A 114,330-nucleotide genomic window follows, 5' to 3' on the forward strand; every position below is an offset into this window, starting at 1 on the left:
ACTATCCGGTCCCGTAGATCGCCTGAATATGCTCGACCCATGATCCACCTCCAGATCAGGAGGAATCACATTTCCTGATAAAGTGGAATCCCCCTTGATTCCTGCTTCACGCTCGACGCTCTAGATCTTGGTTGTTAGCGACTTCTGCAAGTTGCTCTACCAAATTATCTTTTGCATCTTCGGGATCGAATTCTGACGCTTCTCGGTGATACCGCACACCCAGAATTTCCCATTTACTAAGAAATTCCCAAGTACTTTTTGCAATTTCTTTAGCCTTATCAATTCTTCCAATCTGTACCTTTAACTCCCTAGCCATAGTCCTTATTATATCCAATTGCGTATGCGCACTTCCCAAGTCCACAAAAACGACTATGAATTTAAAGTCTAGCCCTTATGGCGACGGAAAACGACCACTCGCCAATGGAGAAACATATTTCAACAAGGAAGATTTACCGATCCCTCGCTCGCCTTCTATTAGAAAGTGCGTGGGACTCCCTGACCTTGCTTGAAACATGTAGCTTTCAATATTTTCCAGCTCATCCAATCGACCAACAAACATAGCTGGATTTACGATTTTATTTGGCTGAAATGGATTGTACTTCATTTTTCTTCCAACAAGGGGCGTGGATCGCCGCGCTTAACGCCGATCTTATCAAGCACCTTAATCGTAGAACACCAAGGCCCCGCTGGTCACGCGGTTAAAACCCGCAAGAGGCAAATTTGATGTAGGTTGAATTGTTGGGCAGGCTGCATCGCTCTTATAATTATCGAACGAAAACAACACCTTATGGCAGTCTATGGCGGAGCGGGAGTTCGCCTAACAAGCGCCGTAAGTTGTTGTAATCACTGCGTTTCTTACGACTAAAGCACCGTCGTTCCACAGCCCGTTCTTATCGCGGAAAAAGCACGGTTCAGCTTGGATTTCGGGAAATAGCCGGAGTTACCGCCAACGGCTATAGGTTCGAGTGACGTGGGAGGAATCGAACATGGGGCTTTTGGATTGGTGGCGCGCTAGCCGGGAGAAGGCCGAATTGACGAGGCGGTCAGTCGCCATCAATGACGATCAAGAAGCCATCCAAGAGCATGTGCCGGAGTTAGCCGGTATGACGGACGTGGAGGGCATGGCATATACCATGCGCCAGATAGACGAATGGAACGCCACCTGTAGCCAGGAAGAAGCCGCGACGTTTGCCGGCCGCTTGATGGCTTCTAACGACAGTTGGAATGACCAAGGGCTGACGATGCCGTATTGGGGCAACTTGTGGGTATTACGAACCTACCAAGCGGAACTTGGGCGCGACGTGCCAGCCGTTAGCCCGCCGCGCCAACCCGATTAACCGCCACCAATTCGTTGGCGACCCGCCGCCGTTGCCCGGTCTTGTGCCGCCGCCGCCCGCGACCTTTCAACAACCCGGTCTTCGTGGTTGGCTAGCACTTCCTGAAGCTGTTGCACCGTTCGTTCGTCGGCATTGCCATCAATGCGGATGCTGTAGGTATTCGCGTTAGTGACGTTGCCGCCGCCGGCCGCGCCAGCCATGCCCACATTAGGCGCGGTGTTGTCATTGCCCGCCACAGTGGTTCGGCCGGTCTTCAGGACGCTATAGCCCGACGTTGGGTTGCCATATTCGTCTTGTGGGCCGGTGTAGGCGGTGCCGGCCGTCGTGGTCGCGCTTTCCGCGTCGGCGCTGCCCGACTTCTTACCCCCGCCCGCGACCTTCACGCCAACCGATACCAACGCGGCCAGGACGGCGGCACCGGCCGCAAGGTTCAGCGGGAACGGGAGGCTGGCCAGGGTCTTGGCGAAGGCCGCAACGCCGTCCGCCGCCGCACGAATACCGCTCTTGGCGACGCTGCTAGCTGTCTCGGCTCCATCAACCGCCATCCGCGTGCCAGCGCCGGCAACCTTGGTGGTGGTCAACAAACCTTCGGTCAGCATGTCCTTCACGGCCAGCGCCAGGCGCACCGCCGCATAGGCTTTTTCGACGCCTTCCATAACTTTGTACGCCGCCGACTTCTCCTTGAAGAAGCCCTTAGCTGACCGGATCATATCGCCGTAGTGCGCCATTTCAGCGTTCGCCAGGTCCGACGCCGCCGCCGCTTCGGCCCGCTTGGCTTCAATGCTTCCTTCGCCATAGCGGGCGCGTTCGTCAGCAAGGCGCGCTTCAATGCTGGCGGTCTTGTCGGCATAGTCGGCAACGCTGGCGACAAGGCCGGCGAACCCCTGACCCGCCGTGCCGAACAGTTCACCAAAGCTATCCGTCGCCGCACGCACGTTGTCGTTCACCGCGCCCATTGCGTCAGCGAATGTGTGGGCATTGTCGGCGTCTAGGTGAAGTTGGCCCTGTGCCGCCGCCGCGTTCAACACCGCGCCGGAATACAGGTCATATGCCAGCGTGCCGGCAACGATGCCCTGGCGTTCAAGGTCGCGGGTCGCGATGGCAACCGCCCGCTGTTGCGCGTTCATGCCGATAAGCCGGGTGTCGAACTCGACTTGTTCAGCCGCCGACGCGCCAGCCGCCATAGCCTCGCGTTGCTTGCGCGCCTGTTCTTCAAGCTGTTCGTTCAGCGCCTTGGTCGCGGCTTCGCTGACCTGTTGCGCGATGGTGGCGCTTGCCCACGCATTAGCGCTGTCCATGATTTCCCGGCGAAGCGCCGCCGTAGGTGCCTTGGCGGCTTCGCGGGCCGCGTCGGCAAGCCGCTGTTCAACCGCGTTCTTACCGATGTTGTCGGTTTCGACCTTCAGTTGCTCCGCATAGGTCTTGGAGCCTTCGACCGCCTGTTGATAGTCGCGCTGTGCGTCAGATACGCCGCCGCCCTTCTTCTTGCCAGTGCCTGTGTCAGCGCCGGAAGCCGTTGGCGTGTGAACGTCGCTGGCGCTGATCGGGGCGCGCTGTGCGTCGCGTAGCTGGCGCTGCAACCGCCGGCTGGTATCGACCGCCGTGGCATAGTCGCGGTCAGCTTCCCGGTCAGTGCGCCCGCCCGACAGGACGTTGTTGACCGATCCTACCAGGGGCGAAAAGTCGACCGCCAGTAAGTCCCCGCGCGCCACGGCGGCGCGGTTGTCAGCACGCACGCCCGACCGGCCCGCCGACGTGCGCTTGCCAGCTTCCACTTCGGCGCTTTGTGCCGTGGTCAGTTGGGTTTGCAGCATTTCGACGCGCGCCGCCTTCGCCGCCCGCGCCATGTTGTATAGCTGCTGTGCCGCCGCGCCGACCTTGCCGCCGAAAGCGGTAATCTTCGGGATGCTGCCAAGCGCGTCAGTGCCAACACCAGCAACGCCGCCGGCCGCGCTGTTCGCCGCCGTCTTGGTGCCGTCCATCTGGCGGACAAGTTCGGCATGCCGGCGGTTCAGTTCTTCCGACGCCGCCTTGGCTTCCATCGTCTTGATAGCGAACCCGCCCACCGCCAGGGCAACAGCCGTAATGGCAATGCCCACAGGGCCACCGAACGCGCCTAGCACGGCGGTTCCGGCCCCGCGCGCCGCCACGGCCATCGTGCCGAAGGCGGTGGTGGTGCCAGCGGCGGCACCCGATGCGGCAACGGCGCTGGCGACGAACCCGACGCCAAGGGCCAGGCCAACCACGCCGATGACCGGCACCACAATGTCGAGATTGTGGGCTAGCAGTTGGACGCCTTCCGCAAATGCCGCACTTGTGCCGCCCGCCGTGTCAGCCTCGCCAACATACTTCAGGATTTCGTTGCGGAGTTGGACGAACGATTGCCCGATGGTCGCCGGCATCTTGGCGAACTCGGCTTCAACGGCGTCCTTCTGACCCTTCAGGGCATTGAACACCGTTTCGCCAGTAATCTTGCCTTCGCCGCCTAGCTTGCGAAGCTGGCCAACCGTGACCCCCATGCCATCGGCAATCGCCTGTGCCAGCCGTGGCGTGCCTTCCAACACGCTGTTCAGTTCGTCGCCGCGCAAGGTGCCGCTGGCGAAGCCCTGGCCTAGCTGTGTCAACGCACCTTCAGCGGTTGCCGCCGACGCGCCCGACACAATCAGCGCCTTGTTGATGGTTTCGGTAACGGCCAGCAAATCGGTTTGGCTTGTGCCAAGCGCCTTCGTTGACCGGGCAAGCGACGAATAAAGGTCAGTCGTCGCTTCAAAGCTGACCCGCGCACGCTGTGCGCTGTCGAATAGCTTTTGTGTGACGTTTGCCAGGTCAGCCGTGCCATTTGTGACCAAGGACAGCCGGCCGCGAATGTTGCTGTAGGTGTCGGCAAGCTGGCCAGCTTCACGCAACAGCGCACCAAGGCCAAGGCCGGCAATCGCGGTCTTCAAGCCGCCAAAGCTGTTCTTCAGGCCATCGGTCGCGCGTTCGGCCTTCGTGCCGACTTCAACCAATATCCTCAGTTCACCTGTCGCGCCGCGAACGTCAGAACTGTCAACTTTGATGCCAAGGGTGGCAATATCAACGGACATAGCTTCGCTGTCCTTTTCAGCTAGCTTGCCCGGTCCTGATCTAGATGCCCACAATACTTGCGAGGGTCAAGGCAAATGGCGGGTTCGGCGGACATGTAGGATGCCGATTGCGTCGGCTAAGTGACTGGCATTGCGCCTAACTCTTTAGCTGGCATCACCCCGTTCCTTCGCCGGCACTTACGGCGGCATTTGGGCCTAATCTCGGAGTACATGGATTGACGCTATGTCTTTCATCTGGCCGATTTCAACGAAGAACGGTTCGCAGTCGAGCGGAAGCCCTGGCGTATGCCAAACGAAGCGGTATTCTTGCTGATAAGCATAGCGGAAGTTTTTCGCGAAGAACGGATCAAGCTGATCCGGCTTAACGCGGTATGGATCATAATAGCGGACGGCGTTGCCGGCCATCAACAGTTCTGGTTTAACCTTCTTAACGGCCCGCTCCATCCGCAGCAAAAAGCGGTTCATATTTTTGATGACAAGCATCGCATCATAGCCAAAATCGTCAATCAAGCGCGGTGTATAGTTGGCCGTCATGCACATGACGTAAAAGTTTTCCTGAAGCGCACGCGAATAGGTTATCTCGCCAATAGCGTGTATCCGCTCGCCTTGCTGGCCGGTCACCGGGTCAATGTGATGTATGATGGCGCTTTCGCCACTTCCAACGGCTGTTACCGAAAGTTCGTCGTCTTGCACGGCAGGGTTCAGCGAAGGGTCGGCGTATGAAGCCGCTGGCCCGATCCTAAAGCGGCCGTAATTCATTGCGTCTTTGATGTGTTCTTTCTGGCCCATCCGCACAATGTCGCCTGGCGCAACCTTGTTTTTGCCAAGGATACGCAAGCCCCTGGGTTTGTCGGGGTGACTGATCCAAGGAAACTGATCCGGCCCCATCAGCTTGACGCTGCCATAAGGCGTCTGACGTATGGCCAATTCTTCCAAAATGTGGGTCCACATGATCCACCAAAACATATTCTTTTGCGGATCGCCTGGCGTAAGCTGGCCGGAGTCGTTGACGCCCATCATGTTGGAAGCAATATCCTGGCTTCGCCGCTCAATGGCTTCAATGCTGGCGTTACGAAGATACCTGTCGGCGCGATACTCGGCACGCCACGCTTCATGTCGCTTCATCAATCCTCCCCGGTCGCGATCAAGCTGCAACAAACGGAGAACGCTGGCAAGCTGGTAAAGGCGTTCGGCGGAGGCACAAGAAGCCATATAGGCCGGCTAAGTCGTTGATTGATATGCCCACACTGTGAGCAAGCCGGCCATGTTCCAGCGTTTGTTCTTACCGGCTAGATGCCCGAAAGCTTGACCTTGTGCCGGAACGGCGCGGCAAAGGCGCTTGGCTTCACCCTGGCGGGCGCGGCACCAATGACAGCGACGGTGCGCGCAATGGCGGCGTCGGTCGCTTGATTGATGGCGGCGGCGTCGGCATGATCCGGGTGGACTTCCCCGATGCCGGCGCGGCTGGCGTCGAAGGCCATACCTTCAGCCAAGGTGTGTTCGGCTTTCCGAATGATCCGGTCGGCGTGGCGTTCGGCTAAGGTCTTCATGGCAATTGTCCTTGTTCAGCAAAGGCGCGGTAATCGCGCCAAGCGTCGGGCCGTTTGGGATCGAACGCGGGCGCTGACGGCGGCACAGGCTCGCCAGGAGCCGCCACAGGCGCGATGATGGGCGCGGGGGCGGGATAGCCCGCGATTAGCACCTGACGCGCTCCTAGCCCCGCCCTAGCGCGCCCGCACAGGGCTGGCAGGGCTTCGCCCCACAAGCGCGACGTGGCCACGCCGCTGATCGCGCCCAAGGCAACGATGCGGTCTTCGGGTTCGTCATAGCGGGTATAGACGACAGCTTGCCTTGGACGCCGCGAACGGCTTTGCCGCTCTAGCCGGCGAACCCGCGTGCGAAGGCCAAGGTGCCGGCTCATTTGCCTTCAACTTCGTCTAGGCGTTCGGTCAGCTTTTCGACGGTTTCACGTTCGATGGCACGGCTAAGTTCAGTCAGCGCGTAAATTAGCTTAGACCCTTTGGACGTGTCGATTTCGCCAACCTTCATGCCGCGATACACCTTCACCATTTCCCGGCGAATTTGCGCGCCATTCTCTAGGCGAAGCCGCTTCCCTTCACCCGCCTTAGCCTTGGGAGGGGGGAGAGGGTCGGACGCAACGGCAGGATTTCCGGCGGGTTCACCCCATCCAGCATTGCCGTTCGTTGCGCCGTGCGCGGGGTATTGCTCCCATCCCTGTGCCATTGCTCACATTCCAAACGCGCCCGGTCAGCAGTTTCCTAGCGCGTATTGTTCCGCATAGGCAAGTTGTTCAAGCTGATGCTCGGCTAGTTTTCGTGCTTTCACAATGCGTGCGACTGAAAGCCGCAATGCCTCTCGCGTGGATTGAACGTCACGGAAGCCAAGCTTAGCCAATTCTTCGTTAATCGACTTATCGAGTTGCGGAAGATAGTCAGTGAAACTTGGGTCGTTAGTCACCAGCAATTCACATTCAGCTAGCGCAACCATGCGGGCAATTGGGTCAGCCATCGGGCTGTTCCTTCATCGCTTCATACTCGGCAATCTGTTGCGCCATTTCAAACGCCAGCCGGTAAGCCGCGACCCGCGAAGCCGCGTCGTTCTTCGGATCGTCGGCAATCCGCATTACGTCAGCTTGCACTTCAAGCGCCGACTTCGACACCAACCGCTTCGGCTTATCGTCATTCACCTTGCCGCTACCTTCAATCTCACGCCAAATCCGAATGGCGTCGCCAGGCACATAGCCGCCGCTGTCGCCTTCGATCATGCTGGGTTCCCAAAGCCACTGGCCCATTTCACTTGCTCCTATGCCCACATGAATGGGGCCAGGCGTCGCCCGCCACCTGACCCCGGTTCAGGTCAACGTTGCCCCGCGTTTGCTGCCATGTTGCGCGCCGCCGCCATACGGGCGCGGGTCGCCGCCGCGCCGGGTTCGGTGCCGGCCTTCAAATCGGCGAACATGGTCAGGCTGGCGAACGATGCGTCTTCAAGCTTGGCGAACGCCTTGGCGAGTTGGCGACTAAGGTTCAGTCCTTCCGGGTTCACCTTCTCCAACACCCGCGTTTTGATGCTGTCGCGCTGTTCGGCTAAAAGGCCAGACAGGAACAACGGCGCTTCCATCAACGTCGCCAGCGCCGCGTTCTCTCCTTGCTCAACAAGCTGGGCCAGGGTTTCGGCACGCTGACCAGGCTTCATCGAAAAGAACGCCGATGTGATCGCATCGAAGTGCGCCGGGTTCGACTTCAGGCCGGCCGCTTCTTCAAGCTGACGGTCAACGCGCGCTTGCTCGGCTTTCAGCGTTGCCCGCGCCCGATCCATCTTATCTGCCCACACTCGTTGCGAGGCATCGACCCGTTCGCGGATCAGCCGGTCATGCGTGGCGCTTCGGTGTTCGGGGTCCATGTTGGGGCGAAGGTCATTGATGGCGTTGGCTTCGTCCCAACCCCATGCCAGCACGTCGCTAACCTGTTTCATAGCCGCGTTGCCGCCAGCCGCTTCATAATCAACGTTGGCAGGGTGGAGCGGCGACGGCACGCCATCGAACGCCTTGGGCAACGCCACGTCAACGTTCTGTTCGGGCACAGTGATGATAGTCATGTTAGCTACCTTTCGTTTGGTTGATACGGTCGAGAAGTTCGGCAAATAGCCGGTGGAGGTCTTCAGCCTTTCGTTGCATGGTCGTTGTCCTTGGAAGAATGGAAAAGAACGAGAATAAGAATTGCGCGATTTTATAAGTGCCTGTTTCTCCTCATGTTTTTGTAAAAGAAGAAGATAAGAAGAATAAGAAGTAGATAGCAGGACGGTAATTCGACCAATTTTTGGGTGTCATCCTTCTTCCGTTCTTTTTTTCTTTTTCCGCAGAAAACCAAGGGTTTGCCGTTCTTCCCGGCGTGCTTCCCGTTCTTCTAGTCGTCGGCGCACATGAAGGCGGCTTCGTTGGTGATGCCGTAAGACTTGCCGGCATGGCCGTAAGCCTTCAGCATATCGCCAGGCATGATTGTCCGAAGTTCGTCGTTTTCGACTAGCTGCGCCATCGCCCGCTTCACCGCGTTGTTTGCGCCAGCCCGATCTTCCTTGAACATTGGAAGGTTCGCCAATCGGCTGTGAACATATTTGTGAGTGAAGTGGTGGGCGCGGTGCATTTCGTAAGTGCAACCGCACTTCTCATATTTGCCGACTTCAGCCTTCACATACTCGCGAATGACGGCCCTGGCCTTGCGGAGTTGCTTGGTTTCGTTGCCGGCTTCCTGACCAATATCGCCAGCCTCAAACTTGGACAGCAGCGACTTGGTTTGACCAACGACCAAGTTGGTTGCCCACATTGTTTCATTGATGGTGACAACCGGGCCGTGCGGGTTGATGCCGACCGCGCACAGGCTGGCCAGCTTCAGCGCCTTCAGGTGCGCCCTATTCCATAGTTCGCGGTGTATCTCCGAACTGTGGGTATTGATTTCATGGTCAACCCAGCCGCCGAACTCGCGAAACTTGACCTTGGCTTCGTCATCCGCCGCAACCACGCTGACGTTGTTGCCGTGGTTCAACGCCAAGCAATGGGCGCACAGGTCCGCCAACGCTTGGGTCAGTCGGGGGTCAGGCGATACCGCCGGTGCCTCTTGCAGCGCCGAACGCTGGCCCCTTGCTTCGATCAGCATGAAGCGGGGCAGCAAGCCGCTAAGCACCATGCCTTCGTTCAGCGCCTCAAACACGACGCCAGGCACGCTTTCGCCTATCAGGGTCAGTGCGGGTGCCACGATAATGGCCGTGCGCTTCTCCCGGTCACTGTAGGCAATTGGATCAACGATCCGGCCGGCACCGCTCTTGCCGTACAGGTCCAACAACGTGGCCTTCAGCGTTTCGTCATTCGGGTTTGCACGCGGTGACGAAATGGCCTTCAGCTTATAGCCGAACTCGCCAATGACGCTGACAATCGAAGGGGTTTGATCCAACGCCTTCAGCAAGCCAGCCGAACTTACCAGCATCGGGCCTTTGAACTCGCCAGCCGCCGGAACGCCGTTCTTGATGACAGCGGCCAGCATCTTGTCGATACCCGAAGCCATAGCTTCCTTGCCCATGCCTGTTGATGCAAGTAGCAGAAGGTATTGGTTCAGTCCGGCATTAGTGTAAGTGTTATAAGCCTTGCCGCACACGCCGGACAAAAAGCCAATAGCGCCAGCCAAAGCAATATCCCGGTTGGGATGCGGTGCGGCACTATAGATGAACTCGCACACATCACCTATCAAGCCTGGCGGAACCGGCGTTTGTTCTTGCTGCACAGGCGCGGCGCTGCTATCGCGACTTGCCGCGTTTGCTTTCCTTTCGGATGCGGTGTCGTTGTGAGAGGGCGGGTCGGCCCGGTTCGTTGACCCGCCCTTTTCGTTGAAGAACATGGCTCAAGCCGCAACCTGGCTGGCTTCGGCAACGCGGCGTTCCGCGAAGGCAACCAAGTCCGACTGAAGAATAACCGTCCTACGGCCAATCTTCACCCGGCGTAGTTCGCCGCTTTTCATAAAACCGTAAAGCGAAGTGGTGCCTAAGCAAAGCTGGCGCTTCGCTTCCTCAACGTCCACAAACTGTGGCGATTTGTCGGCAATAGTCATCGAGCAATCCCATTTTCTGAACTGCCCGGTTCAAGGCAGCGGGGATATGCTCGCACCCTAATGTCGTCAAGCGGAAATCAGCGATTGCGGACGAAAATAGGCGAAAAGATGCGCTCTATCTAAAGTAGGCGTGCCTATTTCATAGCCGCTGTAATTGGCACCACGTTGTCACCTTCAGGTTCGCCAGCGCAGTAGTTGGCCCAAACCTTCATTACATCTTTGCGAAGGTCAAACAGGTCATCATATTGGTAAGCGCCTTCAACCTTGTTCGGGTTGGTATGCGCCAACGCTAGTTCCAAAGCTTCGCGTGACATGCCGCGTTGCTTTGCGCCCCATTGCCGGAATGATGCCCGCATACCGTGGGCAGTCACGCCAGGCCGAACCCGCTTCAGCACCTTTGCAACCGCCACGTCGGATAGCAGCCCGCCGCGCTCGCCAGGGAAGATGCGCGGGTGATCGCGCACCCGCTTGGTACGCATCAATTCGAGTATCTCCAACGCCTCGGCGCACAGGGGCACCCGGTGCCGCTCCCCGGCCTTCATGCGGTCGCCCGGTATGTCCCACACGTCACCGTCGATTTCTGCCCACAGCGCGCCCCTAGCCTCGCCTGAACGGCACGCGGTCAGGATCGACCACCGTAGCAGCCTGGCGGACGTGCTATCGCTCTTGCGTAGTTCGGCCATGATGGCGGGGATTTCTTCCGGCGGGGCGGAAGGATGATGCTTCACGCTGCTGGCCTTGCGGGTTTCTAGCTTGAAGGCGTGCGCCGGGTTGTAGCGGTGCGGCTCGCCTTCTTCCTTGGCCGCTTCTTCAAGCACGACGCCAATGCGCTGTTTCACCCGCTTTTGCGTTTCGGCCAGCGCCGCCAACCCGCGTTGCGTCAGCACCGCCTTCACGTCGCCATAGGTGATTTCGCCGGGTCGCTTGTCGCCAAAGCCAATGGACGCGCCAACCGGCTTGAAGTCATAAACCCATTTGCTGAACGTGGACGGCCATTGATCCACCGCCTTTTCATTGCGCGGCTTCCCATGCCGTGGGGTGGCGCGAAGGTGTGCAATGTAGGCTTCGGCAAAGTGCTTAAACGTCAGCGCCGCCGCATCATGCTTCGGCTTCAGGACGGTCTTGGGGTCAATGCCGTTGCGAACGGCGGCGCGCATCTTTTCGGCCAGTTCGCGGGCTTCGGCTAACCCGCGCTCTTTCGTGCCAGCCTTGCCTAGCCCGATTTCAACAACCTTGCCGTTGGATTGGTAGCGGAACACCCATGACCGCGCCCCTGTGGGCTTCACCTTCAGAAGCAAGTTGGGGGCAGCGGAATAAGAACCGGGTTCAGCCGTATCGACCTGCCGCGCCGCCGTGACCTTCTTTCCCGCCATAATCCGCCACTTTCGCCAGGATTAGAGCCGGAAAATACCCGGCCATCCGTTCTTACTTTCCGTCCTATACCACACGCTGAATCAGGGCGAAAATCAGCGGAATTTGGCGAAAGTCAGCGAAAGAAAGGCTGGGGTCTAACCCATTGATAAAAGCCAGGTTTTTGTCGGAAAACCGTGATTTTTGGGGTGGTAAATGGCGGAGCGGGAGGGATTCGAACCCTCGATACGGTTTTGCCGTATACTCACTTTCCAGGCGAGCGCCTTCGACCACTCGGCCACCGCTCCGCTGAAATTCCTGCCTGGAACACGCGCCCCTAATGAGGTTCCGCGCGCGGCGCAAGCGATTGCGTGGAGGGGGATGCTCGTGCAGTCTGCGACGTCATGACAATCGCGCTTCTTCTCGCCGCCCTGCTGGCCCAGGCGTCGCCCTCCCCCACGCCCCCCGCCGTCCAGGCCAGCGATCCCTTACCCGGGGACTGGGTCGCGGTGCCCGATGACGAGGTGCTGATCTATACCCTGTCGAACGGCAGGACGGTGACGATCCGGCTCGCCGCCATGCAGGCGCCGGTGCATGTCGCCAATATCCGGGCCCTGGCGCGCGCGCATTGGTGGGATGCGGGAACCAGCGTCTACCGGGTGCAGGAGAATTACGTCGCGCAATGGGGCGACGCGACCGAGAAGAAGCCGCTGCCGCCGGGCATCGTCGCCAATCCCCCGGCCGAATATGTCCGCGCGGGCAGCAGTGCGGTCGCACGGCTGAGCAAGTCCGATCCCTATTCCGATTGGGCCGGATACAGCCGCGACGGCTGGCCGCTGGCGGGCGATGCCCGGTCGGAGTGGATCCCCCATTGCTATGGCATGGTCGGCGTCGCGCGCGACCTGGCACCCAGCACGGGAACGGGGGCCGAACTCTATACGTTGATCGGCCACTCCCCGCGCGCGCTGGATCGCAACGTCGCCATCGTCGGCCGTGTGATCGATGGGATGGACGCGCTGTCCGCCCTGCCGAGGGGGACGGGTGAACTGGGTTTCTACCAGGACGAAGCACAGCGCCTGCCGATCATTTCGGCGCGGCTGGCCAGCGAGCTGCCCGCCGCCGGGCGGCCGCATTACCAGTATCGCGAAACGGCCAGCCCGCGCTTTGCCGCCTGGATCAAGGGGCGGGAGAATCGGCAGAACGACTTCTTCACCGTGCCCGCCGGGGGCGTGGATATCTGTGCGGCCTTGCCGCCGGTTCGCAAGGCGCCCTGATCAAACCGACTGGGGCGCAGCCTTCGACGTCGCTCGGGCTGAGCGCGTTCGAAGGCCAAGCGGAAAGGGGCCACCATTCAGGCAGCCCCTACCCCATCACGCCGCCTTCCTGCCCGGTTCGATGCGGTTGGCGACCAGGTGATCGACCACCGCCGGATCAGCCAGGGTCGAGGTGTCGCCCAGCGCATCGACATGATTCTCGGCGATCTTGCGCAGGATGCGGCGCATGATCTTGCCCGAGCGCGTCTTGGGAAGGCCGGGTGCGAATTGCAGCGCGTCCGGGGTCGCGATCGGCCCGATCTCGCGGCGGACCCACTGGACCAGCTCGGCCCGCAATGCCTCATCCTCCTCGACGCCCGAATTCAGCGTGACGAAGGCATAGATGCCCTGCCCCTTTACGTCGTGCGGCATGCCCACCACCGCGGCCTCGGCCACCTTGACATGGGCGACCAGCGCGGACTCGACCTCCGCCGTGCCCATGCGATGGCCCGAGACGTTGATGACGTCATCGACCCGGCCGGTGATCCAGTAATAGCCATCCTCATCCCGGCGGCATCCGTCGCCGGTGAAATACTTCCCCGGATAGGTGGTGAAATAGGTCTGGAAGAAGCGGTCGTGATCGCCCCAGACAGTGCGCATCTGCCCCGGCCAGCTATCGGCGATGACCAGATTGCCCTCGACCGCGCCGTCCAGCACCTTCCCCTCGGCATCGACGATCTCCGGCAGGACGCCGGGCAGCGGCTTGGTCGCCGAGCCGGGCTTGAGCGCGACCGCGCCGGGGATCGGGGCGATCATATGCCCGCCGGTTTCGGTCTGCCACCAGGTGTCGACGATCGGGCAGCGCCCGTCGCCCACCACATGATAATACCATTCCCAGGCTTCGGGATTGATCGGCTCGCCGACCGAGCCCAGCACGCGCAAGCTGGAGCGATCGGTCTTCTTCACCCATTCGTCGCCCTCACGCATCAACGAGCGGAGCGCGGTCGGTGCGGCGTAGAAGATCGCGACCCGGTATTTGTCGACAATCTGCCAGAAGCGGCTGAAATCGGGATAGTTGGGCACGCCCTCATACATCAGGGTCGTCGCGCCGTTGGCGAGTGCGCCATAGACGACATAGCTGTGCCCGGTGACCCAGCCGACATCGGCGGCGCACCAGAACACCTCGCCCTCGCGGTAATCGAAGACATGCTGATGGGTATAGGATGCCCAGAGCAGATAGCCGCCGCTGGTGTGGAGCACGCCCTTGGGCTTGCCGGTCGAACCGCTGGTGTAGAGGATGAACAGCGGGTCCTCCGCTCCCATCGGCTCAGGCGGGCAGTCGGCGGAGGCGGCAGCGACCAGATCGCCATACCACTGGTCGCGGCCCTCCTTCATCGTCACCGACGCGCCGCTGTGGCGGACGACGACGACATGGTCGACCGCGACACCGTCATGCTCCAGCGCGGCGTCGACATTGGCCTTGAGCGGCACCGCCTTGCCCCCGCGACAGCCGCCGTCCGCGGTGATCACGATCCGCGAATCGCAATCGACGATGCGGTTGGCCAGGCTTTCCGGCGAAAAGCCGCCGAACACGATAGAATGGATCGCGCCGATCCGCGCACAGGCAAGCATGGCGAACGCCGCCTCGGGGATCATCGGCAGATAGATGGTGACGCGGTCGCCCCTGGCGACGCCCAGTCCCTTCAGGACATTGGCGAGGCGGCAAACCTCGGCATGGAGTTCGCGATAGGTGATGCGACGTTCGGTGCCCGGCGTATCGCCTTCCCACAGAATGGCGATCTGGTCGGCGCGAGTCGCCAGATGCCGGTCGATGCAATTGGCCGCGACGTTAAGCTGCCCGTCGGCGAACCAGTGGATGCGGAAATCCGCCTCGGCAAAGCTGGTGTCCTTGACCGTGGTGAAGGGCGTGATCCAGTCCAGCCGCTGCGCCTCTTCGCCCCAATAGCCATCGGGATCGGTCCGTGCCGCTTCATAGGCGCGGGCATAGGCGGCGCCATCCATGGACGCGCTATCGGCCCAGTCCGGCACAGGGTGAATATGTGCGTTCATGCCTCTCTCTCCAGTTTTGAACCGACATTAGCAGTCGAACATGGCAAATGGCCATCGGCTCCGTGACAAAGTGTGGCGCCCGCCGCGATGCGGCGCGGCGATCGGGTCGCCGCCCCATGGCGCAACACCCCATCCCCCCAAACGTAACCGCCGAACCGACCCATAAACCCAGGCCATGGCCAAGACCTGCCGCCGCCGCTGGACCAATTGTATCCACACAAGGCAAGTTTTCGCCAATTCCTCTGTCCTTAACGTTCAAGCAACGCTACAGCCGCTATTGCGCCAGTCAGCCAGGGAGGTGGAGGGAGCATGACTGCGACAAGCCGTAACCCTGTGGAGATTCCCGCCGGGTTTGCGACTGTTCTGGCACGAAACGGTAAAATGGGGCAGCTGATCGCGGCATTCGATTGGGCGAGCACCCCGCTCGGCCCGATCGGCGGGTGGCCGCAAAGCCGGATGACCGCGATCGCCATCGCCCTGTCCTCCTCCATTCCCATCGCGACGATCTGGGGGCCGGAGGGCATCCTGATCTACAATGCCGGTTACGCCGAATTTTCGGGCGACCGGCATCCCGCCATATTGGGCCGTCCGCTGGTCGAGGCCTGGCCGGAGGCGGCGGCGTTCAATGCCGAGGTGATCGCGGCGGGGCTGGGCGGACGGACACTGGCCTATCGCGACCAGGCGATGATGCTCAGCCATGATGGCAGACCACGCCAGCATTGGCTGGACCTGGATTATACCCCGATCGCCGACGAGGATGGGCACCCCGCCGGGATCCTGGCGACGGTGATCGACACCAGCGCGCGGATGCGCGACCGACAGGAGCGCGAAACCGCCCTGTCCGCCGCGCGGGAAAGCGAACGACGCTTTCGCAACGTCGCGGATCATGCGCCGATCATCATGTGGCTGACCAATGCGGAGGGGCGCTGCGTCTATGTCAACCGCGCCTGGACGCAGCAGACCGGCCTGGCGTTCGAACAGGGGCTGGACTTCCAGTGGCTGAGGGCGATCCATCCCGATGACCGCATGATGGTGGAGGAGGCCTTCCGCGACGCGGCCGGCACCCAGGCGGCATTTCACCTCGAATTCCGTCTTCGCCATGTCCGGGACGGCCATCGCTGGGCGATGATGACCGCGATCCCGCGGATCGACGATGACGGCACCTATCTGGGCATGGTCGGATCGGTGTTCGACACCGACGAGCGCCGCCGGGCGGAGGCGACGCTGCGCGACGTCAATGCCGTGCTGGAACGCCGCGTGGTCGAGGCGCTGGCCGAACGCAAGCTGTTCGCCGACATCATCGATTCGACCGGCACGATGGTCCAGGTGCTGGGCTTCGACCACCGCTATCTGGCGATCAATCGCGCCGCCGCGGAGGATTTCGAGCGCATCTTCGGCAGCCGCCCGCAGATCGGCCAGAACAAGGGCGACGCGATGGCGGCGCGGCCCGAGATCCTGACGATCATGCGCGATTACTGGACACGCGCGCTGGCGGGCGAGGATTTCTCGGTGATCCAGGCGCTGGACGACCTCGGCGGCCAGCGGCGGCACTATGAGCTGCGCTTCAGCCCGCTGGTCGCGGCGGACGGCACGCCGGTCGGCGCCTATCAGTTCGCGACCGACGTGTCGGACCATCTGGCCGCGCAGGAGAGGTTGGCCGACATGGAGGCGCAGCTCCGCCAGAGCCAAAAGATGGAGGCGGTTGGCCAGTTGACCGGCGGCATCGCGCACGATTTCAACAATCTGCTCCAGGTCGTGGTCGGCAACCTGGAAATGCTCGACCGGTTCCTGCCCGCCGAGGGACAACCCCGCGCCAGACGCGCGGCGACCAATGCGATGACGGGCGCCAAGCGCGCCGCGACACTGACCCAGCGGCTGCTCGCCTTTTCGCGGCGACAGCCCCTTGCACCGCAATCGGTGGACGCGATGCGGCTGGTCGACGGGCTGTCCGACCTGCTTACCCGCACGCTGGGCGAACAGGTGTCGCTGACGGTACGCGCCGCGCCCGGCCTCTGGCCTGCGGAAGCCGATCCCAACCAGCTCGAAAGCGCGATCCTGAACCTGGCGGTCAATGCGCGTGACGCGATGCCGCATGGTGGCACCCTGTCGATCACGCTGCGCAACGCCACGCTGGACGGACAGGCGGCGATGGCGGCGGGGCCGGTCCCCTATGTCACCGATCCGGGCGATTATGTCGCGATCGATGTCAGCGACACCGGCACCGGCATGGACCGCGCGACGCTGGGCCGCGTGTTCGAGCCGTTCTTCACCACCAAGGAGGTCGGCAAGGGCACCGGCCTGGGCCTGTCGATGGTCTATGGCTTCGCCAAACAGTCGGGCGGACAGGTTCAGATCGAATCCATGCCCGGCCATGGCACCTGCGTGTCGCTGTTCCTGCCGCGCTTCCGGGGCGAGGTGGTGGACGGTGCCGACCATTCCCCCCTGCCGGTGCGGGCCGACCGGGGATCGGAGACGATCCTGGTGGTCGAGGACGACGCCGATGTCCGCGCCTATTCGACCGAGGCGCTGCGGGAACTGGGCTATGACGTGCTGGAGGCCGAGGACGGCGCCTCCGCGCTCGCGCTGCTCGACGCGCCGGAGGCGTCGCGGATCGCGCTGCTCTTCTCCGACGTGGTGCTGCCGGGCGGGATGACCGGCGCCGACCTCGCCTCGGCCGCGCGGTCGCTCCACCCCGACCTGAAGGTGCTGTTCACCACCGGCTATGCGCGCGACGTGATCGTCCATGGCGGGCGGCTGGATGCCGGCGTCGCCCTGATCACCAAGCCGTTCGACTTCACCGACCTCGCGGCGCGCATCCGGGCGATGCTGGACGGTTGACGCCCCGGCGGCCGATCCGGGCGCGAAACCGTTGCACCGCCCGCATGTCGACGTCAGAATGGGCTATGACCCTATCCATCCGTCCCTTCGAAGCGCGGGATAAGCCGGGCGTCATCCAGCTCATCGTGCCGATCCAGCAGACGGAATTCGGGATTGCGATCACGGCGGAGGATCAGCCCGACCTGTCCGACATCGCCTCCTTCTATCAGACCGGCGCAGGCGGATTCTGGGTCGCCGAACGATCCGGCACGGTCGTCGGGACGATTGGGTTGAAGGCGCTGGGCGACAGGCGCGCCGCGTTGCGCAAGATGTTCGTCGCCGCGCCTGTGAGAGGCCGCGACCACGGCGTTGCCGACCGGCTGATGGAAACGCTTGTCCGGCACGCGCGCGGGATGGGGATCGCCGACATCTATCTCGGCACGACCGAGGCGTTTCTTGCCGCGCATCGATTCTACGAAAAGAACGGCTTTACGGAAATCGCGCGATCCGCGCTGCCGGACGACTTTCCCGTGATGGATGTGGACCGGAAATTCTACACATTACGCCTGTCCTGACGCCCACCCTACGCGCCCATCCCAGGTGCCGTGCGACACCCCCTCTGAAATCGCTTTGACCTGTGCTTTCCTTACGCATCCGACTCGCCCGTTGTGCGTTAGGCGTGAGGGGAGCGAAAGGAGGGGGGGATGGCATCGCGGTTTCGGCAATTCTGGAGCGAGGAGGAATGGTCCTTCGCTCCCCATGAGCGGCCGACCATTCCCGGCTCCCCCGGCAATTTCACGCATCCGGCGCGCAGGCGCGTCGCCTATGGTGTGATCGCGGTGCTGATCGGTCTGACCGGCGGGCTGGGCAATGCGCTGGTCCAGGTCAACACGGTGCAGTTGCAGGGCGCGCTGGGCCTCGACCCGACCGAGATCGCCTGGCTGCCCATCGCCTATGTGATGACCAACGCGTCGATCAACCTGCTGCTGATCAAGTTCCGCCAGCAATTCGGCCTGCGCCCCTTCGCCCTGCTGTTCTCGGGGCTCTACACCCTGCTCGCCTTCGCGCATCTGTTCGTGCGCGATTTCTCCACCGCCATCGCGGTCCGCGCGGCGAGCGGCATGGCGGCGGCGGCGCTGTCGTCGCTCGGCCTTTACTACATGATGCAGGCGCTTCCCGCGAAATGGCGGTTGAAGGCGATCGTGCTGGGCATCGGCGTGCCGCAATGCGCGACCCCGCTGGCGCGGCTGTTCTCGCCCGAATTGCTGGCCATGTCGCATTGGCGGACACTCTACATGTTCGAATTCGGGCTCGCGGCGATCAGCCTCGCCTCGATCATCGCGCTGCGGTTGCCGCCGACGCAGCGGGTCAAGGCGTTCGAGCCGCTCGATTTCCTGACCTTCGCGCTCTATGCGCCGGCAATCGGGCTGTTCTGCGCGGTGCTGGGCCAGGGGCGGCTGGTCTGGTGGACCCAGGCCGCGTGGATCGGCTGGGCGCTGGCCATCGCCATTCCCCTCCTCGCCGCCGCTTTGTGGATCGAGCATCACCGCGCCAATCCGCTGCTCAACACGCGCTGGCTGGGGTCGATCGACATCGTCCGCTTCGCCATCGTCACGCTGATGGCGCGCATCGTGCTTTCGGAGCAGAATTTCGGCGCGGTCGGCCTGCTGACCATGCTGGGCCAGAATAACGACCAGTTCGGGACGCTGTTCACCATCGCCTTCATCGCCTCGGTCGCGGGCGTGGTGATGAGTGCGGTGACGCTGGACGTGAACCGCCTGACCCATCCGGTGATGTTCGCGATCGGGCTGGTCGCCATCGCAGCCGATGCCGACAGCTTCTCGACCAACCTGACCCGCGCGCCGCAATTCTACGCGACCCAGGCGGTGATCGCCTTTTCGACCACCTTCTTCCTCGGCCCGTCGCTGCTGTTCGGGATGACCCGCGCGTTGCAACAGGGGGCGGGGCATGTGGTCAGCTTCATCGCGCTGTTCGGTATGCTCAATTCGGTGGGGAGCCTCGGCGGGACGGCCTTGCTGGGCACCTATCAGACGATCCGCGAAAAGGCGCACAGCGCCGCCATCGTCCAGAATATCGACCCCACCGACCCGCAGGTGACCCAGCGTATCCAGGCGGGTGGCGCGCGTGTCGGCGGGGTGATCGCCGATCCCGCGCTCGACCGGGCGGAGGGGGCCGCGCTCCTGTCTCAGGCCGCCACGCGCGAGGCCAATATCCGCGCCTATAACGACGTCTTCCGGCTGGTGGCCGCGCTCGCCGCCGCCGTCACGCTGTTCCTCGCGCTGCTGACCTGGCGGCGCGCCCGGCGCCTGCGCGCCGCTGCCAAGGCATAAGCCATGACCGATCCCCGTTCGCCCGTATCCCCCACCCCGATGACCGAACAAGCCGCCGCCGAGGCGGGCGTCCCGCCACCTGCACCGCCCCCCGCCCCGGTACCGCCATCCGCGCCCGTATCAGGATGGCGGCCACCCTCGGGCGGATGGCGCTCCAGGACGCTGATCGTGCTGCTGGTGATCGGCGGGGTCGCAGCGGTGCTCGCCGCATGGCGGCTACCCCCCTTCGCCAGCGATGTGCAGTCGACCGACAATGCCTATGTGCGCGGACGGACCACGGTGATCGCGCCGCAGGTCAGCGGATACGTCACCGCCGTTCTGGTCCGCGATTTCGAGACGGTGCGCGCCGGCCAGCCGCTGGTCCGCATCGACGACCGCATCTATCGCCAGCGCGTCGATCAGGCGACCGCGCAGGTCGATGCGCAGGCGGCGACGCTGGCCAACAGCCGCCAGACCCAGGCCGCCCGCACCGCCAGCCTGGCCGCACAGGACGCCGCCGTCGCCAATGCCGAGGCGCAATTGATGCGCGCGCGGGCGGACATGGCGCGGGTCGACGATCTCGTCACCGATGGATCGGTGTCCTTGCGCGAACGCGACCAGACGCTCGCGGCGCTGCGCCAGGCCCAGGCGAGCCTGCGTCAGGCCCAGGCCGCGCGTGAGATCGCCCGGCAGGACATCCGCACGGTCGAGGTCGGCCGTGGCGGACAGCGGGCAGGCGTGTCGGGGGCGGAGGCCGCGCGGCGGCTGGCCGAGATCGACCTGGCCAACACCATCGTCCGCGCGCCGGAGCGCGGGCGCCTGTCCGAAGTCGGCGTCCGGCTGGGCCAATATGTCACGGCGGGCTCGCAACTGATGTTCCTGGTCCCGCCCGAAACCTGGGTCATCGCCAATTTCAAGGAAGCGCAGACCGCGCGCATGGCCGTGGGGCAGCCCGCCAGCTTCACCGTCGACGGGCTCGCCAATGCGCGACTGACCGGCCGGGTCGAGCGCATCTCGCCCGCCGCCGGGTCCGAATTCGCTGTGCTCAAGTCCGACAACGCCACCGGCAATTTTACCAAGGTGCCGCAGCGCATCGCGGTGCGCATCCGCGTCGATCCGGGCCAGCCGCTGGCGGCGCGGCTGCGTCCGGGCATGTCGGTGCAGGCGCGGGTCGACACCTCCGGCGGGCCGCAGGTGCGATGAAGGGGCACATTGCCCTGCCCCTGGCCGGCGCGCTGCTGCTGGCGGGTTGCATCGGCCCGCGCCCCACGGCCCCGGCGGGCAGCATGGTCGTGCCGCCGCCCGCCTGGCGCACGACGCTCGGCCCCGGCAGCCCGATCGCCGCCGACTGGTGGCAGGCGTTCGGCGATCCGCAACTGACCACGCTGGTCGCCCGCGCGCTGGCCGACAGCCCCGATCTGGGCAGCGCGGCGGCACGGGTCGAGGAGGCGCGGGCACAGGAACGGCTCGCCCGCGCGCAACTGTCGCCCAGCATCACCGCCGGTCTGCCCGTGTCCGAGGGGCGCAGCGTCACCGCCTTCGGCACCGGGCTGGACCAGTTCGGCGCGCAGCCGCTGGTGCAGGCGAGTTATGATTTCGACCTGTTCGGCCGGTTGCGCAGCGCCCGTGCCGCCGCGCGTGCGCAACTGCTCGCGACGGAGGCGGCGCGGGACACGGTCCGCCTCGCGCTCGCCGCCGGGGTCGCCAGCGGTTATGTGTCGCTGCGCGCGCTCGACCACCGGCTGCACATCGCCGAGGAGACGCTGGCCGCGCGGACCGAGGCGCTGCGCATCGCGCGGCGGCGCGCGGAGACGGGCTATACCTCCAACCTCGAATTGCGGCAGGCCGAGGGCGAATATCGCTCGAACCAGCAACTCGTCGCCGCCGCGAAACTGGCGGTCACGCGGCAGGAGAATGCGCTGAGCGTGCTGGTCGGCGGCGCGCCGGGACCGATCCAGCGTGGCCTGCCGATCGACCGGCTGAATCGCCCCGCGATTCCCGACGGCCTGCCCGCCGACCTGTTGCGCCGTCGCCCCGACCTGTTCCAGGCCGAGCAGGCGCTGGTCGCCGCCGACCGCTCGCTCGACAGCGCGCGGGCGGCGATGCTGCCCAGCCTGGGGCTGACCGGATCGGCGGGAGTCGTCCTGTCCAACGCGCTCGCCAATCCGATCACCATCTTCTCGATCGGGGGCAGCGTGCTCGCGCCGATCTTCGACGCCGGACGGCTGCGGGCACAGGCCGATGCCAGTACGGCGCGGCGCGACCAGGCGGCCTTCGCCTATCGCCGGACCGCGCTGACCGCCTTTCGCGAGGTGGACGACAGCCTCGCCTCGGTCCGCCGCTCCGACGAGCAGGCGACCGCGCTGGCCGGGCAGCGCGCGGCGCAGGCGGACGCCCTGCGGATCGCCTCCAACCGTTACCGCGCGGGCTATTCCTCCTATCTGGAGCAACTGGATGCGCAGCGCGGTCTGCTGAGCGCCGAACTGGCGCTGGCCGAGGCGCAGGCGAACCGGATGACGGCCTATATCACCCTTTACCAGGCGATGGGCGGCGGCTGGTCGGACGCGGCCATCCGGGCCACCGCACGATGAGCAAGGATCGCCGCAATCGCTTGCAGCGCGCGGAACGCATGATCGGCCATGACGTTTCGAGGCACGCTCGTGCCGCACATGCTGTTACAGCGGCCCAATTCACCAAGGGAGATCCGACATGGGTGTGAATGTGATCTACAAGACCAAGGCCACGGCCACCGGCGGTCGCGACGGCGCGGCGCGCTCGGAGGACGGCTCGGTCGACGTCAAGCTGGTGGTCCCGAAGGAAATGGGCGGTCCAGGCGGTGAAGGCGCCAACCCGGAAAAGCTGTTCGCGGCGGGCTATTCGGCCTGTTTCCTGGGGGCGATGAAGGCCGTCTCCGGCAAGGAGGGGGTGAAGGTACCGCCGGACGCCACCGTCACTGCCGAGGTCGGGTTCGGCCCGCGTGAGGAAGGCGGATATGGTATCACCGTCGATCTGGTCGCCAGCCTGCCGGGCGTCGACCGCGCGGACGGCGAGCGCCTGATGCACGCCGCGCATCAGGTCTGCCCCTATTCCAATGCCACCCGCAATAATGTGAATGTCGGCCTGACGCTCGCCTGAGTCTCGCTATTCCCGATCAAGGCCCTTCGCCCCACCGGGCGGGGGGCCTTGCCGTTTCCAAGGACCCTATCCATGACCCGCCCCACCGGCACCGAATCCTTCGCGCTCAACCAGACGATGCTGCGCATCCGCGACCCCAAGCCCTCGCTCGCCTTCTATCAGGACGTGCTGGGCATGACCCTGCTCCACAAGCTGGATTTCGAGGAGATGCGCTTCTCGCTCTACTTCCTCGCCTATCTGGCCGAAGGCGAGACGATTCCCCAGGATCCCGCCGAGCGGGCCCGCTTCATCTTCAACCGCGAGACCACGCTGGAGCTGACCCATAATTGGGGCACGGAAACCGACCCGGACTTCCGGGGCTATCATGACGGCAACAGCGATCCGCGCGGGTTCGGCCATATCGGGATCAGTGTCGCGAACGTCGCCGAGGCCTGCGCGCGCTTCGAGTCGCTGGGCGTCCCCTTCAAGAAGCGGCCCCAGGACGGCAAGATGAAGGACATCGCCTTCATCACCGACCCCGATGGCTATTGGATCGAGATCCTGTCCGCATCGGGCATGACCCAAAGCATGGAGAACAAGGGATAAACCCGCCTCCCTCCGCAAACCGACCGATGTGAAACGGGATATTTACGCTTCCTGCCCATTATGGGCACACATGCTGGAGGATCAGGCCCATCGCCCTGTCCTCCCGCCACCCGGAAGCGAGTTCTCCCGCTCGCGCACAGGTTGATGGAGGGTTTGCCGTAATGTTGTCCTGGTTTGCCAAGACGGCTCCCATACGTTTGAAGTTCGATGTACTGACCGTCATCTATGGCGGCATCGCCATGGTCGGGCTGGCGGCGACGATCATCGCCAGCGGCGGCCTGGTCGCCACCCCGCCCGTCATCGCGGCGGGCGTGGCGGTCCTCGCCTCGCTGATCCTCTCGCGCGTCAGCCGCAAGCTGATCTGCGACCCCTATGTCGGCAGCGTGGTCGCGATGGAGGAACTGGCCGCGGGCCATATCCATGGCGAAACGCTCTATACCGATTATCGCGACTGTATCGGCCGCATGGCGAAGGCGTTTCAGGTGTTCCGCCGGAACGCCGTCGCGGTGCGGCAGGCCGCGGAGGTACAGCAGATCGTCGTCAGCGCGCTGGGCAAGGGCCTGGGTGAACTGGCCGACGGCAATCTGACCGAAACCATCCAGACCCCCTTCCCCGCCGACTACGAGAAGCTGCGCACCGACTTCAACCGGGCGATGGAATCGCTCGCGCGGGTCATGGGCACGGTGACGGTCGCCACGCACGGCATCAACGCCGGGGCAAACGACATCCGCCAGGCCTCGGACGACCTGTCGCAGCGCACCGAGCAGCAGGCCGCCAGCCTGGAGGAAACCGCCGCCGCGATGGACGAGATCACCTCGACCGTCCGCCAGACCGCCGAGGGCGCGAACCGCGCCAACCGCGCGGTGGCCGATGCCCGGATCGAGGCCGAACAGTCGGGCGCGGTGGTGCGCCGCGCTGTCGATGCCATGGCCGGAATCGAACGCGCCTCCAGCGAAATCTCGGAGATCATCAGCGTCATCGACGGCATCGCCTTCCAGACCAACCTGCTCGCCCTGAATGCGGGTGTCGAGGCGGCGCGGGCGGGGGACGCGGGCAAGGGCTTCGCGGTCGTCGCCTCGGAAGTCCGCGCACTGGCCCAGCGTTCGGCCGACGCCGCCAAGGACGTCAAGTCGCGCATCCTCGCCAGCTCCGACCAGGTCGAATCGGGCGTCAGCCTGGTCAGCGAGACCGGCCGCGCGCTGGAGCGGATCATCGCCCAGATCGCCGAGATCAGCACGCTGGTCGAAAACATCGCCAGCTCGGCCGAAAAACAGTCGATCGGCCTTCAGGAGGTCAACACGGCCGTCTCGGCGATGGACGGCGTGACGCAGCAGAACGCCGCGATGGTCGAGGAAGCCACCGCCGCCGCCCGCTCGCTGGCGGTCGAGGCCGATGGCCTGGCGCACGAGATCGCCCGCTTTCGCATCGCCGACATGCCGTCGGGCAACAGCTTCGCGGCCAGTTCCGCGCAACCCGTCCACCAGATGCAGCAGCGCGTCGCCGCGGCGGGCCGGCGTATCGCCCAGTCGGCACGTGCCGCGCCCCAGTCCTTCGGCAACGCCGCGCTGGCGGTGAACGAGGACGACTGGACCGAATTCTGATCGCCCACCCCGTCCCCCCTACGGCCGCTCGGGCCGCTCGGGGGGTGGGCCTTTTACCGCTTACCCGTCCTCCATCGCCTGTCTGGAGTCATGCCGTGACCGCCCTGTCACTCGCCCCCGTACTGGATACCTCTGCCGCCACCGCGCTGCGTCAGACGCTGCTCGATCTCATCGCGACGGGCGATAGCGTCGTGCTGGACGGGGGACAGGTGGCGCAGGTGGGGCAGGCCTGTCTTCAGGTGCTGGCCAGCGCACAGGCCATGGCGACCTCGATTCGGACCGATTTCGAATTGCAGAACCCATCCGAAGCGCTGACTTCGATGATCGCGCTCGCGGGGCTGGACAGCCTCGTCGCCGCCGCCTGAAAGGCCCGACCCGATGAATCTCGACGAGATCCAGCAGATTTTCTTCCAGGAATGCGAAGAGGGCCTCAGCACGCTGGAAACCGCCTTTGCCGATCTGAAGCGCGGGCGCCAGGATGACGAGACGATCAACACCGTCTTTCGCGCGGTCCACTCGATCAAGGGCGGCGCTGGCGCGTTCGGGCATGAGCGGCTCCAGCATTTCTCGCACCATTACGAGACCCTGCTCGACCTGATCCGCAACGGCACCCTGCCGCTGGACGAGCCGCTGATCGACCTGATCGTCGCGGCGTTCGACACGCTGACCGACCATGTCGCCGCCGCGCGCGGCGAGGATTCCCCGCCCGGCGACGATGCGATGCTCGACCGTCTGGCCGCCGCCGCCCAGGGCGATGTCGGCGGCGGCACGCCCGCGCCCGAAACGGGGATCGCGGACGAGCCCGAAACGGTGGCCGCCCCCCCTGCACTCGACGATTTCGACGCGCTGTTCGCGATGCTCGAAGAGCCCGCCGCCACGACCGCCGAGCCCGAGACGGCTGAGTGGATCGTCACCATCCATCCCGGCCCTCGCGCGTTCGACCATGGTGCCGAGCCGATACTTGCGCTGCGCGAACTGGCGCGCATGGGCGGCCGGACCCTGTCCGCCGACCTGTCCGCACTACCCCCGCTCGACGGGCTGGATGCCGAGCGCGCCTATATCGGCTTCACCATGGCGATGCCGGGGGCGGCCGATGAGGAGGATATCCGCGCGGTCTTCGATTTCGCCGATCCGCAATGCCGCCTGACCATCACGCGCGGCGATGCCGGGCCGGCCCTGGACAAGCCGGTCGACACCGCCCCGCCCCCCATCGCGAAGATCACGGCGATGGTCGAGACGATGGCCGCGCCGGTCGCGGCCGTGCCCGTCGCGCCCCTTCCTGCCCCGACCCCGAAGACCGCCCCATCGCCGGCGGAGGCGGCGAGCAGTCCGCGCGTGGCCGCCGCCGCCACGCAGACGATCCGCGTCGACCTCGACAAGCTGGACCGGCTGGTCAATCTGGTCGGCGAACTTGTCATCACCCAGGCGATGCTGGCGCAGCGCCTGTCGGAAAGCGAGATGGGCTCGATCTCCGAACTGTCCGACCTCGACCACCTGACGCGCGAATTGCAGGATTCGACCATGGCGATCCGCGCACAGCCGATGAAGACGGTGTTCAGCCGGGTGCCCCGCATCATCCGCGAACTGGAGGTCGAGACCGGCAAACGCGTCCGCCTGGAGGTGGAGGGCGAGATGACCGAGGTCGACAAGACCGTGGTCGAACGGATCGGCGAACCGCTGACCCATCTGATCCGCAACGCGGTCGACCATGGCCTGGAAACGCCCGCCGATCGCAAGGCGGTGGGCAAGGACGGCGAAGGCGTGGTCACGCTGTCCGCCGCGCACCAGTCGGGCCGGATTGTCATCACCGTCGCCGATGACGGGCGCGGCATCGATCGGGCGCGCGTCAAGGCCAAGGCGATCGAGCGCGGCATCATCACGCACGACGCGCAACTGTCCGAGGAAGAGATCGACAATCTGATCTTCGCGCCGGGCTTCTCGACCGCCGCCGTCGTCTCCAACATCTCGGGGCGCGGCGTCGGCATGGATGTGGTGCGCAAGAACATCCAGGCGCTGGGCGGCAGGATCGGCATCCATTCCGAACTCGGCAAGGGGTCGAGCTTCTCGCTCAGCCTGCCGCTGACGCTGGCCGTGCTCGACGGCATGATCGTGACCGTCGGCGACCAGACCTTCGTCATCCCGCTGACCCATATCGTCGAAAGCCTGCGCCCCGGCATCGACGAGGTGCATGTGGTGGGCGGCCAGTCGCCGCTGCTCGATGTGCGCGGCACCTATGTCCCGGTCCACCGGGTCGGTGAACAGCTCGGCGTGACCGGCGCGAAGGTCAAGCCCGAGGAGGCCGTGCTGATCGTCGTCGAAAGCGACCAGGGCCAGGCGGTGCTGATGGTCGACTCGATCCAGGACCAGCGCCAGGTCGTCGTGAAGAGCCTGGAGGCGAATTACCGCGCCATTCACGGGCTGGCCGGGGCCACCATCCTGGGCGATGGCCGCGTCGCGCTGATCCTCGACGTCGACGCCCTGATCGGCCGATGGCGGCGGGACGGGCGCGGCGGCGGCGCGGCGTTCATCGAGAATCTGGCCGCGTGACCGCCCTCGCCGCCCTTCCCCCCGATCGCGAGATGGAGTTCGCCTTCTCGGAGTCCGATCACCGCGCGATCGCGGACATGGTCTATGCCGAATCGGGCATCCTGCTGCCCGAGAGCAAGGCCAAGCTGATCTATGGGCGGCTGGCGCGGCGGCTTCGGGCCTGCGGACTGACCAACTTCCCCGACTATCTGGCGATGATCGAGCGGGATGCGGCGGAAAAGGCCCGCGCCGTCGATGCGCTGACCACCAACCACACCTCCTTCTTCCGCGAAAACCATCATTTCGAGCATTTTCGCGAGCATCTCTGGCCCGGCTTCGCACAGCGGCTGGCGACCGGCGGCCGCGTGCGCGTCTGGTCGGCGGCCTGTTCCAGCGGCGAGGAACCCTATTCGCTGATGATGACGATCGCAGGCCAGGACGTCCGCGCCGCCGAAAGGCTGGCCTCGCAGGATTTCCGCCTGCTGGCGACCGACCTGTCGCCCAGTGTCATCGCGACCGCGCGCGCCGGCCGCTACCCGCTGGATACCACCCGCGCCATGCCCGCCTCTATGCGCCAGCTCTGGTGCCGCCGGGTGGGCGACCAGGACGAACTGCACCCGGCGCTGCGCGCGACCATAGCCTTTCGCGAACTCAACCTGCTGCGTTCCTGGCCGATGAAGCGGCCCTTTGACGTGATCTTCTGCCGCAACGTCATGATCTATTTCGACGACGCGACCAAGACGCGGCTTCTGTCCCGCTTCGCCGATCAGATGGTCGATGGCGGCACCATTTTCATCGGCCATGCCGAACGCATCCCGCCGGATGTGGCGAATCGTTTCCGCTGCATCGGCCGCACCGCTTTCCAGAAGGTGTCCTGATGGCCGTAAGAACGCTGATCGTCGACGATTCTCCCACCATGCGGGCGCTGATCGCGGGTACGCTGCGCCGCGATCCCGATATCGAGGTGGTCGGGGCCGCCGACGGCCCGCTCCAGGCGCGCGAGATGATCAAGGCGCTGGACCCCGACGTCATCACACTGGATGTCGAGATGCCCGACATGAACGGGCTCGACTTCCTCGAACGCATCATGCGGCTGCGGCCGATGCCGGTGGTGATGCTGTCGACCCTGACCCAGGCGGGCGCCGATGTGACCATCCGCGCGCTGGAACTGGGCGCGGTCGAATGCTGCGCCAAGCCCGCGCAGGGATGCGTCGACCGCCATCTGGTCGACAGCGTCAAGGCCGCCGCGCTCAGCCGCCGCGTTCGCATCAGCGATGCGGCCCACGCGCCGGTGCCGGCCAGCCCGTTCCAGCCGCGCGCCAATGCGCTGATCGCGATCGGGGCGTCGACGGGCGGGGTCGAGGCGCTGATCGCGGTGCTCGGCGGCTTTCCCGCCAACTGCCCGCCGACGGTCATCGTCCAGCACATGCCCGCGACCTTCACGACCAGCTTCGCGGCAAGGCTCGACCGACTGTCCAAGCCGACCGTGGCCGAGGCGCGGCATGGCCAACCCCTGCTGCCCGGCCATGTCTATCTCGCGCCGGGCGGCACCCATCACCTGGAGGTCGGGGGCACCGACGGCCAGTATCGCGCGCGCCTGATCCCCGACGATCCGACCAGCGGCCACCGCCCCTCGGTCGACCGGCTGTTCCGAAGCGTCGCCAAGGTCGCGGGCAAGCACGCGGTCGGCGCGATCCTGACCGGCATGGGCCGCGACGGGGCCGACGGGTTGCTCGCCATGCGCGCCCAGGGCAGCTTCACCGTCGGGCAGGATCGGGAAAGCTGCGTCGTCTATGGCATGCCGGGCGTCGCGCAGGAGATCGGCGCGGTCACGCGGCAATTGACGCTCGGCCGCATCGCCCCCGCGCTGATCGATCGGTGCCGGGCATGATCCCGGCCCAGGCGATCCCGATCACCCCGATCGCGCAGCGCGACGGCCTGCGACGGATCAGCATCATCCAGGGTGAAACCCGCGTGTCGGCCGAAAAGGACGTGGTGCTGACCACCATCCTGGGCAGTTGCATCTCGGCCTGTCTCTATGATCCGATCGCGGCGGTCGGCGGGCTGAATCATTTTCTGCTCGCCGAACCCGGCTGCGCGGAAACGGATCCTAAATCCATGCAGCGTTACGGCGTGTACGCGATGGAAGTCCTGATCAACGCGATGATGGCGCTCGGCGCGCAACGGCACAGCCTGAAGGCCAGGCTGTTCGGTGGCGCGATGATGCGCGACGGATTCCGCGACATCGGCCAGGCCAATGCGCAGTTCGCGCGCCGCTTTCTGGCCGACGAACGGATCGCGCTGGTCGGCGAGGATGTCGGCGGGATCAGCGCGCGCCGCGTCGAGTTCCGCCCGGCGCTGGGCCTTGCCCGTTGCCGTCACGTCACCGATGCGCTGGCCCCGCCGCCGCGCATCGCCCGCCCCACGCCTCCGCCCGCCGCGACCGGCGATGTCGAGTTCTTCTGATGACCCAGCTAATGTCGAAAGGCCCCTTCGTGTCCCAGACCATCATGACCGTGGACGATTCGCCCAGCATGCGAATGCTTCTGCGCGCGGCGCTGACCGATATGGGGTATCAGGTGCTGGAGGCGGAGGACGGCATCCATGCGCTCGACACGCTGGACGGCGTGACGCCGGACACCGCACCCGATCTGGTGATCACCGATATCAACATGCCGCGCATGGATGGTTTCAGCCTGATCGAGGCGCTGCGCCGCAAGCCCTGCCACCGCAACCTGCCCATCCTGGTGCTGACCACCGAAAGCTCCGACGAGAAGAAGGCGCGCGCACGCGACGCGGGCGCGACCGGCTGGATCGTCAAGCCCTTCAACCCCGAAAAGCTCGCCGCGGCCATCCGCCGCGTGCTGCACTGATCCCAAGTCCGAAGGAACCGACCATGTCGCGTCAGCTCATCACCTTCCAGCTCGGCGACCAGATATTGGGCGTCGACATCATGGCCATCCGCGAAATCCGCGCTTGGTCGCCGGCGACCCCGCTGCCCAACGTGCCCGCTCATGTGCGCGGCGTCGTGAACCTGCGGGGCGTCGTCCTGCCGGTGCTGGACCTGCGTCACCGGCTGGGCTGGGGCATCACCGATCCCAGCGCGCGGCACGTCATCATCGTGGTGCGGATCGGCGAGCAGTTGCAGGGCCTGATCGTCGATGCGGTCAACGATATCGTGACCATCCCGCCCGAATCGATGCAGCCGCTGCCCGACATGGGCGATTCGACCGCGGCCCACTTCCTCGATGGACTGGCGACCATCGACCAGCGGCTGATCCTTATCCTGGCGCTCGACCGCCTGTCGGACGGCGTGGGCGTGACCGCGGAAGCGGCTTGAGACTTGTGTGACACGGATGTGACGGCGCATCCGTCTTGGAAGGTATTGCGTAATGGCCGATGTGAAGGTTCTGGTGGTCGACGACTCGCTGACGATGCGGGTGCTGATCTCGGGCGCGCTTGAGCGGATCAAGGGCGTGGCGGTCGTGGGGGCCGCGGACGGTGCGGCGGAAGCGCGCGCGATGGTCGAGCAATATCGCCCCGAGGTGATGACGCTGGACGTCGAGATGCCGGGGATGAGCGGCCTGGATTATCTGGCGGAGATCATGGAGACGCGGCCCATGCCGGTCATCATGTTCTCGACCCGCACCGCGGCCGGCGCCGCCGAGTCGGTCGAGGCGCTGCGCCTCGGCGCGATCGACTGTTTCCCCAAGCCCAAGGTCGCGGTTCAGTCCGAACTGGATGCGATCATCAACAAGCTGGGCAAGCGGATCAAGTCGGCGCGCAACGCCGACCTGAAGCGCAGGATTGGGGGCGCGCCGGGTCATGCCCGCAAGGCGCCACCGCCCGCGATGAACTGGAACGGCCGCATCCTGGCGATCGGGGCCGACGCCGCCAATACCCAGGCGCTGTTCGACCTGTTCCAGAGCTTTCCCGCCAACTGCCCGCCGACCCTGGTGGTGCAGCAGATGTCGCCGGGCCTGCTGACCCCGATGATCGACCAGCTGCGCGACCAGATCGCGCCCAAGGTCGTCGAGGCGGCCGACGGCATGAAGGTCGAACAGGGCACCATCTATTTCGCGCCGCAGAGCGAGACGCACATGGTCGTCGACACCTGGCCGGAGGGTAGGATCCGCCTTCTCGCCCGCGAGCCGGTGGCGGGCGAACGGCCGTCCATCTCGCTGCTGTTCGCGTCGGTGGCCAAGGCCGCGGGGGCCAATGGGCTGGGCGTGCTGCTGGCACTGGACGACGAGGATGGCGCGGCGGGCCTGCGCGCGATGCTGGCGGGGGGCGCCTATGCGATCGGCCGGACGGGCACCGACTTCAGCCTGTCCAAAGGGATGGTGTCGCAGCCGGTGGCCGGGGACGCCATCTCGGCCAATGTCCTCAAACTCTGCGGAAAGTAAGGGTCATGACGACCGAATCGGCACCCGGCCTCGGTATCGGTCAAGATCTGGCGCAGGCGCTGGCCGAGGAGCTGGTCGAACTGACCCGCTCCCTGGCCGAGCTAGCCTATGATCTGGGAAGCGATTCCGACACGTTGCGCCGTCATATGGAAAGCATCCAGTCGATCGACCGGATCACCCAGGCGCAGTTGGCGATCGCCGACATATTGCGATCCAGTGCGCCGATCGCCGAGCGGATCGACGGCGTGACGCTGGAAAAACTCGCCCACCGGCTGCGCGAGCGGATGGCCCGCGCGGCCTGATCGAGCCGAACGAAGGGGTATCAGTCGCGACGGCCCTGCACCGCGCTCATCCGGTCCAGCAGCGGCCGAAGCCCACCCAGCCATTGCCGCATCCCGGCCCGCGCCTCCTCGCTGAGGCTCAGCAGCGCCAGCCGACGATCCGTCGGGTGCGGCGCGCTTTCGAACATCCCCATCGACACCAGCATGTTGATCCAACGGACCGCCGTGGTTCGCGGCACGCCCGATGCGCGGTAACAGGCGCTGGTTTCGACCATCCGCCCCTCTTCCTCCTCCAGGAAGACGAACAGCAGCATGTCGAACGCCGGGTCGGCGAACAGCGAGTGATCGAAATACTGCCCGATCCCCTCGCGCGCGGCACGGATCACCTGTCCGATATCGGCCGGGGTGACCCGCGTTTCCTGCTCGACCCTGAAAAGGGTTTCGACGGCCTCCAACTCGTCGCGGATCCGACGCAATCGGTCATCGATCCCTGCGGTCATCTGGACGGACCTTCCCCTGTAGTGGTCGCTCACGACCTCGAACCCCTGACCCAATTCATGCCCCCAGTGATTGATCCAAGACCTTGCGGAAAAACTCGCTTTATTCCGGCTGCCGCACACCACCGCAATTCCAGATTGCGCCGGATACGGGCAAATTTATTGTAGATTAATCAGAATTTTTTATAACATCATATCAATAAGGGGCATAGATGGGGCAGAACGCTCCACGGGTCAGAAAAACAGTTTTCGCACCGACAGCCGGATGCTGCGGCCGAGCGGATCGAGATAGCCGGGCTGATAGCCGATCGGGACGGTGCCCGACGCATCGGTCACCCGCTGCCGCTGGTTGAAGACATTGTCGACGAGCAGGCTGACCCGCATTCCCCGCACCCAGGGATGCGCGCGAACCAGCTCCATCCTTTGCCCGAGATCGGCGAACAGGCGCAGATCGACCGTGGCGAGACTGCCGAAGTTCAGCGTCTGGGGGGCGGCGAGCGTACCGCCATTGACCCGGGTGGCGCTTTGCCAGTTGCCCGAGAAGCGCACGCCCACCCCGTTGTTGCTATACCCCGCCTGCGCCTCCAGTTGATGCCGCGAGGTGCCGCCGCTGCCGCCGATCGCATCGCCGTTCAGCAGGTCGAGGACCGGGCCGCCATCGGCCACCGTCACCCGGTCGACCAGCGTCCAGCTGTGATAGAGGGCGAACTGGATTCGCCCGCCGCCACGCCCGCCGCCGAAGCCGCCGCCTCCAAAGCGTCCGCCCGGACCACCCGGCCCGCCTGGTCCGCCGGCCCCGCGCGGCGGACCGTCTCCGTCACGCGGCTCGGGCCGATCCGCCGGCGGTGGGGGCGGGGGCGCGTTGGGATCGGGCGCGCCGCCCAGTTCGGCGCCGGGCGCACCGGCTCTCTCGGCCCGCGCCTCACGCCCTTCGCCGCGCCCTCCGCCAAAGCCACCCCGCCCCGGAAAGTTCATCCCTGCAAAGGGATTGGGGACGGTCCCGGCGCGGAATGCCTCCAGCTCCTTCTGGATGCGGGACTTGATCGGGCGCGAGAAGTTGATGCCCCAGCGCAGTTGCTGCCGCTCGCTGCGGGAAAAGTTGATCGGTCGCGAATCGACGCGCAGCAGATTGCCGTTTCCGTCGCGCGAGAAGCGGTCGGGAAAGGCCGCCTCGATCGCGGCGGTGGGCGTCGGGAAGGACGCGATCGGATCGTCGGTGGTATTGCGGAAATAATTGGCCGACAGGGTCAGGTCGCGATCGCGCCACGGCTTCAGGTTCAGGCCCAGCTTCATGCTGCGGCGATTGTCCTCGACCAGGCCGGGATTGCCGCCGGTGATGCTGGTGATCGTCGCGGTGGTGCCGCGCACATAATCGAACAGCCGGACATTGGGCGTGGTGATGGTGGGATTGCCCAGTTGCGCGGCGCTGGGCGCATCCTCCTGGCGGCTCCACGATGCGATGAACCGCACGCCCTCCAGCGGCGCCCAGTTGGCGCCATAGCCATAGCTGGTCAGCGTGCCGAAGTCCGATAGCTGGTTCGCTCCGGCGTTCAGGTTCAGCGACAGATCGCCCAGCGCACCCAGCACCATCTTGCTGCGCCGCGCGATGGGAAAGTCCAGATTGACCTGCCCGTTGGCGATATCGCGCGACACGTTGCCGGTCTGCACCACCCCGAACCGGGTCGAACGGCTGGACAGGTCGCTGGTCTGCGCCCCCATCTTGATCGTCGCCTGGATATCGCCCGCGGGCAGCGGCAACACCCGGCCGCTCAGCAACCCGTCGATCTCGCCGGAAGAGGAGGTGGAGCGCGCGTAGTTGCGCGGCGACAGGCCCAGCGCATCGATCGGTCCGAAGGGATTGGCGGTCGGGTCATTGGCGTTCAGCCGCGCCTGCAACCCGGTGATGTACAGCCCGGTATCGGTGGCGACCCGGCTTTCGGCCCGGTCATAGGCCCCGGTCAACGACCAGCGCCATTTGCCCAGATCACCGTTGAACACCGCGCCCAGATGCGCGGTCAGTCCGGTATTGTCCTGGCTCAGCGGGCCATAGGCATCGGTCAGGCGGCTGATCGTCGCGGTCGTGGAAAAGGGCGAGAAGGGATTGCCGACCGGCAGCAGCAGGTTGGCGGAGGGCAACCCCTGCCAGCTGTTGCTCTGCGTCGTCTGCACCTCGGCGTTGAACGAGGCGGCGACCTTATTGAAGATGTTGCGCGCATAGACGATGTTCGCGTCGAACTGCCGCTGCGCGCTTTGCAGGGTGCGGTACCGGGTGATGTCGGTGGCGTTGGCGGGACTCCCCGCCAGTTGCTGAAGCGTCGGCAGCGCGCTCAGCCCGGCCGGAATGCCGACCACGCTGGGCGTCGTGCTGGTCAGCGCGGACAGGCCCGGGTCGGTGGTGACGATATTGCCGCCCAGCGCCGCATTGCTGGCCGGTGCCAGGATATCGCGCTCCGCCTCGGTCAGGCGCGAGCGTTCCTGATAGTCGACATGGATGCTCAGCCGCTTGTCGCGGCGGATCGCCAGCGAATCGAGCTTCCCCTGCCCCTGCGCGGTGCCCCCCTCTGTCGGCACCTGACCGATCGCCTCGGCGACCAGCGAGCGGAAGCGGGGGCGAAGGACGAAATTCACCACTTTCTGATCGGCGCTATAGCCGTATTTCAGCGCGACTTCCTCGGGCAGGATGTCGACGCGCAGGATCGCCTCGGTCGGGAGGTCGCGGATTTCCTGGAAGCCCGCGATGCGCCGCCCGTTGAGCAGCACGACGGGCGATCCGCCCCGACCGCTGGTCGTCTGGGGCGTCAGTTCGTTCAGCAGGTCGGAGACGGTGGAGACGCCATAGGACCGGATATCGGCGGGGCTGAGCTGTTGTTCGGGGGGAATGTCCCCGACCACCGCACCGGGTTCGCGCCGGGCGGTGACGACGACATCGCCCGCCTCTGCCTCTTCATCCTCTTCCTCCGGCTCTTGCGGGGCGGACGACGCGGCGCGCGCACCGCCCTTGGCCGCCGGGGCCATGGCGTTCGGAGATGCCGGGGCGTTGGTGGTCGTGGTCACCTGCTGCGGCGTCGCGGCCGAAGGCGTTGCGGCGGGCTGCTCGGGCGTTTGCGGGGTGGACGCGACCTGTGCCTGTGCGATTGCCGGCATCGCGCTCGCCAGCATCAACCCTACCCAAAGTCGCATCATCCGTCCCTTTGAACCCATATCCTCGTGGAATGGGCGTTAGAACGCATTTGTCGCACGATTATACCGCGCCATGACAAATGTCGGGACGATGGGAATGGCCGTTCGGAAACGACCGCCCGGGCCCGGCCCAAGGCGGTCGTCGATATGTCAGCCCGCAAAGGCCTTTTCGATCACATAGGCCCCCGGTTGTGCGTTCGAGCCTTCGGGAAAGCCCATCTCCTCGAACCTGGCGCCCAGCGACTTGATCATCTCCATGCTGCCGCACATCATGATCCGGTCGGTTTCCGGGTTGAAGCCATGCGCGCTGGGCAGACCGGCGAACAGCCGGCCGTCATCGATCAGCGCGTCGATGCGCCCACTCGTATGGAAGGGCTCGCGCGTGACGGTCGGGACATAGTGGAACTTCTCCGCCGCGACCTCGCCGACCAGCGGATCGTCGGCCAGCTTGCCCGCCAGTTCGTCATGGAACGCCAGATCGCTGACCCGGCGAACCGAATGGACGATGACGACCTCGTCGAACATGTCATAGATATCGGGATCGCGCGCGACCGACAGGAAGGGTGCCAGGCCCGTGCCGGTCGACAGCATGAACAACCGCTTGCCGGGCAGCAGCGCGTCGGCGACCAGCGTGCCGGTCGGCTTGCGCCCGAGATAGATCTGGTCGCCCGGCTGCACCTTTTGCAGCTTGCTGGTCAGCGGACCGTCCTGAACCTTGATCGACAGGAAATCGAGCTTCTCGTCATAGGACGGGCTCGCCACCGAATAGGCGCGGAGCAGCGGTTTGCCATTGTCGCCCCGCAGCCCGATCATCACGAACTCGCCCGAGCGGAAGCGGAAGCTGTCGGGGCGCGACACCGAGAAGGAGAACAGATGCTCGTTCCAGTGATGGACGCTCTGAACCGTCTCGACGCTCAGTGCGGCGGTCGGGGTCAGTTCGGGCAGGGCAGTATCGGTCGACAACCTCAAAACTCCTTTGCATCCCGCCCCCGCCGATCGATCGGCGGGCGGGACGGACACGTCATATGTGAATGAATCGGATGCGCCCTTACCAAGAATAGCGCAGGCTGCCTACAAAGGTCCGTGATGCCCCGTAATAGCAGCCATTGTTGAAGAAGCAGCTGGTGATGTGCCGCTTGTCGAACAGATTGGCGACATTGGCGGTGAGGCTAAGCCCCTCCATCGCCGGGCTGACGCGTCCCAGATCGTAACCGAGCATCAGGTCGGCCAGCCAATAGTCGGGCGACTGGAACCGGCGGGGCACCGTCTTGCCCGCCACCACCGGGGTTGCCGTGCCGTCCGATTCCCCGACATAGCGAACGCCCGCGCCCAGGCTGAACCCGCCCAGCGCGCCGCCCGTGCCCGCCTTGCCCAGATCATAGGACAGGAAGCTCGACGCGCTCCATTGCGGCACGCCCAGCGGCCGGGTGCCGGTGACACCGCTCAACTGGTCGCCGGTGCCGACCACCGGCGATCCTTGCGTCACGCGCGGATCGGTATAGGTCGCCGCCACCGTCACGTCGAAACCCGGGGCCAGGGTTCCGCGCCCGTCCAGTTCGATGCCGCGGATCGCGACCTCGCCGATCTGCACCTGCGAGTTGGTGGGGATATTGCCGGTGCCCGCGCGCGGATCGGCGACCGGCACGTTGCGGCGGCGCAGGTCGAAGGCGGACAGGGTGAACAGCGCGGTCGTGCCGCGCGGCTGATATTTCAGGCCCGCCTCATATTGGCGGCCGGTGACGGGGGTGAAGTTGCGTCCGTCCCAGGTGCTGCCGGTCTGCGGCTCGAAGCTTTCCGAATAGCTGACAAAGGGGGCCAGGCCGAACTTGGTCTCGTACAGCGCACCCAGCCGGGTGGTGAAGGCGGTCTGGTGCAGGCGGCTGACCACGTTGGTGTTCAGATTCTGCGTCGTCTGGTTGTACGTGTCCCAGCGGCCGCTGGCTATCAGTTGCAGCCCGCCGATCGCGATCTGGTCCTGAAGATACACGCCCACCTGATCGCGCTTGGTGAAATTATGGGTCTGGGTCAGTGCGAAGCTCGGCAACGGTACGCCGTAAACCGGCGCGAAAAGGCTGAGATTGGAGATGTTGAACACCGGATTGGCGTTCGTCCCGGTGTAGAATCCCTGGTAATTCTCGCCCCGGTTATACTGCCAGTCGATGCCGCCCAGGATGGTGTGCGACACGGGGCCGGTATCGAGCTTGCCGACCAGATGGTTGTCGATGGTGAAGGTCTGGAACGCCTCGTCCGACCCGCCGCCGCCACGTTGCAGGGTCGAGAAATCGCTGTTGGCGTTCGCCCCCGTGCCGCGCGTCACGAAGCTCGATCCGTAGATTTGCCGATAATGCAGGGCGATCGCCAGATAGCGCGCATTGGTGGTCCAGCTCAGCCGGTCGGTCAGGTCGTGGCGGAACAGGATGGTCGCCGATTTCTGGGTCCGGTCGAACGCCTCATAGGAGGGCTCGGACGTGTTGAAGTCGACCGGAAGCGTCCCGAACGGGTTGGGCAGCACCGAGCCATAGACCGGCACCCCGCTATACGACCCCGATTCGGGATCGCGCTGATAGTTGAGGATCAGGGTGATGCTGGTCGCCTTGTCGGGCGCGAAGGTCAGCATCGGGCGCGCATAGTAACGACGGTTGGCGGTGTATTTGATGAACCCGTCCGACTCCTCCGCGCCCGCGATCATGCGGAACAGCCAGCGATCATCGGCATCGAGCGGCTGGTTCACGTCGATGCTGGAGCGCAGCAGCGCGTAATTGCCCGCCGCCAGCTCGATCCGGCCGCCCGCACCGGCATAGGGCAGTTTGCTGGTCAGGTTGATCAGCCCGCCCGGCGTGCCCGAGCCATAGGTGACGCCCGCCGGACCCTTCACCACATCGACCGACTCGACGAGATGGAAATCGATCTGCGGGCTGGCATAGACGCCGCCGAGCAGCCGCATCCCGTCCATGAACATGCCAGGCGCGAAGCCGCGCAGGTAAAGCTGGTCGTAGCGGGTCGCGACATTGCCGCGCTGATTCGGCGCGACGCCCGCGACATAGCCCAGCGCCTGGTTGATCGACAGCGCGTTGCGCCGGGTCAGTTCCTCCTGGTCGATGACGGTGATGCTTTGCGGCGTCGCGATCAGCGGCACGTCGGTCTTGGTGCCCGATGCCGCGCTCTTCTTCTCCCGCTGCCCCTCGACCACGACCTCTTCGCTGCGCAGCCGCTGCTGATCGTCCTCGACCGGATCGGTCGCGGCCAGCGCGGGGGCGGCATGCCCCAGGACGGTGCCCGTGGCACAGGCCGCCAGCAGCAGCCTGCTCATCGTCGCCGCGCGAAATCCCCGCATGTTTTCCCTAACCCTGCTATTGATAGTGACTCTCAAATTCTGCTAGAGGGATGGCATCGGGATGACAAGGGGAAAGCGCCGGTGGCGTCGCGCCAGGTGATTGACGGACAGGCCGCTCGCGGTTGGCGGGCGGGCTTCGCCATGGGTTGGCGCTGGGTGACGGCGGTGCTCGGCGGCTATGGATTCACGGTCGCCGCCGCGATGCTGACCGCGCGGCTGCTGCCCGTGTCGGGGCCGCAATCGCGGGTCGAGGCGACCGGCTGGCCGATGCTGTTGTCCTTCCTCGTCTATGCCGGTGTCGGGCTGTGGGCGCTGCACGCGCTGCGGCTGACCCGTATCAGCGCGGTGGTCTGGGGCGGGACGCTGGTGATGGCGGCGCTGCTCTGGTGGCTGGGGGTGCGCGCATGAGCGGGATCGCCGCATCGGCGCAACGCGGTCTGCGTCAGACCATGGCCTGGGCGCATGGCTGGCTGGGGCTGATCGCCGGGTGGATCCTGTTCACCATGTTCCTGACCGGCACCTCGGCCTATTTCCGGCCCGAGATCACCCAATGGATGCAGCCCGAAATCCGCGCCGAGGCCGCCCCCCCGGCGCAGGCGGCGACCTCGGCCATCCGCTACCTGACGCGGACCGGGCCGGATGACCTGCAATGGTATATCTTTCTGCCCGACGAGCGGACGGTCGCCACCCGCGTCTTCCGCATGCCCGCCAAGCCCGACCGCAAGGGGCGCGGCGACGAACTGGATCTCGATCCCACCAGCGGCGCGCCCCTCGCGGCGCGCGAGACGCGCGGGGGCGAGCATTTCTATCGCTTCCATTTCCAGCTTCAGCTCCCCTATCCCTGGGGGCGCTGGCTGGCGGGGCTGTGCGCGATGGCGATGCTGGGCGCGATCATTTCGGGCGTCATCACCCATAAGCGCATCTTCGCCGACTTCTTCACGCTACGCTGGAACAAGGGGCAACGGAGTTGGCTCGACGCCCATAACGTCACCGCCGTTCTCGGCCTGCCCTATCATGCGATGATCACCTATACCGGGCTGATCGCCCTGATCACCATGTACATGCCCTGGCCGGTGCTGATGAACTACGCCAAGCCCGCGCAGTTCATGCAGGCCGCCTATGGCGCGCCCGAGGACGTGCCGGCCAGCGGCGTGCGCCGTCCGCTGGTCGCGATCGCGCCGCTGGTCCGCGATGCCGAGCACCGGCTGGGCGGCCCCGCCACCCGTCTCATCATCGCCAATCCCGGCGACGGCGCCGCGCGCGTGACGATCGCCCGCGCGACCAGCCGCGATCTCAACCCGCGCACGCCCACCGCGACCTATGACGGGGCGACCGGCGATTTCCTCGGCCGCAGCGGACAGTCCGTCCCCGCCATTTCGACGGCGGGCGTCCTGCTGGGCCTGCACCTCGCGCAATTCGCCGGACCGGCGTTGCGCTGGGCCTATTTCATCATGGGGCTGACGGGGGCGGCGATGGTCGGCACCGGCCTTCTGCTGTGGACGGCCAAGCGGCGCAAGCCGGGCGCGGCGCCCTTTTTCGGGCTGAAGCTGGCCGAACGGCTGAACATCGCGGTGATCGCCGCCTTTCCCATCGGCATGGCGGCCTATCTTCTCGCCAACCGGCTGATCGCACCCCAGATGCCGGAACGGGCCACCATGGAAGTGTCGGCGATGTTCTGGACCTGGGGCCTGTTGTCGCTTGCCCAGCTCGGCCTGCCCGCGCGGCGCGCCTGGACGATCCTGTTCGGCATCGCCGCCGCCGCATGGGCCGCGATCCCCGTCATCAACGCGCTGACCACCACGCGCTGGCTGGTCCCCTCCCTGCTCGACGGCGATCACCTGTTCGCCGCTTTCGACCTCGCCTGCCTCGCCATCGGCATCGGCTTCGCCGCCGCCGCGCGGGTCAGCGCCCGTCCCGCCCCCCGTGCCCCCTCCCGGTCCCGCCGTTTTTCGGAGCCTGCCCATGCTTGATACGATTGCCCTGTGCTTTGTCGGCTTCTGGCTGCTCGCCGCCGGATCCTATCGCCATGCGCGCGATGCGGGGACACTGCACGATGCGCGGCTTCGCACCGGATTGAAGCTGCTGGGCGGTGCGGTGATGCTGCTGGCGCTGTCGGTCTGCGGAACGGCGATCACCGGCGAGCGGATCGTTCGGCTGCTGGGTGCGGCGTCGATCGCGGGCGTCGCGCTCAACCTCCTGCTGTCGGTGCGCGCCCATGCGGCCTTCGCGCCGCTGCGCGCGGTCAACCGGCTTGTGGATCGAACACGGACCAGCCGGTCCGCTGAACCAGCCGTTCGAGCGCCAGCGTACCAAGCTGTGAATTCCCGCGGGCGTTGAGGCCCGGCGACCAGACGGCGATCGAGGCCCGGCCGGGCACGATCGCCAGGATGCCGCCGCCCACGCCGGACTTGCCCGGCAGGCCGACGCGGAAGGCGAACTCCCCCGATCCGTCATAATGGCCGCAGCTCATCATCAGCGCGTTGATCCGCCGCGCCCGCTGCGGTGACACGACCGAGCGCCCCGTCCCCGGATGGCGACCCCGCGCCATCAGATAGCGCCCGGCAAGCGCCAGTTGGCGACAGCTCATCGCCAGCGCGCAAAAGTGGAAATAGACGCCCAGCACCCGCTCGACCGGATGGTGGAGATTGCCGAAGGCGCGCATGTAATGGGCCAGCGCCTGGTTGCGATGCCCCGTCTCCATTTCGGCCTGCGCCACGGCGGCATCGATGACGATATCATCCTCTCCGGTCAGCGCACGGACGAAGCGCAGCATCTCGCCGATCGCCTCGCGCGGCTCGTACCCGCCGAGCAGCACATCGGCGACCACGATCGCGCCCGCATTGATGAAGGGGTTGCGCGGGATGCCGCTCTCGGTCTCGAGCTGGACGATGGAATTGAACGCGGTGCCCGAGGGCTCACGCCCCACCCGCCGCCATAGCTGGTCGCCGACCGCCCCCAGGGCCAGGGTCAGCGCGAACACCTTGGAGATGCTCTGGATCGAGAAGCTCTCCTCGGCATCGCCCGCCAGATGGCATTGGCCGTCCGCCTCGACGATCGCGATGCCGAAGCGGCGCGGATCGATTCCCGCAAGCGCCGGGATATAATCGGCCGGCTTGCCCCGGTCGGGGGCGTCCGCCATTTCGGCGGCGATATCGGCGACGATCGCGGACAGGTCCATGGTCCCGTCGTGCCGCGCGGACGGCGCTTTGTCGAGCGCCGCGAACCCGTCACAAACCCCCGCTAGGGAAGCGTCGCTTCCTCCCCAGCACGACAACGGATCGCGATTCACCATCATGCGCGACAGGGACATCGCCCCGCCCGCCCCCGGCTTCTGGATCCTCGCCAGTGTCGAGGGATGGGAGCGATTCGCGATCCAGGGCGCAAAGTCGCTCCTGACCCTGTTCCTGCTGACCGATCTGCTCCGGCCCGCCGCCATGCCGGTCCTGGGCCTGGCCACCCTGCGCGCGGCGATCGAGGGGATGACGGGCACCCGGGGCGACATCGCCTTCGCCTCGCAACTCTATGGCCTGTACGGCGCCTTCACCTATCTGGTCCTGCCGCTGGGCGGATGGATGGCGGACCGCGGCGGGCGGCGGCGGGTCGCGATGATGCTGGGTGCAGGGTTGATGGCAGGCGGGCTGATCGCCTTGAGCGGGCGGAGCCTCGCGCTGGCCGGCCTGGGGCTGATGATCGGCGGGATCGGGCTGCTCAAGGGCAACCTGGCCGCCGAGGTAGCGGCGTTGCGCCGGACCGGGAATGGCGAGCGGCTGTTCGCCGCCTATCTGGCCTGTCTGAACGGCGGCGCGCTGCTCGGGCCCCTGCTTTGCGGCTGGCTGGCGGCGCGCAGCGGGTTCGGCGCGGCCTTTGGCGCGATGGCGGCGAGCATGGTCGTCGCCATCCTGCTGCTCCGCACCGCGCCGCGCGTGACGCTGCCCGCCGCCGCACCGACCGGCGGCGGCGCCATCGACTGGGGGCGGGTGGTGCCCGCCATCGTCGCGGTGACGTTATGTTTTTGCGCCTATGAGCAATTGACCAACATGGTGCTCGTCTGGGCGCGGGCGCGGGTCGACCTGAGCATCGATGGCTTTGCGGTGCCGCCGGGCTGGCTGGCGGCGGCGGACGGTCTGTTCACCATCACCCTCGCCATGGGGGCCTATCGGCTCTGGCCATGGCTCGCGCGGGGCGGGCACGAACCCGCGACCGGCCTCAAGCTGGCACTGGGCGGGGTGGCGATCGCGCTGGCCTATGTCTTGCTCGCATGGCTCTCGACGGCGGCGGGGTTGGTGGCACTGGGGGGACCGCTCGCGGCGATCCTGCTGCTTTCGCTCGGGGTCGTGCTGTCCTGGCCCTCGGCGCTGGCGATCGTCACCGCCGCCGCGCCGCCCGCGCGCCGGGGCCTGATGACCGGCCTGTTCTATCTCCACGGCTTCGTCGCGCATCTGGTCGTGGGACAGCTCGGCACGCTCTACCCGGTGATGAGCCAGCCGCGATTCTGGCTGCTCCATGGCGGACTCGCGCTGGCGGGCGCGGCGGTGGCGCTGACGACCCTTCGCGGTCAGGCGACCACCACGTCCACCGCCGCCAGCGCCTCGGCATAGGCATCCGGCAACGGCACATCGGTCACCAGCATGTCGATGCCGTCGAGCGCGGCGACCTGCACCGTGCCGTGGCGGTCGAACTTGCTGTGATCCGCCGCGATGATCGTGCGGCGCGACCGGGCGATCATCATCCGGCACACCGCCGCCTCGCCCGCATGATAATCGGCAAAGCCATGGTCGAGATTGACCGATTCCACCGACAGGATCGCCAGGGACGGCGTGAACATCGCCAGATAGTCGCGCGCCGTCGCGTCGAAACAGGCGCTATATTCGTAATCCAGCTCCCCCCCGGCCAGCAGCACGCGGTTATCGCCCCGCCCGCCCAGTTCAGCCGCGACGCCCACCGCATTGGTGATCACGGTCAGCCGCTGGTGATCGCGAAGCGCGCGCGCGACATAATGGCCGGTCGTGCTGGCATCGATATAGAGCGTCTGCCCATCGGCGACGATCCGAGCCACCGCGCCCGCGATCCGTTGCTTGGCCTCGGCATGGCGTTGCAGGCGGGTGGCGAAAGACCCCTCGGTCTCCACCTTGGCCAGACGCACCGCGCCGTGGGCGCGCACCACCGCGCCCGATGCCTCCAGCACGCGCAGCTCGCGCCGTATCGTCTCTTCCGAAACCGACAGCGCCTCCGCCAGATCGCCGATGCCGCGGAAACTCCCCTCTCCCAGAAGCGCCACGATCTCGTGTTGGCGGCGCTGGCGTTTCATCATGGTCTGCGGTTCCTCTTTGGCGGCCCATGCTAGTGGCCCCCATAATCCGGTCAATCGGCGCGACATTCCCGCACAAAGACGCCGATGGCGTGTGACGGCCATCGGCGTGGAGGTGCGATCCGATGCCGCTGGGGGGCGGGCACCGGATCGGGGGAGGCGGGAAAGTCTAGAAGGCGTAGGTCAGGTTGAGCATGTAGATGCGCCCGGTTTCGACATAACCGCCCTTGCGGTCATTCGACAGATCCGCCTTGCGCTCGCTGGTCGTCGCCCAATAGCTGTGCTCGTTGAACAGGTTCTGCACCGAGGCGCCCACCGTCAGGCCCGAGGGCAGCGTATAGTTGACGATCAGGTTGGAGATGGTCGTCGGCTGGATATAGGTGTCCGGCCGGCTGGAGCGCAGATCATAGAGACGGTCGCCGGTATAGTTGTAGTTCCACTCCGCCGCGAACCCGCCATGGCTGTAGAACAGCGCGGCATTGTACATCACCTCGGGCGCCTGGGTCATGCGCTGTGAACGGGTCTGGCCGTTGACGAAGACATTGGCCTGGGCCTTTTGCAGCGTCACATTGGCCTGAAGCCCCAGACCATCGAGCAGCCCCGGCAATCCCTTGAGCGAATAACGGCCGAAGAATTCGACGCCATAGATCTTGCCGGTGGCGTTGGTGGTCAGGCTCGACACCTCGACGCCGCCCTGCTGTTCGGACTGCGGATTGCCCCAGATGTTGTAATCCCCGGTCGCATTGGTCGTGCCGGTGGCGAACAGGACATGGTTCAGCTTTTTGTAGAAGGGGCTGACCGAGAAGAAGTCGGTGCCCTGCCCCTTGATCTCCAGCGACGTGTCGTAGTTCCACGAAGTCTGGGCATCGAGATTGGGGTTGGGGATGAACACCCCGGTCACCTCGCCCAGGTCGTTGCGCGACACCCGGGTCGGCCCGAGCAGCAGGTCGAAGGCCGGTCGCGAATAGCTTTTGCGGATCGAGGCGCGGATCACCATGCTGTCGTTGTACCGGTAATTGGCGATGACGCTGGGCAGCCACTGGTCATAGTTGCGGCTGGAGGTCGCGAACTTGCCGCTATCGTTGCCCTGGTCCTGCCAATAGGTGCCCTTGAACCGATTATATTCGTACCGCACGCCCGGCACGACCTGAAGATCGCCGAACTGCAACGTCGCCATGACATAGCCCGCCAGCCGGTTCTCGCGCCCGTCGAGGCGGTTTTCCTTGAGCTTCACGGGATCGAGACCGGCGATCTTCGGCGTCGAGAGCTGCGCCACCTGATTCTCGATATAATCGGTGTCGATCAGGAAGATCGGCACCTGCGCGGCATTGTTCATGAACCCGCCCAGCAAGCGCCCGGGCAGCGAGGTCAGCGCAGGGCCGGTCGCGGCGTAGCGCGGCGAGTTGCTGCCATCCGCATTGGGGAAGGTATATTGCAGCGCGCCGTCATCGCCCAGCGCGTTGGCATAGCGCTTGGCATCCTCGACCTTCGCGCCGGCCGAGATCGAGACCAGCCCCTGGTCGGCATGATGCCAGGTCGTGTCGAACTGGCCCTCCAGGCGGCGTTCCCAGCTATTCTCGAACTGCTGGGTCACGTACCATTGCTTCAGCTTGGACAGATCGGTCAGATAGGCGCGCGCGGCGTCGGTCAGCACGACCTGCGGAAAGGTGCGGTTCCCGATCGAGGTGACCATGCGGTATGCCGCGACGCCCGTATTGTCGGCGGTCCCGATATAGGGACGCCCGGCAAAGCCCGCCTGGATGCGCAGCGGATAATCCTGCGACCCGCGCGAGAAGGCGCCGTGATAGTCGAAGGTGAAGTCACCCGAGCGCGTCTGGCCGCCGACCTTGGTGGTGACCAGCTCCTGGTTGCTGTGCTCGGTGCGGAAATAATGCGTCGCGGTCAGGCCATAATCGGCGCGATAGCCGGCGGCATCGTACGAGCCCTTGTTGGGGTTCGGGTTGATCTGGTCGGGGGCGAGGCTGGTCTGGCGTAGCGCGGTCTGGTCCATCCAGCTTTTGAGGCCGTACCGGCCATAGGTGGAGTGCCAGTAGAGGTCGGTCCCCTCGCCCTTCCAGTCGATATTCAACGTTCCGCCCATCCGCTCGATGCGGTTGCGGAAGGACTGCCACTGCACGCCGCGCGGAAACAGATTGTCCAGATTGTCGCGGATCATGCCGGAGATGTTATTGTTATACTTCTCCCAGTCGTGCTGCATCGCGGTCGATTCGCCCAGCACGTGCTTCAGCCCGTAATAGGCCGAGGCATAGACGCCGAGATTGCCGAAGCGCTGCGCGGTCTCGACCTGCGCGGTGCCGCCCCAGGGATCCTGCCGACGCGCATCCGCCCGACCGGCGAGCTGGCCCTGAAGACGGATCTGCGTGCGATGATCGGGCAGGTCGAAGGCCGTGATCGGCACCATGTCGATGATGCCCGCGATCGCATCGCCGTCGAACCGCGCGGTCGGCGCCTTGTCGACGCGCACCGTCTGGAGCGAGAAGGGCGACAGCAGGTTCATCGAGATGGCGCGGGTGCGCGCATCGGTCTGCGCCAGCCGCACACCATCGAGCGAATAGGCGTTGTACGAGGTGTCGAGCCCCCGGATCGAGACATATTGCGCCTCGCCCGTCGCCGCCGCATTGCGCGACTGGTCGACCGACGAACTGATGCCCGGCAGGCGGGTCAGCAGGTCGGCCAGATTCTGCTGCGGCTGAAGGCGCAGTTCCTCGCCCGAGACGACCGTGGCCAACGACTGGCTGCGAAGCTGTTCGTCCTGCGCGTCGACGATCGCCTGGCGGTGCCCCTTGACTACCACATCCTCGCCGACCTGCGGATCGGTATCGGCGACCACCGGCTCGGCCGCGGGCGCGATCGGATCGGCGGCCAGCGCCGGCACGGCGAAAGAGAGGGCGGCGGCGGTGCCGCACAAAAGGCGCACGACATGCGCCCGCCGGAAAGAAGCGGTCATGAAAGTCCCCTGGGTATGTGATGGCGGCGCCCCCCGGACGCCTTCGACGGCTCCGCTAGAGACGGGTCGTGACAATCCGATGACTTATTGACCGATTTTTGATGACATCTGGGGAATTACGGCATTCCCCTGCGCCATTCATGATGGACTTTGCACGATGTCACGGCTTTGACGCGGACATCGTCCAGATAGCCGGGATGATGACTCTTCCCGCCCGCTTCCACGGCCTGCGCCGCGCATGGCTCCTGGCCGCCCTCGCACTGGCCTCCCCTGTCGCGGCCCGATCCACCGGGGGGCTGACGCTGGACCGCGTGGTCGTGCTGATGCGCCATGGCGTACGCGCGCCGCTCGACGGCGAGGTTCCGCACGGCACCCGCACCGCCCGCCCCTGGCCGCGCTGGTCGACGCCCGAGAGCCAGCTGACCCCGCGCGGGGCCGCCGCGCTCGCCGTCGAGGCGCGGGCCGACCACAGCGATTGGGTCGCGCGCGGCCTGCTGCCCGCAACGGGCTGTCCCGCGCCCGGCAGCATCCGTATCCGAACCAACAGTTCATCGCGCACCATCGCCAGCGGACGCGCCTATGCGGAGGCTCTCGCCCCCGGCTGCGCCTTGCGCGTGGACCATAATCCCGAAGGACAGGTCGACCCGCTGTTCGAGCCGCTGCGCGCCCGCGCGACACCGTTCGATGCGGCAGCGGCGGTGGCGGATATCGACCGCTTCACCGGCGGGATGGACGCGCTGGTCGCGCGGCATCGGCCCGCGCTTCGGCTGCTCGACTCGGTGCTGGGGTGCAACGATCCGAAGGGATGCGATCCGGGGGGCGTGGCGCGCCTGACACCCTCGGCGGACGGACAGGGCATCGACCTGACGGGGCCGATCCGCACCGCCTCGGGCACCGCGCAGGTGCTGCTCCTGCAATATGCAGAAGGACTGCCCCCCTCGGTCGGCGGCGCGGCGGTGGATGGGGCGATGCTCCGACGGCTGGGCGAACTGCATGCCGCGCTGTTCGACGTCTATTCGCGCTCGCCCTATATGGCCGCGCACCAGTCGGCGGTGTTCGGGCGGCACATGATCGCCGCGCTGACCGAACCCCATGGCCCCAGGCTCGACATGCTGGTCGGGCACGACACCAACGTCACCGCGCTGGCCGCCCTGCTCGGCTTCGATCTGGTCGCGCCCGGCTATGCGATCAACGATGCCGCGCCGGGTGGCGCGATCCTGATCGAGCGGTGGCATAATGCGGCGGGCAAGGCATTCGTCACCCTGTCCTATCGCACCCAGTCGCCCGACCATATCCGCGCGCGGGATACCGGCGTCACCGTCACCCCGGTCCATGTCCCGGGCTGTCCCGACGCGGCCCCCTGCCCGCTCGACCGCTTCGTCCACCTGTTCGAGGCGCGGCTGGCGCGATAGGATCGGGCGACCTTGCCAGCGCAATTTTGCTCGATAGGGCAGGATGCGTCTGTGGTTTGGAACGACTCGATGAGCCTGCACCTGATTCTCGTCGATGACGATCGTGACTTTGCCGAGGGGCTGTCGGCCGAACTGCGCGCGCGCGGCCACCGGGTCGAGCATGTCGACGACGGTCGACAGGCGCTCGCCGCGATCGACCGCGAGCAATATGACGCGGTGATCCTCGACCGGATGATGCCCCGGCTCGACGGGCTGTCGGTGGTGGAGGCGTTGCGCGCGGGCGGGATCACCGTGCCGGTCATCATGCTGACCGCGCTGTCCATGTCGTCGGACAAGGTCGAGGGGCTGGAGGCCGGAGCGGACGATTATGTCGTCAAGCCGGTCGATGCGCTGGAACTGAACGCCCGCATCCAGGCGGTACTGCGCGGCCGACGCTGGACCAGTCGCGACGGCGACACGATCCGCGTCGGCGACATCGTGGTCAGCCCGACCAGCTTTCGCGCCTGGCGGGCCGGGCAGCCGATCACGCTCGCCAATCTGGAATTGAAGCTGCTGACCGAACTGGCGCGCCATGCGGGCGAGGTCCTGACCCGTGCGATGCTGATCGAACGCGTCTGGGGCTATGATTTCGAGCCGGAAACCAACATCGTCGACGTCTATGTCCGCCGCCTGCGGGTGAAGCTGACCGAAAATGGCGGCACCGACCCGATCGAGACGGTGCGCGGGATCGGCTATTCGCTGAAACCATGATCGAGCGGGCGATCCGGCGGCTTTCCCTGCGCGGGCTGACGATCGGCGTCCTGCTGCTGTTCCTGGTCGCGACGATCGGTACCGGCGTCACCATCCTGACCGCCAACCGGATCGCCGTGGCGCGGCTGGCCGATCGGCGGATCGATGTGGTCGGCGACCTGCTGCTGGAGCGGGATGCGGGTGAAGGGATGATCGACACCCCCACCCTGCTCGCCCGGATCGCCACCTTGTCGCGCCAGCGCGATACCGGCGATATCGGCGTGCTGCTGTCCGATGCCGCCGGGCGGCGGCTGGGCGGCAATATCGTGCTGCGCCGGATGCTGCCGCCCGGGCGATCCGACCTGCGCGCGCATGACGGGATCATCGGCCTGTCGCATGGTCGCGCGCTGGTGCGTCAGGCCGGAAACGGGCGGTGGCTGACCATCGCGGCGGAGACCGAACCGTTCGATTCCTATCGCACGACGCGGACGCGCATCTATCTCATCGGCTTCGGGTCGATCATCCTGATCGTGCTGGGTGGCGTGATCGCCTTCGCGATGCTGGTCGGCCGCCGGATCGGCGATCTGCGTCGCACCGTCGATGCGATCATCGCCGGCGATATCCGCCACCGCGTGCCCGTGACCGGATCGGCCGACGAGTTCGACCGACAGGCCGCCGCCTTCAACCGGATGCTCGACCGCATCGGCGACCTGATGGACGCGATGCGCGGGCAGGCCAACGACATCGCGCACGACCTGCGCGCGCCGCTGGCACGTCTGCGGGGGCAATTGGCACGCATGGTCGAGGACGCCGCCGAGCCCGGACACGCCATGCGCGCGACCGCCGCGCTGGCGCAGTGCGACGCGCTGCTCGCGATGTTCGCCGCGCTGCTGCGCATCGCCGAGATCGAGGCGGGACATCGCCAGTCGGGTTTCGCCCCGCTCGACCTCGCCGCGCTGGTCGAGGAGACCGGGACGATGATGATCCCCGTCGCCGAGGAGGCGGGCCAGCGGCTGACGGTCCAGGTCGCGCCAAGCCCGATCCCGTTCACCGGCGACCGGCAGTTGCTGACCCAGGCGCTGGTCAACCTCATCGGCAATGCGATCAAATATGGCGTGCCCGGCGGTGCGATCCGGGTCTTGCTGGATCACGCCGATCAGCAATGGGTTCTGAGCGTCGCCGATGACGGCCCCGGCATCGCGCCCGAGGATCGCGCGCGGGCGCTTCGTCGCTTCGGGCGACTGGACCGGGCGCGGGGGTCGGCCGGGCACGGGCTTGGCCTGTCGCTGGTCGACGCGATCGCGCGGCTGCATCGCGGGCGGCTGGAACTGGGCGATGCGGAACCGGGCCTGATCGTCTCGATCCGGCTGCCGGTCCGCTGAACGATCGGACACAAAAAAGGGCCGCCCCGAAGGGCGACCCGCTGAGTTGGGGATTGGGACGTCAGGATCAGAAGCGAACCGTGCCCTCCAGGCCGATGGTCCGGGGCGGGTTGAAGTTCGCATAATCGCCCAGCGTCGCCGCATTCGCGGCCGAGCGGCGATAGATATAGGTGTTGTTGAGCAGGTTGCGGCTCCACAGCGACACCGTCATCTTGGTGCCGTTCCCGGTCAGCGGCAGATCGGCCAGCGCGATGCGACCGTTCATGACGAAGCTCTTGTCGGTGCGCGTCGTCTCGTTCTGGAAGCTGTAGACCGGATCGGCATAATTGCCATCCAGGTGGAAGCGGACCTTGGCCTCCGAACCCGGCAGCGGCACTTCGTAATCGACATAGGCCGAGGCGGCGTTGCGCGGCGTGAACACCACGAACACCTGGGTCAGCGCGTTGTTCAGGAACGGGTTCGGCGTCGCCGGAACATTGGTGTACGTGTACGCATAGGACGCGCCCACCGTCATCCCCTCGACCGGGTTGGTGGTGACGTCCGCCTCGATCCCGCGAATCTTGGACTTACCCGGCGCATTGCGGGTTTCCTCGGTGTGCAGGTTGTAGGTCGGGCTCGACGGATTGGTGTCGACATTGTCGAAGTCGATCTGCGTGCCGGTGCGGTCCATGATGTATCCGGCCAGGTTCAGGCGAACGCGGCGGTCGAACAGGTCCATCTTCGACCCGATCTCATAGGACTTGACCGCTTCGGGACCAAAGGCGGCGAAGGTCTGCGACCGGTCGTTGGCACCGCCCGCGCGGTAGCCGGTCGAGTATTTGGCATAGAGGTGGATCGTGTCGGTCGCGTCGAACGCCGCGGTCACCATCGGATCGAACCGGTTGTTGTCGAAGGTGAAGGGGAAGTTGGTCGACTTGCCCTGCACCAGATACAGCGTGCCGTTGCGCTTGTCGTGGGTGTAGCGACCGCCCAGCGTCAGGTGGAAGGCGTCGAAGCCCGCCGGGGTATAGGTCCCCTGCGCGAAGGCGGCATAGCTGTACGCCCGCGCGAAGCTGCCGCGCTGGTAGAGGAACGAACCCGGTGCCCAGCCCTGGTTGCCCGAGGTGATGGTGCCCAGCGCGGTCTGCGACAGGATGGTGTAGCCGGTGCCGTCCGCATTCCACTGGTTGGTCGACGGGGTCGCCGCCGTTTCGCGGGCGTTTTCGGTGAAGTAATAGAGACCGGCGACATAATCGAACTGCGGCAGGCTGCCGACCGCCTGGAATTCCTGGCTGAACTGGTGCTGCTGCATGAAGGACAGGCTGTAGCGGCTGAACTTGCCGTTCGGCAGGAAGACGGTGCGGTGCGCGCCGCCCGAATTGTCCCACTGGTCGGTCGAAACGCCGCGCCATGCGGTGATCGAGCGCAGCTCCAGGCCCGGCGCGACGTCATAGTTCAGCTTGGCCGAGAAGCCATGGGTGCGGTCCAGGCTGTATTGCTGCGGCACGCCGATATCGGCGGTCTTCATGCGGTTGTCGCCCGACACTACGACCAGCGGCGACAGGGGGGCGATGGTGCCCGAGGGCAGCTTGCCGCCATTGGCGTTGATCTGCGCGATCGTCGCGACCGGCAGGCCACGCGGGTTGTAATTGACCAGTTGGCTGTAGAAGGGCGTGTTCTCGTCCTTCGCCTGGTCATAGGACAGTTCGGCCGAGAAGCCGTCGACCGGCTTCCACACCGCGGCGACATGGCCGCCGACGCGGTTGAACGCGCCCCAGCCCATGCTGCCGGGCAGCGGGTTCTTCACGAACGGATTCTGGTGCTGGATCACGCCGTCCAGCTTGATCGAGATATTGTGGAATTCGGGGAGGTTGAGATGGGCCGCCGTGTTGTACGCCCCGTAATTGCCGAACCCGGCGGTCAGCGCGCCGCCAAGTTTGCCGGTCGGCTTGGCCGTCACGATCGACAGCGCGCCACCCTCGGTATTCCGGCCGAACAGCGTGCCTTGGGGCCCGCGCAGCACCTCGACGCGCTCGATGTCGAACAGCGCGGCGTTCAGGCCCTGCGAGCGGCCGATATAGACGCCATCGATATAGACGCCGACGCCGGTGTCGCGCGCGGTCTGGTTCTGGTCGAAGGGCACGATGCCGCGAATGCCGACGGTCAGCGCGGACTGGCGCGCCTCGAAGGTGGCGACGCGCAAGGACGGCACGGTGCCGTCGGCCAGGTCGAGCAGGCTCTGGACGTGACGGTCCTTCAGCACGGTCGGATCGATGACCGAGATCGCGATCGGGGTCTTTTGCAGGCTGGTCTCGCGCTTGGTGGCGGTCACCACGATGTCCTGCAACTGGCCCGGCTCCTCGGTCGGACCGGCCGCAGGCGCCGGATCGGCGGCCGCGGCAGCAGTGGCGGGCGGCGTGACCGGATCGACCGGCTTGGCGTCGGCGGCAAGCGCAGGCGCCGCCGCGACGGTCAGAAGCGCGGTTCCACCCAGCAGGGTCGCGCGAACGAAATTGGTCTTCATGATGGTTATTATCCCTATCCCCCGATCGACCTTCCGGTCGTCGCTGGCCGCGCGGATAGGGATTGTCCAAGAAGCTGGTGTTACGCTTTCATGACCCAGCCGGACTTGTTCATTTCATGTTCGGTTCATCCTCGTCACCCCGGGCCGGGGCGGAGGGCGCGGATCCGCTGCTCTGGCGGATCAATTCCATCTTCTGGGGCGGGGTGCCGATTTCGATCCCCTTGCCCCGCAGCGCCGCCAGGAGCGAGAACAGGACCGCACTGCGCGTACCATAGGCCGCGCGCGGGCTGTCGACATGGGCAAGACAGTTGAAGTGGATGCGCCCGTCGGCGATCGAGTCGATCAGGGCCTTGGGGGCCGGATCGGCCAGCACCGCGGCTTCGGCCGTGAAACAGTCGAGCACGATCTGGCGCACCATGTCGGCATCCGACTCGATCGGGACCGAGAACTGGATCTGGAGGCGCCCGAGCGGCGCGGCCAGCGTCTTGTTGAGCACCGATTTGGTGATCAGCTCGGAATTGGGGACGATCAGCGTCGAATGGTCGGCCAGTTCGATCTCGGTCGATCGCACGCTGATCCGCTTCACATCGCCCTCGTCGGTGCCGACGCGGATCAGGTCGCCGATCTTGATCGGCCGCTCCGCCAGCAGGATCAGGCCGGAGACGAAATTCTGGGTGATCGCCTGGAGGCCGAAACCGATGCCGACCGACAGGGCCGACAGCAGGAGCGCGATCCGCTCCACCCCGATGCCCAGCGAGGCCAGTGCCCAGATGACGGCCAGCGCGATGCCGATATAGCGTGCGACCAGGCTGACCGAATTGCGCCCCGATCCGTCGAGATCGGTGGCGGGCAGATAGCGATGCTCCAGCCAGCGCATGAAGGCGCGGACCAGCCCCAGCCCGACGAACAGCACCGCCAGCCCGCGCAGGATCGCGCCGGGCGAAATCCAGACATTGCCGATCTTGATGCCGTCCGCGACGCTGGCGACCTGATCGAAGATCGCCCCCGGATCGCCGCTCGCCCCGAACGGGCGTAGCAGCAGGCCCAGCACGACCAGCACCAGGACCAGCCGGACCAGCCCCGACAGGACCAGCCCGAACTGGTCGACCATGCTGCCCCGCACGCCGAGCGCCCGGGTCAGGGTGATGCCAACCTTGCTGTCGCGTACGAAGACCGTGGTGGCGATATCGTCCGCCGCGACCAGCATCAGATAGAGCGCCGAGCCGAGCAGCACGGTCCACCCGATCATCATCGCCACGAACCAGCTGAACCATATATAGCCGATCGCCAGCGCCAGTCCCGCGACGCCGACCGCGATCCAGGCGACCAGCGTGGCCACGCTCAACCCCGCGCTGACCCCCGCATTCTCCACCTCTTCGCCTTCGGCCCGCCGGGCGCGCAACCGGCCCAGCACGACCAGCGTCGCGACGATCAGCATCAGATGGAGCAGCGCCTCGGTGGCCTGGGTCGCGACCAGCGCGCTCCGGCTGCTGCCGATCGCACTCTCGAACGACCCGATGATCGCGGTGCTGAAGGTCAGCAGCGTCAGGAACCAAGACAGCGGGCGCAGGCTGTTGGCGGTTTCGTCGTCAATCGGCGCGATCCGCCAGGATGGCTGGCTGCGCATCAGGACCGCGCCGGTCACCGCTGCGGTGAATCCCGCCACGCCCGAGGCGAAAACGAAACCGTCGAGAAAGCCGCTCCACCGCTGCGGCAACAGGCCCGACCAGCGCAGCCCCTGGACGAAGACGAACGCCGCGGCGAGCGGACAGAGCGTCCCGACCGCGACCCGCCAGAAGGTGTTGGCCGAACGGCGCACCCGGCTGGGCGGGGCCTCCGCGATCAGCCGCCGTTGCACCAGCCTATGCGCGCCCAGCCGGACCGGGCCGAGCAACAGGATCGCCAGCGCGAAGCCCAGCATCGCATGCCACGGAATGCCGCCGCGCCACTGGCGCGACACCTGCTCGCCGCCCTGTTGCAGGAACAGGCCGACCCGACGCAGGTCGCGCGGCGCCTGGTCCAGCACGATGCTCCAGAAGGCGGGGCTGAGCGGGGACGGCACCTTGGACGACAATTTCTGGTTGAACTGCTCGGCCTGGCCGCGGTCGATCTCGTCGACAAGCTGGCCCGCCTCCACGCTCGCCAGCCGCCCGCGCTTGATCGCCGCGTCGAGGGTTGATCGCAACGCGGTCAGCGTCTTGCGCTGGGCACGAACCTCGGGTGCCTCGATCTCGCCGGGGGTCACGGTGCCGAGCCCGGCGATCCGCGCATTGACCAGCGCCAGTTGCTCGGTCAGCGTGTTGACCGCCTGGGTCGTGGCGTCCTGCGCGCCCTGCGCGCGGTCCCGCAAGGCGCGACGATCGCCGTCATCGACCTGGGCGTCGAGCGCGCGGTCGACCGCGCGGACGTCCAGCTCGGCCTGCGCGATCCTGTTCGACGAGTCGCTCACCGGATCGCCCTGCGCCTGCGCCTGCTGCCCGGAGAGTAGCAGGACGGCGAGCCACAGCATCATCGTCCGGGCGACGAACCGGTGGAGCGGAAACCGGGGGAGCGGGACGGGGAACGGCATGGGGTGAGGCATCGGCCCGAGATGAAATGGCAACCGCCGGTTCCATACCTTCCCCGACACGCCGAGGCGAGAGGCGCCAGTCGGAAACCTCCGCGCCCCATTTGCCACTGAATCCGAATTCGTGTGTATCTGGGAGCCCGCGCCGTCCGGGATCGTTGGAAACGATCGGGATTTTGAACGCATGAACGATCTGGCCACGCTCAATGGACAAGCTGTCCCCCCGACGCCGCAACCGGGGAGTTCCGGGGCGGCCGGCCTGCGCGACGCGCATGTGCTGGCCGGGATCAACCGTATCCTCCAGGAAGCGCTGAGCGCTTCGACCGAGGAGGAACTGGGGAAACTGTGCTTGACGGTCGCCGAGGATCTGACCGGCGCCGAATTCAGCTTCTTCGGCGAACGGCGCACCTCGCATGACCGGCTGGACCATATCGCGATCAGCGAACGGGGATGGGCGAGCTATCATGCCGGCGATCCCGATTTCAGCCGAAATGAGCTTCCCGACGAATTGCAGATTCACGGTATTTTCGGGCAGGTCATCCTGCAGGACCGGAGCGTGATCGTGAACGACCCGGCCAGCCATCCGTCGCGGGTGGGCCTGCCCGACGGGCATCCGGTGCTCCACAATTTCCTGGGCGTGCCGCTGCGCCGCGATGGCGAGACGTTCGCGATGGTCGCGCTGGGCAATCACCCCACCGGCTTCACCGAACGCGAACGCGCCATCGCCGAGGAACTGGCCCCCGCGATCGTGCAGGCGCTGCTCCGCAAGCGGGCCGAGGTCGCCCTGTGCGAAAGCCAGCGGCGACTGTCCACCCTGATCGGGGGCATACCGCAACTGGTGTGGACCGCCACGCAGGATGGCCAATGGACCTGGGCCAGCCCGCAATGGGTGGCGCTGACCGGCCTGTCGGTCGAAAAGAGCCTGGGCCATGGCTGGCTGGCGGCGGTGCATCCTGACGACCGCGACGCCGCGCTCCGCTTCTGGACGGAGGCGGGCCGGCGCGGCGATCTGGCGATGGAGGGGCGGATCCGCCACCAGCAGACCGGGCGCTATCGCTGGTTCAAGACGGTGGCGACCCCGGTGCATGACGATCATGGCCGGATCGTCGAATGGTTCGGCACCTCGACCGACATCGACAATCTGCGCCGCCTGCGCGAACGCCAGGAAACACTGGTCGCCGAGTTGCAGCACCGGGTACGCAACATCCTGACCGTGGTCCGCTCGATCTTCACCCGCACGGTCGAGAGCGGCGGGCCGATCGACGAGATCGCGGATCATTTCCGCGGACGGCTGGACGCCCTGGCGCGCACGCAGGTCGTCGCGACCCAGACACGGTCGGGCCGGGTCGACCTGGAAAACCTCATCCGCGACGAGCTACTGGGGGTCGGCGCCATCGAGGATGAACGGCTGTCGATCGGCGGGCCGGACGTGGCGCTGCCCGCCGATACGGCCGAGTCGATCGGGCTGGCGATGCATGAATTGACCACCAATGCCCTGAAATACGGAGCTCTTCGCCACCCTGGCGGACGGCTTTCGATCGCCTGGCACGTCGAACATGCGTCAGAAAGCAAATGCGAACTGATTGTAAAATGGGATGAAACAGGTGTACCAGCGATGCCGGTCCTGCCTGTACGTCAGGGATTCGGGACCGAACTGATCCGCGAAGCGCTGCCTTATGGGCTGGGCGCGCGGACGAGATTGGAGTTTCGCGGCGGCGGCGTTCTATGCGTGATATCGTTACCATTGAATGCTGAAGACGCTGATCCACCCAACCGGAGCAACGAGGGATGAATGGTCATTCGCCACTCGCCGATAAACGCATCCTCGTGGTCGAGGACGAGTATTTCATCGCCCGCGACCTGGAACGGGCCTTGCGCGCGGCGGAGGCGATCGTGATCGGCCCGGTGGCGACCCTGGAGGAAGGTCTCGACCTGGCGGAGACGCAGGCGCTGGATGCCGCGGTTCTCGACGTCAATCTGGCGGGCGAGCGCGCCTTCGAGATCGCCGACCGCCTGTCCGCGCGCCACGTGCCATGGACCTTCCTGACCGGCTATGACGAATGGGCGCTTCCGGTCGCCTATCGCTCCGCTCCGATCGTCGCCAAACCCTTTCAGGCCGATCGCTTCATCCGCGCGATCGGTGCGTTGATGCCCGAAAAAGGACGCGCATGACTGCCTTTCCCGCCTCTTCCGCCTCTGTCTCGATGACCATGGAACCCGATATGCCGGACGGCCTGTCGGCGGCGGCGATTCGCCGCCTGTCCTCGCTGACGACGCTGAACGGCGCGGACATCGCGCTGCTCCACGGTGCTGCCGCCAATCCCCGCACCTATCCCGTGCGCCATACCTTCCTGACGTTCGGCCGGCCGGTCGCCGAGCCGCTGCTGGTGCTTCAGGGGTGGGCGGCGCGGGTGCGCGTCCTGCCCGATGGGCGACGCCAGTTCATGAGCTTCTATCTGCCCGGCGAAGTGATCGGCAACGTGCATCAGGACATGCCCATCGCCTCCGCCACGGTCGTCGCGCTGACCGAATGCGTGGTCTGCGTCGCGCCCGCCGCCCCGACCGGATCGGGACTGGCCCAGGCCTATGCGATCGGCGACGCGCTGCACGAGGCCTATCTGCTCGGCCATGTCGTCCAGCTCGGCCGCCTCAACGCACAGGAACGGATCAGCGACTTCCTGCTCGAAATCTATGAGCGACTGTCGCTGGCGGGGCTGACCATGAGCGGCAGTTTCGAGATGCCGCTGACCCAGGAGATGCTGGCCGATGCGCTGGGGCTGACCCCGGTGCACGTCAACCGGATGATCCAGCAGGCGCGGCGCGACGGTGAACTGATGTGGAAATCAGGCCGTATCCTGCTGCGTGACCCCGAGCGTACTGCGCGGACCATCGGGCGGATCAGCCCCCAGGTCACCGCCGCCCCCATGCCCGGTATCGCCCGCGCCTGATCCCATGCCAGCAACATTGATCATGAAATGACTGATTGATGGTCGATTTGACCGACTTCATCGATATGTCATCAATTTTACGCCAAGCTGACACCGAGTACCCCTAACGCGCCCCCCGGAACCGGCAAGACAGCCGATGGGGGACCCTATTCATGATTACCGTTCGCAGCCTGTTGAAGGCGTCCGTTACGCTCGTCTTCGTCACGGGACCGCTCGCGAGCCCGGCCCTGGCCCAGGAGGTGAGTGCGGCCACCGCCGCCGCGCCGCAGGCCGCACAGCAGGATGACGGCGACGCCGAAGGTGCCGAGATTGTCGTCAACGGCACCTATGCGCGCAGCCTGGCGGCAGGCATCGAGACCAAGCGCCGCGCCGCCTATGGCGTCGATTCGATCAGTTCGACCGATATCGGCAAATTCCCGACCCAGAACGTCGCCGAGGCGCTGCAACTCGTGCCCGGCGTCGCGATCACCCGCCCGCGCGGCGAGGGCCTGTATGTCAGCGTCCGGGGTCTGGGTCCGCAGTTCCAGAACACGCTGATGAACGGCCGCACCATCGCGCTGAACGACCTGATCGAGAATGGCGGCGCGGCGGGTCGGCAGTTCCGCTTCGAGATGCTGCCCGCCGAATTCACCTCCAGCATCGACGTGGTCAAGACGCCCACCGCCGACATGAGCGAGGGCGCGCTGGGCGGCAATATCGACGTCAAGACCTTCCACCCGCTGGAGGTCGGCAACAAGACGACCGTCAACATCCGCGGCACCTACACGACGCAGACCAAGGATGTCCGTCCCAACGTCACCGTCCTGACCAGCGCCCGGAGCACCGACGGCACCTTCGGCATCCTGGCGGGCGCGCAATATTGGGGCAAGACGGTCCGCAACGACCGCTTCATGAACTTCGGCTGGTTGACCGATCGCTATACCGACCCCGCCCGGGGCGGGGCGCCGGCCGGCCTCTATTCGCCGACCCGCACCCGTCCGACCGTCGAGACCGAGGATCGCAAGCGCATCTCCGGCATCGTCTCGGCCCAGTGGCAACCGACCCCGGAGCTTCAGACGACGCTGGACGTGGTCGCGACGCGGCTCGACGTCGCCTATGACGAGTTCGGCCTCGACATCTACCCGGACGACAACAACGTCACCATCGGCGGGGTCAAGCAGCTGCCGACGGTGCTCCAGCCCGGCTATACCGTCGTCGGCGACACGATTACCAAGGCGACGATCGCCAATGCCCGCTTCATGGCGTCGCGCGAATACAGCCTCAACCGCCACGACCTGATCACCATCGGGCTGAAACAGGCGTGGAACCCGGATCGCTGGCACGTCACCGCCAATGTCAACTGGTCGGCCGCGCACAGCTATCATCCCGATTACCGGACCGGCACGGTGCGCAGCCGCGCCTATTTCATCGCGCCGCTGACCTATGACGCCAGCGGCGGCTATCAGACCATGCCGACCCTGACCACGCCGGTCGACGTCACCAACCCCGCCAATTACAAGCTGTACCAGTTCAACATCGCGCCCAAGGACAGCAAGGACTGGGACTTCTACTCGCGGCTCGACATCGGCCATGATTTCGACGGTTTCCTGTCGAAGCTGGCGGCGGGCGGCGAATATCACTGGCGCAAGCGCGACTATTTCCGCCGCGATTACCTGATCGACACCGGCACCAACCAGCCACTGACCAGCCTGGGCGCAGGCGCCTATCAGCAACTACCCTATGACGACTTCCTGTCGGGCGTCAGCGGCAATGCCTTCCGCAACTGGCTGGTGCCCGTGACCCAGGCCTATGTCGGCAATTTCTTCACCCCCGCCATCCAGGGCCAGCCGATCACCAATGGCGATCGCCGTTCGTCCTTCGTGGTGACGGAAAAGATCGCCGCCGCCTATGTCCGCGCCGATTACCAGTTCGATGCGGGGCAGGTGCCGGTCAGCGGCAATCTCGGCGTCCGTTACGTCCATACCGATCAGGTGGCGAGCGGCACGCTGACCAGCGGCACCACCGCCACCCCGGTCAGCTATCCCAAGACGTTCAACAACGTCCTGCCCAGCTTCAACCTGCGCGCCGACCTGACCCCCAAGCTGGTTGGTCGCCTGGCCGCCAGCCGGGTGCTGACGCGCCCCAACGTCACCGACACCGCGCCGCGCATCACCGTGTCGACCGACGCGGCGACCGCCAGCGGCGGCAACCCGCAGCTCGTCCCCTTCCTCGCCACCCAGTTCGACGGGTCGCTGGAATGGTATTTCGCGCCCTCGGGGATGCTGTCGGGCGCGGTCTTCTACAAGGCGATGGACGATTACATCACCCAGTCGAATACCGAGATCAACATTCCGGGCCGCGGCATCGTCCGCCTGTCCAGCTCGGTGAACGGCGGCGATGCCAAGGTCTATGGCGCGGAGGCCGCCTATAGCCAGGTCTTCACCTTCCTGCCCGCGCCGTTCGACGGCTTCGGCGTACAGGGCAGCTACACCCATACCGAGGTGAAGGCCGACTACACGGCGGGTTCGCGCACCATCAAGGACCAGATGATCGGCCTGTCGAAGAACAGCTTCAACCTGGTCGGCTTCTACGACAAGGGCCCGCTGTCGGCGCGGCTCTCCTATGTCTGGCGCGACAAATATCTGTCGAGCACGGGCAGCACGGTGCAGGCCCCAACCTATGTCGCCGCCTTCGGCTCGCTCGACGGGCAGTTGTCGGTACGCGCCGCCGACAATCTGACGCTCAGCCTGGAGGGCATCAACCTCGCGGGCGCGCATCAGGACACCTATAACGACAGCAAGCAACGCTTTGGCGAGATCAACTATTATGGCCGGACGATCCTGTTCGGCGTGCGGGCGGAGTTCTGATGGCGAAGTCGCTTTTCGCGCTGGCGGCGGTCCTCGCGACCGCCGCCGCCCCCGCGCCGCAAGCCCCTTTGCGGATGAACGACATCCAGGTCGTCGGCTCGCACAACAGCTATAAGAAGCGGATCGCCCCTGCGGTCTTCGCCGAACTCGAACGTCGTGACCCGAAGCTGGCCGCCGCGCTCGATTACGACCATCTGACGCTGGCGCAGCAGCTCGATCGCGGCGTGCGCCAGCTTGAGATCGACATCTTCGCCGATCCCGAAGGGGGGCGTTTCGCCAACCCCAAGGGCGAGGCGATCGCCAGGGCGGCGGGCGAGGCCGCGGGCTTCGACCGGGCGGCGATGATGAAGCCGGGCTTCAAGGTCTTCCACATCCCGGAGGTCGACTATCGCTCGTGCGGCACGTTCAAACAGTGCATCGGCCAGATCGATGCCTGGTCGCGCGCGCATCCGCGCCACCTGCCGATCATGGTGACGATCAACGCCGCCGACCGGCCGATCAACAAGCCCGGCGTCACCGATCCGCTGCCGCTGACCGCGCCGTTGCTCGACGCGCTGGATGCCGAAATCCGCGACGTGCTGAAGCCCGGCCGGATCATCACCCCCGACGATGTGCGGGGGTCCGCGCCGACCTTGCGCGAGGCCATAACCACCAAGGGGTGGCCGATGCTGGAGAGCGCACGGGGCAAGATCTGGTTCGTGCTCGATACACCTTCGGACGTGTCCGACCGCTATCGCGCGGGGCATCCCTCGCTGAAGGGACGGCCGATCTTCGGATGGTACGACACCGATCAGCCCGAGGCGTCGGTCGAGATCGTCGGCGATCCCCGCACCGGGGCCGGGACGATCCGGCAATGGGTCCAACAGGGCTTTATCGTCCGCACCCGCAGCGATGCCGACACCGTCGAGGCCCGCACGAACGATCATGCCCGCCAGCAGGCCGCGATCGACAGCGGGGCGCAGGCGGTCTCGACCGACTATTATCCCGGCGCGCCGAGCCGTCCGTGGCAGCGCGGCTTCACCGTCACCCTGCCCGGCGGAGCGATGGAGCGCTGCAACCCGGTCACTCGGCCTGCGGGATGCAAACTGCCCAAGTGACGGCGTTTCCTCCGCCGCAAGCGGAGGAACGTCACACCCTCATGGCCTCCCGCTGACGCGCTTTTCATGTCCGGGCAAGTTGGCGTTCAGCCTCGATACCGCACATTGGGTCCATAGAAGCCCACGCCCGCTCGGTCGGCGCCGGGCGAGGATGGACGGCGAGGCATGGCGCGTATCGCTTCCTGGATATTACTGACCCCGGCATTGATGGCGAGCGTATCGGCGGAGGCCGCCGATCCGGCGCGCGACGCCGCCTGGGCCGAGCGGCTGGGCTGGGGGCCGTCGGCGCGGGCCGTCGATGGTCCTGCTCCGGGAAGCGATGCCTGGTTGCGGCAGCAGCTCGATGACACGACCGCCCCCCTGCCGCCAGAGGTCCAGGCGCAGATCGATGCGATGCGCATCAGCCGCGAGCCCGTCGCCGCGCTGGTGGTGGAGACCGACGCGCTGCAACGCGACGCCAATCTGCTGACCGATCCCGATCGGAAAAAGGCCGCGCGCGAAGCCTATCAGAAAAGCTTGAACGTGCTGGCCGACGAGGCGCGGCAACGCTTCGTCCTGCGCGGCCTCTATGCGCCCGACCAGCTTCGCGAGCGGATGACATGGTTCTGGTTCAACCATTTCAACGTCCAGGCGGGCAAGCGCGACATCCGCGCGATGGTCGGCGATTATGAGGACACGATCCGCGCTCATGCGCTCGGCCGCTTCCGCGACCTGCTGGAGGCGACGCTGCGGCACCCGGCGATGCTGCGCTATCTGGACAATGACCAGAATGCCAAGGGCAAGATCAACGAGAATTACGCGCGCGAGATCATGGAGTTGCACTCCATGGGCGTCGGCTCCGGCTATACGCAGGGCGATGTGCAGGAACTGGCGCGCATCCTGACCGGCGTCGGCGTCGACCAGAAGCCCGACGCGCCCAAGCTGAAACCCGAATTGCAGCCACTCTATCTCCGCGCCGGGCTGTTCGAGTTCAATCCCGCCCGCCACGATTTCGGCACCAAGCATTTCCTGGGTCACGAGATCAAGGGATCGGGCTTTGCCGAGGTCGAACAGGCGCTGGACCTGATCGCCGAGGCGCCTGCGACCGCGCATCACGTCTCGCTGAAGATGGCGACCTATTTCATGGGCGACAATCCGCCGGCCGCGCTGGTCGACCGGATGGCGGCGACCTTCCGCCGGTCCCATGGCGATATCGCGGCGGTGCTGAAGACGATGATCCGTTCGCGCGAATTCTCGGGCTCGCTGGGCAGCGGGTTCAAGGATCCGGTCGGCTATACGCTGTCCGCCGTCCGGCTGGCCTATGGCGACCGCATCGTCACCAATGCGCAGCCGGTCGTCGGCTGGATCCGCCAGATGGGCGAAGGGCTTTACGACCATGAGACGCCCGACGGCTATGACCTGACCAGCGCGGGCTGGTCCGCGCCGGGGCAGATGGCGACCCGGTTCGACATTGCGCGCCAGATCGGCGGCGGCGCGGCACGGCTGTTCCAGAGCCCCGACGCCGCGCCGGGCACCCCGCCCCCACCCTCCCCGCCGCCGGTCCTGAAGGACATGGCCGTCCTGACCGCGCGCCTGAGGACGATCGGCAAGCCCACGCTGGACGCGCTGGCCCAGGCCCGCTCCCCGGCCGAATGGAACGCGCTCTATTTCTCCTCACCCGAATTCATGCATCGATAGGAGGATGCCATGATGCCCCCGCTCTTTCCCCCTCACCTCCACCGCCGCGACCTGCTGCGCGGGGCCGCCGCGCTCGCCCCGATGGTCGTCGCCGGCCGCGCCTTCGCCGCACCGCAGGCGGGCAGCCGTTTGCTGGTCGTGTTCCTGCGCGGCGCCTATGACGCGGTGAACATCATCAGTCCCAGCGGCAGCGACTTTTATCGCCAGTCGCGCCCCACCATCGCACTGGCGAAACCCGATCCGGCCAATCCCAACGCGCCGTTGCCGCTCGACGCCGACTGGGCGCTGCACCCGGCGTTGAAGGACTCGATCCTGCCGCTGTGGCAGGCGAAGCAGATCGCCTTCGTCCCCTTTGCGGGTACCGACGATATGAGCCGCAGCCATTTCGAGACTCAGGACACGATCGAACTGGGCCAGCCGGTCGGCGGGCACCGCGATTACGGCTCTGGCTTCATGGCGCGGCTGGCCGATATTCTGGGGCAGAAGGAACGTCCGATCTCCTTCACCGACCAGCTCCCGCTCTGCTTTCGCGGCGGCGACGACCCGATCCCCAATCTCGCGCTCGCCAATGTCGGCAAGCCGATCGACCAGCGCCAGGCGTCGCTGATCCGGGGCATGTATGCCGACCACCCCGAACTCGCGCGGTCGGTGAGCGAGGGTTTCGCCGTCCGCGACACCGTGTACAAGACGCTGGATCAGGAGATGAAGGCCGCCAGTCGCGGCGCGGTGTCGCCCAAGGGCTTCGCCCTGTCGGCGCAGCGGATCGGGACGTTGATGCGCGACCGGTTCAACCTGGCCTTTGTCGATGTCGGCGGCTGGGACACACACGTCAACCAGGGCGGCGCGACCGGCTATCTGGCCGACCGGATCGGCGAGCTGGGGCGCGGCCTGGCCGGGTTCGCCCAGGCGATCGGCCCCGATGCGTGGCGCACCACCACCGTCGTCGTCGTGTCGGAATTCGGGCGCACCTTCCGCGAGAATGGCGACCGGGGCACCGATCATGGCCATGGCAGCATCTATTGGGTGCTGGGCGGCGGCGTGTCGGGCGGCCGCATGGCGGGCGAGCAGGTGGCGCTGTCCGCCGCGACCCTCAACCAGAATCGCGACCTGCCGGTGCTGACCGATTATCGCGCGTTGATCGGCGGGCTGGTCGGTCGCCAGTTCGGCCTGTCGCCGGACCGGCTGGCCACGCTGTTTCCCGATACGCGGGCGACCGACTTGAAACTGGTATAGCGGCCTCGAAACCGGCTCAGCCGGCGATGGAAAGCTGTGGGGAAAGCCGTGGCCGATCGGCATCGGCACGCGCGCGGATATCGTCCAGCACATCGTCCAGGGTCAGACTGGCCAGCTTGTCCTCCAGTGCCTCGCGCACCGGGGTCAACAGCCCCTCCAGGCTGGGGGTGATGTGGCGATCGATCATGCCGTCGCCTTCCGGCGGCTGGCGGTGAAAGGCGAAGAAGTTACGATCCTCCACCGCCTGATAGACATCGACCAGCCGGATTTCGGACGACGGCCTGGCCAGCATCGCTCCGCCGCGATTACCGAGTTGCGATCGGGTCAACCCGGCGCTGGCCAGCCGCAACAGCAACGCGCGGACCACGGCCGCATTGGAATTGACGCTGACCGCGATATCTTCGGAACGCAGCGGCGCGTCCCCATGCTCGGCCATCAGCGCCAGCATATGCAGGGAAACGACAAAACGGGTACTTGTCGGCAAGAAATACTCTCCCATCCTGTCGAGCGTGGCGATCCATGGCGGCGCCACCACTCCAACTCAACCCTCATGCCATGCCGCCGCGACATACCGGACGCAATTCATAACCCAGGTTATTTTCACCCGTGCAGCGTGGTCAACGCCTAACTCGGCCCCGGTATCCCAATTTTCCACAGGGCGATCGCGGCGACGTCCAGCCGCCCTTTCCGACGCGACCGGCCGACCGCGCCTCAGCGACCCGAAACGGGCAGGCGAATCTCGAACATCTCGGGCCAGTTCTTGCCGGTGACGAAGATCCGGTGCGTCGCCCGGTCGAAGGCGATGCCGTTGGCGACCGAATCGGGATCGGTCAGCCCGACCCGCGCGATCAGGTCGCCCAGATCGACCACCCCCGCGACCTGGCCCGTGGTCGGATCGATCCGCACGATGTAGCGGGTCATCCAGACATTCGCCCAAATCTGCCCGTCAATATACTCCAGTTCGTTGAGATTCTTCAGCGGCCGCCCGTTCACCGTCACATCGAGGGTGCGCGCGACCTTCATCGTGGCGGGGTCCAGGAAGCGCAGGCGCGGCGTGCCGTCCGACAGGATGATGTGCCGCCCGTCATCGGTCATCGCCCAGCCTTCGCCGGTATAGCGCCACTCGCCGGTCCGCTTCAGCGCTGGGCGGCTCCAGCGGAAACCGCGCCCACCATGCCAGGTGACGCTGCGCAATTCGCGGCCCCAGGCGACGATCCCCTCGCCGAACAGGCCGTCGGGGACGGTCGCCTCGCGCAGCGTCTTGCCGCTGTCCAGATCGACCTGGCGGATCACGCTCTGTCCCTCGCGCCCCGTGCTTTCGTAAAGCGCGCCGTCGGTGATCAGCAGCCCTTCGGTAAAGGCGGTGGTGTCGTGGGGATAGGCACGGACCAGTTCGGGCTTCTCAACAGGCGGCGGGGCCGGGATGGCGGGCGCGGGCGTCGCCTGTTGCGCAGCGGCGGGCAGGGCGAGCGCAAGCGCGAGGATCAGGGCGACGCGCCTCACAGCGTGCGCACCAGCCGCGCCACACGCGCGATCCAGGCGGGGGCGGGGACCGTCACGCCGGCGGCGCCGGGCTCCAGCGGCAACAGATGGAGGGCGCCGTCCGACACCCCGGCCAGCCGAGCGAAAAGATAGCCGCCGGCGGGGCGGGGCACGAGGATGTCGCGATTCATGGCATCGGCGAACCTATCGGGCACCAGCGGCTCGCACCAGAGTTCATCGCCCGCCCGATAGTCACCGACCGCGCCGGTGACGGTGACGGCGATCATGCCGGGCGTCGCGCAGGGCGGCGAAACCGCGCGGGCGCTGCGCGGCGCGACCGCCCCGCGCGGGCCGAGCAGCGCGGCGACGGGCAGGGTCTCGCGCATCGGCAGCGTGACCAGATCGGCGGTGGTGCATCCCAGCGCGGCGGCGATCCGGTTGAGCCAGGGCAGGGACACGGTGCGGGTTCCCATCTCCAGCCGCCCGATCGTCTGCGGCGTGGTCGGTGGCGAACAGGCGCGCGCGACATCGTCCAGCGTCATGCCCTTGGCCCGGCGCACCTCGCGGATCGCGGTGATCATCGCCCTCTTCCCCTCGAATCCCTGTCGCCGGCCGCCCCGCCCTCACCCCGCTGGCGAAGCCGGTCCGGCTGGGCTAAGCGCCGAACCATATCCTGTCGGAGTTATCGCCATGCGGTTCGGAATCGTCAAATGCCATGGTTCGGGCAACGACTTCCCGATGATCGACGCGCGGGAATTGTCGTTGAGCGGGGACGAATGGGCCGCCGTCGCGCGCGCGCTGGCGGATCGCACCGGGCCGGTCGGGGGCGACGGCCTGTTGCTGCTGGTGTCCGGCGACGACCGCGCCGCCTTTGGCATGGTGATGCGCAACAGCGACGGCAGCGAGGCGGAGACGTGCCTGAACGGCGTGCGCTGCGTCGCGCGCGCCGGGTTCGAGGCGCTGGGAATCGACACCGCGACGGTGCGTCTCAAGACCTCTCATGCCGATGCGACCCGCGACGCCGATCTGGCGCCGGGCGTCTATACAGTGCGCGAAACCGCAGGCCCCGCCGGGCTGTCGACCGCCGCCTGGCCGATCCATGGCGCGCCCGAGCGGCTGGTCGAGGCGGTGCTCCCCATGCTCGACCGCGAACGGCGCTTCACCGCGGTCACCATGCCCAACCCGCACCTTGTCCACTTCGTCGCGACGGTGGACGAGGCGGAACTCGTCCGGCTGGGCACGATCTGCGAGGGCGCGCCCGACTGGCTGCCCAACCGTGCGAACGTGTCATTCGTGGAGGTGCGGGGCGATGCGCTGTTCGTCCGCACCTTCGAGCGCGGCGTGGGGCTGACCGACAGTTGCGGCAGCGCGATGGCGGCGTCGACCTATGCCGCCTGCCTGACCGGGCGGATCGCCTGGGACCGGCCGACCGTCGTGTTCAATCGCGGCGGCCTGGTCCGCGCCTTTGCGGAGGAGGACGGGATGGTCACGCTGTCGGGCAATGCGACCTATGAATGGGCGGGGTCGGTGACGGTCAACCTGACCACCGAAACGGCGAGCGACCTGGTGATCGAGCGGCATTTTCCCGATGAGATCGCCGCGTGGGAGGCCGCGAAGCGGGGCTGACGGCCCGTTTCCGACGGGATTTCCGCCTCATGGGGCGGCGCAACGCATCGCCGCGATGGCGCGTTGACGGGGCATGTTGCCACTGCGCCGCCACATCGCCGACCAGATTCGCGAGATCGTCGGCGGTCGCCAGCTCGACCTGACCCGCCCGCCGGGCGATGACGGACTGTTCGGCCCCGGTTCGGCGACCTGGGCGGTGCATGGCGACTTCACCGCGATGATGGCCGGGGGGATCGCGTCGCTGCTGGTCCAGATGCTCCACCCCGCCGCGCTGGCGGGGGTATGGGACCATAGCGATTTCCGCCGCGACATGTCCGGTCGCCTGCGCCGCACCGCCGGGTTCATCTCGGTCACGACCTATGGTTCGACCGAGGCCGCCGAGGCGATGATCGCCCGCGTCCGCGCGGTGCACGACCGGGTGGCGGGAACATTGCCCGACGGCACGCCCTATGCCGCCAACGACCCGCATCTCCTGACCTTCGTTCACGCCGCCGAGGTCGACAGCTTCCTGCGCGCGCACCGCACCTATCGCGATCCCGATTTCCCGGATGTCCGCGCCGACCAGTATCTGGCGGAGATGGCGCAGATCGCCCGGCGCCTGGGCGCGCGCGACGTGCCCGAGAACCGGCACCAGCTCGCCCGTTTCCTGGACGCCATCCGCTCCGAACTGCGCGTCGATGCCCGCACGCGGGCGGTGGCGCGCACCCTGCTGAACCAGCCAGCGCCCAACCCAGCCCTGGCAACGATCGGCGGCTGGCTGACCCAGGCGGGTGTCGCGCTCCTGCCCGACTGGGCGGCGCGATTGCATGGGCTGGACAGCGGCACCGCGATGAAGCCGGCCATTCGTGCGGGAACCCGGGGACTGGGCGGCGCGATCCGCTGGGCGCTGGCGGGCTGACCCGCCCGACCAGGCCCTAGACCACGCCCAGCCGCCGGATCGCCGCCAGATAATTGCGCATCCCCTCCACCGCGCGGTCGGTCATCATCATGAAGGCGCGGCGGCGGTCGGCCGGATCAGGCTGGCGGGTGAACAGCCCGGCCTCGGTCATCTTGCCGATCCAGCGCAGCGCGGTCGTCGGCGCGACGGCGGCGGCGATGCACAGGCTCGATACCGACACCCGCGCCCCTTCCAGATGCGTGGCATAGAGGTCGAGCAGCATGTCCCAGGCCGGTTCCTCGAACAGCCCGCTGCCGAAAAGCCCGTCGCGCAGCCGCCGCGCCCGGATCATCCGGCGAACCAGATCGGCATCGCCCGGTTGCACGCGGGCGGGAGCGGCATGGAAGCTCTGATGCCGGTCGCCGACCCCGCCGCGCCGCTCCTCGCCATCCTGCCCGGACAGACGGGTCAGGACCTCGGCGATCCGCGCGACCTCGGCATTCAGCCGCCGCAGCCGCTCGGACTCGCCTTCATGGAGGTGACCGTGCAGGACGCCCACACCGCCATTGGTCGCCCCCGCGATCGCCAGCGCGGCGACCAGCTCCAGTTCGCTCGCCTCGCACAACATTGCGACGCGCGGGCCGAGCAGCATCGCGGCGACCAGGTCGATATCCCCCTGCGGCAGGCTGACCACCACCGGCAGGTCGAGCGCGGTCGCCACCGCATCGATCCGGGCCAGCGCCACCTCCATCGCCGCCGCCTCCGCGCCGTGCGTGTCGATCATCAGCAACGGGCGCCCCGCCTGTCGCCCGATCTCGTCGGCGACCGCCGACCAGTCGATCATCCGCATCACCCGGCCACCGGCCTGCCGCACCGCCTGGGTCGCCGCGCCCGCCAGCGCGCGCGCGCTGATCAGGACGACCGGGAAACCGTCGGCATAAGGGTCTTGCTGTTGCACGTCTGCCCCCCGTCACACGCCACCGGCGCGCGTCTTGTCATCACCATACGCGGGAGATTCGGACACGGCCCCTGCCCGTGCCCGTCACCGCCGCACGACTGGAAGGACGCCCGGGAGTCGACGTCCGCCCGAATCGGACACTCAGCCGAGTGCCTTGACGATTTCTTCCACCATCTTCTTGGCGTCCGCCAGCAGCATCATGGTGTTGTCGCGATAAAATAGCTCGTTATCGACACCCGCATAGCCGACGCCGCCCATGGATCGCTTGATGAACAAGACGGTCTTGGCCTTCTCCACATCAAGCACCGGCATGCCATAAATGGGTGAGGAACGATCGGTCTTGGCCGCCGGATTGGTCACATCGTTGGCGCCGATGACGAAGGCCACGTCGGTCTGTGCGAATTCGGCGTTGATGTCCTCCAGCTCGAACACCTCGTCATAGGGGACGTTCGCCTCGGCCAGCAGGACGTTCATATGGCCGGGCATACGGCCCGCCACGGGGTGGATGGCGTATTTGACGCGCACGCCCTCCTTCTTGAGCAGGTCGCCCATCTCGCGCAGGACATGCTGCGCCTGCGCCACCGCCATGCCGTAACCGGGGACGATCACCACCTGTTCGGCCTGGCTCATCAGGAAGGCCGCGTCCTCGGCACTCCCGCGCTTCCATGGGCGATCGACCGCCGTGCCACCGCCGCTGCTTCCCGCATCGCTCGCGCCGAAGCCGCCCGCGATCACGCTGACGAAGCTGCGGTTCATCGCGCGGCACATGATATAGGACAGGATCGCACCCGAACTGCCGACCAGCGCGCCGGTGATGATCATCGCGCTGTTGTGCAGCGTGAAGCCCATCGCGGCGGCGGCCCAGCCCGAATAGCTGTTCAGCATCGACACCACGACCGGCATGTCCGCGCCGCCGATGGGGATGATCAGCAGGAAGCCGATCGCGAAGGACAATATGGTGATCGTCCAGAAGATCCAGGGCGCCTGGTCACGGGTGAACATCGCGACCAGGATGACGATCGCGCCCAGCAGCCCCGCATTCAGCGCATGGCGACCCGGCAACAGGATCGGCTTGCCCCCCATATTGCCGTTGAGCTTGAGAAAGGCGATGACCGAGCCGGAAAAGGTGATCGCACCGATCGCGACGCCCAGCGCCATCTCGACCCGGCTGACGACATGGATGCTGGCAAAGGGCTGTCCGATCATCGGTACCACCATGTCGGCGATATCGAACGCGACCGGGTTGAGGAAGGCGGCGCAGGCGACCGCCACGGCGGCCAGGCCGACCAGCGAGTGGAAGGCGGCGACCAGCTGCGGCATCGCGGTCATCGCGATGCGGCGGGCCATTGTAACGCCGATCAGGGCACCGAGGCCAATGGCGGCGAGAATTTCGAGGATGGCTAGATAATCGTAGCTCCATGTTTCGCCATAGAGGTCGGCTCGATCCGACAACGCACCAGCAATCGGCACATGCGTCACCAGCGTCGTGACGACCGCGATGGCCATCCCGATCATGCCGAAGCGATTGCCCCGCTGGCTGGTCGTGGGACTCGACAGCCCGCGCAGCGCCAGGATGAAGCACACCCCCGCCACCAGATAGGCGAGCGAAACCCAGGGATTGGCGGCGACGGCCTCGACCGCAGGGGCGAGCGGCGCAGGCGGCACGGGTGCGATCACGAGCGCTTCTCCTTCTTGCGGTACATGGCGAGCATTCGCGCCGTCACCGCGAAACCGCCGAAGATGTTGATGCTGGCCAGCACCACCGCGCCCAGCCCCAGCCACTTCGCCACGCCCGATCCGGTCGCCCCCGAGGACGCCGCTGCCGCGATCAACGCCCCGACAATGATGACCGAGGAGATGGCGTTGGTCACCGCCATGAGCGGCGTGTGCAGCGCGGGCGTCACCGACCAGACGACATAATAGCCGACGAAACACGCCAGCACGAAGATCGACAGGATCGCTATGAAGTCCATTTATTCCTCCCCGAGGTGGCGGCTGACGGCGGTTGCGAGGATATAACCGGTTACGCCCTCGATGTTTTTCTGGATATCGGCCGCCGCGATACGAAGCGTGGTCAGGCCGCGATGTGCAAACCAGCGATCCCTAGCCTTGTCGCGCGCCGGTCGATCGCCAAGACTGTGCGCCTCGCTATCGACTTCGATGATCAGGCGCGCCTCATGGCAGTAAAAGTCGGCAATATACGGGCCTGACGGATGCTGCCTCCGAAATTTGAAGCCGCCCGGCCGGTGGCGCAATATCTGCCACAAGGCAATTTCGGGCGGCGACATCGCCTGCCGTAAGCCGCGCGCCCGTTCACCTACTGGTCCATTGCCCTGCAACACCTAATTCCTCCCCTGCAAGGGGAGGTGGCAGGCCGAAGGCCTGACGGAGGGGTGTCGCGCCATCGAGAAGGGGACACCCCTCCGTCGCGCTGCGCGCGCCACCTCCCCTTGCAGGGGAGGAACAAGGGTCACGACGACAACCTCGGGTTCACCACCTGCCTGCCCTGCGTCAGCCGGATCGCGTCGCCGATCTCGGCGTCCAGCACCGGTCGCCCGGCGTCCTTGTCCCAGAAGGCGGCGAGGAAATTGTACAGATTGCGCGCGAACAACGCAGAGGCGTCGGCGGCCAGGCGGCTGGCCATGTTGCGGTGGCCGATGATCGTCACCCCGTGCCGCGTCACCACCTCGCCCGGCACCACGCCCTCGACATTGCCGCCCGCCTCGACCGCGAGGTCGACGATGACGCTGCCCGGTCGCATCGTCGCCACCTGCGCATCGGTGACGAGGCGTGGCGCGGGGCGTCCGGGGATCAGCGCGGTGGTGATGACGATGTCCTGCCTGGCGATATGCCCGGCGACCAGTTCGGCCTGCGCGGCGCGATATTCCTCGCTCGTCTCGCCAGCATAGCCGCCGGCGCCCTCGCCCTCGATCCCCGCCACGCCCTCGACGAAGATCGGCTTGGCGCCCAGCGACTGGATCTGCTCGCGGGTCGCGGAGCGGACATCGGTCGCCGACACCTGCGCACCCAGCCGCCGCGCGGTCGCGATCGCCTGGAGCCCCGCAACGCCGACGCCCATGATGAAGGCGCGCGCCGCCGGGATCGTGCCCGCCGCGGTCATCATCATCGGCAGCGCGCGGCCATAGGCGCTCGCCGCCTCCAGCACCGCCTTGTATCCGGCCAGATTGGACTGGGACGACAGGATGTCCATCGACTGGGCACGGGTGATGCGCGGCATCCAGTCCATCGCCAGCGCCTCCAGGCCTGCCCCGGCATAGGCCGCCACCGCCTCCCCCCGACGAAAGGGATCGAAGGCCGCGACCACCCAGGCCCCATCCAGGACACCCGCCAGCGCCGCCGCCTCGGGCGCCTGGACCGCCAGCACGACGCCTGCGCCCGCCAGCACGGCCGCACGATCGGCGACCATCGCCCCGGCCTGTTCATAATCGGTATCGGCGATCCCGGCCCCCGCCCCGGCCCCCGCCTCGATCGCCAGCGTCGCGCCCAGCGCGCCCAGTTTGCGGACGGTTTCCGGCGTGGCGGCGACGCGACGCTCTCCCTCGGCCGTCTCGCGCACGACCGCGATGCGAAGGGTCATCGGATCACGCGATCAGCCAGAGGATAATCGCCACCAAAATGGCGACGACGATCGATCCCCATTTGAGCATCGCGATCAGCAGGTCATAGGTTGCGACATGCGCCTTCATGTCGCCGGTGCCGGTGTCGTTGGCCGCCATGATCCTCACCTCCGATATCGGCATGGCGGTGATCTTTCCGCCTTGGCCGTCGAGTCAGAGCTTATTCACCATGCCGGGGGGATCAACCCCGAAACTGTCATATCGAGGGGCAGTTTCACACGCAAAACCTGTGTTAAGCGCCTTGTCCCGAATTAACGCGGATTTTAACAAAATTGCGCTATACGGCATCCAACGGGGGCTTTGGGACAAGACATGACGCGCAACGGGCAACGTTTGCTGCTGTTGATTGACGACGAACCAGCTCAACGCCGTCTGATCGCGGCGCTGGCGCAACGGGGCGGCTGGCGTACCTTGTTCGCGACCGATGCCGATATGGCGGCCTCGGTGCTGGGCTCCGCGCAGGGGCGTGAACTGGACGCCGTGCTGATCGACCATTGGGCGCCGGGCGCCGATGCGACCGCGCTCATCGCGGATTGCCATGCGCTTCGTCCCGAATTGCCCATCCTGATGCTGACCGCCAACGATTCCGTGGCGCAGGCGGTGGCGGCGATGCGCGCGGGCGCGACCGACTTCCTGGTCAAGCCGCTGGCCCCCGAACGGCTGCTCGCCGCGCTGGAATCCGCGGCCGCCGCGCAGACCAGCGGCGAGCTTCGTCCGCTGACCGAGAAGATCCCCGCCCTGCTCGCCTTTGACGAGATCGTCGGAGACGCCCCCGAATTCCGCGCCGCGCTGGCCGTCGCGGCCAAGGCGGCGCGGTCCCGCGTCCCGGTTCTGATCGAGGGCGAAGGCGGCGTCGGCAAGGAGTCGCTGGCGGAGGCGATCCATGCCGGCTCCCCCCGCGCCGAACGGCCGATGATCCGCGTCAACTGCGCCACGACCGCCGCCAACCTGCTCGACAGCATCATCTTCGGTCACGAGGAAGGCGCCTTTGCCGGCGCGTTCGAGCGGCGCATCGGCAAGGTGATCGAAGCGGACGGCTCGACCCTGTTCCTCGACGAAATCGCCGGCATGCCCCCCGAAACCCAGGCGCGGCTGCTCGACATGCTCCAGACCGGAACGATCGTGCCACTGGGCGCGCGCCATGCGCGGGAAGTCGATGTCCGCGTGATCGCCGCCGCCGATGGTCGCCTGCTCGAAGCGGTCGAGGCCGGGCGTTTCCGCGAGGACCTGTATTACAAGCTGAACATCGCGCATGTCGCGGTGCCCCCCTTGCGCGACCGGGCGGACGATATCCCGGCGCTGACCCGCCATCTGCTGGGCCGGATCGCGCAACAACCCGGCCTGCGCGCGCTCGACATCACCCAGGACGCGCTGGACCTGCTCCGCCGCTATGACTGGCCGGGCAATGTCCGCCAGTTGCAGAATGCGCTCTTCCGCGCCGCCGTGCTGTGCGAGAGCGACAGCCTGACCATCGCCGATTTCCCGCAGATCGCATCGCTCGGCGACCGCCCCGCCTCCAGTACGGTGGTGTCGAGCGCGCTGCACAATGGCGGGATCAGCCTGTTTCGTCCCGATGGCCATCTGCGCGCGCTGGAGGATATCGAGGCCGATATCATCCGTCTGGCGATCGGCCATTATCGCGGCCGCATGACGGAGGTCGCCCGGCGACTGGGGATCGGCCGCTCGACCTTGTACCGCAAGCTCGGCGAACTGGGCATCGACAACGCCGCCTGACGCGGCGTTCGGACCACCGACTTACCAGAGCACCCCGTCCACCGGCTTCATCGGCTCGGGCGCCGGATCGCCGATCGCCTGCAGCAGGTCGATTTCGATCGTGCGGCACATGGCGCTCAGCGGCAGATCGTGGACCGTGTCGGAAAAGGGATCGACCAGATCGTCACCGATCTGAAGCGCGGCCAGGAACATCAGCCCCGCGATCGACGAGCCGATCGGAGTCGCGAAGCCCAGCGTCTCGACCAGGCCGATCGGCAGCAATACGCAGAACAACCGGGTGAAGAAGGCCGGAATGAAGCGATACTGGTTGGGCAGCGGGGTGTTCTTCAACCGCTCCATGCCGCCTTGCGAATTGGCGATGTCGACCAGCACCGCTTCCATCTGGGTCTGCTGGATGGTGTCGATCCACCCCTTGCGCCGCGCATCGTCGATCCGGCGGCCGGTGCCGTCGAGCAGGCCATTGGCGGTGTTGGTCCGTCGCAACGCCGGCTCCGCCTCGCCATGCGACAGGAAGCGCAGCACCTCGCCATCGACCGGCTGCTTGCGAAGCTGGCACCGCAGCGCGTTCACATAGGCGATCTGGCGCAGCACGATCGATCGCTTCAGGTCGCGCGCCTCGGGATCGGGCAGGAAGTTGCGCGCGCTGCGGGCGATATTGCGTGAGGCGTTGATCATCAGGCCCCAGAGCTGCCGCCCCTCCCACCAGCGCTGATAGGCCGAGTTGGTGCGAAAGCCGAGGAACAGCGCAAGGGCGGTGCCGAACAGGGTCAGCGGCAGCGAGGGCGCCTTGAAGGGCAGGACGTAATAGGCGATCGTGACGATGACGTCCCAGATGAACAGCCCTACCAGCGGACGCCATACCTCTGCGATGATGATGCGGGTGCGGGGTACGGCGTCGACGATCAAATCAGGTCTCCCTCATGCGGCCACCCGGCAGGTGTCCCACGGCGCAGCAACGCGACAAGGCGCGGTTGGATGCGCCTCCGAAATAATAGTGCGGCGCAACAGGAAAAGGGCAGAGGCCGCCCCGGAAACCAAACGTCACGAACAGGCCATATAATCGCCGCACGCCTTTCCTGCTGGCCGCGCGCCAAGCCCCTCACAAGGCACGATTTCCTGCCCCCGCCGCTCAACCAAGCCGATGACGGGCCCGCCGCAAATGCTTGCCCGTCCCGTTCACGCGGGGCATGGCGGAAACACCATGAGCCTGCCCAGACCGCCCCGCATCCTGATCGTCGCCGGTTCCGATTCCGGCGGCGGCGCAGGCATACAGGCCGATATCAAGACGGTGGCAATGCTGGGCGGCCATCCGATGACCGCGATTACCGCGATCACCGCGCAGAACACGCTGGGGGTCCAGGCGGTGCATCCCGTGCCGACCGCCATGGTGATGGCGCAGATCGACAGCGTGCTGTCCGACATCGGCGCGGACGCGGTGAAGATCGGCATGATCGGATCCGCCGAAACCGCCCATGCGCTGGCCGATCGGCTGGAGGCGCTGGACATGCCGGTCGTCTTCGACCCCGTGATGGTCGCGACCAGCGGATCGGTGCTGGCCGATGCCGATGTCATCGCCGCCTTCCGCCGCTTCCTGGGGCTCGCCGCGCTGACCACGCCCAATCTGCCCGAACTGGCCGCACTGGGCGGCGAGGCGGTGGTCCGGCACGAGGCCCGCGCGCTGCTGGTCAAGGGCGGACATGGCGAGGGCCCGGTGATCGAGGACCGGCTGGTCGAGCCGGGCGGCGAGCTGCGCTGGCGGCATCCCCGGCTCGACACCCGCTCGACGCATGGCACCGGCTGCACGCTGGCCAGCGCGATCGCGACCGGGCTGGGCCAGGACATGACGCTGGCGGATTCGGTCGACCGCGCCATCGCCTTCGTCCAGGCCGCGCTCGCCGCTGCACCGGGGCTCGGCCAGGGCCATGGACCGATGGGGCATGGGCTGGGGATGGTCCCCTTCTACCACCTGCTCGCCGCGATCAGCCGCGAAGGCTGGGACGCCGCCGCCTTTGCGGCGCGCTGGGGTTGAGCTAAGGGGCGGCCATGGTCGATCACAGCTTTCCCATGCCCCTGTGCGGCGTGGACGAGGCGGGGCGCGGACCGCTGGCGGGGCCGGTGGTCGCGGCTGCCGTCATCCTGCCCGAACGCGATTGCCCCGGCGGCATCAACGATTCCAAGAAGCTGACCGAAAAGACCCGCGCCCGGCTCTGCGCCGAGATCCGCGCCTGCGCGGTCGTCGGAGTCGGGGTGGTCGAGCCGGAGGAGATCGACCGGCTCAACATCTATTGGGCGACGATGAAGGCGATGACGCTGGCGGTCGATGCGGTGGTCGCGGCGCTGGGCCGCCACCCCGCCCATGTCCTGGTCGACGGCAACCGCCTGCCCCGCTGGGGCTATGACGCCACCGCGATCGTCGGCGGCGACGCCAAGTCGCTAGCGATCGGCGCCGCCTCGATCGTCGCCAAGCATGTCCGCGACGAGATCATGATCCGGGCGGCCGAGACCTATCCCGCCTATGGCTGGCATTCCAACAAGGGCTATGGTTCGGCGACGCATCTGGCGGCGCTGCGCGAACATGGCCCCACCCCCCTGCACCGTCGCAGCTTCGCGCCCGTGGCCCAGTGTTATCTGGACCTGTAACCTCCCGATCCCGCCGTCCATCGGCCGATGGGGAGGAATTTCGGGTTGGGCGAGTCGCAACCGTCACACCCCCACTCCCTTGGGGGCCGAGTTATCCACACCCCCTATATCTGCCACGCGAGGGCAACGCCTGGCCGAATCTGGCGGATTCCCGCGAGTCGCGGGCGCGAATCGCCTCTTGACGACCGACTCGTTCCGGGTGGATGCGAGGGTTTCTGGGAACAAGGGACGGTTAACGATGGGGGTCATCCAGACGGTCAAACGACCGGTCAAGGCGCGGCCAGTCGCATTGGAACGCGAAGACGTCCTGCCGCTCGACCAGATCCTGATGGGCGACTGTATCGCCGCCCTCCGCTCGCTTCCCGACAAGTCGGTCGACATGATCTTCGCCGACCCGCCCTATAATCTCCAGCTCGGCGGCGAGTTGTTCCGCCCCGATGGCAGCCATGTCGACGCCGTCACCGACGCCTGGGACAAGTTCGACACCTTCGCCGCCTATGACGCCTTCACCCGCGCCTGGCTTGCCGAATGCTACCGCGTCCTCAAGGACAATGGCTCGCTCTGGGTGATCGGCAGCTACCACAACATCTTCCGCGTCGGGACCGCGGTGCAGGATCTGGGCTTCTGGATCCTCAACGACATCATCTGGCGCAAGTCCAATCCCATGCCCAATTTCAAGGGCACCCGCTTCACCAACGCGCATGAGACGCTGATCTGGGCCTCGAAGGGCGAGAAGGCGAAATACACCTTCAACTATCGTTCGATGAAGACGCTGAACGATGAGATCCAGATGCGATCGGACTGGGAATTCCCGATCTGCGGCGGTCAGGAACGGCTCAAGAAGGACGGGCACAAGGTCCATCCGACCCAGAAGCCGGAGGCGTTGCTCTATCGCATCCTGCTCGCCTGCACCCGGCCGGGCGACGTCATCGCCGACCCGTTCTTCGGCACCGGCACGACCGGCGCGGTCGCCAAGCGCCTCGGCCGCCGCTGGATCGGGATCGAGCGCGAGCCGACCTATTGCGCCGCCGCGATCGAGCGGATCGAGGCCGCCCTCCCCCTCGACGAAAGCGCGCTCGCCACGATGCAGAGCCCCAAGGCGCAGCCCAAGGTCGCGTTCGGGACGCTTGTCGAAAATGGCTATCTGGCCCCCGGCATGCCGCTGATGGACGCCAAGCGCAAATGGCGGGCGACGGTGCGCGCGGACGGATCGCTGCTGTCCGACTGCGGGCAGGCGGGGTCGATCCACCGGCTGGGCTCGATGCTCCAGAACCGGCCGACCTGCAATGGCTGGACCTTCTGGCATTATGAACTGGAAGGCGCACTGAAACCCATCGACGCGATGCGCCAGACCTGGCTGCTGGCGACCCAGCCGTAACCCGCTATTCCTCCCCTTGCAGGGGAGGAATTGAGAAGGCTTTCCATGCACCTGCGCCCCGTCCAATTCGTCGACACCCCAGTCGGGCTGGAAGACGGCTGCCTTGCCCGCCTGGCGGGCGGAATGCAGTGGTTCGCGGCTTACGAGGTGCGTGAGGGCGCCAGCCGCCGCATCGTGCCCGTCGCGCGGTTTGCGGAGCAACTGGGCGGCTCCCCCCGCGCAGAGGCGCTGCACGCCGCTTTCACCACATCCCGCGCGCCATGGATCATGGGCGACCGGGCCTTGCGCTTCGAGCAGCCGCAGGTCGCCGCGATCCTGAACGTCACGCCCGACAGCTTCTCCGATGGCGGCCGGCATGTCGGCGATCCGGCAGCGGCGGCCGACAGCGGCATGGCGATGGCGGCCCAGGGCGCGGCGGTGATCGACCTGGGCGGCGAGTCCACCCGCCCCGGCGCCGCGCCGGTCTGGGAAGGCGACGAGATCGCCCGCACCGCCCCCGTCATCGAACGGCTGGCACGCGGCGGCGCGCTGGTGTCGATCGACACGCGCAAGGCCGCGGTGATGGAGGCGGCGCTCGCGGCGGGGGCGGGCATCATCAACGATGTCGCCGCCCTTCTATGGGACGACCGCGCGCTGGAGGTGGTGGCGAAGGCCGGCTGCCCCGTGATCCTGATGCACTCGCCCGATCCGGCCAAGGGCGGCCATGGCCGGGTCGGCTATACCGATGTCCTGACCGAGGTCTTCGACTGGCTGGAGGCGCGGATCGCGGCGGTCGAGGCGGCGGGAATTGCTCGCTCGCGCGTGATGGTCGATCCGGGCATCGGCTTCGGCAAGTCGCTCGCCGACAATCTGGCGCTCATCAACGGGCTGGCGATCTTCCATGGGCTGGGCTGCCCGATCATGCTGGGGGCCAGCCGCAAGCGGATGATCGGCGCCCTGTCGAACGAGGCCCCGGTCGACGCCCGGCTCGGCGGATCGCTGGCGCTGGCGCTGAAGGGTGCGGAGGCAGGCGTTCAGTTGATCCGGGTGCACGACGTGGTCGAGACGGTACAGGCGCTGCGCGTCTGGCGCGGGCTGCGCGACCGCGCCCTGATGGGATAGCGATCGGATAACCACCCTCGCTTTTCCGGGACGAAACGCCCACATAGGGCCGATGCAACGTCCCCAGCCCCAGATCATCCGCGTCATCGACCTGGAGACGACCGGCTCCGCCCCACCCGCGCATGGCGTGTGCGAAATCGGCTGGCAGGACGTCGCGCTGGGCAAGGACGGTCGCTGGGAACTGGAAGGCGAAGGCGGCAGCATCCTGGTCAATCCGGGCCGCCCGATCCCGCCGATCACGCAGGCCATCCATCATATCCTGGACGAACAGGTCGCCGACGCGCCCTGGTGGCACGATGTCGCGCGCCGCGTGCTCGATCCCTGGCCGCGCCGCCTGGCGCTGGCGGCGCACCGGGCGGATTTCGAACAGCAATTCTGCACCCCGGCCATGACCCGCTCGGCGGACTGGATCTGCACCTGGAAATGCGCGCTGCGTCTGTGGCCCGACAGCCCCAGCTTCTCCAACCAGGTGCTCCGCTACTGGCGCAAGCCCGAGGGGCTGGTGCACGAACGCGGCCTGCCCATCCACCGCGCCTTTCCCGACGCCTATGTCACCGCGCACCACCTGCGCGACCAGTTGAACGAGGCCAGCCTGGCGCAGTTGCTCGAATGGTCGCGCATCCCCGGCCTGCTCCCGCGCGTGCGCTATGGGCCCGATCGCGGCAAGGACTGGCGTGAGATCGACGAGGATTCGCTGATGGGCTTCCTGACCGACCGCGATCCCGATGTCCGCTTCACCGCCGAAACGGAAATGGCGCGGCGTCAGGGCGGCGGTCATGTCGGGCGCGCCAGCCCGCAGGAACTGTTATTGTAAGCGTTGCCGCAGACGTGACGTAAGTGACTGGCATCGGCATCACTCCTTCGATAAGGCGGAGTGCTATGCCTGGAATGCGATCTACGTCATTGGGGGAGAATCCCATCGGTCGCATCCTGATCGCGGCCATGGCGACGGGCTTTCTCGCGCTGCTCGTGGCGGCGGTCGCGGCGGGCTATGCCATTCGGCAGGGCAACCGCCATACCGACTGGGTTATCCACACCTATCGCGTCGAGAGCGTGCTGACCGAAGTGCGCCGCCTGGCGGAGCAGAAGGAAACGGCACGACGCGGCTATATGCTGGCGGGCACGCCGGCATTTCTGGCCAGTTTCGAGGAAGCCCATGCCGCGCTGATCCCGCAGATCGCCGAACTCCGCCGGCTGACCGCCGACAATGTCCGCCAACACGCCCCGATGACCCAGGTCATCCAGCAGCTCGCCGAGATCGAGCAGTCCCAGCGCCTGACCAACGCGCTGGTTCGCCAGGGTCGCGGGGCCGACGCGCTGCGCCTTTTCCGAACGGATAGCGGGCTGCAACGCATGGCCCGGTTGCGCACGCTTTTCGAAACCATGGCGGGCGAGGAACGCCGCCTGCTGGCGCTTCGCGATGCCGAACAGGCCTCCAGCCGCCAGACCTTCTCCGTCGTGGTGACGGTGGCGGGGCTGTTGTTCATACTGGTGTCGATCGTGTCGTTCCTGACCGTGCGCCGCTATACCGCCGACCTGCATCGGTCGCGCACCGCGCTGGCCAGCCTCAACGCCACGCTGGAGGAACAGGTGCATGAACGCACCGCCGACCTCGCGCTGGCGAACGAGGAGATTCAGCGTTTCGCCTATATCGTCAGCCACGATCTCCGCTCGCCGCTGGTCAACGTGATGGGCTTCACCGCCGAACTGTCCGCCGCGACCCAGCCGCTGGCCGATCTGATCGACCGCGCCGAGGCGGAGGCGCCGCAGATCGTGACCGAGGAGGCGCGCCTCGCCGCGCGCGAGGACCTGCCCGAGGCGATCGGCTTCATCCGCACCTCGACCGCCAAGATGGACCGGCTGATCAACGCCATCCTGAAGCTCAGCCGCGAGGGGCGCCGGGTGCTCGCGCCCGAGATGATCGCGCTCGACCAGTTGATCGAGCAGATCGCCGATTCGATCCGCCACGTCATCGACGATCGCGGCGTCACCTTGACCATCGCGCGGCCGATGCCGGTGATCGTCAGCGACCGGATCGCGCTGGAACAGATCCTGTCCAACCTGATCGAGAATGCGACCAAATATCGCCATCCGAGCCGCCCCGCCGAAGTGCATGTCTCGGTCGCGGAGACGCGCGGTCGGGTGATCGTCGCGGTGCGCGACAATGGCCGGGGCATCGATCCGCGCGATCACCAGCGCATCTTCGACCTGTTCCGCCGGTCGGGACAGCAGGACCAGCCAGGCGAGGGCATCGGCCTCGCGCATGTCCGCGCCCTCGCCTATCGTCTGGGCGGCACGATTTCCGTCGAATCCCAATTGGGTGAAGGCGCGACCTTCTTTCTCTCATTACCTCCCTCCCTCTCCATCGAAGGCGCCTGAATGAACGACCATCGCTCCGTTGGCATCGTCATGATCGAGGATGACGAAGGCCATGCCCGCCTGATCGAGAAGAACATCCGGCGCGCGGGCATCCTGAACGACATCCGCCACTTCACCGACGGCACGACCGCGCTCGACTATCTGTTCCATGCGCCCGACGGTCCGGCCAAGAACGGCCCGGCGCTCGTGCTGCTCGACCTCAACCTGCCCGACATGAGCGGCACCGACATCCTCACCCGGATCAAGGCGGAGGGCAGCCCGCTCAAGCGCACGCCCGTCGTCGTGCTGACCACCACCGACGACAAGGTGGAGATCCAGCGCTGCTATGACCTGGGCTGCAACGTCTACATCACCAAGCCGGTCAATTACGAGAATTTCGCCCAGGCGATCCGCCAGCTGGGCCTGTTCCTGTCGGTGATCCAGGTGCCCGAGATCGAAGCCTGAATCTCCCGCCCGCCATGTCCGCCCCCCACATCCTCTATATCGACGACGATGATGCGCTGCGTCGCCTGGTGTCGCGCGCGCTGGGGCGGCTTGGCTATACGGTCGCGTGTGCGGGGTCGGGGCGCGAGGGCGTCACCATGGCGGCGGCGGGCGGCTTCGACCTGGTCGCCGTCGACCATTACATGCCCGGCATGGACGGGTTGGAGACGCTGGCCGCGATCACCGCGCTGCCCGACCCGCCCCCGGTCGTCTATGTCACCGGATCGGACGAGGGACGGATCGCGGTCGCCGCGCTGAAGGCGGGGGCCGCCGACTACGTGGTCAAGACGGTCGGCGAGGATTTCTTCGATCTCCTGTCGGCAAGCTTCGCGCAGGTGCTCGACCGGACCCGGCTGGAACGCGCCAAGGCGGCGGCGGAGGCCGAGCTTCGCGCCTCCAACGCGCGGCTGGAGGCGATGCTGAGCGAGGTCAACCACCGCGTCGCCAACTCGCTCCAGCTCGTGTCCGCGATGATCGGGTTGCAGAAGGGCAGCCTGTCGGACGCCTATGCGCGCGAGGCGCTGGAGGATACGCAACGCCGCATCCGCGCGATCGCCCAGGTGCACCGGCGGCTCTACACCGCCAATGATGTCGAGCAGGTCGACCTGCGCGACTATCTGGGCGCGCTGGTCGAGGAACTGGGCGAAAGCTGGTCGATCGAAACCCGCGCCCGCACCCTGACGCTGACCGCCGAGGCGATCCGGGTGCAGACCGATCGTGCGGTGTCGATCGGGGTGATCGTCACCGAACTGGTCACCAACGCCTGCAAATACGCCTATCCCGACGGACCGGGCGAGGTGCGCATCTTCCTGACCCAGGCGCAGAATGGTTGCGAACTGGTGGTCGAGGATGACGGCTGCGGCATGCTGCCCGATCAGCCCCCCAAGGGCACCGGCCTGGGCGCCAAGCTGATCCGCGCGATGGCGCAGAGCCTCCAGACGGTGCTCGAATATGATCACGCGCATGCCGGGGTGCGCGCGGTGCTGCGGGTGCCGGCTTAACGGCGAACGGTCGCCCTGCCCGTCATGCGAGCCGCAGGACGAGCCGCCGCACCCCCTCCAGCACCACGCCGAAAACCGCATGCGAGGCAGCGCTATAGCCATGGGTGGCGGGCGGCGTATCCTGTGGCGCGGCCCCCAAGCCGAAGGCGGGCACGGCCAGATCATCCACCACCAGCATCGTCGCCAGTCCGAAGGGCAGGCCAAGCCCCAGCGCCGCCTGGGGACGCTTGTGGGTCAACGCCCCGTACAGCCCGCCCAGCGCCGCGCCGGTCGCATAATGGACCATGCTGCCCGCCGTCTCGCGATATTTCTGCGTGACGGGCTCGCCGGTCGTCACCTTGGCGAGCACATCGGCGGCCTTCACCGTGGCCGGGTCGTCGTTGCTGCCCTTTTGCCCGAACGCGCCTGCCGCCACCGCCTGGAACTGGTTCATCGCCAATGAGGCGAGCAGGCCGCCAATCACCCCCACGCCGATCGCCAGCCCAAGGCTCCGTCGCTCGTCCGCCATCCGCTTGCTCCATCAATCGCCGATCGCCCCACAACGGACCGATCGGCCGGGAGTTCAACGGTCATGCCGTCTCAGGGTTTGCGGAACTTGTAGACGAACTGGTCGGTGTGCCCGCGAATGGCGGGATCGAAGACGTTCTTGCTGTGATCGTCCTGCGGATTGCGCAGCACGCGGCTTTCGCCGACGAAGCGAAAGCCGACCGACTGGACCTGTCGCTTCACATAATCGGGGTCGATCCGGTGGGTCGTGTTGGTGTTGGCCAGCCCCTTGCCCACCGTATCGGCGTGATCGATGATGACATAGGTGCCGCCGGACTTGAGCAGCTTGAACACCGCCTGGTCGAAGGCGCGCAACGCTGGTTCGCCCGCATTCTTGTTCGCGACGTCATGATAATTCTGGACCGTCCAGAACAGGTCGACCGGCTGGTCGGCGGCGGGCAGGTTCACGCCCTGCACCTGCGCGGTGACATTGGGCAGGTTCCGGCCCTGAAGCGTACCGAGCGTCCCCTCCGCATATTTCTGAGCGGCGGCGGGCCAATAGGCATAGACATGACCCTTGGGGCCCACCACGCCCGAGAAGATACCGGTCCAGTATCCCTTGCCCGGCAGATAATCGATCACCGTGTCGCCGGGCTTCGCACCGGAGAAGGCGACGACCGCCGCCGCCTGGCGCCGTTGGTCATCGTCCGCCTGGTCGGCGCGGGCGGGGTTGGCGAGTGCGGCGGTGACATAGGCCGGAATGGCGGCGGGTTTGGCCGGAGCGGCGGGCTTTTGCTGCGCCACCGCCATGGTGCCGCCCGCCGCCAGCATCAGTCCCAGTGCGATCGCCTTCATGCCTGCTCTCTCCATTGTCCTGATGCCACCAGCCCCACCGTCCATTTGAGCCGGGCGGAACGGCGCGAGGGTTTTACACGTCCAGATTCGCCACGTTCAGCGCATTGTCCTGGATGAACTCGCGCCGCGGCTCGACCACTTCGCCCATCAAGCGGCTGAACACCTCGTCCGCCGCCGCGACATCGTCCGACGTCACGCGCAGCATCGAGCGGACCGACGGGTCGAGCGTGGTTTCCCAGAGCTGCTCGGCATTCATCTCGCCCAGACCCTTGTAGCGCTGGATCGCCAGCCCCTTGCGGCCCGAGGTCAGGATCGCCTCCAGCAACTGGCTGGGACGCGCCACGCGGGTCTCGCCGCGCGCCAGCGTCGTGCTGTGGCCCTCCTCATCGGTAGGCACGGCGTCAGCCGAAGCCTCGGTCGTGGCGCTGCGCAGCGGCACCAGCTTGCCCGCCTGGGCAAAGCTCTCCGCCTGTTCGGCGGCCAGCGTATGCAGCTTGCGCGCCTCGGCTGAGGCGATGAAGCTGGCCTCGACGATGTGGTGGTCGGTCACGCCGCGCCACAGCCGCTCGAAATGGACGCCGCCATCCTCGGTCAGCCGCGCGGACCAGCGCGCCTCATGATCGCCCGATTCCAGACGCCGCGTGGTTTCGACCACCGTCGCCATGCGCTGCTCGCGGGTCAGCACGGGGTCGAGCGCGCCGGCCAGCGCCAGCACCTCGATGATCGACGCATCGTAGCGCCGGGGCACATACCGCATGAGGGTGCGCATCCGCCGCGCATGATCGACCAACGCCTTCAGGTCGTTGCCCGACCGCGCGCCACCCGGCCCTTCGAGCACCATGGTCGAAACGCCCGCCTCGACCAGATATTCGTCGAGCGCGGTGTCGTCCTTCAGATAGACTTCGGACCGCCCCTTGGTCGCCTTATACAAAGGTGGCTGGGCGATGTAGAGGTGCCCGCGCTCGATCAACTCGGGCATCTGGCGATAGAAGAAGGTCAGCAGCAGCGTGCGGATATGCGCGCCGTCGACGTCTGCGTCGGTCATGATGACGATCTTGTGGTAGCGCAGCTTGTCCGCGTTGAAATCGTCGCGGCCGATGCCGGTGCCCATCGCCTGGATCAGCGTGCCGATTTCCTTGGATGAGATCATGCGGTCGAACCGCGCGCGCTCGGTATTCAGGATCTTGCCGCGCAAGGGGAGGATCGCCTGGAAATGGCGGTTGCGCCCCTGCTTTGCCGAGCCACCGGCCGAGTCACCCTCGACCAGGAAGAGTTCGGACTTGGCGGGATCGCGCTCCTGGCAATCGGCCAGCTTGCCGGGCAGCGAGGCGATGTCCATCACCCCCTTGCGCCGGGTCAGTTCGCGGGCGCGCTTGGCGGCCTCGCGCGCGGCGGCGGCGTCGATGATCTTGGCGACGATCGCGCGCGCGTTCTGCGGATTTTCCTCCAGCCAGTCGGCCAGCTTGTCGGCGATCAGGCTTTCGAGCGGCTGGCGGACCTCGGAGGAGACCAGCTTGTCCTTGGTCTGGCTGCTGAACTTCGGATCGGGCAGCTTGACCGAGACGATCGCGGTCAGCCCCTCACGCATGTCATCGCCGGTCAGCGTCACCTTCTCCTTCTTCAGGAGGCCCGACTTGTCGGCATAATTGTTGAGCGTTCGGGTCAGCGCCGCGCGGAAGGCGGCGATATGGGTGCCGCCATCACGCTGCGGGATGTTGTTGGTGAAGGCGAGGACATTCTCGTAATAAGAGTCGTTCCATTCCAGCGCGACGTCCATGCCGATCGCATCGCGCTGGCCATGGATGGCGATGGGTTCGGGGAAGAGCGGCGACTTGGAGCGGTCCAGCCACTTCACGAAGGCCGCGATCCCGCCCTCATAATAGAGTTCGACCGTCTTGGGTTCCTCGTGCCGCGCATCGGTGAGGAACAGGCGGACGCCCGAGTTCAGGAAGGCGAGTTCGCGATAGCGGTGCTCGAGCTTGTCGAAGTCGAACTCGGTGATCTTGAACGTCGCCGGGCTCGGCAGGAAGGTGACGCGCGTGCCCTTCTGCCCCGGCTCGGCCTTGCCGACGACCTTCAGCGGCGCGACCGCATCGCCGTGCGCGAAGCGCATGTAATGCTCCTCGCCGTCGCGCCAGATGGTCAGGTCCAGGAACTCGGACAGCGCGTTGACCACCGAGACGCCGACGCCGTGCAGGCCGCCCGACACCTTGTACGCATTGTCGTCCGAGGTATTCTCGAACTTCCCGCCCGCATGGAGCTGGGTCATGATGACCTCGGCCGCCGACACGCCCTCTTCGGGGTGGATGCCGGTCGGGATGCCGCGGCCATTGTCGGTGACGCTGACCGAGCCGTCGGCGTTCAACTGGATGTCGATGCGGTCGCAATGCCCCGCCAGCGCCTCGTCGATCGCGTTGTCGCTGACCTCGAACACCATGTGGTGGAGGCCCGAACCATCGTCGGTGTCGCCGATATACATGCCCGGCCGCTTGCGCACCGCGTCGAGGCCCTTCAGCACCTTGATCGAGGAGGCGCCGTACTCATTCGTCTGGGGGGTATCTGCCATAGCGAGTATATAGGAATTACGGGCCCCAAGGGGAAGCAAAATGGGACGGCGGCGCGGCCGTTTCGCCGCCCTTTTACACCCCCCTCACCCCCGCCCGGCGGAAGCGGTCGATCCTGACGCCGAATTCACCCATCGCACGGGCGCCGCGCATGGAGTAGCGCGTATCGACAGACACTCAGACGATCAGGAGACATGGGATGATGGCCAAGTCCATGATGTTCGCGACCCTGCTGACGATGCTGGCCACTGGCCCGGCGGCGGCCCAGTCGACGGCCCAGTCGGTGCGGCGCGATTATCCCGGCTGCGACCTGCGCAAACAGCATCGCCTGCGCGCACCCACCGGGGGGACGATCCGCGACCCCCGGCAGGCGCATATCGCCATGCGCGCCAACATCCTGCAGGCCGATATAAGCAACGCCCGCAAGGCGCGCCGCCTGACCCAGGCACAGGCCCAGACGCTGTGGCAACAGGTTGATCGCGTGCGCCGCGACACCAACGCCGCCGTGTCACGGCAAGGCTTCCTGAGCGGGGGCGAGCTTGCCAGCTATGACCGGGCGCTGGACATGGTGGCGGCGAGGCTCTGCCGATAGAGCGTCGGCGGCGCACGACCAGGATCCGGGCCGTCCGGGATCCTTCCGTCCCGCGCCCTCAGAACGCCACCCGCGTCGCCTCCCCCGGAACATCGGTGAACAGGGCGGGCTCGGTACCAGTCACCCAGACCTGCCCACGCCCCGCCAGCCGCTCGAACAGCGCGGCGCGGCGCGACGGGTCGAGATGCGCCGCCACCTCGTCCAGCAGCAGGACCGGCGGCACGGCACGCCGTTCCGTCACGAGATCGGCATGGGCCAGCACGATGCCCAGCAGCAACGCCTTCTGCTCGCCGGTCGAGCAGAGCGCCGCCGCCTGCCCCTTGGCGACATGGATGACCGACAGGTCGGCGCGGTGCGGGCCCACCAGCGTCCGCCCCGCCGCCGCATCGCGCCTGCGCCCCATCGCCAGCGCATGGGCAAAGGCGGGTGGGTCCACCGCCTCCCCCTCCAGCGCCAGCGACGCGCGGGCGAACACGCTGTCCGGCGCGTCGGCCAGCCGCTGGTCGAGCGCCGCGACGCCGGCGACCCGTGCGGCATCGACCGCCGCGCCATGTTCGACCATCCGCGCCTCCAGCGCGCTCAGCCAGTCGGGATCGACCGGCCCTTCGCTCGCCAGCAGCCGATTGCGCTCGCGCATCGCCGCGTCATAGCGGGTGGCGTGCATCCCGTGCGCCGGGGCCAGCGCCATCACCAGCCGGTCCAGGAACCGCCGCCGCTCGGACGCGGGCTCGACGAACAGCCGGTCCATCGCCGGGGTCAGCCACAGCACGGCCAGCCAGTCGGCCAGCGCATTGGCGCTTGCGCCTGCCCCCTGCACCCGGACCACCCGTCGCTCGGGCGCGGAGGGGAGCGCGCCGGTGGCGATCTCGACATCACCGTCCAGCGTCGCGGCCACGCCGAACCCGCCCTTGCCCCCCTGCCGCGCCATCGCCGACAGCGCGGCGCGCCGCAGCCCCCGGCCGGGCGCGAGCAGCGACACCGCCTCCAGCACATTGGTCTTGCCCGCGCCATTCTCGCCGGTCAGCACGACGAACCCCGCGCCTGGGAAAAGCGCGAGGTCGGCGTGATTGCGGAAATCGGTGAGGACAAGGCGGGTCAGCATTGTGTCCGCCTTATCGGGTATGAGCCCTCAATACATCCTCCCCCGCAAGGGGAGGAATGGGTCGTCAGACCCGCATCGGCATCAACACGTAGAGCGCAGGCGCCTTGTCATTCTCGCGGATCAGGGTCGGCGCGGCGGCATCGGCCAGATGGACCTCCACCAGATCGCTGTCGATCTGGCCCAGAATGTCGAGCAGATAGCGGCTGTTGAACCCGATCTCGAAGCCGAGCGAGGTGTATTCGCCCGGCACCTCTTCCGACGCGGTGCCGTTTTCGGGGCTGGTCACCGACAGGGTGATCCGGTCGCGGTCCAGCGCCATCTTTACCGCGCGGGTCTTTTCCGTCGCGATGGTCGAGACGCGGTCGACACCCTGCATGAACGCCTTGGGGTCCAGCTTCAGGATCTTGTCGTTCGCGGTCGGGATGACGCGGGTATAGTCCGGGAAGGTCCCGTCGATCAGCTTGGACGTCAGGATCGCCTGGCCCAGGTCGAAGCGGATCTTGGTGCCCGACAGCGACACGCCGACCGAGCCGTCCACCTCGTCGAGCAGTTTGCGCAGTTCGCCCACGCACTTCCGCGGCACGATCACGTCGGGCATGCCCTCGGCCCCGTTCGGACGATCGATCGTCACGCGCGCCAGGCGGTGGCCATCGGTCGCGGCTGCCTTCAGCACGGGCGCGCCATTATCCTCGGCCACATGCAGGAAGATGCCGTTGAGATAATAGCGCGTCTCTTCGGTCGAGATGGCGAAGCGGGTCTTGTCGATGATCTGCTTCAGGAGTTCGACGGGCAGCTCGAACTGGGTCGGCAATTCGCCCTCGGCGATGACCGGGAAATCGTCGCGCGGCAGGGTGCCAAGCGAGAAGCGCGCGCGGCCCGCGACGATGGTCATGCGACCGTCGGCGGCGGTGAGCTGTACCTGGCTTCCCTCGGGCAGCTTGCGCGCGATGTCGAACAGCGTGTGCGCCGACACGGTGGTCGAACCCGGCTGGTCGACCGCGGCGGCCACGCTGTCGTTGATCTGCAGATCCAGGTCGGTCGCCATCATCCGCAACTGGCCTTCGGCAGTCGCCTCCAGCAGCACGTTGGAAAGGATCGGAATCGTGTTCCGCCGCTCCACCACCGACTGGACATGGCTCAAACCCTTGAGCAGCGTTGCGCGTTCGATCGTCGCCTTCATTTCCTGATCCCCCGCCGGAACGACCGCATGGTCCCCGAGTCCGAAAGTGATAAATGGCCTTGGTTCCTACCCGCTAAGAAGGGGCCGGAGCAAGGCTCCGACCCCTCGAACATTGGTAGTAAAACCACCGTTAATGTGGAAAAGAATGCCGCTTAGAAGCGCAGGCCGACCCCGGCAAGCAGCTGGTGGCGGTTCGGATTGATGCCGACGCCGTCCAGTTCGTCATAATGCGAATAGCGATATTCACCCTTTACGAAGGTGTTCGGGCTGATCGCATATTCCAGGCCCGCGCCCAGGCGATAACCGCCCACTTCCTGCGAATTGACGGTGGTGACGCCCGCCGTGGTGTAGCGCGCATCGAACTTGGCGTTGGTGTAGCCGGCCTTCAGATAGCCCAGCGCGACCGGCGAGATGACATAGCCGACGCGCGCGCCGGCATAGAGGTCACGCCCCGCACCCAGGCGGAATTCGTCGCCGGGCACGCGGATGCCGTTGCTGCGCGTGTCGGAGCTGGAGCCCGTGATCTCGCCCTCGGCGCCCAGGATGACGGGGCCTGCGGGAATGTCATAGCCGATGCCCGCGCCATACAGCACGCCATCGCTCGAACTCTTGTCCTGACCCTGGCGGTCGTTCAGGCTGTCATAGCCGATCAGGCCCTCGACGCGGAAACCCGTGAAGGGCTGGCCGGCGGTCGTCTGCGCGGCGGCTGGCGCGGCGGCGGCGAGAACGGCCGAGGTCGCCAGGGCGGCGAGCATGAGCTTACGCATGAACTATACTCCAATTACTGTACCGGCCGCCGTTACATTCGGCGGTCGGCGCACCAATGGCGCGAAAGCCGGGACGTTGCATGAACCTCAGCTAAACAGGAAAAAGCGTTGCATATGCGCAACAGCCACGACAGGGGATCATCGGTCATGACCGCCCCCTCCGCCCCATCAATTCGTCAAGGACGCGACTATATCGCCCGGCATGGCGAGACGGTGTTCAACCGGATCGGACGCATCCAGGGCGACCGGGCCGATCTGCACACCCCGCTGACCCGGCGCGGCTTCGCCCAGGCCGATGCGATCGGCGAGGCCCTGCGCCAACGACTGGGGCCGACTCCCGCGCTGACGCTCTGGTCCTCACCCACCGGCCGCGCGCTTCAGACGTTGGCGGTGATCGCCGAACATCTGGAACTCGACTGGCATGGCACGGCCCAGGACGTGCGACTGATCGAGCTGGGCTTCGGAAGCTGGGGCGGGAGGGATCATGCCGATCTGATCGCGGCGCATGGTCCGATCGTCCATCCGCATGGCATGACGGTGGGATCCCCCGATGGCGAAACCTATCCGGCGATGGCGGCGCGACTGGCGGCATGGCTGGCCGACACGCGCGATCATGACGGCGACCGGCTGATCCTGATGCATGGCCTGTCGAGCCGGGTGCTGCGCGGCCTGATGCTCGGCCTGCCCGACGATCCCTATTGCGGGGTGCCGGTCGCCGAGCGCCTGCCACAGGGCTCGATCGTGATGATCGAGGGTGGCCGCGAGACGCTGATCCACCGGGCATCGGCGTGAAGCGGCTGGCTCTCGTCCTGGCACTCGTCGCCGCGCCCGCCGCCACGCGCGAGACGATCGGCATCTACAAGGGCTGGGGCGCATTCCGCGATCCCGACCGTTGCTATGCCATCGCCCGCCCGATCCTGGCGAATGGACGCAGCGGAGGCTTTGCCGGGATCGGCACCTGGCCCGCCAGGCGGCTGCGCGCCTCGTTCCATCTGCACCTCAGCGCGTCCCGCGACCGTAGGGCGGGGGTCACGCTGTCCATCGGTGAGCGGCGCTTTCCACTGGTCGGCACCGACCGCGATGTCTGGGCCCCCGACGCGGCGACCGATCACGCACTGGTCATGGCGATGCGATCGGGGCGCAGCATGAGCGTGTCGACAGTCGACACCCTCCGCCGCCCCTTTGCCGACACCTACACACTGGCGGGCGCGGCCGCCGCGATCGACGCCGCGACGCTGGCCTGTGTGGAGGGGAAGGCTGGCTGACGACCATTCCCGGGGGATGAGTGACCGGGCTTCGTCCGACCAGTGGAAATGGGCGCGATTTTGCGCTATGGGCGGGACATGCAGACAGTTTCGGCCGCCCCCATGCCCATCCCCGGGCACATCGATCCCGTGCCCGTGCCGCGCGGCGTGCAACCGCGCCCCGATGGCCGGGTCGACCTGATCGGCCTGACCAAGGACCAGTTGCGCGAGGCGCTGCTGTCGGCGGGCATGGAGTTGAAGCAGGCCAAGCTGCGCTCCAAGCAGATCTGGCACTGGCTCTACAATCGCGGCGCGACTCGCTTCGCCGACATGACCGACATCGCCAAGGCGCAGCATCCCTGGCTGGAGGAGCGCTTCGTCATCGGCCGCCCCGAGGTGGTCGAGGCGCAGGTGTCAAGCGACGGCACCCGCAAATGGCTGCTCCGCTCGCCCGACGGGCAGGATTACGAGATGGTGTTCATCCCCGACGCCGATCGGGGAACGCTCTGCGTGTCGAGCCAGGTGGGCTGCACGCTAAACTGCCGCTTCTGCCATACCGGCACGATGCGGCTGGTCCGCAACCTGACCGCGGGCGAGATCGTCGGACAGGTGATGCTGGCACGCGACTCGCTCGGCGAATGGCCCAGCCAGCCCGAGGGGCGGATGCTGACCAACATCGTCATGATGGGCATGGGCGAGCCGCTCTACAATTTCGATGCCGTGCGCGATGCGCTGAAGCTGGTGATGGACGGTGACGGGCTGGCGCTGTCCAAGCGGCGCATCACCCTGTCGACCAGCGGCGTGGTGCCGATGATGGCGCGCGCAGGCGAGGAGATCGGCGTGAACCTGGCCGTCTCGCTCCACGCCGTGACCAAGGATGTGCGCGACGAGATCGTGCCGCTCAACAAGAAATACGGTATCGAGGAACTGCTCCAGGCCTGCGCCGACTATCCGGGTGCGAACAATGCCCGGCGTATCACGTTCGAGTATGTGATGCTGAAGGACAAGAACGACTCGGACGCCGATGCGCACGAACTGGTCCGGCTGCTGCGCCACTATAAGCTGCCCGCCAAGGTGAACCTGATCCCGTTCAATCCCTGGCCCGGCGCGGCCTATGAATGTTCGGACCCGGAGCGGATTCGCCGCTTCTCCGATATCGTGTTCGAGGGCGGCATCTCCGCCCCGGTCCGCACGCCGCGCGGCCGCGACATCGACGCGGCCTGCGGCCAGCTCAAGACCGCTGCCGAGAAGAAGAGCCGCGCACAGCTCGACCGTGAGGCGGAGGAAAAGTTCGCGGCGCTGGGGTAAGGCCCATTTCATCGTCACCTATGGGGGAGGATAGGGGTCCGCCAAGCCCCCTCCCCGTGAGGCAAGCCCCCCGCTTCATGCGTTACGCTCCGCGATGATCGACTGGACCTTTCTTGCGCTCGCCGCCGCCGGGGGCTTTGTCGGCGGCGCGATGAACGCGCTCGCGGGCGGCGGCAGCTTCTCCACAATGCCGACGCTGATCGCGCTGGGCCTGCCCTCCACCGTCGCCAACGCCACCTCCAACGTGGCGCTTCAGCCCGCCGCGATGGCGAGCGCCTGGGCCTATCGCCACGGGCTGGAGCCCGTCATGGGCGTGTCGATGCGGCGGATGGCGGCGCTGACCTTCGTCTTCGCGCTGCTGGGCAGCATCCTGTTGTTCCTGACGCCGCCGCGCGCCTTCGACCTGATCGTCCCCTGGCTGCTGCTGACCGCGACGATCGCAATCGCGGGCGGGCGGCATGCGTCGGACTGGCTGGCGCGGATCGCCCGCCCCGGCCCGCGTGCGCTGATGGGCGCGCAGGCGGTGCTGGGCATCTATGGCGGTTATTTCGGCGGGGGCATCGGCATGATGCTGACCGCCGCCTGGGGGTTGCTGTCCGGGCACAGCCCCGCCCAGCTCGCCGCGCCCCGCACGCTGATGCTGGCGACCGCCAATGCCGCGGCGACCATGGTCTTCATCGCCACCGGCATGGTCGCCTGGGCTCAGTGCCTGCCGATGCTGGCAGGCGGCATCCTGGGCGGGTGGAGCGGTGCGCTGATCGGGCGCAAGCTGCCGCCCGGGCTGATCCGGGGATGGACACTGTTGCTGACGACGGTGACGACGGCGGTGTTCTTCTGGCGGGGTTATGCGTGAGGCGATTCCCGCCTCAATCCGGCCGCCGCATCTCGAACCGGGCGGACTCGGTCACTTCGAAATAGTCGACCGGGCCACCCCCGCGCAGGATCGGACGGGCGCGGGCGGTCTGATAGATGCCGTTCTCGATCAGGTCGGCGGCGATATGGATGCCCACCGCCTCGCCGATGACCAGCCACTGGTCGAGTTCGCGCCCCTCCTTGGTTTCCAGTCGGATGAGCTGGGTCAGGCGGCATTCGAACGAGACCGGGCTTTCGGCCACACGGGGGGCCGCAACCATCCGCCCATCCTGGGCCGTCACGCCCGCCAGGCCGAATTCATCGACCTCGGCCTCGACCGCAGCCGAACTGGCGTTCATCGCATCCGCCAGCGTCATGGTGGCGAGGTTCCAGGTGAAAACCTTCGTCTCGGCGATATTGGCGACCGAATCCTTCCACCCCTGCGACGAAAAGCCGATCAGCGGCGGGCGGTAGTTGAAGACGTTGAAAAAGCTGTAGGGTGCCAGATTGTTGACGCCCGCGTCCGAGCGGCTGCCGATCCAGCCGATCGGGCGCGGGGCGACGATCGCATTCAGGGGATCGTGCGCCAGGCCATGGCCGTTGACGGGTTCGTAGAAATGCCAGCTATCGTTCATGGGTTTTCGTCACCGAAAGGGAGAAGGGATGCAATCGGGAACGCCGACCGAGCCGGAAAGACCCGAAAAGGTCCTTCGTCGTCACGGACTGGTGACGCGACTGTGGCACTGGGTCAATGCGGTCGCGGTGCTGATCCTGCTGGGATCGGGGCTGGGCATCTCCAACGCGCATCCCCGACTCTATTGGGGACGCTATGGCGCCAATTTCGACCCGGAATGGGCAACGCTTCCCCATTTCCCCGCCTGGATCACCATCCCTTCGCGCTACAATCTGGCGATCTCGCGGCGATGGCATCTGTTCTTCGCACTGGTGCTGGGCTTCGGCCTGCTCGCCTATATGGTCGCGGGCCTCATGACCCGGCATTTCCAGCGCGACCTGCGTATCCGGGGCCATGAGCTACGGCCCGGCGCGATATGGACCGACCTGAAACGGCATCTGGCCTTCCGCTTTCATGACGAGCGCGATCCGCGCGCCTATAATCTGTTCCAGAAGCTGAGTTACGTGCTGGTCCTGTTCGTCGCCCTTCCCCTGGCCATCCTGACCGGAATCGCGCTGTCGCCGGGCATGAACGCCGCCTGGCCCTGGGTGTTGGAGATATTGGGCGGGCGGCAGTCGGCGCGGTCGATCCATTTCATCACCGCGAGCACGCTGGCGTTGTTCACCATCGTTCACCTGGTGCTCGTCATCCTGGCAGGACCGTTCAATGAGGTGCGATCGATGATCACCGGCCGCTGGAGGATTCCCGAATGATCCGCCGCCGCACTATCCTGACCGGCGGCGCGGGCCTGCTCCTGGCGGGCTGCGACCGGATCATCCAGCAACCGACCGCGCGCAAGATCCTGTTCGCGGGCGAGGACATGCAACGGGGATTGCAGCGCGCGCTGATGGACCGGGGTGCGCTGGCGCCGGAATATCGCCGCGACCAGATGTCGCCCTATTTCCGCACCAACGGCACCCGCAATCCGGGGACGCCGGAATATGCCGCGCTGGTGGCCAACCGTTTCGAGGACTGGCGGCTGAAGGTCGGCGGCCTGGTCGGCACCCCCCTGTCCCTCTCGCTCCGGCAGGTCGGCGAATTCCCGGCGCGTCGCCAGATCACCCGCCATGACTGCGTCGAGGGATGGAGCGCGATCGGCGAATGGATGGGGCCGATGCTGGGCAGCGTGCTGAAGGCCGCGCGGATCAGCGACCGGGCGCGCTATGTCGTCTTCACCTGCGCCGATCTGTACGGCGGGCAACCCTATTATGAATCGCTCGACCTGATCGACGCCTTCCACCCGCAGACGATCCTGGCCTGGGGGATGAACGGCCGGATGCTGGACATCGGGCACGGCGCCCCCCTGCGCCTGCGGGTCGAGCGGCAACTGGGCTACAAGCACGCCAAATATCTGATGCGGATCGATGCGGTGGAGAATTTGTCCAACATAGGTTTGGGCAAAGGCGGCTATTGGGAAGACCATGTCGATTATGACTGGTATGCCGGAATTTAAGGCACTAGTTCGTGCCATATGGCGCTGATCGATCTCTTTCTGTCGCGCGCGGTCCGCAAGGGCCGCCTGTCCCTCACCCATCATGACGGCTCGGTGCGCGAGTTCGGCACGCCCGAACCCGGTTATCCCGATGTCGCGATCCGCTTCACCGACGGCCGCGTCGCCGGGCAGATCGTCCGCAACCCGGCGCTGGCGGCGGGCGAGGCGTTCATGGACGGCCGCCTCGTCGTCGAGAAGGGCGATGTCCGCGACCTTGTCGAACTGCTGACCGTCAACGACAAATGGGAAGCGGGCGGGGCCAATCTCAACCCGTCCTGGCTGGTCCGCGCAGGCGGCGCGATCAAGCACCGGGTCGACCGGATCAACATGGAGCGCCGTTCGAAGAAGAACGTTGCCCATCATTACGACCTGTCGGGCACGCTCTACGAACTCTTCCTCGACACCGACCGGCAATATAGCTGCGCCTATTTCACCGATCCGAAGAACGACCTGGAGCGGGCGCAGCGCGACAAGAAGGCGCATATCGCCGCCAAGCTCGCGATCGAGCCGGGGATGAAGGTGCTCGACATCGGCTGCGGCTGGGGCGGCATGGCGCTCTACCTGCACCAGAAATGCGGCGCCGAGGTGCTGGGCGTCACCCTGTCCGAGGAACAGTTGAAGGTCGCCCGCGCCCGCGCCGAGGCGCTGGGCGTCGCCGACAAGGTGAAGTTCGAGCTGATCGACTATCGCCGGGTGGAGGGGCGGTTCGACCGTATCGTCTCGGTCGGCATGTTCGAGCATGTCGGCCCTCCACAATACCGGACCTTCTTCCGCAAGTGCCGCGACCTATTGAGCGAGGACGGCGTGATGCTGCTCCACACCATCGGGCGCTTGAGCGGGCCGGGCGTCACCGACGACTGGACGACCAAATATATCTTCCCCGGCGGCTATAATCCGGCGCTGTCGGAGATCGTGCGCGCGCAGGAGGGCTTGCGCATGTTCCTGACCGATGTGGAGGTGCTGCGCTGCCATTATGGCTGGACGCTCGACATCTGGTACGACCGGACGGTGGCGGCGAAGGACCGGATCGTCGAACTCTATGACGAGCGGTTCTACCGCATGTGGCTCTTCTATCTGGCGGGCGCGGGCGCGGCGTTCCGCAACGGGGGCCTGTGCAATTATCAGGTGCAGTTGACACGCGGTCGCCTGTCGGTGCCGGTGACCCGCGACTATATGTATGAGGGCGAACGGGCGCTGCGGGACTGATGATCCTCCCCCCGCCAAGGGGGGAAAAGGATCAGCGGGGTGCCAGTCGCCGGATGTCCAGAACGTCCACGCCCGCCAGCATCACCGGGCCGAACCGCCCCTCGATCTCGGCGACGATGCCCCCCGCGGTCGAGCGGATATGCGCCCAAGGGATTTCGCGCACGACCATCCGCCGCCCGCGCAGCTTGATCACCGCGACCCGGCCGTCCCGGGCCACCGCCAAAGCGCCCTGGCCATCGGCACCGACCACTGCGCCCGTCACCGCAAAGCCCGACAAGGCCGCCTCGGCCGCCGCCGCGACCTCGTCGGGCGACCCCAGCCGCCGGTCGCGCCGGCCGCGCAGCAGCCAGCCGATGCCGACCCCGCCCAGGACCGTGCCGATACCGATCCCGCCAAGCGCCCAGCCCGCCAGGGCGCCCGTCAAAGGCAGGGTCATCCCGCCGCGTCCGAAAGGGCTTCCAGCGTCGCACGCAGGCCCGACAGGTCATAGCCCGCACTTTCGGCCTGCATCACGATCAGAGTCGGGTTGCGGCCCGCCTTGGCCGCCGCCAGCGCCCACAGGTTGCAACTGCGCGTGCCCGACCGGCAAAAGGCCAGCACCGGCCCCTTGGCCTCGACCAGCGCCTGGGTCATCTGGTCGACCATCTCGTGACTGAACCCGCCGGGCGTCACGGGGATGGCGGTATAGGCCAGTCCGTGATCCTCCGCCGCCGCGCGAATCGAATCGCCGCTCGGCTGTCCCGGTTCCTCGCCATCGGGCCGGTTGTTGACGATCGCGGCATAGCCCGCCGCCTTGATGGCCGCGACATCCTCCGGGAGGATCTGGGGGGCGACGGCGACGCTTTCGTTCAAAGGACGGATCATGCGTTTCACCTATTCAATGGGCCGTTTCACCGCAACTGGTGGTGAAGGCCCATCGATCAAAAAGACGTATCGGCGGGGCTTCGGCGCGCGGTCGTGCGAATCTCCACGGAACATCGCCGTCCCCGTGTCGTCTGTCCTTATGAGACATCTTGCAGGAAGGTCGCCCCCAATGTCGCTCATCGATCGCCGTCAAGGGCTGTGGAGCCTCGCCGCGCTGGGCATGGCCGCCGCCCTTCCTCTCGCCTGGCGGCGCGCCCAGGCTGCCCAGCCGGCCCGCCCCGGTACGCTCGCCATCGTCGAGAAGGGCGACGGCCGGGTCGCCTTTTACAGCGTGCCCGACGGGCGGCGGCTGGGCACCGTTCCGCTCGGGCCCCAGCCGCATGAGATGGTCGCCGATCCTCAGGGCCGGTTCGCCTATGTCGGCGGCTACGGCGTCAAGGGCTGGCAGTTCGCGGGCGATGGCGGGCATCAGCTCTGGGTGATCGACCTGGCCGAACGGAAGCTGGCGCGCACGATCGACATGGCTCCGCATCGCCGCTGGCACGGGATGCGGATGGATGCGCAGGGTCGCCTCTACGCCCTGTCCGAAAGCGACAGCCTGCTCGCCCGGTTCGACACGCCCGCCACCGCCGAGACGCCCGACCGGATGATCCCGGTCGGCGGGGCGCGCAGCCATTATTTCGTCGTCAGGGCCGATGGCTCTCGCGCCTATATCGCCGATACGATGAGCGGGATGGTGATCATGGTGAACCCCGACGATGCCGCCTTCGCACCCATCAAGCAGCATATCGGCACCGCGCCCGAAGGACTGGCGCTCAGCCCGGACGAGCGGACGCTCTATGTCGTCGACCGCCCGGCGGGCATCCTCCACGCGCTCGACGCCGTCACGCTCCGGCCCCGCGCGCGCCAGCCACTGCGCGGCGAGGCGGTGCGGGTCATCGTCCAGGGCGATGGCCGCCTGATCGTCTCCAACCAGGCGGACAAGAGCCTGACCCGTCACGCGCCGACGACCCTTGCGGAGGAAGCGCGGCTGCCACTGCCCGCCGCCGCGCCGGGGCTGAACCTGCCCGCCGGCAGCAGGACGCTCTACGCGGCGCTCGACGATGACCGGATCGCGATGATCGATCTGGCGGCGTGGCGGATCACCGGCAGCTTCGCGACCGGGGCGGCGCCCGACACCGCCGTCCTTTTGTAATGGCGCCGCCCCTTTGCCTGAACGCTGCTTTGCGGTAGCGGTAGGGCGATGGCTGCCAAAATCTCCTGCGATGTCGCGATCATTGGTGCGGGGCTGGCGGGCGGCCTGATCGCGCTGGCGCTCAAGGCGCGTCACCCGTCGCTCGACGTCCGACTGGTCGACGCGGGCGAGACCATCGGCGGCAATCACATCTGGTCCTTTTTCGGCAGCGACGTGGCCAAGCGCGATCGCTGGATCGTCGAGCGGCTGGTCGCGCATGGCTGGCGCGCCTATGACGTCGCCTTTCCCGCCCATGCCCGCACGCTGAACCAGACCTATTATTCGATTGAGAGCCGTCGCCTGGATGCCGAGGTCCGCCGCGCCCTGCCGCCCCATGCGCTGATCCTGGGGCGCAAGGTGCTGGCGGTGTCGGCGACGGCGGCGGTCTTCGCCGATGGCGACCGGGTCGAGGCGACCGGCGTGATCGACGCGCGCGGCGCGGGCGACCTGTCCGCCCTGTCCTGCGGATGGCAGAAATTCGTCGGGCAGGAGTTGCGACTGGAACGCCCGCATGGCTGCGCGCGGCCGGTGGTGATGGACGCCACCGTCAAGCAGATCGACGGCTATCGCTTCGTCTATTGCCTGCCCTTCGCGGAGGATCGCATCTTCGTCGAGGACACCTATTACTCGACCTCCTCCGATCTGAACCGCCGCGCCATCGTCCAGCGGATCGAGCGTTACGCCGATGCCCGTGGCTGGGTCACCGGCGAGGTGGTGCGCGAGGAGGCGGGTGTGCTGCCGGTCGCGATGGGCGGCGATTTCGACGGCTATTGGCGCAGCGGCGGGGCCAGGACGCCCAAGGCCGGGATGCGCGCCGGGCTGTTCCACCCGACCACCGGCTATTCGCTGCCCGATGCGATCCGCATGGCGGCGATGCTGGCCGAACGTCGCGACTTCGCGGGCGCCGACCTGCATGACGCGACCTATGGCATGGCGCGCGCCGCCTGGGACGCGCGCGGCTTTTACCGTATGCTCGACACGATGTTGTTCAAGGCCGCCGAGCCCGATGAGCGATACCGCGTTCTAGAGCGTTTCTATCGACTGTCGCCCGACCTGATCGGGCGCTTCTATGCAGGGCAATCGACCATGGCCGACAAGGCACGAATTCTGACCGGGCGGCCGCCGGTGCCGATCATGCGGGCGATCGCCGCCCTGCGAGGCCGCGCATGAGGAGCGCGGTCGTCATCGGATCGGGCTTTGGTGGCCTCGCGCTCGCCATCCGGCTGCAATCGGCGGGGGTGCAGACGACCATCGTCGAGGCGCGCGACAGGCCGGGCGGCCGCGCCTATTATTGGGAGCGCGACGGCTTCACCTTCGATGCCGGGCCCACCGTCATCACCGATCCCGCCTGCCTGGAGGAACTATGGGCGCTGACCGGGCGCAGCATGTCGGAGGATGTGAAGCTCGATCCGGTCAGCCCCTTCTATCGGCTCAACTGGGTCGACGGCACCAATTTCGATTACAGCAACGACGACACGCAGCTTCGCTCCGAGATCGCCAAGCTGAACCCCGACGATATCGCCGGCTATGGCCGCTTCCTCGACTATGCGGCGGGCGTGTATCGCGAGGGATATGAGAAGCTGGGCCATGTCGCCTTTCTCGACTTCGCCTCAATGGTGAAGGCCGCCCCGGCGCTGGCGAAATACCAGGCATGGAATTCGGTCTATGCCATGGTGTCCAAATTCGTGAAGTCGGAGAAGCTGCGCCAGGCGCTTTCCTTCCACACGCTGCTCGTCGGCGGCAATCCGATGACGACCAGCGCCATCTACGCGCTGATCCACAAGCTGGAGCGCGACGGCGGCGTCTGGTTCGCACGCGGCGGCACCAACCGGCTGGTCGCGGGGCTCGTCGCGCAGTTCGAACGGATCGGCGGCGTGCTGCGCCTGGGCGATCCGGTCACGCGGATCGAGACGCTGGGCGACCGGGCGACGGGCGTCGTCACCAAGAGCGGGATGACGATCCAGGCGGATGCGGTGGCGACCAATGCCGACATCATGCACAGCTATCGCGACCTGCTGTCCGACAACCGATCGGCCCGGCGCACGGTCGACCGGCTGGAACGCAAGCGCTACTCGCCCTCGCTGTTCGTCGTCCATTTCGGGATCAAGGGCGCCTGGCCGGGTATCCCGCACCACATGATCCTGTTCGGCCCGCGCTATAAGGGCCTGCTGACCGATATCTACGATACCGGCGTGCTGTCGGAGGATTTCTCACTCTACCTCCATCACCCGACCGTTACCGATCCCAGCCTTGCGCCGGAGGGGCATTCGACCTTCTATGCGCTTGCCCCCGTACCGCACATGGGCAAGTTCCCGATGAACTGGGACGAGGTCGGGCCGATCCTGGAAAAGCGCATCCTGGACGAGGTCGGCCGTCGCCTGATCCCCGACATCCACGACCGGATCGTGACCAAATTCCATTATGCACCGTCCGACTTCGCAACCGACCTCAACGCGCATATGGGCTCGGCCTTCTCGCTGGAGCCGATCCTGACGCAAAGCGCCTATTTCCGGGTCCATAATCGCGACGATTCGATCCCCAACCTGTACTTCGTCGGCGCAGGCACCCATCCGGGCGCGGGGATTCCAGGCGTGGTCGGCAGCGCCAAGGCCACGGCGGCCCTGATGCTGGAGCGAAAATAGCCCCTTCCCACCGCCCAGACGGAACAGTGGGCAGGATCCCGACACCTATCTTATTTAGCCTTTCTACTAATTAGCCTTCATGCTAAACATCGGGCATGGACCCGGTGTTCGAAGCCCTCGCCCATCCCACCCGCCGCCGCATCCTGGAGATGCTGCGCGGCGGCGGGCTGTCGGCGGGGGCCCTTGCCGATGCGTTCGACGTGTCGCGTCCCACCATGTCGGCTCATTTCGCCAAGCTGAAGGCCGCCGGGCTGATCCAGGCCGAGCAGCAGGGCACCACCATCCTCTACACGCTGAACCTGTCGGTGCTGGAACAGGTGGTCATGGGCTTCATGACCCGGCTGGGCGTGGGCGACGAGGAATCCGAGGAGGCAAGATCATGTCCTTCCGCCCGTTGATCATGGCCTCCGCTCTGGTGGCGCTGGGACTGGCGGTCGTCGCCGCGCTGGCGCTGAGCCGATTACCGCCGGGCACGACGCTGCCGACCCATTGGAACGCCGCGGGTCAGCCCGATCGTTTCGCCACGGCCGCCCATGCGCTGTTCATGCCGGTCGTCCTGACGGTGATCGTCTCCGCCGTGATGGCCGCACTGCCCCGGATCGAGCCGCTCCAGCGCGACATGGCGGGCAGCGCCCCATTGCTGCGCACCGCCTGGGCAGGGATGCTGGCGTTGTTCATCGGCGTCGAGGCGGTGGTGGCAGGGCCTGCCTTCGGCTGGACGCCGCCGGGCAACCTGCTGCTCATCGGGCTCGGCCTGTTCCTGATCGCGATCGGCAACACGCTGCCCAAGTCGCGTCCCGGTTTCTTCGTGGGCATCCGCACGCCCTGGACCATCAGCGACACCGACAACTGGATCGCGACCCACCGGTTCGGCGCGTGGATGTTCGCGGGGGCCGGGCTGGGCATCGTCATCGTCGCGCTGCTGCCGATCGGTGACGATAGCAAGACGCGACTCGTGCTGACGGCGCTGCTCGGAGCCTCACTGGTGCCTATCATCTTTTCCTATGTCCATTGGCGCATGAGACGCCCGCACTGATCCAATGTTGAACGGCGATGACCGGCCACCTACTGCCCGCTCGTCAGGACAAAAGGAAAGATTTGCGAAGCCGAGCCAGCACGCAGACGTTCGTCCGATCCGGCCCTTATTGCGCCACGATTCGCGGCAATGTTGCTGATACGCAACATTACGGAAGAAAATGCTCGTGGCCATTGACTTTCCAAAGAGTGTTACTGCTTTGCTCGCGACCTTCGGGATTGCGGCGTCCTCGCCGCCTCAGGAGCGGATTGTCGCGCCGGATGGACTGGAACCGATCGCGATCAACGGCGTCACGCGCATCGTCCGCATCGATCCGGGCGTTCCGGCCATGCCCCTGATCACCCAGGAATTTGCCGAAGCGGCAGGTATGAAGGCGGGCATGATCGGGGTCGGCTATGGCGTAGGACCCAAGCTGATCGCGGGTCGCACCGCCGTGGCACGGGTCACGTTCGGCTCGGAAAAGCCACAAAAGCGGCGGATCGGTTTCACCCCACAGCCCTTCGCCACCGGAGTTGCGGGAGTCTTCGGGCCGGGCAGTCTGCCCGAACCCGTGGTCCGCTTCCGTCTGCGCGAACCGATCGCCGGGGAACGCACGATCGCCCTTCCCATGGCCGATCAAGGCGATTTGTTCGGCGGCTGGGCCGAGCGGTTCGCAACCATCATGGTGGAGGGAGAGCCGCTGCGCATTCGCTTCGATCCGCACCATCCGTACACCCTGGCCAATGCGGGCGCGGCAGTGCGGCTGGCCCGTGCCTATGGCGGCACTTTGTCAGGCTCGACCCGCACGACCGAAATCGCTTTCGGCGTCGAACGCCCGATCCGCACCATGACGCTGGCGACCCCGTTAATCGTCGGGCCACTCACCATAGGATCGTTGGGCGTGCGGACCACAGACAATGGCAAGACGGATAGGATCGCCGACGCCGACAAGGCCGCCGACCCCAATGAGGTGGTGGTGACCGGCAAGGGCAAGCACAACATCAAGCGCGATCGCCTGTCGATCGGCGCGGACCGGCTCGACCGCTGCTCGTCGATCGTATTCGACAAGCCCGCCCATCAGATACGGCTTAGCTGCCGCTGACATCGCGCCTAGGCCAGCAGCGCATCCTCTTCCTCGGCCTGCTCCACCTCGGCGGCCTGGCGGGCCCACATCTCGGCATAGAGCCCGCCCCAGGCCAGCAGCTCGCCATGCGTGCCCCGCTCCGCCACGCGGCCGCCGTCGAGCACGACGATCTGGTCCGCATGGACGATGGTGGACAGGCGGTGCGCGATGACCAGGGTCGTGCGCCCGCGTTCGATCGCCTGGAGCGTGGCCAGGATATCCGCCTCGGTCCGGCTGTCGAGCGCGCTGGTCGCTTCGTCCAGGATCAGGATCGGCGGATCCTTCAGCAGGGTGCGCGCGATCGCGACGCGCTGCTTCTCGCCGCCCGACAGTTTCAGGCCACGTTCGCCGACGCGGGTGGCATAGCCCTGGGGTTGGCGTTCGATGAAGTCGGCGATCGCTGCACCTTTGGCGGCACGCTCGACATCCCCCTGGCCCGCGCCCTCGCGGCCATAGGCGATGTTGTAGCCGATCGTATCGTTGAACAGCACCGTGTCCTGCGGGACGATCCCGATCGCGGCGCGCAGGGAATCCTGCGTGACGGCCGCGACCGCCTGTCCGTCGATGGTGATCGCCCCTGCGTTCACGTCGTAGAAGCGATAGAGCAGCCGCGCGAGCGTGGACTTGCCCGCCCCCGACGGCCCCACCACAGCGCAGGTGGTGCCCGCCGGAATATCGAGCGTCAGCCCCTTCAGGATCGGCCGATCGGGCTCATAGCCGAAGACGACCCGCTCGAACCGGACATGCCCGCCCGCGACGCGGAGCGGCGGCGCGCCGGGGGCATCGATCACCTCGGCGGGCGTGTCGATCAGGTCGAACATCGCGCCCATGTCGATCACCCCCTGCCGGATGGTGCGATAGACCATGCCCAGCAGGTCGAGCGGCCGGAAAAGCTGCGACAACAGGGTGGAGACGAACACCACATCGCCCGGCGACGCCGCGCCCCGGCTCCATTCGCGCACGACCCAGGCCATGGCGAAGCCCAGCATCAGGCTGGTGATCGCGGCCTGCCCGACATTCAGCCAGGCGAGTGAATTTTCCGATTTGGTCGCGGCGCGGGCATAGGCCGCGACGCCGTTCTCATAACGCCGCGCCTCGCGCTCCTCGGCGTTGAAATATTTGACCGTCTCGAAATTCAGCAGCGAGTCGACCGCATGCGCGACCGCGCCGGTGTCGAGGTCGTTCATCCGGGTGCGCAGCGCGTTGCGCCAGTCGGTCACCTTGCGGGTGAAGACGATATAGCCGACCACCATGACCATGGTGGTGACGACCAGCACCGGCCCGAAACTGCGCCCGAAGATCGTCAGCACCAGCGCGAGTTCCAGCAGCGTCGGCGCGATGTTGAACAGCAGGAAGTACAGCATCGTATCGATGCTCTTCGTCCCCCGTTCGACGACCTTGGTGACGGCCCCGGTCCGCCGCTCCAGATGGAAGCGCAGCGACAGCCGGTGTAGGTGGCGGAAGACGTCCGCCGACAGCCGCCGGGTCGCGTCCTGCCCCACCATCTCGAACACCGCATTTCGCAGATTGTCGAACAGGGTCGTACCGAACCGCGCGCCCGCATAGCCGATGACCAGCAGGACGATCAGCATCACCGCGCTGCGGTCGCCCCCCGCCATCCGGTCGATCGCGTATTTCAGCGTATAGGCCGCGCCCAGCACCTGGATAAGCTTGGACACGACGACCAGCGCCATCGCCGCCACGATCCGCGCCCGCAGGGCGGGGGCTCCAGCGGGCCAGAGATAGGGGAGGAAGCGGCGGAGCGTCGGGAGCAGCGGTCGATCAGGCGTACCGGCGGTGGGGTCGAGGGGTGGCATGTTCACCCCATGTCGGCGGAGCAGGCGCGAAGTTCAATGGCAAGACGTCATTCCAGCGCGGGCGGCGCTCCCTGGATCACTCCGCATCGGGAAAAGGCCCCAGCCTGCGCTGGGGCCATGGTCGGTTACTTCAACCCCTTCACGAACTCCGCGCCATGCTTCACCTCAGCCGTCGAGGCCTTCAGCGTATCGCCGATCGGCTCGGCCCGACCGCCCAGACAGGGGGCCAGGAAATTCTCCGCGACTGCGTTGAAGGCGATATTGTTGGCGGGCCGGGCAAAGCCATGGCCTTCGTCGGGGAAGACGACATAGGTGACGGGGATGCTCTTGGCCGCCATCGCCGAGACGATCTGGTCGCTTTCCGCGACATTGACGCGGGGGTCGTTGGCGCCCTGCCCGATGAGCAGCGGCTTCTTGATCCTGTCGACAAAGGTCAGCGGCGAGCGCTCCTTGAGCAGCGCACGGCCTTCCTCGGTCGTCGGGTCGCCCATCCGCTTGTAGAATTGCTGCTTGCCCGCTTCCCAATAGGGCGGGATCGTCTTGAGCAGGGTGAACAGGTTCGACGGCCCGACGATATCGACGCCGCATGCGAACTTGTCCGGCGTGAAGGTCAGGCCCGCCAGCGTCGCATAGCCGCCATAGGAGCCGCCCATGATCGCCACCTTGTCGGGTGTCGTCACGCCCTGCTTGACCGCCCAGTCGACCGCGTCGATCAGGTCGTCATGCATCTTGCGGCCCCATTGCAGGTCGCCCGCCGAGATGAAATTCTTACCAAAGCCGGTCGAGCCGCGATAATTGACCGACAGCACCGCATAGCCGCGGTTGGCGAGCCACTGGTGATAGCCGTTATAGCCATAGCCGTCGCGCGCCCAGGGACCACCATGGACGAACAGCACCATCGGCACCGGCCCGGTCGCGCCCTTGGGCTTGGTCAGGTAGGATACCAGGGTCAGCCCGTCGCGCGCGGGGATCTCCACCGCCTCCATCGGGACCAGCGGCGCATCGGCCAGTTCGGGGCGGCTGACATAGAGTTGCGTCAGCGTCTTCGCCTTGCGGTCGTACAGCCAGGTCGAGGCGGGTGCGGTGACCGGATCGAAGGTGACCAGCCACTTGTCATCGGCATCGGTGCGCGACCCGATCGAGAACTCGCCCTTGTTCTGCGCCTTCAGGAAAGCCAGGTCCGCCTTCACCGCATCGCCGATCGGCACATAGTCCCGCTTGAGATAGTTGACCGAATAGGCCTCGACCCGGCCGGTCCTGGGGTTGAACAGACCGCCGCCGACATCGGCCTTGGGGCTCTCGCCGATCACGGCCATCTTGCCGCTACCCATGTCCTGCGCCATCAACGCGGCGGTGTTCCGGCCCCGACTGTCCATCCAGTAGAGCGTCTTGCCGTCCACCGTGAAGCCGAGCGGCGAGGTGGTCAGCGAATCGTCCAGTCCGAACTGCACGACCGGCGTCGCCTCGACAGTCGTCCCATTGACCCGGTAATAGTCCGATCCGCCATCGGGCCGCGCCTTGGCCGCCATGCGCAGGTGCAACTGGTCGTCGGCGAGGAACCCGGCATAGCCGTCATTCTGCATCACCTTGGTCAGCGCGCCGGTGGTCAGGTTCAGTTCGTACACGTCATGCCAGCGCGGATCGCGGTTGTTGACGCCGACCAGGATGCGGTCCTTGATCGTCTCGCTGGTGCCGACGATCTGAACCTGCGTCTTCTCGAACGGGGTCAACGCCCTCTGCTCGCCGGTCGCGACGTTGACGCCGTAGAGCAGGAAATTCTCGTCGCCGCCCTTGTCGTTGACGAACAGGATCGACCGGGAATCGGGCGACCAGAAGGCCTGGCGGATCGGCCGGGTCTTTTCCGCGGTCAGCGGCCTCGCCTGGTCGGGGGTGGCGATGGGAGCGACCCAGACGTTCAACACCCCGTCGCGCGGCGCGATGAAGCTGATCCACTGGCCGTCGGGGGACAATTGCCCGCCGGTCTTGGTCGGGTTGCCGAACAGCTTGGTCCGTTCGATCAGCGGGACATCCGCCGCCATCGCCGATTGCGCCACCATCATCGCCGCCCCTGCTGCCAACAACGCCTTGAACACCATGTCATGCTCCCCAAGAACTGTATTGCCAAGACATGACACCCCGTTCCCGATCCGGCAAGCGCAAATGCGGAACCGTCCATCGCACATGCGCGTTTTCACCATCAGATGGAGGCGGTCGATGGAACCGATTTTCTATGTGATGGCGATCCTGGGCTGTGGCGACGGCAGCGTCGATTGCACCGAGGCGCGAATGGTCCCCGCCCGTTACGAGACGATGGCGCAATGCCGCGCCGATCTGGCCAATCGCATCGCCGCCAATACCGACGTGCCCTATCCGGTCATCGGCGCCGATTGCCGCCGAATCGGTGCGCAGATGGCAAAGGCGGAGCGCAAGCGGACGCGAGGCTAAGCCTACCGGCATTCGCGCGACCTCTGCGAAGGCTGTGATCTAGCGGGGCCGGGTCCACAGGGTCGGGTCGCGCGGTGTAATCGTCATCCTGCCACGCCGTGCCGCCTGCACACCTGCACGGGTCATGAAGCCCAGCTTTTCCAGCTTGCTCGTCCCCACGCGGCTGTCCCAGGCGCGCCTGCCGCGCTGCGCCACCTTGCGCCCGATCGCGCCATAGATCGCCGCCGCCGACAGCACCGCCCAGGCCGAGCGATAGGACAGAGCAGGCGTCCCCATGCGTGCGCTCGCCTCGAACATCGCCGCCCGGTCGGTCAACCGTCGCGCCAGCGCGCTCAGCCCCGGCCGGTGCGAGGGCGCCATGATCGCATCGGGCGCGATGCTCTTATAGGCGAGCCACTGGCGCGGCAGATAATGCCGGCCCGCCTCCGCGTCCTCGGCGATGTCGCGCGCGATATTGGCGAGCTGGAACGCCATGCCCAGGTCGCAGGCCCGGTCCAGCGTCGCCTCATCATCGGGCGGCACCCCCATCGTCACCGCCATCATGCAGCCGACCACGCCCGCGACATGATAGCAGTAACGATAGAGGTCATCTTCGGTCTCCGGCCGCCAATCCTGGGCATCCAGCGCGAATCCGGCGATCAGGTCGCGCGGCCAGCGATGCGGCATGCCCGTCTCCGCCACCACCACGCGCAGCGCGTCGAAGGCCGGATCGCCGACCACCCGCCCCGCCAGCGCCGCCTCGGTCTTCTCGGTCAGTTCGGCCAGCCGGGCGGGCGCATCGGCAACGCGGGTCATGCCATGGCCATGATCCTGCCCGTCGGCGATGTCGTCGCACCTGCGGCACCAGGCATAGAGCAGCCAGGCACGCGCCCGCGTCTCCGGCTCGAAGAGCAGGCTGGCCGCGGCGAAGCTCTTCGAGCCCTTTGCGATCGAGGCCCGCGCCGCCGCCACCAGCGCATCGCGCTCGGCCGGGGCGGCGGCGGCGCTCACAGATCGGCCGCGTTCATGCGCACGATCGGCTGGGTCGGGACATGCGCCGTCATCTTCGCCAGCAAGCCGTCCAGCGTCGTATCGACGATCAGCAGTTCGCGATGCTGTGGCCGCAGAAAGCCGACCTCGCCCATCTTCTCCCAGAAGGCGACGAGATGGTCGTAATAGCCGCCCGTGTTGAGCAGCCCGACCGGATCGGCATGATAGCCAAGCTGCGCCCAGCTCAGCGCCTCCCACAGCTCGTCCATCGTGCCGGTGCCGCCCGCGATGGTGATGAAGCCGTCGGACAGGTCGGTGAACGCCTTTTTCCGCTCATGCATGCCGGGCACGACATGAAGTTCGGTCAGGCCGCGATGCGCGACCTCCGCATCGACCAGTGCCTGCGGGATGATGCCGATCACCTCGCCCCCCGCCGCCAGCGCCGCGTCTGCGACCGCACCCATCAGGCCCAGCCGCCCGCCGCCATAGACGACGCCGATCCCCCGCTCCGCCAGCCCACGCCCGACCGCGCGCGCCGTGTCGATATAGATAGGGTCCGAGGGGGTCGCCGACCCGCAGTAAATGGCCAATCGCTTCATGGTGTCTGCGCTAGGCGATGGGGCGGGACGGAGCAAGCGGGGTTGGGCGCGCGGCACGCCCAGCCGCCCCGCAAATGGCAAAAGGGGCGGCGCGGACCTGCCGCACCGCCCCTTTCAGCATGGATCGCCGCTTATCTGCCGCGCAAGGTGTTCAGCACCGCGAGCCCCAGCACGCCGCCCAGCGCCGCCGAAGCGAAGGGGCGGTCCTTCACGAACTGGCGCGCCTGGTCGAGCAGCGGGCGGACCGTCTGGTCGATGCTGGTCTTGGCATCGCCGAACGCCTTCTGCGCCTTGCCACCCAGTTGCTCGCCCTGGCCCTCGGCCTGCATGGTCTTGTCGTTCATCACGACGCCCAGGCCTTCCTTGACCTTGCCGCCGAAATCCGTGGCCGCGCCGTTGATCGTATCGGTGTTCATCAAACAACTCCTCAAGCGATTCAGGGATGATCGAGCATTAAAACCCCGCAGGTCGCGGATGTTTCCGAAGGCGCTGGCCCGATCGGCCGACGGAATGGTGCCGCCGCCCTTTCCCCATCCCGGCCCGGTCGCTACATGCACCCCGATGGTCGCCGACCCCCTTGCCAAGCTCCACGAAGTTTTCGGGTACAGCCAGTTCCGTGGCGTACAGGAACAGGTCGTCGACCGCGTCCTGAACCGACAGCGCACGCTGGCCGTCATGCCGACGGGCGCGGGCAAGTCGCTCTGCTACCAATTGCCCGCCGTGATGATGACGGGATGCTGCGTCGTGGTCAGCCCGCTGATCGCGCTGATGCACGACCAGTTGCGCGCGGCCGAGGCGGTCGGCATCCGTGCCGCCACGCTGACCAGCGTCGACCAGAATCGCGGCGAGACCATCGCCCGGTTCCGTGACGGGCAACTCGACCTGCTCTATGTCGCGCCCGAACGCGCCTCGTCGGCGCATTTCCGTGAGCTGCTCGCCTCCGCACCGCTCAGCCTGTTCGCGATCGACGAGGCGCACTGCGTCAGCGAATGGGGCCACGACTTCCGCCCCGATTACCGGCTGCTCGAACCGTTGATGGATGCGTTCCCGGCGGTGCCCCGGCTCGCGCTGACCGCGACCGCCGATGCGCATACCCGCGCCGATATCGCCAAGCAGCTCGGCATCCCGGTCGAGGGCATGATCGTCTCGGGCTTCGACCGGCCCAATATCCGCTATGCGATCAGCCCCAAGGCCAATGTAAACCTCCAGATCGCGCGGGTGGTCGCCGACACGCCCGGCCCCGGCATCGTCTATGCCCAGACGCGCGCCGCGACCGAGAAGCTGGCCGAAGCGCTCGCCCGCACGGGCCGCCCGGTGCGCGCCTATCATGCCGGGCTCGACCCCGCCGTGCGCGCGAAGAACCAGGCCGATTTCGTCGCCTCCGAAGATATGGTGATCTGCGCCACCGTCGCCTTCGGCATGGGCATCGACAAACCCGATGTGCGCTTCGTTGCCCATGCGGGCCTGCCGAAATCGATCGAGGCCTATTATCAGGAGACGGGCCGCGCAGGCCGCGACGGCGATCCGTCGGTCGCGCATCTCTTCTGGGGCGCGGAGGATTTCGCGCGCGCGCGCCAGCGCATCGCCGAGGTCGAACCCGAACGCCAGCCCGGCGAGCGCGCACGCCTCGCCGCACTGGGCGCGCTGGTCGAGACGGGCGGGTGTCGCCGCCGCATCCTCCTGCGCCATTTCGGCGAGGAACTGGCCGAGGATTGCGGCAATTGCGACAATTGCCTGGGCTCCCCCGACGCGGTCGACGCGACGACCACCGCGCAGAAATTCCTCTCGGCGGTGTTCCGCACCGGCCAGATGTTCGGCGCGGGCTATATCGAGCAGGTGCTGACCGGCCAGTCGACCGAGCGCAGCCTGATGAACGGGCATGAGGCGCTGTCGGTCTGGAACATCGTCGACGGGGATGAGGTGGCGCTGTTG

At 66.5% G+C, this 114,330-nt stretch carries 105 protein-coding genes and 1 tRNA gene (1 of these 106 only partly in view); 60 read left to right on the plus strand and 46 right to left on the minus strand.

The window, feature by feature from the left end:
* Positions 1-106: 106 nt before the first annotated feature.
* Positions 107-316 carry a hypothetical protein gene (locus ABDV78_RS04360; RefSeq protein WP_343526002.1) on the minus strand — a complete coding sequence of 70 codons (210 nt, stop codon included), beginning with the start codon at positions 314-316 and terminating at the stop codon, positions 107-109.
* A 670-nt stretch (positions 317-986) separates the two neighbouring features.
* Here ABDV78_RS04360 and ABDV78_RS04365 point away from each other — a divergent pair.
* A complete protein-coding gene (locus tag ABDV78_RS04365; protein WP_343526003.1) occupies positions 987-1,337 on the plus strand; it encodes a hypothetical protein in 351 nt (116 codons plus the stop codon).
* Here ABDV78_RS04365 and ABDV78_RS04370 read toward each other — a convergent pair.
* The 11 genes from ABDV78_RS04370 to ABDV78_RS04420 all read right to left on the minus strand — a co-directional run bounded on the left by ABDV78_RS04370 (position 1,334) and on the right by ABDV78_RS04420 (position 11,696).
* Entirely contained in the window at positions 1,334-4,423 is a 3,090-nt protein-coding gene (locus ABDV78_RS04370) for a tape measure protein (protein ID WP_343526004.1), read from the minus strand. The two genes, ABDV78_RS04365 and ABDV78_RS04370, sit on opposite strands and share 4 nt — an antisense overlap.
* Before the next feature lie 195 nt (positions 4,424-4,618).
* Positions 4,619-5,548, minus strand: coding sequence for a hypothetical protein (locus ABDV78_RS04375; protein ID WP_343526005.1), 930 nt, complete (start codon positions 5,546-5,548; stop codon positions 4,619-4,621).
* 164 nt (positions 5,549-5,712) lie between these two features.
* On the minus strand, positions 5,713-5,973 hold the full coding sequence (locus tag ABDV78_RS04380) for a hypothetical protein (protein WP_343526006.1): 261 nt from the start codon (positions 5,971-5,973) through the stop codon (positions 5,713-5,715).
* A gap of 367 nt (positions 5,974-6,340) precedes the next feature.
* Positions 6,341-6,667, minus strand: a complete 327-nt coding sequence (locus ABDV78_RS04385; RefSeq protein WP_343526007.1) for a hypothetical protein — start codon at positions 6,665-6,667, stop codon at positions 6,341-6,343.
* A gap of 24 nt (positions 6,668-6,691) precedes the next feature.
* Positions 6,692-6,952, minus strand: coding sequence for a hypothetical protein (locus tag ABDV78_RS04390; RefSeq protein WP_343526009.1), 261 nt, complete (start codon positions 6,950-6,952; stop codon positions 6,692-6,694).
* Positions 6,945-7,208 (minus strand): hypothetical protein, encoded by a 264-nt coding sequence (locus ABDV78_RS04395; protein WP_343526010.1) that lies wholly within the window; start codon positions 7,206-7,208, stop codon positions 6,945-6,947. Before ABDV78_RS04395 ends, ABDV78_RS04390 begins: the two co-directional genes overlap by 8 nt.
* Positions 7,209-7,300: 92 nt before the next feature.
* Positions 7,301-8,038, minus strand: coding sequence for a hypothetical protein (locus ABDV78_RS04400; protein WP_343526011.1), 738 nt, complete (start codon positions 8,036-8,038; stop codon positions 7,301-7,303).
* A gap of 308 nt (positions 8,039-8,346) precedes the next feature.
* Positions 8,347-9,828: a hypothetical protein gene (locus ABDV78_RS04405; RefSeq protein WP_343526012.1), complete on the minus strand. Its 1,482-nt coding sequence runs from the start codon at positions 9,826-9,828 to the stop codon at positions 8,347-8,349.
* Positions 9,829-9,831: 3 nt separating this feature from the next.
* Positions 9,832-10,038, minus strand: a complete 207-nt coding sequence (locus ABDV78_RS04410) for a helix-turn-helix domain-containing protein (protein ID WP_343526014.1) — start codon at positions 10,036-10,038, stop codon at positions 9,832-9,834.
* Positions 10,039-10,172: 134 nt separating this feature from the next.
* Entirely contained in the window at positions 10,173-11,411 is a 1,239-nt protein-coding gene (locus ABDV78_RS04415) for an integrase arm-type DNA-binding domain-containing protein (protein ID WP_343526015.1), read from the minus strand.
* Between the two features lie 194 nt (positions 11,412-11,605).
* Positions 11,606-11,696: transfer RNA gene (locus tag ABDV78_RS04420), tRNA-Ser, on the minus strand.
* 96 nt (positions 11,697-11,792) lie between these two features.
* Here ABDV78_RS04420 and ABDV78_RS04425 point away from each other — a divergent pair.
* Positions 11,793-12,662 carry a peptidylprolyl isomerase gene (locus tag ABDV78_RS04425; RefSeq protein WP_343526016.1) on the plus strand — a complete coding sequence of 290 codons (870 nt, stop codon included), beginning with the start codon at positions 11,793-11,795 and terminating at the stop codon, positions 12,660-12,662.
* 96 nt (positions 12,663-12,758) lie between these two features.
* Here the strand turns inward: ABDV78_RS04425 and acs are convergent, their stop codons facing one another.
* Positions 12,759-14,711 carry an acetate--CoA ligase gene (gene acs / locus ABDV78_RS04430; RefSeq protein ID WP_343526018.1) on the minus strand — a complete coding sequence of 651 codons (1,953 nt, stop codon included), beginning with the start codon at positions 14,709-14,711 and terminating at the stop codon, positions 12,759-12,761.
* Positions 14,712-15,092: 381 nt separating this feature from the next.
* Between acs and ABDV78_RS04435 the strand changes: the two genes are divergently transcribed.
* The 17 genes from ABDV78_RS04435 (at position 15,093) to ABDV78_RS04515 (ending at position 32,413) form a co-directional block, all read left to right on the plus strand.
* A complete protein-coding gene (locus ABDV78_RS04435) occupies positions 15,093-17,549 on the plus strand; it encodes a PAS domain-containing protein (RefSeq protein ID WP_343526019.1) in 2,457 nt (818 codons plus the stop codon).
* A 65-nt stretch (positions 17,550-17,614) separates the two neighbouring features.
* Positions 17,615-18,103: a GNAT family N-acetyltransferase gene (locus tag ABDV78_RS04440; protein WP_343526020.1), complete on the plus strand. Its 489-nt coding sequence runs from the start codon at positions 17,615-17,617 to the stop codon at positions 18,101-18,103.
* Between the two features lie 129 nt (positions 18,104-18,232).
* Entirely contained in the window at positions 18,233-19,879 is a 1,647-nt protein-coding gene (locus ABDV78_RS04445; RefSeq protein WP_343526021.1) for an MFS transporter, read from the plus strand.
* Between the two features lie 3 nt (positions 19,880-19,882).
* On the plus strand, positions 19,883-21,061 hold the full coding sequence (locus ABDV78_RS04450) for an HlyD family secretion protein (RefSeq protein WP_343526023.1): 1,179 nt from the start codon (positions 19,883-19,885) through the stop codon (positions 21,059-21,061).
* Entirely contained in the window at positions 21,058-22,449 is a 1,392-nt protein-coding gene (locus ABDV78_RS04455) for an efflux transporter outer membrane subunit (protein ID WP_343526025.1), read from the plus strand. The genes ABDV78_RS04450 and ABDV78_RS04455 overlap by 4 nt, the downstream gene beginning before the upstream one ends.
* Positions 22,450-22,567: 118 nt before the next feature.
* On the plus strand, positions 22,568-22,993 hold the full coding sequence (locus tag ABDV78_RS04460) for an organic hydroperoxide resistance protein (protein WP_343526027.1): 426 nt from the start codon (positions 22,568-22,570) through the stop codon (positions 22,991-22,993).
* Positions 22,994-23,065: 72 nt separating this feature from the next.
* A complete protein-coding gene (gene gloA / locus ABDV78_RS04465) occupies positions 23,066-23,578 on the plus strand; it encodes a lactoylglutathione lyase (RefSeq protein ID WP_343526028.1) in 513 nt (170 codons plus the stop codon).
* A 161-nt stretch (positions 23,579-23,739) separates the two neighbouring features.
* On the plus strand, positions 23,740-25,179 hold the full coding sequence (locus tag ABDV78_RS04470) for a methyl-accepting chemotaxis protein (protein ID WP_343526029.1): 1,440 nt from the start codon (positions 23,740-23,742) through the stop codon (positions 25,177-25,179).
* 95 nt (positions 25,180-25,274) lie between these two features.
* Positions 25,275-25,544, plus strand: a complete 270-nt coding sequence (locus ABDV78_RS04475; RefSeq protein WP_343526031.1) for an STAS domain-containing protein — start codon at positions 25,275-25,277, stop codon at positions 25,542-25,544.
* Positions 25,545-25,557: 13 nt separating this feature from the next.
* Positions 25,558-27,726: a chemotaxis protein CheA gene (locus ABDV78_RS04480; protein WP_343526032.1), complete on the plus strand. Its 2,169-nt coding sequence runs from the start codon at positions 25,558-25,560 to the stop codon at positions 27,724-27,726.
* Positions 27,723-28,583 (plus strand): protein-glutamate O-methyltransferase, encoded by an 861-nt coding sequence (locus ABDV78_RS04485; protein ID WP_343526033.1) that lies wholly within the window; start codon positions 27,723-27,725, stop codon positions 28,581-28,583. The genes ABDV78_RS04480 and ABDV78_RS04485 overlap by 4 nt, the downstream gene beginning before the upstream one ends.
* Positions 28,583-29,596 (plus strand): chemotaxis response regulator protein-glutamate methylesterase, encoded by a 1,014-nt coding sequence (locus ABDV78_RS04490; protein ID WP_343526035.1) that lies wholly within the window; start codon positions 28,583-28,585, stop codon positions 29,594-29,596. Before ABDV78_RS04485 ends, ABDV78_RS04490 begins: the two co-directional genes overlap by 1 nt.
* Positions 29,593-30,171 (plus strand): chemotaxis protein CheD, encoded by a 579-nt coding sequence (locus tag ABDV78_RS04495; RefSeq protein ID WP_343526036.1) that lies wholly within the window; start codon positions 29,593-29,595, stop codon positions 30,169-30,171. The genes ABDV78_RS04490 and ABDV78_RS04495 overlap by 4 nt, the downstream gene beginning before the upstream one ends.
* A 29-nt stretch (positions 30,172-30,200) precedes the next feature.
* Positions 30,201-30,578, plus strand: coding sequence for a response regulator (locus tag ABDV78_RS04500; protein WP_343526169.1), 378 nt, complete (start codon positions 30,201-30,203; stop codon positions 30,576-30,578).
* Positions 30,579-30,601: 23 nt separating this feature from the next.
* Positions 30,602-31,045: a chemotaxis protein CheW gene (locus ABDV78_RS04505; RefSeq protein ID WP_343526038.1), complete on the plus strand. Its 444-nt coding sequence runs from the start codon at positions 30,602-30,604 to the stop codon at positions 31,043-31,045.
* A 52-nt stretch (positions 31,046-31,097) separates the two neighbouring features.
* Positions 31,098-32,111: a chemotaxis protein CheB gene (locus tag ABDV78_RS04510; RefSeq protein ID WP_343526040.1), complete on the plus strand. Its 1,014-nt coding sequence runs from the start codon at positions 31,098-31,100 to the stop codon at positions 32,109-32,111.
* Positions 32,112-32,116: 5 nt separating this feature from the next.
* Positions 32,117-32,413: a hypothetical protein gene (locus ABDV78_RS04515; RefSeq protein WP_343526042.1), complete on the plus strand. Its 297-nt coding sequence runs from the start codon at positions 32,117-32,119 to the stop codon at positions 32,411-32,413.
* Between the two features lie 20 nt (positions 32,414-32,433).
* Here the strand turns inward: ABDV78_RS04515 and ABDV78_RS04520 are convergent, their stop codons facing one another.
* From ABDV78_RS04520 to ABDV78_RS04535, 4 genes are all read right to left on the minus strand, one after another.
* Positions 32,434-32,892 (minus strand): hypothetical protein, encoded by a 459-nt coding sequence (locus ABDV78_RS04520; RefSeq protein ID WP_343526043.1) that lies wholly within the window; start codon positions 32,890-32,892, stop codon positions 32,434-32,436.
* A gap of 231 nt (positions 32,893-33,123) precedes the next feature.
* Complete coding sequence (locus ABDV78_RS04525) at positions 33,124-36,072, minus strand: TonB-dependent receptor (protein WP_343526044.1); 2,949 nt, start codon at positions 36,070-36,072, stop codon at positions 33,124-33,126.
* A gap of 147 nt (positions 36,073-36,219) precedes the next feature.
* Positions 36,220-37,032, minus strand: coding sequence for a ferredoxin--NADP reductase (locus ABDV78_RS04530; RefSeq protein ID WP_343526045.1), 813 nt, complete (start codon positions 37,030-37,032; stop codon positions 36,220-36,222).
* A gap of 85 nt (positions 37,033-37,117) precedes the next feature.
* Positions 37,118-39,379, minus strand: coding sequence for a TonB-dependent siderophore receptor (locus ABDV78_RS04535; protein WP_343526046.1), 2,262 nt, complete (start codon positions 39,377-39,379; stop codon positions 37,118-37,120).
* Positions 39,380-39,484: 105 nt separating this feature from the next.
* Between ABDV78_RS04535 and ABDV78_RS04540 the strand changes: the two genes are divergently transcribed.
* The 3 genes from ABDV78_RS04540 to ABDV78_RS04550 are packed head-to-tail and all read left to right on the plus strand — an operon-like array spanning position 39,485 to position 41,740.
* Complete coding sequence (locus ABDV78_RS04540; RefSeq protein WP_343526047.1) at positions 39,485-39,811, plus strand: iron transporter; 327 nt, start codon at positions 39,485-39,487, stop codon at positions 39,809-39,811.
* The gene (locus ABDV78_RS04545; protein WP_343526049.1) at positions 39,808-41,373 is read left to right on the plus strand and encodes a PepSY-associated TM helix domain-containing protein; all 1,566 of its coding nucleotides are present in this window, start codon (positions 39,808-39,810) and stop codon (positions 41,371-41,373) included. The genes ABDV78_RS04540 and ABDV78_RS04545 overlap by 4 nt, the downstream gene beginning before the upstream one ends.
* On the plus strand, positions 41,366-41,740 hold the full coding sequence (locus ABDV78_RS04550; protein ID WP_343526050.1) for a DUF3325 family protein: 375 nt from the start codon (positions 41,366-41,368) through the stop codon (positions 41,738-41,740). The genes ABDV78_RS04545 and ABDV78_RS04550 overlap by 8 nt, the downstream gene beginning before the upstream one ends.
* Here ABDV78_RS04550 and ABDV78_RS04555 read toward each other — a convergent pair.
* Positions 41,646-42,581: a glutaminase gene (locus ABDV78_RS04555; protein ID WP_343526051.1), complete on the minus strand. Its 936-nt coding sequence runs from the start codon at positions 42,579-42,581 to the stop codon at positions 41,646-41,648. The two genes, ABDV78_RS04550 and ABDV78_RS04555, sit on opposite strands and share 95 nt — an antisense overlap.
* A 115-nt stretch (positions 42,582-42,696) precedes the next feature.
* Here ABDV78_RS04555 and ABDV78_RS04560 point away from each other — a divergent pair, with 115 nt between their 5' ends.
* The gene (locus ABDV78_RS04560; RefSeq protein WP_343526053.1) at positions 42,697-44,001 is read left to right on the plus strand and encodes an MFS transporter; all 1,305 of its coding nucleotides are present in this window, start codon (positions 42,697-42,699) and stop codon (positions 43,999-44,001) included.
* Here the strand turns inward: ABDV78_RS04560 and ABDV78_RS04565 are convergent.
* Together ABDV78_RS04565 and ABDV78_RS04570 are read right to left on the minus strand one after the other, a co-directional pair.
* Positions 43,959-44,714 (minus strand): DeoR/GlpR family DNA-binding transcription regulator, encoded by a 756-nt coding sequence (locus tag ABDV78_RS04565; RefSeq protein WP_343526055.1) that lies wholly within the window; start codon positions 44,712-44,714, stop codon positions 43,959-43,961. The genes ABDV78_RS04560 and ABDV78_RS04565 overlap by 43 nt on opposite strands.
* 166 nt (positions 44,715-44,880) lie before the next feature.
* The gene (locus tag ABDV78_RS04570; RefSeq protein ID WP_343526056.1) at positions 44,881-47,679 is read right to left on the minus strand and encodes a TonB-dependent receptor; all 2,799 of its coding nucleotides are present in this window, start codon (positions 47,677-47,679) and stop codon (positions 44,881-44,883) included.
* 197 nt (positions 47,680-47,876) lie between these two features.
* Here ABDV78_RS04570 and ABDV78_RS04575 point away from each other — a divergent pair, with 197 nt between their 5' ends.
* The 3 genes from ABDV78_RS04575 (at position 47,877) to ABDV78_RS04585 (ending at position 51,202) form a co-directional block, all read left to right on the plus strand.
* A complete protein-coding gene (locus ABDV78_RS04575) occupies positions 47,877-49,091 on the plus strand; it encodes a histidine-type phosphatase (protein ID WP_343526057.1) in 1,215 nt (404 codons plus the stop codon).
* A 69-nt stretch (positions 49,092-49,160) separates the two neighbouring features.
* Complete coding sequence (locus ABDV78_RS04580; protein ID WP_343526059.1) at positions 49,161-49,841, plus strand: response regulator transcription factor; 681 nt, start codon at positions 49,161-49,163, stop codon at positions 49,839-49,841.
* Positions 49,838-51,202, plus strand: a complete 1,365-nt coding sequence (locus ABDV78_RS04585) for a HAMP domain-containing sensor histidine kinase (RefSeq protein WP_343526060.1) — start codon at positions 49,838-49,840, stop codon at positions 51,200-51,202. Before ABDV78_RS04580 ends, ABDV78_RS04585 begins: the two co-directional genes overlap by 4 nt.
* A 67-nt stretch (positions 51,203-51,269) precedes the next feature.
* On the opposite strand, the gene ABDV78_RS04590 is transcribed toward ABDV78_RS04585, so the two are convergent.
* Together ABDV78_RS04590 and ABDV78_RS04595 are read right to left on the minus strand one after the other, a co-directional pair.
* Positions 51,270-53,705, minus strand: a complete 2,436-nt coding sequence (locus tag ABDV78_RS04590; RefSeq protein ID WP_343526061.1) for a TonB-dependent receptor — start codon at positions 53,703-53,705, stop codon at positions 51,270-51,272.
* A gap of 109 nt (positions 53,706-53,814) precedes the next feature.
* Positions 53,815-56,274, minus strand: a complete 2,460-nt coding sequence (locus ABDV78_RS04595) for a DUF3772 domain-containing protein (RefSeq protein WP_343526062.1) — start codon at positions 56,272-56,274, stop codon at positions 53,815-53,817.
* A 181-nt stretch (positions 56,275-56,455) separates the two neighbouring features.
* Between ABDV78_RS04595 and ABDV78_RS04600 the strand changes: the two genes are divergently transcribed.
* The 7 genes from ABDV78_RS04600 to ABDV78_RS04630 all read left to right on the plus strand — a co-directional run bounded on the left by ABDV78_RS04600 (position 56,456) and on the right by ABDV78_RS04630 (position 66,072).
* Complete coding sequence (locus ABDV78_RS04600; RefSeq protein ID WP_343526063.1) at positions 56,456-58,063, plus strand: GAF domain-containing protein; 1,608 nt, start codon at positions 56,456-56,458, stop codon at positions 58,061-58,063.
* Positions 58,060-58,443, plus strand: a complete 384-nt coding sequence (locus ABDV78_RS04605; RefSeq protein WP_343526064.1) for a response regulator — start codon at positions 58,060-58,062, stop codon at positions 58,441-58,443. Before ABDV78_RS04600 ends, ABDV78_RS04605 begins: the two co-directional genes overlap by 4 nt.
* Before the next feature lie 32 nt (positions 58,444-58,475).
* Entirely contained in the window at positions 58,476-59,219 is a 744-nt protein-coding gene (locus ABDV78_RS04610) for a Crp/Fnr family transcriptional regulator (protein WP_343526066.1), read from the plus strand.
* Between the two features lie 152 nt (positions 59,220-59,371).
* A complete protein-coding gene (locus ABDV78_RS04615) occupies positions 59,372-62,065 on the plus strand; it encodes a TonB-dependent receptor (RefSeq protein WP_343526067.1) in 2,694 nt (897 codons plus the stop codon).
* Positions 62,065-63,162, plus strand: a complete 1,098-nt coding sequence (locus ABDV78_RS04620; RefSeq protein WP_343526068.1) for a phosphatidylinositol-specific phospholipase C1-like protein — start codon at positions 62,065-62,067, stop codon at positions 63,160-63,162. The genes ABDV78_RS04615 and ABDV78_RS04620 overlap by 1 nt, the downstream gene beginning before the upstream one ends.
* A 165-nt stretch (positions 63,163-63,327) precedes the next feature.
* Positions 63,328-64,839 (plus strand): DUF1800 domain-containing protein, encoded by a 1,512-nt coding sequence (locus tag ABDV78_RS04625; protein ID WP_343526069.1) that lies wholly within the window; start codon positions 63,328-63,330, stop codon positions 64,837-64,839.
* A gap of 9 nt (positions 64,840-64,848) precedes the next feature.
* A complete protein-coding gene (locus ABDV78_RS04630; RefSeq protein ID WP_343526070.1) occupies positions 64,849-66,072 on the plus strand; it encodes a DUF1501 domain-containing protein in 1,224 nt (407 codons plus the stop codon).
* 16 nt (positions 66,073-66,088) lie between these two features.
* Here the strand turns inward: ABDV78_RS04630 and ABDV78_RS04635 are convergent, their stop codons facing one another.
* The 3 genes from ABDV78_RS04635 to ABDV78_RS04645 all read right to left on the minus strand — a co-directional run bounded on the left by ABDV78_RS04635 (position 66,089) and on the right by ABDV78_RS04645 (position 68,135).
* Positions 66,089-66,571: an Rrf2 family transcriptional regulator gene (locus ABDV78_RS04635; RefSeq protein ID WP_343526071.1), complete on the minus strand. Its 483-nt coding sequence runs from the start codon at positions 66,569-66,571 to the stop codon at positions 66,089-66,091.
* A gap of 212 nt (positions 66,572-66,783) precedes the next feature.
* Positions 66,784-67,560, minus strand: a complete 777-nt coding sequence (locus ABDV78_RS04640) for a glutaminyl-peptide cyclotransferase (RefSeq protein WP_343526170.1) — start codon at positions 67,558-67,560, stop codon at positions 66,784-66,786.
* Positions 67,561-67,571: 11 nt separating this feature from the next.
* On the minus strand, positions 67,572-68,135 hold the full coding sequence (locus ABDV78_RS04645; protein WP_343526073.1) for a helix-turn-helix transcriptional regulator: 564 nt from the start codon (positions 68,133-68,135) through the stop codon (positions 67,572-67,574).
* Between the two features lie 109 nt (positions 68,136-68,244).
* On the opposite strand from ABDV78_RS04645, the gene dapF reads away from it, so the two are divergent.
* The gene (dapF, locus tag ABDV78_RS04650; protein WP_343526074.1) at positions 68,245-69,180 is read left to right on the plus strand and encodes a diaminopimelate epimerase; all 936 of its coding nucleotides are present in this window, start codon (positions 68,245-68,247) and stop codon (positions 69,178-69,180) included.
* 73 nt (positions 69,181-69,253) lie between these two features.
* The gene (locus ABDV78_RS04655) at positions 69,254-70,078 is read left to right on the plus strand and encodes an oxygenase MpaB family protein (RefSeq protein WP_343526075.1); all 825 of its coding nucleotides are present in this window, start codon (positions 69,254-69,256) and stop codon (positions 70,076-70,078) included.
* A gap of 16 nt (positions 70,079-70,094) precedes the next feature.
* Here ABDV78_RS04655 and ABDV78_RS04660 read toward each other — a convergent pair whose 3' ends face one another.
* From ABDV78_RS04660 to ABDV78_RS04685, 6 genes are all read right to left on the minus strand, one after another.
* On the minus strand, positions 70,095-71,015 hold the full coding sequence (locus ABDV78_RS04660) for a winged helix DNA-binding protein (RefSeq protein WP_343526076.1): 921 nt from the start codon (positions 71,013-71,015) through the stop codon (positions 70,095-70,097).
* Between the two features lie 141 nt (positions 71,016-71,156).
* Positions 71,157-72,680 (minus strand): NAD(P)(+) transhydrogenase (Re/Si-specific) subunit beta, encoded by a 1,524-nt coding sequence (locus ABDV78_RS04665; protein ID WP_343526171.1) that lies wholly within the window; start codon positions 72,678-72,680, stop codon positions 71,157-71,159.
* Positions 72,681-72,688: 8 nt separating this feature from the next.
* A complete protein-coding gene (locus tag ABDV78_RS04670; RefSeq protein ID WP_343526077.1) occupies positions 72,689-72,988 on the minus strand; it encodes a proton-translocating transhydrogenase family protein in 300 nt (99 codons plus the stop codon).
* Entirely contained in the window at positions 72,989-73,357 is a 369-nt protein-coding gene (locus ABDV78_RS04675; RefSeq protein ID WP_343526078.1) for an endonuclease domain-containing protein, read from the minus strand. It abuts the gene before it with no gap.
* A gap of 128 nt (positions 73,358-73,485) precedes the next feature.
* On the minus strand, positions 73,486-74,613 hold the full coding sequence (locus ABDV78_RS04680) for an NAD(P) transhydrogenase subunit alpha (RefSeq protein WP_343526079.1): 1,128 nt from the start codon (positions 74,611-74,613) through the stop codon (positions 73,486-73,488).
* A gap of 4 nt (positions 74,614-74,617) precedes the next feature.
* Complete coding sequence (locus tag ABDV78_RS04685; RefSeq protein WP_343526081.1) at positions 74,618-74,752, minus strand: aa3-type cytochrome c oxidase subunit IV; 135 nt, start codon at positions 74,750-74,752, stop codon at positions 74,618-74,620.
* 213 nt (positions 74,753-74,965) lie between these two features.
* Between ABDV78_RS04685 and ABDV78_RS04690 the strand changes: the two genes are divergently transcribed.
* Positions 74,966-76,387, plus strand: a complete 1,422-nt coding sequence (locus ABDV78_RS04690) for a sigma-54 dependent transcriptional regulator (RefSeq protein ID WP_343526084.1) — start codon at positions 74,966-74,968, stop codon at positions 76,385-76,387.
* Between the two features lie 21 nt (positions 76,388-76,408).
* Here the strand turns inward: ABDV78_RS04690 and ABDV78_RS04695 are convergent, their stop codons facing one another.
* Complete coding sequence (locus ABDV78_RS04695) at positions 76,409-77,293, minus strand: bestrophin family ion channel (RefSeq protein WP_343526085.1); 885 nt, start codon at positions 77,291-77,293, stop codon at positions 76,409-76,411.
* A 295-nt stretch (positions 77,294-77,588) separates the two neighbouring features.
* On the opposite strand from ABDV78_RS04695, the gene thiD reads away from it, so the two are divergent.
* The 8 genes from thiD to ABDV78_RS04735 all read left to right on the plus strand — a co-directional run bounded on the left by thiD (position 77,589) and on the right by ABDV78_RS04735 (position 85,369).
* Positions 77,589-78,416: a bifunctional hydroxymethylpyrimidine kinase/phosphomethylpyrimidine kinase gene (thiD, locus tag ABDV78_RS04700; protein WP_343526087.1), complete on the plus strand. Its 828-nt coding sequence runs from the start codon at positions 77,589-77,591 to the stop codon at positions 78,414-78,416.
* A gap of 14 nt (positions 78,417-78,430) precedes the next feature.
* Entirely contained in the window at positions 78,431-79,027 is a 597-nt protein-coding gene (locus ABDV78_RS04705; protein ID WP_343526088.1) for a ribonuclease HII, read from the plus strand.
* A 238-nt stretch (positions 79,028-79,265) separates the two neighbouring features.
* Positions 79,266-80,405 (plus strand): DNA methyltransferase, encoded by a 1,140-nt coding sequence (locus ABDV78_RS04710; protein WP_343526089.1) that lies wholly within the window; start codon positions 79,266-79,268, stop codon positions 80,403-80,405.
* Positions 80,406-80,450: 45 nt separating this feature from the next.
* The gene (folP, locus tag ABDV78_RS04715) at positions 80,451-81,506 is read left to right on the plus strand and encodes a dihydropteroate synthase (protein WP_343526090.1); all 1,056 of its coding nucleotides are present in this window, start codon (positions 80,451-80,453) and stop codon (positions 81,504-81,506) included.
* Positions 81,507-81,558: 52 nt separating this feature from the next.
* Positions 81,559-82,320, plus strand: a complete 762-nt coding sequence (locus tag ABDV78_RS04720; RefSeq protein WP_343526091.1) for an exonuclease domain-containing protein — start codon at positions 81,559-81,561, stop codon at positions 82,318-82,320.
* Between the two features lie 74 nt (positions 82,321-82,394).
* Positions 82,395-83,885 carry an ATP-binding protein gene (locus ABDV78_RS04725; RefSeq protein ID WP_343526092.1) on the plus strand — a complete coding sequence of 497 codons (1,491 nt, stop codon included), beginning with the start codon at positions 82,395-82,397 and terminating at the stop codon, positions 83,883-83,885.
* Complete coding sequence (locus ABDV78_RS04730) at positions 83,886-84,329, plus strand: response regulator (protein WP_343526094.1); 444 nt, start codon at positions 83,886-83,888, stop codon at positions 84,327-84,329.
* A gap of 14 nt (positions 84,330-84,343) precedes the next feature.
* Complete coding sequence (locus ABDV78_RS04735) at positions 84,344-85,369, plus strand: histidine kinase dimerization/phosphoacceptor domain -containing protein (protein WP_343526095.1); 1,026 nt, start codon at positions 84,344-84,346, stop codon at positions 85,367-85,369.
* Positions 85,370-85,391: 22 nt separating this feature from the next.
* Here the strand turns inward: ABDV78_RS04735 and ABDV78_RS04740 are convergent, their stop codons facing one another.
* The 3 genes from ABDV78_RS04740 to gyrB all read right to left on the minus strand — a co-directional run bounded on the left by ABDV78_RS04740 (position 85,392) and on the right by gyrB (position 89,276).
* The gene (locus tag ABDV78_RS04740; RefSeq protein ID WP_343526096.1) at positions 85,392-85,877 is read right to left on the minus strand and encodes a DUF1440 domain-containing protein; all 486 of its coding nucleotides are present in this window, start codon (positions 85,875-85,877) and stop codon (positions 85,392-85,394) included.
* A 71-nt stretch (positions 85,878-85,948) separates the two neighbouring features.
* The gene (locus tag ABDV78_RS04745; protein WP_343526097.1) at positions 85,949-86,710 is read right to left on the minus strand and encodes a methyltransferase; all 762 of its coding nucleotides are present in this window, start codon (positions 86,708-86,710) and stop codon (positions 85,949-85,951) included.
* A 73-nt stretch (positions 86,711-86,783) separates the two neighbouring features.
* Positions 86,784-89,276 carry a DNA topoisomerase (ATP-hydrolyzing) subunit B gene (gyrB, locus tag ABDV78_RS04750; RefSeq protein ID WP_343526098.1) on the minus strand — a complete coding sequence of 831 codons (2,493 nt, stop codon included), beginning with the start codon at positions 89,274-89,276 and terminating at the stop codon, positions 86,784-86,786.
* Between the two features lie 197 nt (positions 89,277-89,473).
* Between gyrB and ABDV78_RS04755 the strand changes: the two genes are divergently transcribed.
* Positions 89,474-89,866: a hypothetical protein gene (locus ABDV78_RS04755; RefSeq protein ID WP_343526100.1), complete on the plus strand. Its 393-nt coding sequence runs from the start codon at positions 89,474-89,476 to the stop codon at positions 89,864-89,866.
* A gap of 58 nt (positions 89,867-89,924) precedes the next feature.
* Here the strand turns inward: ABDV78_RS04755 and recF are convergent, their stop codons facing one another.
* The 3 genes from recF to ABDV78_RS04770 form a co-directional block, all read right to left on the minus strand.
* Positions 89,925-90,968: a DNA replication/repair protein RecF gene (gene recF / locus ABDV78_RS04760; protein WP_343526102.1), complete on the minus strand. Its 1,044-nt coding sequence runs from the start codon at positions 90,966-90,968 to the stop codon at positions 89,925-89,927.
* Positions 90,969-91,032: 64 nt separating this feature from the next.
* Positions 91,033-92,148 carry a DNA polymerase III subunit beta gene (gene dnaN / locus ABDV78_RS04765; RefSeq protein ID WP_343526104.1) on the minus strand — a complete coding sequence of 372 codons (1,116 nt, stop codon included), beginning with the start codon at positions 92,146-92,148 and terminating at the stop codon, positions 91,033-91,035.
* Between the two features lie 152 nt (positions 92,149-92,300).
* Complete coding sequence (locus tag ABDV78_RS04770; RefSeq protein WP_343526105.1) at positions 92,301-92,915, minus strand: outer membrane beta-barrel protein; 615 nt, start codon at positions 92,913-92,915, stop codon at positions 92,301-92,303.
* A 147-nt stretch (positions 92,916-93,062) separates the two neighbouring features.
* Between ABDV78_RS04770 and ABDV78_RS04775 the strand changes: the two genes are divergently transcribed.
* The 4 genes from ABDV78_RS04775 to ABDV78_RS04790 all read left to right on the plus strand — a co-directional run bounded on the left by ABDV78_RS04775 (position 93,063) and on the right by ABDV78_RS04790 (position 96,320).
* Positions 93,063-93,707, plus strand: a complete 645-nt coding sequence (locus ABDV78_RS04775; RefSeq protein ID WP_343526106.1) for a histidine phosphatase family protein — start codon at positions 93,063-93,065, stop codon at positions 93,705-93,707.
* Positions 93,704-94,180: an invasion associated locus B family protein gene (locus ABDV78_RS04780; protein WP_343526107.1), complete on the plus strand. Its 477-nt coding sequence runs from the start codon at positions 93,704-93,706 to the stop codon at positions 94,178-94,180. The genes ABDV78_RS04775 and ABDV78_RS04780 overlap by 4 nt, the downstream gene beginning before the upstream one ends.
* Before the next feature lie 78 nt (positions 94,181-94,258).
* On the plus strand, positions 94,259-95,467 hold the full coding sequence (gene rlmN / locus ABDV78_RS04785; RefSeq protein ID WP_343526108.1) for a 23S rRNA (adenine(2503)-C(2))-methyltransferase RlmN: 1,209 nt from the start codon (positions 94,259-94,261) through the stop codon (positions 95,465-95,467).
* 94 nt (positions 95,468-95,561) lie between these two features.
* A complete protein-coding gene (locus ABDV78_RS04790; RefSeq protein ID WP_343526109.1) occupies positions 95,562-96,320 on the plus strand; it encodes a sulfite exporter TauE/SafE family protein in 759 nt (252 codons plus the stop codon).
* A gap of 13 nt (positions 96,321-96,333) precedes the next feature.
* On the opposite strand, the gene ABDV78_RS04795 is transcribed toward ABDV78_RS04790, so the two are convergent.
* Complete coding sequence (locus tag ABDV78_RS04795; protein WP_343526110.1) at positions 96,334-96,954, minus strand: flavin reductase family protein; 621 nt, start codon at positions 96,952-96,954, stop codon at positions 96,334-96,336.
* A 28-nt stretch (positions 96,955-96,982) separates the two neighbouring features.
* On the opposite strand from ABDV78_RS04795, the gene ABDV78_RS04800 reads away from it, so the two are divergent.
* The 3 genes from ABDV78_RS04800 to ABDV78_RS04810 are packed head-to-tail and all read left to right on the plus strand — an operon-like array spanning position 96,983 to position 99,690.
* Entirely contained in the window at positions 96,983-97,705 is a 723-nt protein-coding gene (locus ABDV78_RS04800) for a cytochrome b/b6 domain-containing protein (RefSeq protein WP_343526111.1), read from the plus strand.
* Complete coding sequence (locus ABDV78_RS04805) at positions 97,702-98,445, plus strand: molybdopterin-dependent oxidoreductase (RefSeq protein WP_343526112.1); 744 nt, start codon at positions 97,702-97,704, stop codon at positions 98,443-98,445. Before ABDV78_RS04800 ends, ABDV78_RS04805 begins: the two co-directional genes overlap by 4 nt.
* A gap of 18 nt (positions 98,446-98,463) precedes the next feature.
* Positions 98,464-99,690 (plus strand): cyclopropane-fatty-acyl-phospholipid synthase family protein, encoded by a 1,227-nt coding sequence (locus ABDV78_RS04810; RefSeq protein WP_343526114.1) that lies wholly within the window; start codon positions 98,464-98,466, stop codon positions 99,688-99,690.
* A 31-nt stretch (positions 99,691-99,721) separates the two neighbouring features.
* On the opposite strand, the gene ABDV78_RS04815 is transcribed toward ABDV78_RS04810, so the two are convergent.
* A complete protein-coding gene (locus ABDV78_RS04815) occupies positions 99,722-100,114 on the minus strand; it encodes a hypothetical protein (RefSeq protein WP_343526115.1) in 393 nt (130 codons plus the stop codon).
* Between the two features lie 8 nt (positions 100,115-100,122).
* Positions 100,123-100,554, minus strand: coding sequence for a TIGR01244 family sulfur transferase (locus tag ABDV78_RS04820; protein WP_343526117.1), 432 nt, complete (start codon positions 100,552-100,554; stop codon positions 100,123-100,125).
* A gap of 169 nt (positions 100,555-100,723) precedes the next feature.
* Here ABDV78_RS04820 and ABDV78_RS04825 point away from each other — a divergent pair, with 169 nt between their 5' ends.
* The 6 genes from ABDV78_RS04825 (at position 100,724) to ABDV78_RS04850 (ending at position 106,547) form a co-directional block, all read left to right on the plus strand.
* Positions 100,724-101,749, plus strand: coding sequence for a twin-arginine translocation pathway signal protein (locus ABDV78_RS04825; RefSeq protein ID WP_343526118.1), 1,026 nt, complete (start codon positions 100,724-100,726; stop codon positions 101,747-101,749).
* A 48-nt stretch (positions 101,750-101,797) separates the two neighbouring features.
* Positions 101,798-102,958: a lycopene beta-cyclase CrtY gene (gene crtY, locus ABDV78_RS04830; protein ID WP_343526120.1), complete on the plus strand. Its 1,161-nt coding sequence runs from the start codon at positions 101,798-101,800 to the stop codon at positions 102,956-102,958.
* Complete coding sequence (locus ABDV78_RS04835; RefSeq protein WP_343526123.1) at positions 102,955-104,430, plus strand: phytoene desaturase; 1,476 nt, start codon at positions 102,955-102,957, stop codon at positions 104,428-104,430. The genes crtY and ABDV78_RS04835 overlap by 4 nt, the downstream gene beginning before the upstream one ends.
* A 95-nt stretch (positions 104,431-104,525) precedes the next feature.
* Positions 104,526-104,828, plus strand: coding sequence for a metalloregulator ArsR/SmtB family transcription factor (locus ABDV78_RS04840; protein ID WP_343526124.1), 303 nt, complete (start codon positions 104,526-104,528; stop codon positions 104,826-104,828).
* Between the two features lie 2 nt (positions 104,829-104,830).
* Positions 104,831-105,466 (plus strand): SdpI family protein, encoded by a 636-nt coding sequence (locus ABDV78_RS04845; RefSeq protein WP_343526125.1) that lies wholly within the window; start codon positions 104,831-104,833, stop codon positions 105,464-105,466.
* A 199-nt stretch (positions 105,467-105,665) separates the two neighbouring features.
* Positions 105,666-106,547, plus strand: coding sequence for a hypothetical protein (locus tag ABDV78_RS04850; RefSeq protein ID WP_343526126.1), 882 nt, complete (start codon positions 105,666-105,668; stop codon positions 106,545-106,547).
* Between the two features lie 8 nt (positions 106,548-106,555).
* Here ABDV78_RS04850 and ABDV78_RS04855 read toward each other — a convergent pair whose 3' ends face one another.
* Entirely contained in the window at positions 106,556-108,385 is a 1,830-nt protein-coding gene (locus tag ABDV78_RS04855) for an ABC transporter ATP-binding protein/permease (protein WP_343526172.1), read from the minus strand.
* A 125-nt stretch (positions 108,386-108,510) separates the two neighbouring features.
* Positions 108,511-110,481, minus strand: coding sequence for a S9 family peptidase (locus ABDV78_RS04860; protein WP_343526127.1), 1,971 nt, complete (start codon positions 110,479-110,481; stop codon positions 108,511-108,513).
* A gap of 118 nt (positions 110,482-110,599) precedes the next feature.
* Here ABDV78_RS04860 and ABDV78_RS04865 point away from each other — a divergent pair, with 118 nt between their 5' ends.
* Positions 110,600-110,830 (plus strand): hypothetical protein, encoded by a 231-nt coding sequence (locus ABDV78_RS04865; RefSeq protein WP_343526128.1) that lies wholly within the window; start codon positions 110,600-110,602, stop codon positions 110,828-110,830.
* A 39-nt stretch (positions 110,831-110,869) separates the two neighbouring features.
* On the opposite strand, the gene ABDV78_RS04870 is transcribed toward ABDV78_RS04865, so the two are convergent.
* The 3 genes from ABDV78_RS04870 to ABDV78_RS04880 form a co-directional block, all read right to left on the minus strand.
* Complete coding sequence (locus ABDV78_RS04870; RefSeq protein ID WP_343526130.1) at positions 110,870-111,820, minus strand: phytoene/squalene synthase family protein; 951 nt, start codon at positions 111,818-111,820, stop codon at positions 110,870-110,872.
* Positions 111,817-112,398 carry a TIGR00730 family Rossman fold protein gene (locus ABDV78_RS04875; protein WP_343526132.1) on the minus strand — a complete coding sequence of 194 codons (582 nt, stop codon included), beginning with the start codon at positions 112,396-112,398 and terminating at the stop codon, positions 111,817-111,819. The genes ABDV78_RS04870 and ABDV78_RS04875 overlap by 4 nt, the downstream gene beginning before the upstream one ends.
* 131 nt (positions 112,399-112,529) lie before the next feature.
* Positions 112,530-112,814, minus strand: coding sequence for a CsbD family protein (locus ABDV78_RS04880; RefSeq protein WP_343526133.1), 285 nt, complete (start codon positions 112,812-112,814; stop codon positions 112,530-112,532).
* A gap of 145 nt (positions 112,815-112,959) precedes the next feature.
* Between ABDV78_RS04880 and recQ the strand changes: the two genes are divergently transcribed.
* Positions 112,960-114,330, plus strand: the 5' portion of a protein-coding gene (gene recQ, locus ABDV78_RS04885; protein WP_343526134.1) for a DNA helicase RecQ. Its footprint extends 399 nt past the window's final position; 1,371 of the gene's 1,770 nt are visible here — the first part of the coding sequence; the start codon lies at positions 112,960-112,962; its stop codon lies off the right edge, out of view.

This window comes from Sphingomonas sp. (assembly GCF_039594485.1).
GTDB lineage: Bacteria > Pseudomonadota > Alphaproteobacteria > Sphingomonadales > Sphingomonadaceae > Sphingomonas.

Excerpts from the sequence above, each read along its gene's own strand:
- ABDV78_RS04370 (WP_343526004.1), bottom strand. The coding sequence starts at position 4,423 with ATGTCCGTTGATATTGCCACCCTTGGCATCAAAGTTGACAGTTCTGAC.
- ABDV78_RS04435 (WP_343526019.1), top strand. The coding sequence starts at position 15,093 with ATGGGGCAGCTGATCGCGGCATTCGATTGGGCGAGCACCCCGCTCGGC.
- ABDV78_RS04805 (WP_343526112.1), top strand. The coding sequence starts at position 97,702 with ATGATCCGCCGCCGCACTATCCTGACCGGCGGCGCGGGCCTGCTCCTG.
- gloA (WP_343526028.1), top strand. The coding sequence starts at position 23,066 with ATGACCCGCCCCACCGGCACCGAATCCTTCGCGCTCAACCAGACGATG.
- ABDV78_RS04565 (WP_343526055.1), bottom strand. The coding sequence starts at position 44,714 with ATGATGAAACGCCAGCGCCGCCAACACGAGATCGTGGCGCTTCTGGGA.
- ABDV78_RS04710 (WP_343526089.1), top strand. The coding sequence starts at position 79,266 with ATGGGGGTCATCCAGACGGTCAAACGACCGGTCAAGGCGCGGCCAGTC.
- ABDV78_RS04545 (WP_343526049.1), top strand. The coding sequence starts at position 39,808 with ATGAGCGGGATCGCCGCATCGGCGCAACGCGGTCTGCGTCAGACCATG.
- ABDV78_RS04725 (WP_343526092.1), top strand. The coding sequence starts at position 82,395 with ATGCGATCTACGTCATTGGGGGAGAATCCCATCGGTCGCATCCTGATC.
- thiD (WP_343526087.1), top strand. The coding sequence starts at position 77,589 with ATGAGCCTGCCCAGACCGCCCCGCATCCTGATCGTCGCCGGTTCCGAT.
- ABDV78_RS04400 (WP_343526011.1), bottom strand. The coding sequence starts at position 8,038 with ATGACTATCATCACTGTGCCCGAACAGAACGTTGACGTGGCGTTGCCC.
- ABDV78_RS04510 (WP_343526040.1), top strand. The coding sequence starts at position 31,098 with ATGGCCGATGTGAAGGTTCTGGTGGTCGACGACTCGCTGACGATGCGG.
- dapF (WP_343526074.1), top strand. The coding sequence starts at position 68,245 with ATGCGGTTCGGAATCGTCAAATGCCATGGTTCGGGCAACGACTTCCCG.
- ABDV78_RS04770 (WP_343526105.1), bottom strand. The coding sequence starts at position 92,915 with ATGCGTAAGCTCATGCTCGCCGCCCTGGCGACCTCGGCCGTTCTCGCC.
- crtY (WP_343526120.1), top strand. The coding sequence starts at position 101,798 with ATGGCTGCCAAAATCTCCTGCGATGTCGCGATCATTGGTGCGGGGCTG.
- ABDV78_RS04745 (WP_343526097.1), bottom strand. The coding sequence starts at position 86,710 with ATGAAGGCGATCGCACTGGGACTGATGCTGGCGGCGGGCGGCACCATG.
- ABDV78_RS04855 (WP_343526172.1), bottom strand. The coding sequence starts at position 108,385 with ATGCCACCCCTCGACCCCACCGCCGGTACGCCTGATCGACCGCTGCTC.
- ABDV78_RS04445 (WP_343526021.1), top strand. The coding sequence starts at position 18,233 with ATGGCATCGCGGTTTCGGCAATTCTGGAGCGAGGAGGAATGGTCCTTC.
- ABDV78_RS04835 (WP_343526123.1), top strand. The coding sequence starts at position 102,955 with ATGAGGAGCGCGGTCGTCATCGGATCGGGCTTTGGTGGCCTCGCGCTC.
- ABDV78_RS04470 (WP_343526029.1), top strand. The coding sequence starts at position 23,740 with ATGTTGTCCTGGTTTGCCAAGACGGCTCCCATACGTTTGAAGTTCGAT.
- ABDV78_RS04635 (WP_343526071.1), bottom strand. The coding sequence starts at position 66,571 with ATGGGAGAGTATTTCTTGCCGACAAGTACCCGTTTTGTCGTTTCCCTG.
- ABDV78_RS04605 (WP_343526064.1), top strand. The coding sequence starts at position 58,060 with ATGAATGGTCATTCGCCACTCGCCGATAAACGCATCCTCGTGGTCGAG.
- ABDV78_RS04810 (WP_343526114.1), top strand. The coding sequence starts at position 98,464 with ATGGCGCTGATCGATCTCTTTCTGTCGCGCGCGGTCCGCAAGGGCCGC.
- ABDV78_RS04440 (WP_343526020.1), top strand. The coding sequence starts at position 17,615 with ATGACCCTATCCATCCGTCCCTTCGAAGCGCGGGATAAGCCGGGCGTC.
- ABDV78_RS04520 (WP_343526043.1), bottom strand. The coding sequence starts at position 32,892 with ATGACCGCAGGGATCGATGACCGATTGCGTCGGATCCGCGACGAGTTG.
- ABDV78_RS04840 (WP_343526124.1), top strand. The coding sequence starts at position 104,526 with ATGGACCCGGTGTTCGAAGCCCTCGCCCATCCCACCCGCCGCCGCATC.
- gyrB (WP_343526098.1), bottom strand. The coding sequence starts at position 89,276 with ATGGCAGATACCCCCCAGACGAATGAGTACGGCGCCTCCTCGATCAAG.
- folP (WP_343526090.1), top strand. The coding sequence starts at position 80,451 with ATGCACCTGCGCCCCGTCCAATTCGTCGACACCCCAGTCGGGCTGGAA.
- ABDV78_RS04865 (WP_343526128.1), top strand. The coding sequence starts at position 110,600 with ATGGAACCGATTTTCTATGTGATGGCGATCCTGGGCTGTGGCGACGGC.
- acs (WP_343526018.1), bottom strand. The coding sequence starts at position 14,711 with ATGAACGCACATATTCACCCTGTGCCGGACTGGGCCGATAGCGCGTCC.
- ABDV78_RS04880 (WP_343526133.1), bottom strand. The coding sequence starts at position 112,814 with ATGAACACCGATACGATCAACGGCGCGGCCACGGATTTCGGCGGCAAG.
- ABDV78_RS04425 (WP_343526016.1), top strand. The coding sequence starts at position 11,793 with ATGACAATCGCGCTTCTTCTCGCCGCCCTGCTGGCCCAGGCGTCGCCC.
- ABDV78_RS04460 (WP_343526027.1), top strand. The coding sequence starts at position 22,568 with ATGGGTGTGAATGTGATCTACAAGACCAAGGCCACGGCCACCGGCGGT.
- ABDV78_RS04820 (WP_343526117.1), bottom strand. The coding sequence starts at position 100,554 with ATGATCCGTCCTTTGAACGAAAGCGTCGCCGTCGCCCCCCAGATCCTC.
- ABDV78_RS04610 (WP_343526066.1), top strand. The coding sequence starts at position 58,476 with ATGACCATGGAACCCGATATGCCGGACGGCCTGTCGGCGGCGGCGATT.
- ABDV78_RS04735 (WP_343526095.1), top strand. The coding sequence starts at position 84,344 with ATGTCCGCCCCCCACATCCTCTATATCGACGACGATGATGCGCTGCGT.
- ABDV78_RS04450 (WP_343526023.1), top strand. The coding sequence starts at position 19,883 with ATGACCGATCCCCGTTCGCCCGTATCCCCCACCCCGATGACCGAACAA.
- ABDV78_RS04515 (WP_343526042.1), top strand. The coding sequence starts at position 32,117 with ATGACGACCGAATCGGCACCCGGCCTCGGTATCGGTCAAGATCTGGCG.
- ABDV78_RS04505 (WP_343526038.1), top strand. The coding sequence starts at position 30,602 with ATGTCGCGTCAGCTCATCACCTTCCAGCTCGGCGACCAGATATTGGGC.
- ABDV78_RS04755 (WP_343526100.1), top strand. The coding sequence starts at position 89,474 with ATGATGGCCAAGTCCATGATGTTCGCGACCCTGCTGACGATGCTGGCC.
- ABDV78_RS04620 (WP_343526068.1), top strand. The coding sequence starts at position 62,065 with ATGGCGAAGTCGCTTTTCGCGCTGGCGGCGGTCCTCGCGACCGCCGCC.
- ABDV78_RS04480 (WP_343526032.1), top strand. The coding sequence starts at position 25,558 with ATGAATCTCGACGAGATCCAGCAGATTTTCTTCCAGGAATGCGAAGAG.
- ABDV78_RS04570 (WP_343526056.1), bottom strand. The coding sequence starts at position 47,679 with ATGACCGCTTCTTTCCGGCGGGCGCATGTCGTGCGCCTTTTGTGCGGC.
- ABDV78_RS04415 (WP_343526015.1), bottom strand. The coding sequence starts at position 11,411 with ATGGCGGGAAAGAAGGTCACGGCGGCGCGGCAGGTCGATACGGCTGAA.
- ABDV78_RS04655 (WP_343526075.1), top strand. The coding sequence starts at position 69,254 with ATGTTGCCACTGCGCCGCCACATCGCCGACCAGATTCGCGAGATCGTC.
- ABDV78_RS04730 (WP_343526094.1), top strand. The coding sequence starts at position 83,886 with ATGAACGACCATCGCTCCGTTGGCATCGTCATGATCGAGGATGACGAA.
- ABDV78_RS04645 (WP_343526073.1), bottom strand. The coding sequence starts at position 68,135 with ATGATCACCGCGATCCGCGAGGTGCGCCGGGCCAAGGGCATGACGCTG.
- ABDV78_RS04590 (WP_343526061.1), bottom strand. The coding sequence starts at position 53,705 with ATGAAGACCAATTTCGTTCGCGCGACCCTGCTGGGTGGAACCGCGCTT.
- ABDV78_RS04575 (WP_343526057.1), top strand. The coding sequence starts at position 47,877 with ATGATGACTCTTCCCGCCCGCTTCCACGGCCTGCGCCGCGCATGGCTC.
- ABDV78_RS04705 (WP_343526088.1), top strand. The coding sequence starts at position 78,431 with ATGGTCGATCACAGCTTTCCCATGCCCCTGTGCGGCGTGGACGAGGCG.
- ABDV78_RS04580 (WP_343526059.1), top strand. The coding sequence starts at position 49,161 with ATGAGCCTGCACCTGATTCTCGTCGATGACGATCGTGACTTTGCCGAG.
- ABDV78_RS04845 (WP_343526125.1), top strand. The coding sequence starts at position 104,831 with ATGGCCTCCGCTCTGGTGGCGCTGGGACTGGCGGTCGTCGCCGCGCTG.
- ABDV78_RS04405 (WP_343526012.1), bottom strand. The coding sequence starts at position 9,828 with ATGTTCTTCAACGAAAAGGGCGGGTCAACGAACCGGGCCGACCCGCCC.
- ABDV78_RS04595 (WP_343526062.1), bottom strand. The coding sequence starts at position 56,274 with ATGCCGTTCCCCGTCCCGCTCCCCCGGTTTCCGCTCCACCGGTTCGTC.
- ABDV78_RS04395 (WP_343526010.1), bottom strand. The coding sequence starts at position 7,208 with ATGATCGAAGGCGACAGCGGCGGCTATGTGCCTGGCGACGCCATTCGG.
- ABDV78_RS04795 (WP_343526110.1), bottom strand. The coding sequence starts at position 96,954 with ATGAACGATAGCTGGCATTTCTACGAACCCGTCAACGGCCATGGCCTG.
- ABDV78_RS04490 (WP_343526035.1), top strand. The coding sequence starts at position 28,583 with ATGGCCGTAAGAACGCTGATCGTCGACGATTCTCCCACCATGCGGGCG.
- ABDV78_RS04720 (WP_343526091.1), top strand. The coding sequence starts at position 81,559 with ATGCAACGTCCCCAGCCCCAGATCATCCGCGTCATCGACCTGGAGACG.
- ABDV78_RS04525 (WP_343526044.1), bottom strand. The coding sequence starts at position 36,072 with ATGATGCGACTTTGGGTAGGGTTGATGCTGGCGAGCGCGATGCCGGCA.
- ABDV78_RS04630 (WP_343526070.1), top strand. The coding sequence starts at position 64,849 with ATGATGCCCCCGCTCTTTCCCCCTCACCTCCACCGCCGCGACCTGCTG.
- ABDV78_RS04535 (WP_343526046.1), bottom strand. The coding sequence starts at position 39,379 with ATGAGCAGGCTGCTGCTGGCGGCCTGTGCCACGGGCACCGTCCTGGGG.
- ABDV78_RS04550 (WP_343526050.1), top strand. The coding sequence starts at position 41,366 with ATGCTTGATACGATTGCCCTGTGCTTTGTCGGCTTCTGGCTGCTCGCC.
- ABDV78_RS04690 (WP_343526084.1), top strand. The coding sequence starts at position 74,966 with ATGACGCGCAACGGGCAACGTTTGCTGCTGTTGATTGACGACGAACCA.
- ABDV78_RS04560 (WP_343526053.1), top strand. The coding sequence starts at position 42,697 with ATGCGCGACAGGGACATCGCCCCGCCCGCCCCCGGCTTCTGGATCCTC.
- ABDV78_RS04600 (WP_343526063.1), top strand. The coding sequence starts at position 56,456 with ATGAACGATCTGGCCACGCTCAATGGACAAGCTGTCCCCCCGACGCCG.
- ABDV78_RS04680 (WP_343526079.1), bottom strand. The coding sequence starts at position 74,613 with ATGACCCTTCGCATCGCGGTCGTGCGCGAGACGGCCGAGGGAGAGCGT.
- ABDV78_RS04360 (WP_343526002.1), bottom strand. The coding sequence starts at position 316 with ATGGCTAGGGAGTTAAAGGTACAGATTGGAAGAATTGATAAGGCTAAA.
- ABDV78_RS04615 (WP_343526067.1), top strand. The coding sequence starts at position 59,372 with ATGATTACCGTTCGCAGCCTGTTGAAGGCGTCCGTTACGCTCGTCTTC.
- ABDV78_RS04875 (WP_343526132.1), bottom strand. The coding sequence starts at position 112,398 with ATGAAGCGATTGGCCATTTACTGCGGGTCGGCGACCCCCTCGGACCCT.
- ABDV78_RS04740 (WP_343526096.1), bottom strand. The coding sequence starts at position 85,877 with ATGGCGGACGAGCGACGGAGCCTTGGGCTGGCGATCGGCGTGGGGGTG.
- ABDV78_RS04585 (WP_343526060.1), top strand. The coding sequence starts at position 49,838 with ATGATCGAGCGGGCGATCCGGCGGCTTTCCCTGCGCGGGCTGACGATC.
- ABDV78_RS04860 (WP_343526127.1), bottom strand. The coding sequence starts at position 110,481 with ATGGTGTTCAAGGCGTTGTTGGCAGCAGGGGCGGCGATGATGGTGGCG.
- ABDV78_RS04410 (WP_343526014.1), bottom strand. The coding sequence starts at position 10,038 with ATGACTATTGCCGACAAATCGCCACAGTTTGTGGACGTTGAGGAAGCG.
- ABDV78_RS04385 (WP_343526007.1), bottom strand. The coding sequence starts at position 6,667 with ATGGCACAGGGATGGGAGCAATACCCCGCGCACGGCGCAACGAACGGC.
- ABDV78_RS04495 (WP_343526036.1), top strand. The coding sequence starts at position 29,593 with ATGATCCCGGCCCAGGCGATCCCGATCACCCCGATCGCGCAGCGCGAC.
- ABDV78_RS04790 (WP_343526109.1), top strand. The coding sequence starts at position 95,562 with ATGATCGACTGGACCTTTCTTGCGCTCGCCGCCGCCGGGGGCTTTGTC.
- ABDV78_RS04800 (WP_343526111.1), top strand. The coding sequence starts at position 96,983 with ATGCAATCGGGAACGCCGACCGAGCCGGAAAGACCCGAAAAGGTCCTT.
- ABDV78_RS04775 (WP_343526106.1), top strand. The coding sequence starts at position 93,063 with ATGACCGCCCCCTCCGCCCCATCAATTCGTCAAGGACGCGACTATATC.
- ABDV78_RS04625 (WP_343526069.1), top strand. The coding sequence starts at position 63,328 with ATGGCGCGTATCGCTTCCTGGATATTACTGACCCCGGCATTGATGGCG.
- ABDV78_RS04365 (WP_343526003.1), top strand. The coding sequence starts at position 987 with ATGGGGCTTTTGGATTGGTGGCGCGCTAGCCGGGAGAAGGCCGAATTG.
- rlmN (WP_343526108.1), top strand. The coding sequence starts at position 94,259 with ATGCAGACAGTTTCGGCCGCCCCCATGCCCATCCCCGGGCACATCGAT.
- ABDV78_RS04380 (WP_343526006.1), bottom strand. The coding sequence starts at position 5,973 with ATGAAGACCTTAGCCGAACGCCACGCCGACCGGATCATTCGGAAAGCC.
- dnaN (WP_343526104.1), bottom strand. The coding sequence starts at position 92,148 with ATGAAGGCGACGATCGAACGCGCAACGCTGCTCAAGGGTTTGAGCCAT.
- ABDV78_RS04685 (WP_343526081.1), bottom strand. The coding sequence starts at position 74,752 with ATGGCGGCCAACGACACCGGCACCGGCGACATGAAGGCGCATGTCGCA.
- recF (WP_343526102.1), bottom strand. The coding sequence starts at position 90,968 with ATGCTGACCCGCCTTGTCCTCACCGATTTCCGCAATCACGCCGACCTC.
- ABDV78_RS04455 (WP_343526025.1), top strand. The coding sequence starts at position 21,058 with ATGAAGGGGCACATTGCCCTGCCCCTGGCCGGCGCGCTGCTGCTGGCG.
- ABDV78_RS04375 (WP_343526005.1), bottom strand. The coding sequence starts at position 5,548 with ATGAAGCGACATGAAGCGTGGCGTGCCGAGTATCGCGCCGACAGGTAT.
- ABDV78_RS04390 (WP_343526009.1), bottom strand. The coding sequence starts at position 6,952 with ATGGCTGACCCAATTGCCCGCATGGTTGCGCTAGCTGAATGTGAATTG.
- ABDV78_RS04670 (WP_343526077.1), bottom strand. The coding sequence starts at position 72,988 with ATGGACTTCATAGCGATCCTGTCGATCTTCGTGCTGGCGTGTTTCGTC.
- ABDV78_RS04555 (WP_343526051.1), bottom strand. The coding sequence starts at position 42,581 with ATGGACCTGTCCGCGATCGTCGCCGATATCGCCGCCGAAATGGCGGAC.
- ABDV78_RS04825 (WP_343526118.1), top strand. The coding sequence starts at position 100,724 with ATGTCGCTCATCGATCGCCGTCAAGGGCTGTGGAGCCTCGCCGCGCTG.